105 protein-coding genes, 4 tRNA genes and 1 riboswitch (2 of these 110 cut by a window edge) are annotated in these 115,343 nt (G+C 39.2%); of the genes, 60 read left to right on the top strand and 49 right to left on the bottom strand.

What is annotated here, in order from left to right:
- Positions 1 to 112: the 5' portion of a 3-oxoacyl-ACP synthase gene (locus PSF31_RS05910; RefSeq protein ID WP_226617192.1), read on the bottom strand. It extends 95 nt beyond the left edge of the window; 112 of the gene's 207 nt are visible here — the first part of the coding sequence; the start codon lies at positions 110 to 112; its stop codon lies beyond the left edge, outside the window.
- A gap of 331 nt (positions 113 to 443) precedes the next feature.
- On the opposite strand from PSF31_RS05910, the gene PSF31_RS05915 reads away from it, so the two are divergent.
- Both PSF31_RS05915 and PSF31_RS05920 read left to right on the top strand, forming a co-directional pair.
- Entirely contained in the window at positions 444 to 1,316 is an 873-nt protein-coding gene (locus PSF31_RS05915) for a DMT family transporter (protein WP_036957835.1), read from the top strand.
- Between the two features lie 230 nt (positions 1,317 to 1,546).
- Entirely contained in the window at positions 1,547 to 1,867 is a 321-nt protein-coding gene (locus PSF31_RS05920) for a hypothetical protein (RefSeq protein ID WP_004255491.1), read from the top strand.
- Between the two features lie 58 nt (positions 1,868 to 1,925).
- Here the strand turns inward: PSF31_RS05920 and PSF31_RS05925 are convergent, their stop codons facing one another.
- Positions 1,926 to 3,017 carry an NADH:flavin oxidoreductase/NADH oxidase gene (locus tag PSF31_RS05925; protein ID WP_096865102.1) on the bottom strand — a complete coding sequence of 364 codons (1,092 nt, stop codon included), beginning with the start codon at positions 3,015 to 3,017 and terminating at the stop codon, positions 1,926 to 1,928.
- A gap of 542 nt (positions 3,018 to 3,559) precedes the next feature.
- On the opposite strand from PSF31_RS05925, the gene PSF31_RS05930 reads away from it, so the two are divergent.
- The 4 genes from PSF31_RS05930 to PSF31_RS05945 all read left to right on the top strand — a co-directional run bounded on the left by PSF31_RS05930 (position 3,560) and on the right by PSF31_RS05945 (position 8,021).
- Positions 3,560 to 4,876: a CitMHS family transporter gene (locus tag PSF31_RS05930; protein WP_036957833.1), complete on the top strand. Its 1,317-nt coding sequence runs from the start codon at positions 3,560 to 3,562 to the stop codon at positions 4,874 to 4,876.
- A 217-nt stretch (positions 4,877 to 5,093) separates the two neighbouring features.
- Entirely contained in the window at positions 5,094 to 5,948 is an 855-nt protein-coding gene (locus tag PSF31_RS05935) for a VanW family protein (protein WP_004255480.1), read from the top strand.
- Between the two features lie 226 nt (positions 5,949 to 6,174).
- Positions 6,175 to 6,885 (top strand): RNA ligase family protein, encoded by a 711-nt coding sequence (locus tag PSF31_RS05940; RefSeq protein ID WP_094961205.1) that lies wholly within the window; start codon positions 6,175 to 6,177, stop codon positions 6,883 to 6,885.
- Positions 6,882 to 8,021, top strand: a complete 1,140-nt coding sequence (locus tag PSF31_RS05945) for an AAA family ATPase (RefSeq protein WP_004255475.1) — start codon at positions 6,882 to 6,884, stop codon at positions 8,019 to 8,021. The genes PSF31_RS05940 and PSF31_RS05945 overlap by 4 nt, the downstream gene beginning before the upstream one ends.
- 46 nt (positions 8,022 to 8,067) lie before the next feature.
- Here PSF31_RS05945 and PSF31_RS05950 read toward each other — a convergent pair whose 3' ends face one another.
- The 8 genes from PSF31_RS05950 to citC form a co-directional block, all read right to left on the bottom strand.
- Positions 8,068 to 9,120, bottom strand: coding sequence for a 4-oxalomesaconate tautomerase (locus PSF31_RS05950; protein ID WP_036957831.1), 1,053 nt, complete (start codon positions 9,118 to 9,120; stop codon positions 8,068 to 8,070).
- Between the two features lie 304 nt (positions 9,121 to 9,424).
- Positions 9,425 to 10,858: an anion permease gene (locus PSF31_RS05955; protein ID WP_096865103.1), complete on the bottom strand. Its 1,434-nt coding sequence runs from the start codon at positions 10,856 to 10,858 to the stop codon at positions 9,425 to 9,427.
- A 257-nt stretch (positions 10,859 to 11,115) separates the two neighbouring features.
- A complete protein-coding gene (gene citG, locus PSF31_RS05960) occupies positions 11,116 to 11,997 on the bottom strand; it encodes a triphosphoribosyl-dephospho-CoA synthase CitG (RefSeq protein WP_096865104.1) in 882 nt (293 codons plus the stop codon).
- Complete coding sequence (citX, locus tag PSF31_RS05965) at positions 11,984 to 12,523, bottom strand: citrate lyase holo-[acyl-carrier protein] synthase (protein ID WP_004255463.1); 540 nt, start codon at positions 12,521 to 12,523, stop codon at positions 11,984 to 11,986. Before citX ends, citG begins: the two co-directional genes overlap by 14 nt.
- A gap of 2 nt (positions 12,524 to 12,525) precedes the next feature.
- A complete protein-coding gene (gene citF, locus PSF31_RS05970) occupies positions 12,526 to 14,052 on the bottom strand; it encodes a citrate lyase subunit alpha (protein WP_096865105.1) in 1,527 nt (508 codons plus the stop codon).
- A 10-nt stretch (positions 14,053 to 14,062) separates the two neighbouring features.
- Positions 14,063 to 14,959: a citrate (pro-3S)-lyase subunit beta gene (citE, locus tag PSF31_RS05975; RefSeq protein WP_004255459.1), complete on the bottom strand. Its 897-nt coding sequence runs from the start codon at positions 14,957 to 14,959 to the stop codon at positions 14,063 to 14,065.
- On the bottom strand, positions 14,959 to 15,255 hold the full coding sequence (gene citD, locus PSF31_RS05980; RefSeq protein ID WP_004255457.1) for a citrate lyase acyl carrier protein: 297 nt from the start codon (positions 15,253 to 15,255) through the stop codon (positions 14,959 to 14,961). The genes citE and citD overlap by 1 nt, the downstream gene beginning before the upstream one ends.
- A complete protein-coding gene (citC, locus tag PSF31_RS05985; protein WP_164560979.1) occupies positions 15,252 to 16,328 on the bottom strand; it encodes a [citrate (pro-3S)-lyase] ligase in 1,077 nt (358 codons plus the stop codon). The genes citD and citC overlap by 4 nt, the downstream gene beginning before the upstream one ends.
- Positions 16,329 to 16,696: 368 nt before the next feature.
- Between citC and dpiB the strand changes: the two genes are divergently transcribed.
- Together dpiB and dpiA are read left to right on the top strand one after the other, a co-directional pair.
- Positions 16,697 to 18,325 (top strand): sensor histidine kinase DpiB, encoded by a 1,629-nt coding sequence (dpiB, locus tag PSF31_RS05990; protein WP_094961213.1) that lies wholly within the window; start codon positions 16,697 to 16,699, stop codon positions 18,323 to 18,325.
- A 1-nt stretch (position 18,326) separates the two neighbouring features.
- The gene (gene dpiA / locus PSF31_RS05995; protein WP_004263346.1) at positions 18,327 to 19,007 is read left to right on the top strand and encodes a two-component response regulator DpiA; all 681 of its coding nucleotides are present in this window, start codon (positions 18,327 to 18,329) and stop codon (positions 19,005 to 19,007) included.
- A 113-nt stretch (positions 19,008 to 19,120) separates the two neighbouring features.
- Here dpiA and PSF31_RS06000 read toward each other — a convergent pair whose 3' ends face one another.
- Positions 19,121 to 20,149 carry a tetratricopeptide repeat protein gene (locus PSF31_RS06000; protein WP_004263349.1) on the bottom strand — a complete coding sequence of 343 codons (1,029 nt, stop codon included), beginning with the start codon at positions 20,147 to 20,149 and terminating at the stop codon, positions 19,121 to 19,123.
- Positions 20,150 to 21,096: 947 nt separating this feature from the next.
- Here PSF31_RS06000 and dtpA point away from each other — a divergent pair.
- Complete coding sequence (gene dtpA / locus PSF31_RS06005) at positions 21,097 to 22,563, top strand: dipeptide/tripeptide permease DtpA (RefSeq protein WP_096865108.1); 1,467 nt, start codon at positions 21,097 to 21,099, stop codon at positions 22,561 to 22,563.
- Between the two features lie 75 nt (positions 22,564 to 22,638).
- On the opposite strand, the gene glpX is transcribed toward dtpA, so the two are convergent.
- Together glpX and PSF31_RS06015 are read right to left on the bottom strand one after the other, a co-directional pair.
- Entirely contained in the window at positions 22,639 to 23,616 is a 978-nt protein-coding gene (gene glpX, locus PSF31_RS06010) for a class II fructose-bisphosphatase (protein ID WP_420719997.1), read from the bottom strand.
- Positions 23,617 to 23,778: 162 nt separating this feature from the next.
- Positions 23,779 to 24,702, bottom strand: a complete 924-nt coding sequence (locus PSF31_RS06015; protein ID WP_096865110.1) for an AEC family transporter — start codon at positions 24,700 to 24,702, stop codon at positions 23,779 to 23,781.
- 584 nt (positions 24,703 to 25,286) lie between these two features.
- Here PSF31_RS06015 and PSF31_RS06020 point away from each other — a divergent pair.
- From PSF31_RS06020 to fabV, 17 genes are all read left to right on the top strand, one after another.
- Positions 25,287 to 28,160, top strand: coding sequence for a DUF2339 domain-containing protein (locus PSF31_RS06020; RefSeq protein ID WP_096865111.1), 2,874 nt, complete (start codon positions 25,287 to 25,289; stop codon positions 28,158 to 28,160).
- Complete coding sequence (locus tag PSF31_RS06025) at positions 28,157 to 29,644, top strand: DUF3999 family protein (RefSeq protein WP_096865112.1); 1,488 nt, start codon at positions 28,157 to 28,159, stop codon at positions 29,642 to 29,644. Before PSF31_RS06020 ends, PSF31_RS06025 begins: the two co-directional genes overlap by 4 nt.
- A 164-nt stretch (positions 29,645 to 29,808) precedes the next feature.
- Positions 29,809 to 30,081 (top strand): hypothetical protein, encoded by a 273-nt coding sequence (locus PSF31_RS06030; RefSeq protein WP_219144521.1) that lies wholly within the window; start codon positions 29,809 to 29,811, stop codon positions 30,079 to 30,081.
- A 74-nt stretch (positions 30,082 to 30,155) separates the two neighbouring features.
- Complete coding sequence (locus PSF31_RS06035) at positions 30,156 to 30,569, top strand: GFA family protein (RefSeq protein ID WP_094961219.1); 414 nt, start codon at positions 30,156 to 30,158, stop codon at positions 30,567 to 30,569.
- 183 nt (positions 30,570 to 30,752) lie between these two features.
- Complete coding sequence (gene psiE / locus PSF31_RS06040; protein WP_172412229.1) at positions 30,753 to 31,160, top strand: phosphate-starvation-inducible protein PsiE; 408 nt, start codon at positions 30,753 to 30,755, stop codon at positions 31,158 to 31,160.
- Between the two features lie 294 nt (positions 31,161 to 31,454).
- Positions 31,455 to 33,008 (top strand): AbgT family transporter, encoded by a 1,554-nt coding sequence (locus PSF31_RS06045; protein ID WP_004263378.1) that lies wholly within the window; start codon positions 31,455 to 31,457, stop codon positions 33,006 to 33,008.
- A 63-nt stretch (positions 33,009 to 33,071) separates the two neighbouring features.
- Complete coding sequence (gene pepT, locus PSF31_RS06050) at positions 33,072 to 34,304, top strand: peptidase T (RefSeq protein ID WP_164560981.1); 1,233 nt, start codon at positions 33,072 to 33,074, stop codon at positions 34,302 to 34,304.
- A 195-nt stretch (positions 34,305 to 34,499) separates the two neighbouring features.
- The gene (locus PSF31_RS06055) at positions 34,500 to 35,186 is read left to right on the top strand and encodes a LuxR C-terminal-related transcriptional regulator (protein ID WP_112307464.1); all 687 of its coding nucleotides are present in this window, start codon (positions 34,500 to 34,502) and stop codon (positions 35,184 to 35,186) included.
- Positions 35,153 to 36,985 (top strand): excinuclease ABC subunit UvrC, encoded by a 1,833-nt coding sequence (gene uvrC, locus PSF31_RS06060; protein WP_096865115.1) that lies wholly within the window; start codon positions 35,153 to 35,155, stop codon positions 36,983 to 36,985. The genes PSF31_RS06055 and uvrC overlap by 34 nt, the downstream gene beginning before the upstream one ends.
- Before the next feature lie 57 nt (positions 36,986 to 37,042).
- On the top strand, positions 37,043 to 37,591 hold the full coding sequence (gene pgsA, locus PSF31_RS06065) for a CDP-diacylglycerol--glycerol-3-phosphate 3-phosphatidyltransferase (RefSeq protein ID WP_004263394.1): 549 nt from the start codon (positions 37,043 to 37,045) through the stop codon (positions 37,589 to 37,591).
- 166 nt (positions 37,592 to 37,757) lie between these two features.
- Positions 37,758 to 37,833: transfer RNA gene (locus PSF31_RS06070), tRNA-Gly, on the top strand.
- A gap of 23 nt (positions 37,834 to 37,856) precedes the next feature.
- A tRNA-Cys gene (locus PSF31_RS06075) sits at positions 37,857 to 37,930 on the top strand.
- A 7-nt stretch (positions 37,931 to 37,937) separates the two neighbouring features.
- Positions 37,938 to 38,024: transfer RNA gene (locus tag PSF31_RS06080), tRNA-Leu, on the top strand.
- Between the two features lie 126 nt (positions 38,025 to 38,150).
- Positions 38,151 to 38,237: transfer RNA gene (locus tag PSF31_RS06085), tRNA-Leu, on the top strand.
- A 270-nt stretch (positions 38,238 to 38,507) separates the two neighbouring features.
- Positions 38,508 to 38,660: a hypothetical protein gene (locus PSF31_RS06090; protein ID WP_036958643.1), complete on the top strand. Its 153-nt coding sequence runs from the start codon at positions 38,508 to 38,510 to the stop codon at positions 38,658 to 38,660.
- Positions 38,661 to 38,784: 124 nt separating this feature from the next.
- Positions 38,785 to 39,345, top strand: coding sequence for a hypothetical protein (locus PSF31_RS06095; protein ID WP_004263412.1), 561 nt, complete (start codon positions 38,785 to 38,787; stop codon positions 39,343 to 39,345).
- 476 nt (positions 39,346 to 39,821) lie between these two features.
- On the top strand, positions 39,822 to 41,021 hold the full coding sequence (fabV, locus tag PSF31_RS06100) for an enoyl-ACP reductase FabV (RefSeq protein ID WP_004263421.1): 1,200 nt from the start codon (positions 39,822 to 39,824) through the stop codon (positions 41,019 to 41,021).
- 106 nt (positions 41,022 to 41,127) lie between these two features.
- On the opposite strand, the gene PSF31_RS06105 is transcribed toward fabV, so the two are convergent.
- Positions 41,128 to 41,685, bottom strand: coding sequence for a toxin-antitoxin system YwqK family antitoxin (locus PSF31_RS06105; RefSeq protein WP_004263425.1), 558 nt, complete (start codon positions 41,683 to 41,685; stop codon positions 41,128 to 41,130).
- 222 nt (positions 41,686 to 41,907) lie between these two features.
- Here PSF31_RS06105 and PSF31_RS06110 point away from each other — a divergent pair, with 222 nt between their 5' ends.
- Positions 41,908 to 43,113 carry a nicotinamide mononucleotide deamidase-related protein YfaY gene (locus tag PSF31_RS06110; RefSeq protein WP_110591580.1) on the top strand — a complete coding sequence of 402 codons (1,206 nt, stop codon included), beginning with the start codon at positions 41,908 to 41,910 and terminating at the stop codon, positions 43,111 to 43,113.
- Positions 43,114 to 43,119: 6 nt separating this feature from the next.
- The gene (locus PSF31_RS06115; protein WP_096863925.1) at positions 43,120 to 43,893 is read left to right on the top strand and encodes a nucleotidyltransferase domain-containing protein; all 774 of its coding nucleotides are present in this window, start codon (positions 43,120 to 43,122) and stop codon (positions 43,891 to 43,893) included.
- Between the two features lie 5 nt (positions 43,894 to 43,898).
- Here PSF31_RS06115 and PSF31_RS06120 read toward each other — a convergent pair whose 3' ends face one another.
- Together PSF31_RS06120 and PSF31_RS06125 are read right to left on the bottom strand one after the other, a co-directional pair.
- Positions 43,899 to 44,330, bottom strand: a complete 432-nt coding sequence (locus PSF31_RS06120) for a hypothetical protein (RefSeq protein WP_096863926.1) — start codon at positions 44,328 to 44,330, stop codon at positions 43,899 to 43,901.
- Positions 44,331 to 44,468: 138 nt separating this feature from the next.
- Positions 44,469 to 44,894 (bottom strand): universal stress protein, encoded by a 426-nt coding sequence (locus tag PSF31_RS06125; RefSeq protein WP_096863927.1) that lies wholly within the window; start codon positions 44,892 to 44,894, stop codon positions 44,469 to 44,471.
- Positions 44,895 to 45,219: 325 nt separating this feature from the next.
- Here PSF31_RS06125 and PSF31_RS06130 point away from each other — a divergent pair, with 325 nt between their 5' ends.
- Positions 45,220 to 45,426 carry a ParD-like family protein gene (locus PSF31_RS06130; RefSeq protein WP_036958645.1) on the top strand — a complete coding sequence of 69 codons (207 nt, stop codon included), beginning with the start codon at positions 45,220 to 45,222 and terminating at the stop codon, positions 45,424 to 45,426.
- Positions 45,419 to 46,189, top strand: coding sequence for a type I methionyl aminopeptidase (map, locus tag PSF31_RS06135; protein WP_004263445.1), 771 nt, complete (start codon positions 45,419 to 45,421; stop codon positions 46,187 to 46,189). Before PSF31_RS06130 ends, map begins: the two co-directional genes overlap by 8 nt.
- A gap of 66 nt (positions 46,190 to 46,255) precedes the next feature.
- On the opposite strand, the gene PSF31_RS06140 is transcribed toward map, so the two are convergent.
- The 5 genes from PSF31_RS06140 to PSF31_RS06160 form a co-directional block, all read right to left on the bottom strand.
- Positions 46,256 to 46,687 (bottom strand): carboxymuconolactone decarboxylase family protein, encoded by a 432-nt coding sequence (locus PSF31_RS06140; protein WP_004263450.1) that lies wholly within the window; start codon positions 46,685 to 46,687, stop codon positions 46,256 to 46,258.
- Positions 46,688 to 46,793: 106 nt separating this feature from the next.
- Positions 46,794 to 47,570, bottom strand: coding sequence for a DeoR/GlpR family DNA-binding transcription regulator (locus PSF31_RS06145; RefSeq protein ID WP_036958646.1), 777 nt, complete (start codon positions 47,568 to 47,570; stop codon positions 46,794 to 46,796).
- Between the two features lie 3 nt (positions 47,571 to 47,573).
- Positions 47,574 to 48,530 (bottom strand): D-threonate 4-phosphate dehydrogenase, encoded by a 957-nt coding sequence (locus PSF31_RS06150; protein WP_036958696.1) that lies wholly within the window; start codon positions 48,528 to 48,530, stop codon positions 47,574 to 47,576.
- Between the two features lie 16 nt (positions 48,531 to 48,546).
- A complete protein-coding gene (dtnK, locus tag PSF31_RS06155) occupies positions 48,547 to 49,821 on the bottom strand; it encodes a D-threonate kinase (protein WP_004263457.1) in 1,275 nt (424 codons plus the stop codon).
- Positions 49,822 to 49,831: 10 nt separating this feature from the next.
- The gene (locus PSF31_RS06160) at positions 49,832 to 50,785 is read right to left on the bottom strand and encodes a 2-keto-3-deoxygluconate permease 1 (RefSeq protein ID WP_096863928.1); all 954 of its coding nucleotides are present in this window, start codon (positions 50,783 to 50,785) and stop codon (positions 49,832 to 49,834) included.
- Positions 50,786 to 51,214: 429 nt separating this feature from the next.
- On the opposite strand from PSF31_RS06160, the gene PSF31_RS06165 reads away from it, so the two are divergent.
- Positions 51,215 to 52,159: an SPFH domain-containing protein gene (locus tag PSF31_RS06165; RefSeq protein ID WP_004263460.1), complete on the top strand. Its 945-nt coding sequence runs from the start codon at positions 51,215 to 51,217 to the stop codon at positions 52,157 to 52,159.
- A 311-nt stretch (positions 52,160 to 52,470) separates the two neighbouring features.
- Here the strand turns inward: PSF31_RS06165 and PSF31_RS06170 are convergent, their stop codons facing one another.
- From PSF31_RS06170 to PSF31_RS06180, 3 genes are all read right to left on the bottom strand, one after another.
- The gene (locus tag PSF31_RS06170; RefSeq protein ID WP_004263461.1) at positions 52,471 to 53,214 is read right to left on the bottom strand and encodes an ankyrin repeat domain-containing protein; all 744 of its coding nucleotides are present in this window, start codon (positions 53,212 to 53,214) and stop codon (positions 52,471 to 52,473) included.
- 138 nt (positions 53,215 to 53,352) lie between these two features.
- Complete coding sequence (locus PSF31_RS06175; protein WP_096863929.1) at positions 53,353 to 54,561, bottom strand: NAD(P)/FAD-dependent oxidoreductase; 1,209 nt, start codon at positions 54,559 to 54,561, stop codon at positions 53,353 to 53,355.
- Positions 54,562 to 54,689: 128 nt separating this feature from the next.
- Entirely contained in the window at positions 54,690 to 55,232 is a 543-nt protein-coding gene (locus PSF31_RS06180; protein WP_004263467.1) for an RrF2 family transcriptional regulator, read from the bottom strand.
- A gap of 248 nt (positions 55,233 to 55,480) precedes the next feature.
- Here PSF31_RS06180 and PSF31_RS06185 point away from each other — a divergent pair, with 248 nt between their 5' ends.
- Entirely contained in the window at positions 55,481 to 55,963 is a 483-nt protein-coding gene (locus PSF31_RS06185; protein ID WP_004263471.1) for a DUF523 domain-containing protein, read from the top strand.
- A gap of 211 nt (positions 55,964 to 56,174) precedes the next feature.
- Positions 56,175 to 56,981, top strand: a complete 807-nt coding sequence (locus tag PSF31_RS06190) for a bestrophin-like domain (protein ID WP_004263474.1) — start codon at positions 56,175 to 56,177, stop codon at positions 56,979 to 56,981.
- 52 nt (positions 56,982 to 57,033) lie between these two features.
- On the opposite strand, the gene PSF31_RS06195 is transcribed toward PSF31_RS06190, so the two are convergent.
- From PSF31_RS06195 to PSF31_RS06205, 3 genes are read right to left on the bottom strand one after another with little or no spacing between them, the layout of a single operon-like run.
- Positions 57,034 to 58,290, bottom strand: a complete 1,257-nt coding sequence (locus tag PSF31_RS06195) for a PTS ascorbate transporter subunit IIC (RefSeq protein ID WP_036958647.1) — start codon at positions 58,288 to 58,290, stop codon at positions 57,034 to 57,036.
- Positions 58,291 to 58,301: 11 nt separating this feature from the next.
- Positions 58,302 to 58,589, bottom strand: a complete 288-nt coding sequence (locus PSF31_RS06200; protein WP_096863930.1) for a PTS sugar transporter subunit IIB — start codon at positions 58,587 to 58,589, stop codon at positions 58,302 to 58,304.
- Positions 58,590 to 58,611: 22 nt separating this feature from the next.
- Positions 58,612 to 59,058 carry a PTS sugar transporter subunit IIA gene (locus PSF31_RS06205; protein ID WP_004263485.1) on the bottom strand — a complete coding sequence of 149 codons (447 nt, stop codon included), beginning with the start codon at positions 59,056 to 59,058 and terminating at the stop codon, positions 58,612 to 58,614.
- A gap of 371 nt (positions 59,059 to 59,429) precedes the next feature.
- On the opposite strand from PSF31_RS06205, the gene PSF31_RS06210 reads away from it, so the two are divergent.
- Together PSF31_RS06210 and PSF31_RS06215 are read left to right on the top strand one after the other, a co-directional pair.
- A complete protein-coding gene (locus tag PSF31_RS06210) occupies positions 59,430 to 60,464 on the top strand; it encodes a LacI family DNA-binding transcriptional regulator (protein ID WP_004263493.1) in 1,035 nt (344 codons plus the stop codon).
- A 260-nt stretch (positions 60,465 to 60,724) separates the two neighbouring features.
- Positions 60,725 to 61,618, top strand: coding sequence for an endonuclease/exonuclease/phosphatase family protein (locus PSF31_RS06215; protein ID WP_094961234.1), 894 nt, complete (start codon positions 60,725 to 60,727; stop codon positions 61,616 to 61,618).
- Positions 61,619 to 61,688: 70 nt separating this feature from the next.
- Here the strand turns inward: PSF31_RS06215 and PSF31_RS06220 are convergent, their stop codons facing one another.
- Positions 61,689 to 61,976 (bottom strand): hypothetical protein, encoded by a 288-nt coding sequence (locus PSF31_RS06220; RefSeq protein WP_094961235.1) that lies wholly within the window; start codon positions 61,974 to 61,976, stop codon positions 61,689 to 61,691.
- 1,057 nt (positions 61,977 to 63,033) lie between these two features.
- Here PSF31_RS06220 and PSF31_RS06225 point away from each other — a divergent pair.
- Entirely contained in the window at positions 63,034 to 63,423 is a 390-nt protein-coding gene (locus PSF31_RS06225; protein ID WP_004263505.1) for a hypothetical protein, read from the top strand.
- Positions 63,424 to 63,547: 124 nt separating this feature from the next.
- Here PSF31_RS06225 and PSF31_RS06230 read toward each other — a convergent pair whose 3' ends face one another.
- The gene (locus PSF31_RS06230) at positions 63,548 to 65,176 is read right to left on the bottom strand and encodes an FGGY-family carbohydrate kinase (protein WP_004263510.1); all 1,629 of its coding nucleotides are present in this window, start codon (positions 65,174 to 65,176) and stop codon (positions 63,548 to 63,550) included.
- 44 nt (positions 65,177 to 65,220) lie between these two features.
- Positions 65,221 to 65,949: an SDR family oxidoreductase gene (locus PSF31_RS06235; RefSeq protein ID WP_014657463.1), complete on the bottom strand. Its 729-nt coding sequence runs from the start codon at positions 65,947 to 65,949 to the stop codon at positions 65,221 to 65,223.
- Between the two features lie 234 nt (positions 65,950 to 66,183).
- Here PSF31_RS06235 and PSF31_RS06240 point away from each other — a divergent pair, with 234 nt between their 5' ends.
- A complete protein-coding gene (locus PSF31_RS06240) occupies positions 66,184 to 67,218 on the top strand; it encodes a LacI family DNA-binding transcriptional regulator (protein WP_096863931.1) in 1,035 nt (344 codons plus the stop codon).
- 51 nt (positions 67,219 to 67,269) lie between these two features.
- Here the strand turns inward: PSF31_RS06240 and fetB are convergent, their stop codons facing one another.
- Together fetB and fetA are read right to left on the bottom strand one after the other, a co-directional pair.
- A complete protein-coding gene (gene fetB, locus PSF31_RS06245; RefSeq protein WP_036958648.1) occupies positions 67,270 to 68,046 on the bottom strand; it encodes an iron efflux ABC transporter permease subunit FetB in 777 nt (258 codons plus the stop codon).
- A 9-nt stretch (positions 68,047 to 68,055) separates the two neighbouring features.
- A complete protein-coding gene (gene fetA, locus PSF31_RS06250) occupies positions 68,056 to 68,709 on the bottom strand; it encodes an iron efflux ABC transporter ATP-binding subunit FetA (RefSeq protein ID WP_096863932.1) in 654 nt (217 codons plus the stop codon).
- A gap of 466 nt (positions 68,710 to 69,175) precedes the next feature.
- Here fetA and PSF31_RS06255 point away from each other — a divergent pair, with 466 nt between their 5' ends.
- A complete protein-coding gene (locus PSF31_RS06255) occupies positions 69,176 to 69,937 on the top strand; it encodes an SDR family oxidoreductase (protein ID WP_004263532.1) in 762 nt (253 codons plus the stop codon).
- A gap of 165 nt (positions 69,938 to 70,102) precedes the next feature.
- Here PSF31_RS06255 and tkt read toward each other — a convergent pair whose 3' ends face one another.
- Both tkt and rpiB read right to left on the bottom strand, forming a co-directional pair.
- Positions 70,103 to 72,112, bottom strand: a complete 2,010-nt coding sequence (gene tkt / locus PSF31_RS06260) for a transketolase (protein ID WP_096863933.1) — start codon at positions 72,110 to 72,112, stop codon at positions 70,103 to 70,105.
- A gap of 36 nt (positions 72,113 to 72,148) precedes the next feature.
- The gene (gene rpiB / locus PSF31_RS06265) at positions 72,149 to 72,601 is read right to left on the bottom strand and encodes a ribose 5-phosphate isomerase B (protein ID WP_004263541.1); all 453 of its coding nucleotides are present in this window, start codon (positions 72,599 to 72,601) and stop codon (positions 72,149 to 72,151) included.
- 323 nt (positions 72,602 to 72,924) lie between these two features.
- On the opposite strand from rpiB, the gene PSF31_RS06270 reads away from it, so the two are divergent.
- From PSF31_RS06270 to crcB, 6 genes are all read left to right on the top strand, one after another.
- Positions 72,925 to 74,037 carry an MDR/zinc-dependent alcohol dehydrogenase-like family protein gene (locus PSF31_RS06270; RefSeq protein WP_036958649.1) on the top strand — a complete coding sequence of 371 codons (1,113 nt, stop codon included), beginning with the start codon at positions 72,925 to 72,927 and terminating at the stop codon, positions 74,035 to 74,037.
- 129 nt (positions 74,038 to 74,166) lie between these two features.
- Positions 74,167 to 75,438: an MFS transporter gene (locus tag PSF31_RS06275; protein WP_004263544.1), complete on the top strand. Its 1,272-nt coding sequence runs from the start codon at positions 74,167 to 74,169 to the stop codon at positions 75,436 to 75,438.
- Between the two features lie 11 nt (positions 75,439 to 75,449).
- A complete protein-coding gene (locus PSF31_RS06280) occupies positions 75,450 to 76,451 on the top strand; it encodes a dihydroxyacetone kinase subunit DhaK (RefSeq protein WP_094961242.1) in 1,002 nt (333 codons plus the stop codon).
- A 10-nt stretch (positions 76,452 to 76,461) separates the two neighbouring features.
- A complete protein-coding gene (gene dhaL, locus PSF31_RS06285; protein ID WP_004263557.1) occupies positions 76,462 to 77,115 on the top strand; it encodes a dihydroxyacetone kinase subunit DhaL in 654 nt (217 codons plus the stop codon).
- 159 nt (positions 77,116 to 77,274) lie between these two features.
- Complete coding sequence (locus tag PSF31_RS06290; RefSeq protein ID WP_096863934.1) at positions 77,275 to 78,237, top strand: sugar-binding transcriptional regulator; 963 nt, start codon at positions 77,275 to 77,277, stop codon at positions 78,235 to 78,237.
- 389 nt (positions 78,238 to 78,626) lie between these two features.
- Positions 78,627 to 78,696, top strand: a riboswitch (Fluoride riboswitch).
- Between the two features lie 236 nt (positions 78,697 to 78,932).
- Positions 78,933 to 79,313 (top strand): fluoride efflux transporter CrcB, encoded by a 381-nt coding sequence (crcB, locus tag PSF31_RS06295; RefSeq protein ID WP_004263566.1) that lies wholly within the window; start codon positions 78,933 to 78,935, stop codon positions 79,311 to 79,313.
- A 1-nt stretch (position 79,314) separates the two neighbouring features.
- Here crcB and PSF31_RS06300 read toward each other — a convergent pair whose 3' ends face one another.
- Positions 79,315 to 80,265 (bottom strand): sugar-binding transcriptional regulator, encoded by a 951-nt coding sequence (locus tag PSF31_RS06300; protein ID WP_036958650.1) that lies wholly within the window; start codon positions 80,263 to 80,265, stop codon positions 79,315 to 79,317.
- 177 nt (positions 80,266 to 80,442) lie between these two features.
- Here PSF31_RS06300 and dalD point away from each other — a divergent pair, with 177 nt between their 5' ends.
- The 6 genes from dalD to PSF31_RS06330 all read left to right on the top strand — a co-directional run bounded on the left by dalD (position 80,443) and on the right by PSF31_RS06330 (position 89,039).
- Entirely contained in the window at positions 80,443 to 81,831 is a 1,389-nt protein-coding gene (gene dalD / locus PSF31_RS06305) for a D-arabinitol 4-dehydrogenase (RefSeq protein ID WP_094961246.1), read from the top strand.
- A gap of 11 nt (positions 81,832 to 81,842) precedes the next feature.
- Positions 81,843 to 83,312 (top strand): xylulokinase, encoded by a 1,470-nt coding sequence (xylB, locus tag PSF31_RS06310; RefSeq protein ID WP_096863935.1) that lies wholly within the window; start codon positions 81,843 to 81,845, stop codon positions 83,310 to 83,312.
- Positions 83,313 to 83,402: 90 nt separating this feature from the next.
- Positions 83,403 to 84,692, top strand: a complete 1,290-nt coding sequence (locus PSF31_RS06315; RefSeq protein WP_004263579.1) for an MFS transporter — start codon at positions 83,403 to 83,405, stop codon at positions 84,690 to 84,692.
- Positions 84,693 to 85,332: 640 nt separating this feature from the next.
- Complete coding sequence (locus tag PSF31_RS06320) at positions 85,333 to 86,556, top strand: hypothetical protein (RefSeq protein ID WP_004263585.1); 1,224 nt, start codon at positions 85,333 to 85,335, stop codon at positions 86,554 to 86,556.
- A 6-nt stretch (positions 86,557 to 86,562) separates the two neighbouring features.
- The gene (locus PSF31_RS06325) at positions 86,563 to 87,798 is read left to right on the top strand and encodes a Zn-dependent hydrolase (RefSeq protein WP_096863936.1); all 1,236 of its coding nucleotides are present in this window, start codon (positions 86,563 to 86,565) and stop codon (positions 87,796 to 87,798) included.
- 56 nt (positions 87,799 to 87,854) lie between these two features.
- Positions 87,855 to 89,039: an amidohydrolase gene (locus PSF31_RS06330; RefSeq protein ID WP_004263593.1), complete on the top strand. Its 1,185-nt coding sequence runs from the start codon at positions 87,855 to 87,857 to the stop codon at positions 89,037 to 89,039.
- Between the two features lie 127 nt (positions 89,040 to 89,166).
- Here PSF31_RS06330 and PSF31_RS06335 read toward each other — a convergent pair whose 3' ends face one another.
- Both PSF31_RS06335 and PSF31_RS06340 read right to left on the bottom strand, forming a co-directional pair.
- Entirely contained in the window at positions 89,167 to 89,343 is a 177-nt protein-coding gene (locus tag PSF31_RS06335; RefSeq protein WP_004263596.1) for a DUF2526 family protein, read from the bottom strand.
- Positions 89,344 to 89,410: 67 nt separating this feature from the next.
- Complete coding sequence (locus PSF31_RS06340; protein ID WP_096863937.1) at positions 89,411 to 89,971, bottom strand: helix-turn-helix domain-containing protein; 561 nt, start codon at positions 89,969 to 89,971, stop codon at positions 89,411 to 89,413.
- Between the two features lie 82 nt (positions 89,972 to 90,053).
- Between PSF31_RS06340 and PSF31_RS06345 the strand changes: the two genes are divergently transcribed.
- Complete coding sequence (locus PSF31_RS06345) at positions 90,054 to 90,719, top strand: AzlC family ABC transporter permease (RefSeq protein ID WP_096863938.1); 666 nt, start codon at positions 90,054 to 90,056, stop codon at positions 90,717 to 90,719.
- Between the two features lie 2 nt (positions 90,720 to 90,721).
- A complete protein-coding gene (locus PSF31_RS06350; RefSeq protein ID WP_172767286.1) occupies positions 90,722 to 91,039 on the top strand; it encodes an AzlD domain-containing protein in 318 nt (105 codons plus the stop codon).
- A 144-nt stretch (positions 91,040 to 91,183) separates the two neighbouring features.
- Here the strand turns inward: PSF31_RS06350 and PSF31_RS06355 are convergent, their stop codons facing one another.
- Both PSF31_RS06355 and PSF31_RS06360 read right to left on the bottom strand, forming a co-directional pair.
- Positions 91,184 to 91,372: a YegP family protein gene (locus PSF31_RS06355; RefSeq protein WP_004263611.1), complete on the bottom strand. Its 189-nt coding sequence runs from the start codon at positions 91,370 to 91,372 to the stop codon at positions 91,184 to 91,186.
- A 379-nt stretch (positions 91,373 to 91,751) separates the two neighbouring features.
- A complete protein-coding gene (locus tag PSF31_RS06360; RefSeq protein WP_096863940.1) occupies positions 91,752 to 92,147 on the bottom strand; it encodes a hypothetical protein in 396 nt (131 codons plus the stop codon).
- Positions 92,148 to 92,326: 179 nt separating this feature from the next.
- Between PSF31_RS06360 and PSF31_RS06365 the strand changes: the two genes are divergently transcribed.
- Positions 92,327 to 93,331: a luciferase-like monooxygenase gene (locus PSF31_RS06365; RefSeq protein WP_096863941.1), complete on the top strand. Its 1,005-nt coding sequence runs from the start codon at positions 92,327 to 92,329 to the stop codon at positions 93,329 to 93,331.
- 95 nt (positions 93,332 to 93,426) lie between these two features.
- On the opposite strand, the gene PSF31_RS06370 is transcribed toward PSF31_RS06365, so the two are convergent.
- The 4 genes from PSF31_RS06370 to hxpB form a co-directional block, all read right to left on the bottom strand.
- Positions 93,427 to 93,816 (bottom strand): YkgJ family cysteine cluster protein, encoded by a 390-nt coding sequence (locus PSF31_RS06370; RefSeq protein ID WP_094961737.1) that lies wholly within the window; start codon positions 93,814 to 93,816, stop codon positions 93,427 to 93,429.
- 246 nt (positions 93,817 to 94,062) lie between these two features.
- Entirely contained in the window at positions 94,063 to 95,454 is a 1,392-nt protein-coding gene (locus tag PSF31_RS06375) for an L-cystine transporter (RefSeq protein ID WP_094961738.1), read from the bottom strand.
- Between the two features lie 181 nt (positions 95,455 to 95,635).
- Positions 95,636 to 96,211: a metal-dependent hydrolase gene (locus PSF31_RS06380; protein WP_096863942.1), complete on the bottom strand. Its 576-nt coding sequence runs from the start codon at positions 96,209 to 96,211 to the stop codon at positions 95,636 to 95,638.
- Positions 96,212 to 96,403: 192 nt separating this feature from the next.
- Complete coding sequence (gene hxpB, locus PSF31_RS06385) at positions 96,404 to 97,069, bottom strand: hexitol phosphatase HxpB (protein ID WP_004263628.1); 666 nt, start codon at positions 97,067 to 97,069, stop codon at positions 96,404 to 96,406.
- A gap of 295 nt (positions 97,070 to 97,364) precedes the next feature.
- On the opposite strand from hxpB, the gene PSF31_RS06390 reads away from it, so the two are divergent.
- Entirely contained in the window at positions 97,365 to 97,904 is a 540-nt protein-coding gene (locus PSF31_RS06390; protein WP_096863943.1) for a YniB family protein, read from the top strand.
- Positions 97,905 to 98,150: 246 nt separating this feature from the next.
- Here the strand turns inward: PSF31_RS06390 and PSF31_RS06395 are convergent, their stop codons facing one another.
- Positions 98,151 to 99,020, bottom strand: coding sequence for a fructosamine kinase family protein (locus PSF31_RS06395; RefSeq protein ID WP_096863944.1), 870 nt, complete (start codon positions 99,018 to 99,020; stop codon positions 98,151 to 98,153).
- Positions 99,021 to 99,291: 271 nt separating this feature from the next.
- Between PSF31_RS06395 and PSF31_RS06400 the strand changes: the two genes are divergently transcribed.
- The 4 genes from PSF31_RS06400 to PSF31_RS06415 are packed head-to-tail and all read left to right on the top strand — an operon-like array spanning position 99,292 to position 109,438.
- A complete protein-coding gene (locus PSF31_RS06400; RefSeq protein WP_004263645.1) occupies positions 99,292 to 101,130 on the top strand; it encodes an AAA family ATPase in 1,839 nt (612 codons plus the stop codon).
- Between the two features lies 1 nt (position 101,131).
- Positions 101,132 to 101,764: a 4Fe-4S single cluster domain-containing protein gene (locus PSF31_RS06405; protein WP_197739774.1), complete on the top strand. Its 633-nt coding sequence runs from the start codon at positions 101,132 to 101,134 to the stop codon at positions 101,762 to 101,764.
- A 16-nt stretch (positions 101,765 to 101,780) separates the two neighbouring features.
- A complete protein-coding gene (locus PSF31_RS06410; RefSeq protein ID WP_272683181.1) occupies positions 101,781 to 108,089 on the top strand; it encodes a protein kinase domain-containing protein in 6,309 nt (2,102 codons plus the stop codon).
- Positions 108,086 to 109,438 carry a hypothetical protein gene (locus PSF31_RS06415; RefSeq protein ID WP_096863946.1) on the top strand — a complete coding sequence of 451 codons (1,353 nt, stop codon included), beginning with the start codon at positions 108,086 to 108,088 and terminating at the stop codon, positions 109,436 to 109,438. The genes PSF31_RS06410 and PSF31_RS06415 overlap by 4 nt, the downstream gene beginning before the upstream one ends.
- A gap of 123 nt (positions 109,439 to 109,561) precedes the next feature.
- On the opposite strand, the gene PSF31_RS06420 is transcribed toward PSF31_RS06415, so the two are convergent.
- The 4 genes from PSF31_RS06420 to PSF31_RS06435 are packed head-to-tail and all read right to left on the bottom strand — an operon-like array spanning position 109,562 to position 113,111.
- Entirely contained in the window at positions 109,562 to 110,428 is an 867-nt protein-coding gene (locus PSF31_RS06420; RefSeq protein WP_096863947.1) for a metal ABC transporter permease, read from the bottom strand.
- On the bottom strand, positions 110,421 to 111,311 hold the full coding sequence (locus PSF31_RS06425) for a metal ABC transporter permease (RefSeq protein ID WP_004263652.1): 891 nt from the start codon (positions 111,309 to 111,311) through the stop codon (positions 110,421 to 110,423). The genes PSF31_RS06420 and PSF31_RS06425 overlap by 8 nt, the downstream gene beginning before the upstream one ends.
- Complete coding sequence (locus tag PSF31_RS06430) at positions 111,308 to 112,198, bottom strand: manganese/iron ABC transporter ATP-binding protein (RefSeq protein ID WP_109911242.1); 891 nt, start codon at positions 112,196 to 112,198, stop codon at positions 111,308 to 111,310. Before PSF31_RS06430 ends, PSF31_RS06425 begins: the two co-directional genes overlap by 4 nt.
- A 1-nt stretch (position 112,199) precedes the next feature.
- Complete coding sequence (locus PSF31_RS06435; RefSeq protein ID WP_036958656.1) at positions 112,200 to 113,111, bottom strand: metal ABC transporter substrate-binding protein; 912 nt, start codon at positions 113,109 to 113,111, stop codon at positions 112,200 to 112,202.
- Between the two features lie 310 nt (positions 113,112 to 113,421).
- Here PSF31_RS06435 and PSF31_RS06440 point away from each other — a divergent pair, with 310 nt between their 5' ends.
- On the top strand, positions 113,422 to 114,048 hold the full coding sequence (locus PSF31_RS06440; protein WP_153673696.1) for a transglycosylase SLT domain-containing protein: 627 nt from the start codon (positions 113,422 to 113,424) through the stop codon (positions 114,046 to 114,048).
- Here the strand turns inward: PSF31_RS06440 and PSF31_RS06445 are convergent.
- A complete protein-coding gene (locus tag PSF31_RS06445; protein WP_004263665.1) occupies positions 114,042 to 114,746 on the bottom strand; it encodes a MarC family NAAT transporter in 705 nt (234 codons plus the stop codon). The two genes, PSF31_RS06440 and PSF31_RS06445, sit on opposite strands and share 7 nt — an antisense overlap.
- 466 nt (positions 114,747 to 115,212) lie before the next feature.
- On the opposite strand from PSF31_RS06445, the gene fos reads away from it, so the two are divergent.
- A protein-coding gene (gene fos / locus PSF31_RS06450; protein ID WP_096863949.1) for a fosfomycin resistance glutathione transferase crosses the window boundary here: on the top strand, positions 115,213 to 115,343 show its 5' end (the start). It continues 283 nt past the right edge of the window; only the first 131 of its 414 coding nucleotides appear in the window; the start codon lies at positions 115,213 to 115,215; its stop codon lies beyond the right edge, outside the window.

Below are 115,343 nucleotides of genomic sequence, written 5' to 3' on the forward strand. Positions count from 1 at the left end.
GCTGCCATAACAAACTTATTTCATCGGCATGTGCATATTTTCTCTTATTGATCGCAGTCTTAATTTTTTTGATTTTATCATTATCTATCAGTAATGTTTTTTGAATAACCATGATATAACCTTTCATCAAGTTGTGCATTGTTTGTCTGCCCTTGATTATCTCAGGCTATGTAAGAAGATAAATTGATGAGATTCTATGCAAACTTCCCCATTTATCGCGTTTAAAATCAGACTTAGTCTAGTTAATAAGAAAAAAGCAGCCAAGAAGTAAAATTATCTTTATTAAGAGGAAATGGCTCTTAATTTAAGGTCATATTTATCGTTCTTTGGCGAGATATTTTTTATTTAGGGAAGTCGGAGAGAAAGGCCATAAATGTGATTGGTTTACATACAAAAGCCAGTATGATGTATCTGCGAGTCAGTTAATTTATCCAGAGGAACACATGTATTCACAAAGAAAGGCAGAATTTTTCTTGGTGCTTACCACGATAATCGCGGCTTGGGGGTGGGTATTTTCCCGAGAATCAGTGCAGGGAATGCCTATTTTTGCCTTTCTTGGTAGCCGTTTTTTATTTGCAGCCATCATTTTAGCCCCTTTTTGTCGAGGGAAAAAAAATAGAATAACGGCGAAGCAATTACCAAAAATATTAATGACAGGCGGTTGGATGTCATTAAATATGGTGCTCTGGATCCACGCAGTTGCGATAACAGATTCAATTGGTGAAGGGGCTTTTATCATGAGCCTTGCTATGTTGTTTGTCCCGCTAGTCGCATGGGTTATTTTAAAAAATAAACCTGTACGTTATTTCTGGGAGGCACTTCCGGTCGCTGTATTAGGGTTGGCATGTTTAACACTATTTAAGGCACAGCTTGAATTTAAAGCAAGCCAACTGTGGTTTCTTGGTGCGGCAATTGTCCAAGCTATCTATTTTTGTTATACCAGTTTATATACTCGAACAATCCCTCTTTTGCCGTTAACGACCATTCAGCTTGCTTGTACAGGAATGACTGGGTTAGTTTTGTCATTTTTTTTAGAAGAGTGGCCAAGTAGCATCACCGTACCTACCATGATGTGGTTTATTGCTAGTGTTGTAATAGCAACGAGTTTACGCTTTGTATTGCAACTTATTGGTCAAAAAAATACTACTGCCGGCAATGCTGCAATTATTATGATCCTTGAACCTGTTATGACCGTATTTGTAGCGGCTATTTGGTACAATGAAAGAATGCCTTTTGTCCAAATTGTTGGTTGTGTGCTAATTTTATCGGCACTATTCTATTACCGATGGCGTTGTTCTAATTCATTACCAAGGTAAAATACACATAATAAACAATGGGTCAATACAGATTTTTTATAAGAAAACAGCTATGATTAATATGCATAGTCAGTGATAGGGATGTTAATCTTAATAAGAACCTCTTATTTAGCATATTAAGATTAATGGTATTGAAAACATAAACGATATATCCAAAATAGCGTGAACTAGGAATAATAGCGGTTTAATATTATCACCTTAGTTAAAGCTGAATAGGAAACGGGCATAAAATGAAAAAATTAGCATTAATATTAGGTATGGCAGGAGCAATGGTTGTGTTGTCTGCATGTTCTGATGAAAAATCAGAAATTGCTGAATACAAAGACAACTTTGTTAATACTTGTGTCGTTGCATCTGGTAATCCTCAAGGTGAAACAGCAAAAGCAGTTACCGCAATTTGTGGTTGTGCCTATGATAAAACAATTGAAAAATATGGTTTAGCTGAATTTAAACGTATGGATGCGGAATTAGAAAAATCAGGTACCGCAGAGCCTGAATTCCAAAAAACCATGATTGAATTCGTTCAACAGTGCTCGACTAACGCACGTTAATTATTTATTACTCGCAGCTATTGATTATCAAGCAACAATAGCTGCGAATTTATTATTTTTACTTAAATAAGTGTTTGAATTGGTGTGGGGCACTGCGTAGATATTGCGGTGCAACGTCTATTTGTTCGTTCAATTCACTTGCTGCTCGCCAAGGCCAGCGTGGTTCAAATAATATACCTCTACCGATTGCCACAAAATCTGCTTGGTGAGTTGCCACAATGGCTTCTGCTTGCAAAGGTTCAGTGATAAGACCGACAGCAATGACAGGCATCATAGTATTCTCATGAATAGCTTGTGCTAAAGGGACTTGGTAATTTGGGCTCAATGGTATCTGTTGTTCAGTTGATAACCCGCCAGATGAGACGTGGATATAGTCACAACCTAAATCTTCTAATAATTCTGTTAGCTCAATTGATTCAGGTACGCTCCAACCCGATTCAAGCCAATCTGTTGCGGAGATCCGTACACCAATTGCAACATTAGGGCTAATGGCTTCTCTCATCTCATGGAAAATATTAATCAGTAAGCGAGTACGATTCTTAAAGCATCCTCCATATTCATCTTGTCGTAAGTTTGAAACTGGCGATAAGAATTCATGCAGTATATATCCATGAGCAGCATGGATCTCAATAACGTCAAAACCTGCTTTTTCTGCCCGAATTGCTGCCTCAATAAATTGCTGTTTGAGCTGCGAAATTTCTTCAATAGTTAATGCATGTGGAATTGCATTATTACCAAAAGCCAGTGCTGATGGTGCTACAGTCTGCCAGCCATTAGGTTGTGTGGACTGAATACTTTTACCCCCTAACCAAGGTAAATCTGTTGATGCTTTCCTACCAGCGTGAGCGATTTGTACTCCTAAGCGTGCATCTGAATATTGCCGGATGTCGCTGAGTATTTGTTGCATTGCTGTCATTTGCTCTTCATTCCATAAGCCTAGGTCTTTGTAGGTAATACGACCTTCAGGAACAACAGCACTGGCTTCTACAATAACTAAAGAGGCACCTGATAAAGCAAGGTTCATGTAGTGGGCTTTATGCCATGCTGTTGGCATACCATTTTCTGCAGAATATTGGCACATTGGGGGAACAATAATACGATTTTTAAGCGAAACTTGGCCTATTGATGCAGGTGAAAAAAGGTGGCTCATTGGAACTTTCCTTATTAGCAAACTTAAATTATTTTAATATTATACCCAGTTAGCCAAAATTTTTTTGTGAGATGGTGTGGTATTAAGGGGGAAAATTTGTTTTACAGCGAATTATTGAAGGAAAATCAAGTAAATTTTTACAGATTTGATCAATACCATAAAAAGTATATTTCCCTAGCAATATGATGCAAAAAGAGGGAAAAAATATAAAAAAATGAGATAAAAAATAAAATATAATAATAACTATTATTTTTTGATTGTTATAATTCTGTAACTTATAAATAAAATTAATAATCACCAATATAAAATGGCGTTAATGCCTGCTTATGGTTTTAATGGTTCTAATAGTGAATAAAACTATTTTTTTATTTTAAATGATAATTTAAATAAGCGTTAATGCATTGTTTGTGAGGCAAAAATATAAAATACTCCTTGCGGTTATATTAAATGGTTTATATAAGAAACAAGCTTATTAAGCTGATACTAGCTAATCCTAAGCTTTGTGTTCACCTGAAAAATATAATTCTAAGAAGGAAATTGATGTGCTGACAATTATTGGTATTTTAATCATTATATCGATAGTAACATTATTGATGATGGGAAAAGTTAGCCCAATTATCGCAATGTCTTGTATCCCCTTTATTGGTGCTTTATTTGCCGGTTATTCTGTTGCTGAAATTTCAGTATTCTTTGAAAGCGGCATTAATAAAGTCTCAAAAGTCGCAGCTATGTTTTTATTTGCGATTTTATTCTTTAGCTTAATGAAAGACCTGCATATTTTTGACCCGTTGATCCGTTTAATGGTTAAAATGACTCGTGGAAATATTATTGTTGTTTGTATTATGACAACGTTAATTGCGGGTATTGTCCATCTCGATGGGTCAGGCGCTGCGACATTCTTAATTATTATTCCTGCATTGTTACCTTTATACCGTCAACTTGGTATGAGCCCCTATTTAATGTTGCTACTGATGTGCGCCAGTATGGGTGTCATGAATATGGTACCTTGGGGCGGGCCATTAGGCCGAGCTTCAGCTGTAACCGGAATTGATGCTTCGACCCTTTGGCAACATTTGATCCCAGTACAACTAATTGGTATGGGTGGCGCAGTGGTATTTGCTATTCTGATGGGGTTACGTGAGAAACGACGTATTGCAGCGGCCAGTTTGAAAGGAACTACGCCATATGAAATGGATTCTTTGTTACCTGTCAGTGACGACACTGCAGATATAACAGAAACGGTTCAAAAACCTAAAAAACCACTCATCAATGGTGGGTTAATTGTTGCTTCCGTTGTGTGTTTAGCATTTGGTTTATTATCTGCACCTTATGTTTTTATGATTGCACTTTCCATTGCCTTGATGGTGAATTTCCCTAATCCTAGAGACCAAATGAAAATTTTGGCCGCCCATGCACCACAAGCGTTGGGAATGGTTGCTATTATATTAGCGGCGGGAGCATTTTTGGGTATTTTATCGGAAGGTGGCATGCTTGAGTCAATCGCAACAGACTTAACGGCTATCTTACCAACCGAATGGGTTTCTAAAGTCCATATTTTTGTCGGTATTTTAGGTGTACCGATGGATATTTTTACCAGTACCGATGCTTACTATTTTGCCTTACTACCAATAATTCAACAAATTGCCGCCACAGTTGGTGTTGACCCATCTTCTGTTGTTTACGCCATGGCGATAGGTAACAACGCAGGGACCTTCGTGAGTCCTTTTTCTCCAGCGGCATGGCTAGCTATGGGGTTGGCTGGAATTGATATGGGCCGCCACTTACGTTATTCGTTTGGCTGGATTTGGTTGTTCAGTTTCTTTTTATTAGCGACTGGGGCGCTAATCGGCTTGTATTAATTTGTTCGTTGGCTTTAATGCCACAGCGTTGTTGGCTTCAAAAGTAAACCCTAGTCACATACTTGTGTATGCGCCTAGGGATTTACTTTTTTGCCGCCTAGCTGTGACATGAAATATTTAGAACAAATGGTTTTTATTTTGCGTGCTGGATTATTTTCTTTTATCAATTATTGGGTTTATCAGATAGTTACTATGTCGTAAAGCAAAGGGCTATGACATGATTTATTGGTTAATGATATCAATAAGGTTTGTTATGCGTAGGCCGCTTTCTTCTTATCATCCTATTCTCTATTGGCTGCGTGTCACCCAAAAACGTTTAGCTCGACGATTGCATTGGGCATTTTCCGCCAAATATTATGCGAAATTAAAATCCAATGAACGTCTTGAGTATCGCTACAACAAGCACACATCTAAGCTGATCCGTAAATTAGGTGAGTCAGACCTACGTTTACAATACAACAAAGTGACAAACTTACGTATTGCTGCAGAAGCGATGAATGGAGTCATCATCTACCCAGGGGAATACTTCTCATTTTGTCGGCTCGTTGGAAAACCAACCGCGCGCAGAGGTTTTCTTGAAGGTATGGAACTTTCGTTTGGTGAGGCTCGTTCAGGGATTGGCGGGGGAATTTGTCAACTGAGTAATTTAATTCATTGGATGGTATTGCATTCTCCATTACAAGTGGTTGAGCGTGCTAATCATAGTTTTGACCCATTTCCAGATGAAGGGCGGGTATTGCCTTTTGGTTCTGGGGCGGCAATTTTTTATAATTATATCGATTTGGTTTTTTATAATCCGACACAAAGTGCTTTTCAGTTGGTATTTAATATTGCAGAACATCAACTCGAAGGGGAGTTATTGAGCTGCACTCCTCGTGAACACAAATACCATATTTATGAGAAAAACCATAAATTTACCCGAGAGAATGAAGTTATATACCGTCATAATGAAATTTGGCAAAAAGTAACAACCAAAGGACAAGAACCTATCACTCTGCAGGATAATTGTTTGTATCGTAATAAAGTGGTAGTGAAATATTCCCTAGATGAAAATTGTATAACAGTTGAATAGTTGCGTTAGTAATGAGATTAGGAATAAATTGATAGCCTTTTTCTTGACAATTAGACTAAAATTCAACTGTTTTCCTTCAATTTCGCTAATTTTAACTATTAGCCAAGCAAAAATGAGGCCGTTACTCGGAATAGATATGTAATACCTACTCTTGATTTCTCAACAATTAAAGACGCAAATCTAACAAAAGATTTGTGGTTATTTCTATTTCTTTAGAGAAAGCATGATGAATATGCAATCAAGAAAGTATGGTAGAACGTATCACTATCCGTTCTCCCCTGGTACGACTAGTGATGATCGCATCAATAGCGATTGGTGGTCGCACATCCAAAATATAAACAAACTGGTTCACACAGAAAAACTGGATGGTGAAAATAATTGCTTAAACCGCCATGGAGTTTTTGCACGCTCTCATGGTGCCCCAACCCAATCGGCATGGAGCCAGCAAATTCGCCAACGTTGGCAGCTGATTAAAGATGATTTAGGGGATATCGAACTCTTCGGCGAAAACCTTTATGCAATACATTCCATTGAATATCAACATATTGAAGATTATTTCTATGTGTTTGCTGTTAGGCAAGGGGAGTATTGGCTTAGTTGGGAAGAGGTGCAATTTTATGCGGCTTTATTTGATTTTCCAACTGTCCCACAATTAGATTTATCACTCAGTAAACAGATGGATAAGCAAGAGTATGCAAGTTCATTAATTACTGCGGCATCATTAGATAGTCAATTTATTGCGCGTGATACACATACAGGGAAAGCCTGTAGCATGGAAGGGATTGTGAGCCGTGATAGCCAAGGGTTTCATGTGGATGATTTTATGGCGCATGTTTTTAAATATGTGCGTAAAAACCATGTCAAAACAGATATCCACTGGAAACGGCATTGGCAGAGAGCCAAGCTGGCCTTTGAATTACAAGGAGAACAACCATGAGTTGGCAATTAACCCAATGTCGTGATTGGGCGCAGCTTGAAAAACAGTTCGATTTTGTGCGTGATATGCAATATGTGCCGCAAGACCGTTTGCACCATGCGGAAGGTAATGTGGCCATTCACACTCAAATGGTGTTAGCGGCTTTGGAAGATTTACCTGAATATCAACAGCTTCCAGAACTTAAACAACAAATCGTTTGGGCGGCAGCGTTGCTGCATGATGTTGAAAAACGTAGTACGACAAAAGAAGATGAAGAGGGGCGGATTCATTCGCCTGGACATGCTAAAAAAGGTGAATTATCTGTACGAAATATATTATTTCGACAAATAGAAACACCTTTTGCTATTCGTGAACAGATTGCGGCTTTAGTTCGATTTCATGGTCTACCGCTTTGGTTAATGGAAAAGCCAGATCCTGAACGTACATTATTTGCGGCATCATTGCGCGTTGAAATGCCTTTATTGTGCATGTTAGCGAAAGCTGATGCGATAGGGCGTACATGTGAAGATAAAGCGGAATTATTAGTTAGAATCGAGCTATTTGAATTATTTTGTCGTGAGCAGGGCTGTTGGGACAAACCTAAATCATTCGCTTCACCAGCTGGGCGCTTCCATTATTTTCATCATCAAAAAGGCACTACGGATTACCAACCTTTTGAAGAAATAGGGAGCGAAGTGATTATGCTATGTGGTTTGCCGGGGATGGGAAAAGACCATTTTAGCAAACAGTTTTACCCACAAACGGCAGTCGTGTGTTTAGATGATATTCGCCGAGAACATAAAATCAACCCTGCAGATAAAAATGCACAAGGGTGGGTGGCTCAGCAAGCTAAAGAGCAAGCAAAACGATTGTTACGCACTAAAACACATTTTATTTGGAATGCAACATCATTAAGTGCCTCTTTACGGGGAACCATGATCAGCTTATTTGAACGTTATCAAGCCAAAATCCATTTAGTTTACTTGGAAGTGCCATTTAAACAGTGGCGGCAACAAAATCAACAACGTAAGTATGCAGTGCCGGAGCAAGTTATGGAAAAAATGGCAGGGAAGTTGGAGTTGCCAACGCCAGATGAGGCACATCAAGTTTCCTATTATATTGATGGTAATTTTGAACCGTTATTTGCAGAAAAATAAAATTAATCACCTGCCTCTAGATAAGAGGCAGGCCAAGATATTAGTTTTAAGGAACGTAGACATCGCCTTCAAAGAGTTTTCTTGCAGTTCGAATAATTGAAGCTTGAAGCTCTTCCGGTGAGTTGCCTTGTTGGTTTAACGACACATCAAATTTGCCACTTAAATGCTCAATAGCAATGTTTTTCATATCAACAGAGTGAACATATTGCTGGGTAATACTATTAGGAACAATAGTACTTGTGGCAATGGCAATAGCACCAGTCACGGCAAGAGCGCCATGGCATTTATGCGGCATAAAATAGCGGACATTAATGGTTCCACCGTGAATGGCGGGTGAAATCAATATGGGTTTAGGAATAACTTTTTTGCTCACATCACCAAGTCCCATCGCTGCCCCGGCTTTTATACGAATAGTTTCCAGCTTTTGCATAAATTCGGTATCGGATTCAAGTTGCTCCGCAGTTTCATAACCAGTTTTATTGAGCTGAGGAGCATCAATTAATACCACAGGCATTGCCATATCAATACAACTGACATCAATGCCTTCAATGGTATCAATAGCATGACCAGTAGGAAGCAATTTTCCTGTTTTTGTTCCACACGCATTTAAAAATGTCAGGGCAACAGGCGCGGCATGGCCGGGTACACTAGCAATTTCGGTATCACCATCATAATCCACATGACCATCAGGTGTTTGCACCGTAGAGTTGACGAAAGTGTTCGTATTGACATTACGGATCCTGACAGTGGTTGTTTTACCAGTAATAGGAACTAACCCCTTTTCAATCGCAAAAGAACCCACGGCACAAAGAATATTTCCGCAATTTGGTGCGGTATCAACAATACGTTCAGTAATAGAAACCTGAGCGAATAAATAATCAATATCAGCATCAGGATGAGTTGAAGAGCTAATAATAGCGACTTTGCTGGTTTGTGGGCTACCCCCACCAATACCATCAATTTGCAAAGCATGACCAGAACCCATAATAGCAAGGATCAGTTCATCCCGTTGTTGAGTGTCTTTAGGGAGAGAGTCCGCTAAAAGGAATACGCCTTTCGAGGTGCCGCCACGCATTAGTGTACAAGGAATTTTTTTCATCTGTTTACCCGTCATATTTCACGCTGTAGCTGTGTTGGCTGCACTCAGCCCCCCAAGTCACATACTGATGTATGCTCCTCGGGATGCCTTCGTTTTGCCGCCTTGCTACAACGCGAACTATTTAGGGTAAACTGACTTAATATTATTAGGGTAAACTTAAGTCTGAATTAAGGTTGCTCCAATAAAGTTCACGTTATAGCGCCAAGACTGCAAATAACTCTGGAACAGCGAGAAATTAATAATTTTGTTGTTAATTAGGGCACAATCATGATTGTGCCCGTCGTGTCGGTTTATTGACGAAGAATTAAATTAATCCAGTACTAATTAAAATTTCCCACCAACCTAAACCGATCGTCATGTGAACAAATAAACTAATGAAGGCAACTAACCCGCCGATGATCCACCAAGAACGGATATCGTTATAACCTGCACCGAATACGATAGGTGCTGCTGCACCGCCATAGTGCGTTACGCTTCCGCCATAAGCATTCGAGAACAGTAAGCCCAGAGCGAGCAACATCGGAGGAGCCCCTGCAACCATACCTACAGTGGCAAATACCGGCACCATGGCTGCAACGTAGGCACCACCAGAGGCGAATAAATAGCGAATGGCAACACTGATGAACATGATGACAAAGAACGCCAGCATCGCTTGGTCACCGAAAGAAAGGTATTGGCTCATGGTATCTGCGAGCCACTTGAAGAAGCCTGCTTTTGTGAGTACGCCTGACATACTGATAATACCACCGTACCAAATCAGGGTATTCCAGCCGCCTTTATTCTTCAGTACGTCATCCCAAGTTACAACACCGAGGATCAGGGTTAATGCCATGACCGCAATCGCGACACTAGACGCACTAACACCGATAAGGTCAGAGAAAATCCAGCCGCACAGTGCAATAACAAAGACAATCCCCAGCAATTTTTCACGCATAGTCATTGGGCCTAAATCTTCAAGACCTTTAGCTGCGATCTCTTTGTTATTCACCTTTTTCAACTCAGGCGGATACAGTTTGTAGATCATTAACGGCGTCAAAATCAGCATGATTAAACCCGGTACAGAGGCGGCAAGTGCCCATCCGCCCCAACTTAAATGGATGCCCATAATGTCACTCATCATGGCAAGGGCGAGTGCATTCGGCGCCATTGCTGTCAAGAACATATAGCTGGTGGTTTTGGTCACCATATACACGTTGACGAGGAGGTAGTGACCTGCTTTACGTGGGCTTTTTTCTGGATCAGACCCTAAAGCAACGGCCACACTATTGATGATTGGAAAAACAATTCCCCCAGCACGTGCTGTATTCGATGGCGTCGCAGGAGCGATAATTAAATCAAGGATTGCGGTTACATAACCGAGGCCTAATGTTGTACCGCCTAATTTACCAATCAAAATATAAGAAAGACGTTTACCTAAACCGGTAATAACAAAGGCAGCACTCAGAGTAAATGCAGCAAATACAAGCCATGTCGTACCGGATGCATATCCGCTTAAAACTTCGCTTGCTTTGACATCTTTAGTACCCGTTACCCCAATAATTACCGCACTTGCAGCAATCGTGGCTAATAAAATAACAGGCTCTGAATATGGTTTAAGTACCAGCCCAACAATAGCGGCAAGATAAAGACCGAATAGCAACCACGCAATATGTGGTAGACCCGCTGGTGTTGGTATTAAAGCAATAATAATTGGAATGGCTATTAAAATTAATAGCTTCCATATTTTTTCTTTTTGCATAAGCCAATTTCCTTGATTAAATCAATATTAAATTTATTTAATATTAAATTGAATGAACTTTAATATTAGGAATTTGTTAAAATGACGATATTTTAAATATGGCTGTATCTTGAGTGAATAAAATGATTTTAATTCTTCATTAGTAATTCACCCTAAGGTATATAATTTAGTTAAATAGTTAATTGGTTTTTATTTGGTTAAATTTTTTTATTTTTTAAATTATTCCTATTTTATTAGTATTAAAAAATTACTTAATGTTAAATAAAAGAATGATTGGGTAATCGTGCAAAGAACCAAGTTAGAATTAATAAGTCTGCACTTCCCCCTGGGCTCACATTTAGCTGAATACATTCATTATCAAAATGTTTAACTTTAACTAAGTCATCACAGGTATTGATACCAGCAATTAATAACTGTTCCGCGCGTTGTTTTACCCATGCTAAGCCGTTGACACCCCCACGGTTGACAATATTCGTATCGTCATTCAGGCTCATTAATAGAATCAAGGTATCAAGTAGGGCAATATCGGCTAGTTTGCCTTTAGCGAGTTGCTGTAAATAATAAGGAAGTGAATGTTTGATTACTAACGAGTAACCGCCTTCGGCTTCACCTCTTGCACCCGTTAGCCCATGGCTCTGGTATAAACGCTCGCCTGCGGTGGGTTTTTCGGTTTTTTGTTTAAGTTCATTGGTAATTCCCTTACACATACTAGCAACCAATAAGCTGACATTTTCCGGTGAGACACATTGTTGTTGTGCAATCAAACGGCCTATTGCGGTTAAGACTAAACCTAAGGAAAAAATACTGCCTTTATGGGTATTAACGCCTTTTGTTGCACGGAACATCGACCTTTCGCAATCCATTCCAATAGGGCGAATGTAAGGTAATAGTTGCGCTATAGGGCAATTTTTATATTGAGCGCCTGCCTGTAAAAATCGTGGAAAATGTGTCGCGATGGCATTGGCACTTAAATGAAAGTCAGTCAATGCCATATCTTTATGGGCACCGGTATTGTGTTTATCAACTAACCCGGGCTTAGGGGTTAAATTCACTTCGGCCAACATCGCTTGCCATGCTAATTGGCTGTAATAGCGAGTTAATTTTTCATTGATATGGCTGAGTTGTTTAATAGGTTGCATTTGCTAACTCCTCGATACGATCAAGTATCTCAACCAATGAATGTGTCCGTTGACGAGCACAAATTTTTGCTTCATTTTCACAAATTAAGCATCGTCTTGGTGGCAAATTTAATTGAGATCGCGAATATTGCTGTCCATTCGCATCAAACACATCAAAGTCCCATAACCGACCAACAGCAGACGATCCTTCTAGGTGAATTAACGCTTTTTTTATCTCGATAGCATCACCATCAACGGCGACCAAGCATTCCGGCCCCGTTTTGAATGCCCAAGATTGTTGTGATAAAAACACCCACTGCCCGCATGAAGCAATTTGTTCAAGCGCATTTAAGCCCTGATTAAACACATGTCTAACAAGAGAATTGTCTTTGACAGCTCCAGGAAAAACGACAGTAAATGAAATCAAGGTTACCTGATGGAGACCAATCCACGCTTGTTGGCGAGCCTGACGGGCATCACGGCTATCCAACAGTTCAGGTAAAGAAATTTCAAATTGCTCTTGAGTATCAGGCAGTGGGTAAAACATATTTACTCCTTCACTTGATGAACAACATCAATGATTGAACCATCACGATAGCGGACAACCGCAACAGCTTTATCTGTAAATTCAATTGGGTTAGGAGTACCGGTTAATAATTGTGCTCGTTCTCTTAACCAGCTCATTGAAACGGTTTTAATACCTTGGCTTTCAAGTTGCTGTTTTAATTCAGGGCGTGCAGGGTTAACCGTAATACCATGGTCAGTGACAAGAATATCGACACTGGAACCTGGTGTAACACAAGTGAGAACTTCATCCACTAACGTTGGAATACGTCCTCGGACAAGCGGAGCAACAATAATTGACAGTTTTGAGGCTACAGCAGTATCACTATGACCTCCAGATGCACCACGAATAACACCGTCAGACCCTGTTAACACATTGACATTAAAGCGTGTATCGATTTCTAACGCACTGAGTACGACGACATCAAGCATATCAACGGAAGCACCTTTCGAATCAAAACAGGCATATTGGTTAGCACTGATTTCAATATGATTCGGGTTGCGAGCAAGTGATTCAGCTGCCGCTTTATCAAAGCTTTGAACATCTAATAATTTGCGAATTAACCCTTTTTCATGTAAATCAACGATAGTTGAGGTAATACCGCCAAGTGCGAAACCAGCTTGAATGTTATGGCGTCTCATTTTATCTTCAAGGAAGCGAGTAACGGCCAAAGAGGCGCCACCAGTACCGGTTTGTAATGAGAAACCATCTTTGAAATAACCGGATTTTTCGATAACATCCGCTGCGGTACGCGCAATCAGAAGTTCACGAGGGTTCGATGTCATACGAGTTGCATCTGCCCCGATTTTATCCGCATCACCCACGCGTTTAACTTTGACGATATAATCGACTTCATCTTGTTTAATACTGGATGGGTTATGGGGGTAATCGAGTATCTCTTCCGTTAACATCACCACTTTTTTCGCAGTTTCAGCGTCAATTTTGGCATAACCTAAAGAGCCACAGCAGGCCGTTCCGGTATATCCGTTTGCATTACCGTATTCATCACATGATGGCACGCCAATAAATGCCACATCAATAACTAGTTCACCGCTATGAATTAGATTGGCTCTTCCACCATGTGAATGGATTTGTACGGGTTCTTCTAACTCACCACGTGAAATGGCTTCAGCGAGCGGGCCTCGGATACCAGAGGTATAAATTTTACGAATAACCCCATGACGAATATGTTCAACAAGTGGTGAATGGCAAGCACTTAATGAACTGGATGCAAGTGTTAAGTTGCGAAAGCCCATCTCTGCAATGACTTGCATCACCATATTGACCGTAAGGTCTCCACCACGAAAGGCGTGATGGAAAGAAATGGTCATACCGTCTTTAAGACCAGAACGGCGAATAGCGACTTGCAAGTCATCACACAATTTGCGATTTCTCGGCTTTTGTACCTGCTGTTGTACTTTACCAATATCTTTAAATTCACGTAGTACATCGTCAGTATTTGGTTGTAAGTAGGCTGATACGCGAGCCTGGCGCTGAGTATTATTTGTCATTTTTATTGCCTCACTCTTCCCGAATTCCTGATAATGCTGCTCGTGATAATACGAGGCGAGCTCTGTCAATAACTGGGCCATCGACCATTTTTCCGTTCAATGAAACTACGCCTTTACCTTCAAGGGCTGCGGCATCCGCGGCTTCAACAACACGCTGTGCATGGTCGACTTCTTTTTGAGTTGGTGCATATAAATTATGAAGTAACTCAATTTGTCTTGGGTTAATTAATGATTTGCCATCAAAGCCGAGCTGTTTAATGTGAGCGGCTTCGCGTAGGAAACCTTCTTCATTATTAGCATCAGAATAAACGGTATCAAACGCTTGAATACCTGCTGATCGAGCGGCTTGTAAAATGGCGCACCGAGCATAGAGGAGTTCTACGCCGTCTGGAGACCGCTCGGTGCGCAAATTGCGGACATAGTCCTCGGCACCTAATGCGATGCCTATAAGTCTTGGTGATGAATGAGCAATATTCACAGCTTGAGTGATGCCCATTGGTGATTCAATAGCGGCTAGCAAACCTGTGCTGCCTTCTTCGCGGCCACAGCTTTTTTCTATACGCAAGATTTCACTTTCAATATCAATAACATCTTGTGCCGTATCCGTTTTAGGAAGGCGGACGATATCCGCACCACCGCGAACAACGGCTTCAAGGTCAGCAACACCAAAAGCGGAATCTAATGCATTGACCCGTACAATGGTTTCAATATCTTGATAAAGTGGGTGCTGCAATGCATGGTAAACCAAGCGACGAGCCGTATCTTTTTCGCGCAAAGTGACGGAGTCCTCAAGGTCGAACATTAAAGCATCCGCTTTATAAATAAAGGAATTGCTCAACATAGCTGCATTGGAGCCGGGAACAAACAGCATACTTCTGCGTGTGCGTGATTTTTGTTCTGGAGTCATTACTTATCCTCCCAAGGCAGATAGTCGATATCACAAGCGCGAGCCAATAAGGCTTCTAAGCGGGCTTTGAGTACGCATTCTAGTGCTCCTTTATCATCTACAATGATTTGTGCCCCTTGAATATCATGTTGCTGGATAACTTCTTGTACGATTTTTGCGATAGCATCCCCAAACTGTTTTTCAACACTACTGGTAATTTGTATTGAGACCTCTTGAGTGTCTTCTAGTGGCTCTATGCGAACCATGACATCACTTGACTCAAGTGTGCCAGCTACTGCTGCATGCTTTATCTTCATATTTCACCTATGGCTAATTCAGAACTTTCGGTGTGGCTTTGAGCAGATGCGACTTGATTGGCGACCATCTCTTGTAAATATTGATAGGTTGCCTCAGGCACAATCGGCTTAATCGCCGCAAGATCTTTTTTAGCGAGCAATCGTCTAACTTGTGAGGCAGAAACAGCCGTTCCATTGATGATTGTTCGCGGAAATTCAATGAGTTCTATAGGTGGAAAATTCATAGCATCGGTTTTTAACCAAAAGCGCATGTCTTGGTTATATTGGTTGGTGACTTGGCAAAAAGGTTCCGAGCCTACGAATCGATGGGTTATCCCTAAAGCAGGGGCAATATATTGACGAAAAATCTTAATATCGATTTCGGTATAACAGTTATTAGCAACTGTTTTATCTTTAATAAAGTAACAAGGAAAAGTCGCTCGAGAAATAATATATTCCGAACCTTTATGAATAGTAAGATTTTCTATTCCTTTGGTTCCTGCTTCAATTAAATTTAATCTAACTTTATAAGGAAAACGTGATGTATCTTCTTTGACAACAAATAGATGTAGCCAATCACAGGCCTTCGCAGCTTGCTCTATTAAATAACGATGCCCAAGAGTGAAGGGGTTGGCATTCATAACGATTGAGCCAATTTTTTTTCCTTCCTTACGTTGTGCTTTTAAACTTTCGATATAACGTTTTAGATAACAGCAACTATTTTCCATCAATACCATAATATCAGGAACTGTGGCAATGGTATGAAAACCACATTGTTGGAATAAGCTTTCATTTTGAAATTTGGTATAAATAAATAAATGAGTTGTATTATTTTCGTAAGCAAGATTAACCAGTTCTGTTGCTAATTTTAATGCAAGGCCTTCACCTCGAGCATCATCGCTAATAGCAACGCATTTAATAACATTTTTTGCTAATCCTCCACACGCAATTAATTTTTCATTGCGAGAAATCGTAATGAAAACGTCAATACTTGAATCAAGTTCTAAATCGTTTTCCTTTAAAAACTGAGTTATTTCAGCAAGTTTCCTGTTCTCATGACGTTTTACTTGGTTAAACGTTATGTTTTCGAACATAATAGTATCCTGCATCTCATTTAGAGATGTTTTTAAAATGTTGCTAATGTTAAAGTTAATTAAATAAATTCTCTTAGGTTATTTTTATAAAAACAAATATAAATTTTTATTTAATTACCCTCTCTGATATTTATATTAAAGATACTGTATTTAATATATTTGACCTATTTCATGTTTCTCAAATGAGATTGTATTTGTTTAATGGTTTTAAAGTTTTTAATTATTGAATATGTTTTTTATTGCTTGGTTTTAATGTGTTTAATTATTAATATGTGTATTATATCTTTGGCTTGAATCCGATTTATCGGTTATCCTACCATTTTTGAGTTAACAAAATTTTTACTTTTCAGCCAGTAACGAGATATAACATGAAAAAAGAATATACGTTCTCCTCATTGAAAAAAGTAAATTCAGTTTCATTTTCAGTACGAGTATTTTTTCTGTTATTAATAGTTTCTGTTTTTTTAACTCTCGGGCTGGGTAAATATTTTACGGACACAGCTGAAAATCGATTGATTGCGAACATTCAATCGTTAGCAATGAGCCAAGCAAAGCTGATTGCTTCTATTGATGGTGTTGTTCAATCCGTAAAGTATAGAGATATTCCTGGGTTGAAGGTTATCGCTGACAAACTAAACCAAGATTCTAACTACGATTATGTTGTTATTGGTGATGAAAATTCGATTCGTTTGTATCACCCAAATAGTCAAAAAATTGGTTTTCAAATGCAGTGGAACAAACCAGGAGCCTTAGAGAAAGGGGAAAGCTATTTTATCAATGGCGAAGGTTCAATGGGGAATGCTGTTAGAGCAAAAACACCCATTTTTGATGAGCAAGGTAAAGTGATCGGTGTTGTTTCTATTGGCTATCTATCCAACAAAATAGAAACATCACTCAGTGAGTTATTCGTACAAACAGGAGCCACTTTTTTAGGGATACTGATTATATTGCTCTTCTTATCATGGGCATTTTCACGTTTAATTCAAAAACAAATGTTGGGTATGGAACCTGAGGAAATAACCCAATTAGTCTTAGTACAAAAAGGGATATTTGAAGCTGTTTTTGAAGGTGTTATCGCAGTGAATATACAAGGGCAGATTATTAATATTAACTCTAATGCCCGGAAAATGTTATCTCTAAGCAAGCCGCTAGGGCAGTTAACAGGGACTTTTGTGTCGGAGCATATCTCGCCAGCCGACTTTTTTATTACCGATATTGAAACGACTAAGCATGATGTGATTTGCGAATTTAATGGCCTAAACGTGATTGCAAATCGGGTGGCAATTCGTGATGGGGAACATCTTGTGGGGGCGGTCATTAGCTTTCGTAGCCAAAATGATATTGAATCGCTAAACTCTCAGTTGACTCAAGTTCGCCAATATATAGAAAGTTTACGTACGTTACGGCACGAGCACCTTAATTGGATGTCAACATTAAGCGGTTTATTGCAAATGAAAGAATATGACCAAGCGTTGGCACTAATTAAAGGGGAGTCAGAATCTCAGCAACAATTAATTGATACACTTCGTGGGCAGTTTTTTGATAAGCAAGTTGCTGGTTTATTATTTGGTAAACACCACCGAGCCAAAGAACTAGGCTTACAATTAAAATTTACTGCGGGTAGTCAGTTACATGAATTACCTGATTCATTAAATAGTACTGAATTTTGTGCCATTTTGGGTAATCTACTCGATAATGCGTTTGAAGCAAGTTTGAAAAATAATCAGGGTAATAAGCAAGTTGAGTTATACCTTTCAGATGAAGGAAAGGAGATTGTCATTGAAGTCGCTGATCAGGGATGTGGTTTCCCGTCAGAAATTCAAGACAAATGGTTTGAGCGTGGTGTCACAACGAAAACAGATATAGCAGATAGCCATGGTATCGGGTTATATCTCGTTGCATCTTATGTTAAACGCTGTAATGGTGCAGTGATTATTGAAGAAAATCAACCGCATGGTACAGTATTTTCAATTTTTATTCCGAAAGTGAAGATATAAAATGATCAAGATAAAAATCCTCATAGTGGAAGATGAGTTGCTGCTTGCCGAAATGCACAGCGAATATATAAAAGCCTATCCTGCATGTGACAAAGTTTGGCTTGCAGGTAATCTTGCGGAAGCGAGAAAAATGATTGAATACATGAAGCCAGATCTTATCTTGTTAGACAACTATTTACCTGATGGAAAAGGTATTGACCTAGTTCATGAGTTAATACAAGAAAGAAATAATGCAGACATTGTATTTACGACGGCCGCAAGTGATATGGACACAGTCTCTGAAGCCATTCGTTTAGGCGTTTTTGACTATTTAGTGAAGCCAATTGCTTATGAACGTTTAGGCCAAACATTGGATAGGTATATTCAACGTAAATCTGTTGTACAGGAAAATAGCAAAACCAATCAAAGTAAAATTGACGATATGTTTAATACTTATGCGAGAGGGGAATCAAAGGAAGAACTTCCAACAGGTATTGATATCATTACACTTGAAAAAATACTCGCGTTGTTTACTGAACCTGATGTGCAATATACGGCAGAAAGTATTGCTGAAACCATCAAACTTAGTCGTACTACAGCAAGACGTTATTTGGAGTATTGTTTAGCGAAAGATAAAATTGAAGCTGAAATTGAGTATGGCAAAGTTGGCCGACCGCAACGGATTTACCGTGCCAAGTTGTGAGTGTTTGAATTAATAGTATATATCGATAGAAGCTCTGCATTGGTTATAAACAATGCAGATTTTCTTTGTCTTACTCATATCAGTGGTACAACAGTAAGTTGGAAAAATAGAGTTTATTGCTGCTGGTTTTTTAAAATTAACACTTTCTTTTCAGCCCGCTCATGGCCTTTAGCGGCTGCGAGTTGATACCAGCGTAGGGCTTTTTTATCATCGGCCTCAACACCCATACCATATTGGTAGCAAGCTCCTGCTGCATATTGCGCATCGGCACTATTTTGCTGAGCGGCTTTGATAAACCAGTGACAGGCTTTTGCTTGGTCGGCTTTGATACCATCACCGCGCGCATAGATAAGCGCGATATTAAATTGAGCTGAAGCTTCACCTTGTTCAGCTGCTAGGGTTAGCCACTTTATAGCTGATTGGATATCTTTTTTGGTACCTTGTCCAGTTAAGAACAACATACCTAAGCTGTTTTGGGCGGGGGAAAAGCCCAATTCTGCGGCACGGGTAAAATATTGAAACGCGAGAGGGTAGTTTACCTTATCATACATACCTACTGCTGCTTGGTAGCCTAATAAATACAGAGCTTGTGGATGGTTTTCTTCAGCAAGAGCAAGATATATTTTTTGGGCTTTTTGAGGGTCTTTTGTGATAGCTTTTCCCTCTTCATACCAATAGGCGAGGGTGAGCATCGCAGGTTGAAAATGTTGTTCAGCCGCTTTTTTTAGCCACCGTTCAGCTTTTTCTGGGTTTTTCTCTAATAAATCATTGATGCCATATAAGGTATATTCGGCCATATTCATCTGGCCAATAGGGTCACCACTTTCGGCTGCTATTTTCATCCAATGCAGCATTTGTTTTTCATCTAGCTCTACCCCAGTTCCTTGCTGGTACATCAGGCCAAGGTTAATTTGTGCTTTTGTAAAACCTTGATTGGCAGAAAGAAGGTACCAGTGTAAAGCTTGGTCAAACTGTTGATGAGACTGATAAAACATTCCTAAGTTAAATTGAGCTTCGGCTTGGCCTTGTTCCGCAAGTGCAATTAGTGTTTTTTCATTTATTAGTGGCGTTGTTTCTTCTGCAAAAGCAGGGGGGCAAAATACGTTAATAAAGATAAAACACAATAAAAATATTTTTTTCACATGACATCCTTTGGACTAAGCTCTTAATGGCTAAGTTATCTTGTTAGATAAGTTCCTGCAATGATATGAAAAACATTTTATATTAATTCTAATAAATCAAATGGTTAATTGTTGCTATTAGCACATTAGGCAAAGAATAGATAAAAATTTTAAAAAAAAGATGAACTTTTTTCCTTCTTAGCCAGTCTTATTAGTATCTATATACTGTTTGCTTGCGTAAACATTCATATATTTACCCTCATCATTCATTTCTTTACACGAAGTAATGTAATAATGCACCTACGTAGTGATAGTTTGAATTTAGCAAAAGATCCTTGAGTAGAATGCATTATGCCCAGTTTGTTACTGGGCTTTTTTTTATCCAAAATTCCAGTTTGAATGTCTATTCAGCTGCTATTCTCTAAATCCTTTCTTATCATAAAAGAAAAAAGTGCTCATTTGTTATGGATATTTTTAGTTTCCCATAACGCTTACAGCAATAAATCATAGGGTTATAAATAGGGCGTTATAGTTTCACTATAGAACAATATTCTTAACATTTAATAAACAAATGACTAATTAGTAATCGATAATAATTTGGCAATTTTGTAAAAAATTGAAGTAAATCACGATTAAATTCAATTGATGTAGCAATTAATACTAGCTAATTCTTTAATTTTGGTGCATAAATAACGTATATGGCTTAATTGATTATTGGGTTCTTGGCGGGTTATCTGCCAGTTAATGTTGAATAAATAATCAAATATGCTTTAACTCATTGAATTTATGTTTGAGATCCATAAACAAGTCTACACACAGTTTTGTTTGTTTTGAGGTCAGGGAATGATACTCCTCCTACCAAAAGTGAATCTTTTCAACTTTGAATTCTTGAGATCATAACAATGCGAGAGCGCATAGAGCGTTCCGTGGTTTTTTTGCATATGTACAGGTTGTACTAGAGGTAACTTGTGTCCACAACAAATAACAAAGAGGAAGTTAGTCTTAACGCGTTTAAGCAACCTCGCTCATTCTATCTTATTTTTTCTATCGAGCTCTGGGAACGTTTTGGTTACTACGGTCTTCAAGGGATCCTTCCAATATATCTAAGCCAAGTGCTGGGTATGTCAGAAACAGAATCAATTACACTTTTCTCAGCGTTTGCAGCATTAGTTTATGGCTTTGTTGCAGTTGGCGGTTGGTTAGGGGATAAAGTTCTTGGAACAAAACGTGTCATTGTCCTTGGAACAATCACTCTGATTGCAGGGTATGCATTTGTTGCTTTCTCAGGGCATGATGTATCGATGGTCTATGTTGGTTTAGCAACCATTGCAGTTGGTAATGGTTTATTTAAAGCGAATCCATCATCACTCTTATCGACCTGCTATGAAAAAGATGACCCACGGTTAGACGGCGCATTTACCATGTATTATATGTCCGTTAATATTGGTTCATTCTTCTCAATGATTGCAACGCCATGGTTAGCAAAACATTATGGTTGGGATGTCGCGTTCTCTCTTAGTGTTGTGGGCCTGATGATCACATTGATTAACTTCTATATGTGTAAAAAATGGGTTTCTCAACATGGCTCAAAACCTGACTTTGCTCCTGTTGTTCTTTCAAGATTAGTTGCTACAGTAGCAGGGGTTATTGCATTAATCGCGATTTCTACATGGCTATTGCATAACCTCGGTATCGCTCGTACAGCATTAGCGATTATTTCTTTGGGTATTCTAGTTATCTTTATCAAAGAAACATTAGCACTGAAAGGTACGGCTCGCCGTCGAATGATTGTTGCATTAATTTTAATGCTTGAAGCGATAGTATTCTTCGTTCTTTATAGTCAAATGCCGACATCATTAAACTTTTTTGCATTACATAACGTAGAACATGAAGTTTTTGGTTTTTCTATTGAACCCGCACAATACCAAGCTCTGAATCCATTATGGATCATGATTGGAAGCCCAATTTTAGCCGCGATTTATAATAAAATGGGCGATAACTTACCAATGCCACATAAATTCGCGATTGGTATGTTGTTATGTTCTGCTGCATTCTTAGTTTTGCCATTAGGTGCAAAATTTGCAAATGAAGCGGGGATTGTTTCTGTTGAATGGCTGGTTATTTGTTACGGTTTCCAAAGTATTGGTGAGCTGATGATCTCAGGCCTTGGTCTTGCTATGGTAGCTCAGTTAGTTCCACAGCGTTTAATGGGCTTTATTATGGGCGCATGGTTCTTAACAAACTCAGCGGCCGCATTTATTGCAGGGTACGTTGCTTCAATGGCAGCAGCACCAGAAGGTGAACTTACCAGCAAAGTCGAATCTTTGGCTGTGTACAGTGACGTATTCTTGAAAATTGGTTTAGTGACTGGTGTGATTGCAATTTTGATGGTTTTAACCGCTCCGATGTTAAATCGTATGACTCTTGAGCGTTAATTTTCATCTTAAATCGCAGTAATCAAAAGGGCTAAAAAGCCCTTTTGATATATGTGACATGCGGTAATAGACGTATTAATTAAAATAGCGATTATTAATCAGTTTTAGCGAGCGGTCACTACCATTAACCAAAATGGTATTTGAAATACGGCTGTACGCATCTATTGATACACCATCCATCAAGATGGTTGGTGTGATAGCTGTGGCGGCAAATATGACATCAGAAGTACTCACCATCTGGTCTAAAGATAGCACTTCACCAATTTCTAACCCCATTTGTTGACAGCGCAATATTTCTTGTGCCGCGAGTTGTTTATTTTCTTCGTTATCTCCTTTGGCTTTATCTCGCGAAATTAGTCTTGCTTGCATATCACCGCCTAAAGCACGAGCGATAGCTGCACTGATAATGCCTTCAGGAGCGCCGCCAGTTCCATACATCATATCAATGGGATGTTCAGGAAGGATAGTAAGTAATGAGGCGAGGACATCACCATCAGGGATGGTAATCACATTAGCACCAAAACTACGGATAGTTTTAATAATATGTTGATGGCGAGGTTTATCAAGCACTGCGATTGAAAGATTTGAAATGGGTTTATTAAGTGCAGAAGAAAGGAATTCTAAATTTTTTTCTAGGGGATTTGCCAGATGAACGGCCCCTTTAGCGGCAGCCCCAACAACAAGTTTTTCCATATACATATCAGGTGCTTGAAGTAGTGTTCCTGTTGGAGCCGCGGCAAGTACGGCAATGGCATTTTTTTCATTACACGCTACCATACGTGTTCCATCGATAGGATCTACCGCAATATCTAAGCCAATAGAACCTGATTTTTTGCCAACTTGTTCGCCAATATATAACATGGGAGCGTCGTCGATTTCACCTTCACCAATGACAATTTTACCGTGAAAATCAATTTCATTTAGGCGATTTCTCATCGCTTCTACAGCGGCTTTATCTGCGGCATTTTTATCTTGTTTTCCCACCCAATCGAAGGCAGCCACTGCTGCAACCTCGGTAACGGAAGCGATAGCAGAAGCTAACTCATCACTAATTTTCATTTTTTGTTCATATCCCAGATGTATAAAAGAAAAGTACTTATCACTATGATACGTTTTTTGTGATCTGTCTGGCAAATAATGGGTGATTAAATCATCAGAGAATTTGGTGCCATAATGAAATAGTCGCCTAAATATAGGCAACTATTTATTTGATAATTAAAGCATTTCGACGATAGTGATACCACCGATAATCGAAATTAATGCGGCTAATGTACTTAATAACACGGTTCCTGCTGAGGTTTCAGTATAGGCTTGGTTGCTAATAGCCAATGCGGGAACTGCGGTCGCCGTGGGTAGTACACCAATGATAAACGCGGCTTTAAGTAAATCATCTTGTAAACCTAAGGCGAGTCCAGTGCCTAAAATGAGTGCGGCTTGAACAAAATTTTTAATAAAGACGTTAAATATAATTTCCTTACTAATTGTAAGTTTGATCCCTGAAAGGAGCAGACCAAGGAAGAATAGAGCGACTCCGCCCGCGGTTTTGCCCAATTCGTTTACCGAGTTTTGTAATATTTCAGGTAATTTAACACCTAAAATAGCTAGTATTGCGCCTAGAATAGGGAGAAAAACTAAGGGTTGAGCAATGGCTTTACCAACTGATTTTAAGATACTGTTACCTTGCTGTGATCCGCTGATCATTAATAGAGTAAATGGGATAATAATAACGGTATAAATCAGGTTACCTAATACCATAGCTATCAAGCCTGATGACCCGACAGTTGCAAGTAATACAGGTGGCCCACAGTAGGCCATATCAGGAAAAGACACCGATAATGCTTGCATAGCCGCATCTTTTTTAGTGTGGCGAAAAATAAACTTACCAAAAATAAAACCAATCACATACGTTGCAATTAGTCCTACGGCTAGCGCTAATAAATATTCAATATTGAGTAATACTGAAGGCGGTGCTTGTGCGGCTGCAAGAAATAATGCAAACGGTAATGCTATTTTAACCACAAAGTCAGCAAAGGCTTGGGAATACTCTCGTTTGATAAACCCATATTTACCCGATAGCCAACCAACGGCTAATCCAAGAACTATGGGCCCTAAAGCGGCAAGTATAATGTGAATTAGCATTAAAAACTCTCCTGATATTTTTCGGTAGGTTTTGCTTTATAAAAGTCAGTAAAATGACAGTTAATATTTTCCCTTGTGGTTACTTTTATTTAAATTAAAGAACATATGTTTTTAGCAATGTTTAATAAAGAAACTAATTAATGTAATTTTAAATAACTATAATCATTTAAGAATAGTAATTATTAGATTAATATATTGATGTTAAAGGTGTTGTATACATAACATAATAAAAATAATAGTACTAATAAAATTTTATTAGTACTATTATGATCATCAAAAACAGAGCATCAAAAAATATAGGCGCTTAATCAATTGTTTGTTTTTTTATGAACGAAATAGTCATTAAACGATGATTAAGGGTTTTCTTAGTTACTAAAATGACTAATGAGAGTATTAATAAATCATCAAAGAAAGGTATTGTTTCTTTTACCAGGAGTATACCTAAAGCAGGATGTAATGAATTATTTTGTAACAGTTTATTACATTTGGTTGGCAAGGAGATCAATGCTATCTACACTAGCAGTAATCACAGCCTTTATTTTCCAGATTCTAAATTGTGAATTTTTTTATGAGGAAACCTATTTGTGGACACTTGGATACTAATAGGACTTGTATTCGTTTTCCTGCTAGTGCTAGCTCCGATACTTGCTATCATTGCCATCAATCGAACAGGTCGGATGCAGTACCAAATTTCGCTGTTAAATCAGAAGGTTTCTTCATTAGAAGCCCAGCTTTTAAACGCTAAATACACGCCAAGTATATCTGTCGATAGTGTGACGTCTTCCCAATCAGGTTTAGATGAAATACAAAATACGCACATAGAGCAAGAGGGGAGCGAATCTCTTTCGGGTGTTGATGCTAAACAAGACAAACAGCAAGAAATTTCCTCAATGAGCCATGTGACTTGTCTGCCAGTTGAAAAAGAGCATGATTTATCGGATACAGAAAACTCGCCTCTCATGAGGGAACAAACTACCCATGAAAATTCCCTTAATCATCCTTTAAGTAATGAAAGTATCAATCCGAATAGGTTTGATAACACGCAAGCACAGCGAGTAGACGCAAATCGGTTTAATCAAAATAAACCTGAGACAAAGCAAAATACTGCCAGTGACGATAAATCAATATTCAATCATTTCTTTAGTTGGTTAATGAAAGGAAACCCGGTTGCTAAAATTGGTATCCTACTGTTATTCCTAGGTGTCGCATATTTGCTGAATTACAGTGTGCAAAATGAAATTATTTCACCTCAAATGCGTTTAATCTTCAGCGCAGTAGGGTGCTTAGCTTTATTAGGTACTGGCTGGTGGCTACGGAATAAAAAGGCATTATTTGGGTTGATTTTACAAGGGGGGGCAATTGGTTGCTTGTATATCACTATTTTTGCTGCCTTTAAACTGTATACGATGGTGCCTTATGGGATGGCATTTGCCTTTATGTTACTTATTTGCGCGGCAAGTATTGCTTTGGCATTATTGCAACGCACAATTAGTTTAGCTGTTCTTGCATCGATAGGTGGGTATTTAGCACCTATATTGCTTTCGACTGGCGGTGGAAGCCATGTTGTTTTATTTTCTTATTATTTGATGTTATCAATTGGTATCTTAGTTATTAGTGTGTGGCAAGCTTGGCGACCTTTAAATTTAGTTGGTATGGTGATGACTTATGGTGTTGCCATTTTATGGGGGTTAGATAATTACCAGTCAGACTATTATTTATCTTGCCAACTTTTTATTATCGCTAATTTAGTGGTATTTAATGCCTTAACACAGCTATTCTCACTACGCTTTGAACACAGTAAGCAATTGGTTGTTGATAATACACTTCTATTTGTCCCTCCTTTTATCAGTATTGCACTTCAATTCTTTATTTCAGAAGGGGAAGGTTTACTGCCAGCCTTTATTTCACTGATAGTAGGTTTGTTATATCTGATTACTGGTTTACAAGTGCATAAACGCTATAAATCCGCTGGCAAGAATATGGCGTTAGCAAATATTATTATCGGTGCTGGGTTTATCACTTTAGCTATTCCATTAGCGCTAACATTTGAGTGGACCTCGATTATTTGGTCATTAGAAGGGTTGTTAATCCTCTGGTTCGGTTTACAGCAAAACCAGAAAAAAATGGCGGCTATCGGCTCGTTATTAATTGTTATTAGCGCAATCACTTTGTTAAGTGATTATCCTTATTTATATTGGAGCCGTAGTAGTACTTATATGGTTCCAGTGCTATTAATAGCCTGCTTTATGGCTGGTGGGCTTTTCCATATTCGTCGTAAAGAAGACAGTAACTTTACTTTATTTAGTTATGGTTTCTTAATTATTGGTTTGGTGACTTGGTTGTGCTGGTTACCGTTATTTACTGATATTTTATCATGGAGCCGTGAGTCTGAAGGCTTTATTATTCTAGTCTTGGTTGTTATTTCAGTTTGGTTCTGGCGTTTATATGCTATCTATATTAATTGGGTACCTTTGCTACTTTGCCAGTCTATTCTATGGATTGCAGGTTATTATTATCTTGGTTTAGATTTCTTAAACGACCAAAACCCAATGGGGCGTGGTGAAGGTTCTCTCATATGGCCAGTTGTTTTAGGTAGTTCTATTTTATTTGTTATTCATGCATATAAGCTTCGTGATCGTTGGATGCAAAGAATACTCCATAGCGCCAATTTATGGCTAATTCTTGCGTTTATTGCTACCCAAGTGAATTGGTTCGTCTCCATTTTACCTTGGGGCATGCACGAAATGGGATATTTTATTTATGTCATGGCCATAACGCTAACTGTTATTGTTCTCTATTGGCTACAACAAAATAGAATGCCGCCGATGAAACGTAATGGACTGATTTATTGGTATTCGATGACTCCTGTTGCTATCGGGCTAATTATATTGTCCGGCTATGCTAATTTAGAAGATGGTAAATTGACATTTTGGAATTATATACCGCTAATCAATCCATTAGATGAAGCTGGGTTATTTAGTATCGCTACGTTAGTTTTAATACGTAAAGGGCTTTCTCAAAAAATACGTAAAGTAACAGCGGTTAACTTTTGGGTTTTACGTAGTTTGTTAGTAGTCACAATTGCACTTTCTGCTTATTGGTTTAACGGTATTTTAATTCGTGCAATAGCAGATTTTGCTGAGCTAAATTGGAACTATGACACACTTTATGATTCACGCTTAGTGCAAACTGTACTTTCTATCAGTTGGGCACTGGCTGCCTTAGTCTGTATTATTATTGCCTCTATTAAGAAAAATCGAATTTGGTGGTTTATGGGAGCTGGTATTTTTGCTTGTGTTATTGCCAAGTTATTCTTAATTGATATATACGGGCAAGGTGGTATTTCTCGTGCAATTTCTTTTATTGGTGTTGCATTATTAATTTTAATTGTTGGGTATTTTTCGCCATTACCACCAAAAGATACAAAAGGGAAAGTTGAAAAGGAGATACAACCATGAGTTTAATTAAAAATATAGGACTAGTAAGGCTCATTGCAGCCTTCTCATTGTCATTATTGTTTTCAAGTCATTTGAATGCAGAGGCAGTAGAAGAGGTTACTCCTTATAGTTTTTATCAAGGCTCAGAAATAAATGTGCTTGATTCATCGGCTCCTTTTTACTGGTTAGAGCTTCCCGTAAATGCGTATATGAACTCAGCGTACCCCAAAACGTTGCAAGATGTTCGAGTCTTTAATGGTACTGGTAATGAAATACCTTCAGTATTATTTTCTGATACGGAAAAATCCGTTTCAAATGAAAAGATCATTTTTACACCACAGCGTTTGGTCACTCAGGTTGATAGCGTTAACTCCCATGATGATGTGCGTAGAGAAAAGCAACATCTATTAGTAGAATCTATCCCTGGCAAAGTGAATAGAATTGAGTTGCCTAGTATGCAAGTTAAAGACAACGTGGCTTATCAGGCTTATTTATTAACGAAAAATCAAAGTCAAACTAAAGATACGCCAATTAAAAACCTAGTATTAGACTGGGCTAAAAGCGAGAAAGAATGGCAGGCAAAGGTATTTATTTTTGCCAGTGACGACAAAGAAAATTGGCTAAATATAGCCACTAATCAGCCGATTATGAATTTGAAGTTAAATTCAGAAACTATTGCAAGCAATAATATTGAGTTATTAAATGGCAACTCAAAGGCATTGAATGCACCTTATCTTATGGCTGTAATAGTAAGTGGTCCAGATATTGTTATACCTGACTTATTAAAGGTCAATGCGACCTCTAGCGTGCTTAATTCAACTTATCGTCAAGAACTATTTCATTTTGAGATGACGAATGATGGTGTTTCAAAAGATCATATAATCTATCAATTACCAAGAGCACAGCCACTGAGTGAATTACAAATACAATTGCAACAATCAAACCGTGTGATCCCACTAAAAATAGAGTATTCATCTGATAGAGGTGAAAGCTGGAAATTACTCACTAACATTGTTGCATATAATCAAACAATAGATGGTGATTTAATTAGCAATCCGAGCACAGCGCTCTATGGTGAAATGGTAGGGAAAGTAAGAATCTCAGCTCTCAAAGGGAGTTGGGAGGATCAGCCACCAAGGCTAACGGGAAAACGAGATGCTTATAACCTTATTTTTAATTTGCAAGGTCCCGCTCCGTATTTACTTGTTTGGGGGAATAAACAAGCTAGTTTTGATGAATTGACCACAAGCCAGCTTGTAGGGAAACCAGATAGCGTTGATGAGTTAATGACAAATTATCCTCAGCTATTTCTTGATAATACAATCATTGAGTTGGGTGGTGTAGATAGGCTAACTATAACGGAAGTGGTTGACGGTAGTTTTAACTGGCTGACGATTACCTTATGGGTATTGTTATTTGTTGGAATATTAGTACTAATTTATTTCTGCTGGTATTTGTTAAGAGAAGTCAATTCTACAGATAAGGCGAATCATGAAGAATTATAACTAGATATTGGTATTAACCAAATAGGGAATAGTACCCTATTTGGTTTCGATTTACGTCATTGACAGTTCTGACGTCTCTTTACTTAATCATGAGAACACTTACTTATAGCCTGTTTTTTCTGACAGGGATTTGCGCTAAAACAGTCATAACGGAATAGGAGATAATGATGAAAAAAACATTACTAGCTCGTATATTTATTATGATCGTTATTTTGACTGGCTTTTCAATAGCAGCCCAAGCTGCGAATAATACAGTATTAACAGAAATTATAGCGCACAATAAAGTAGCGTATGAGTATGTGTTACAAAATACAGACCAAAATGAAACAGATATAGAGTTTGAACGGGAAGCGAAAGAACTTGATAGTTCTCAGTTGCGTAATATTGTTAACGATAAACGTTTTACTGGCCGACAATTCAGAATACAGGAAAAGTAAGTCATATCTGAATTTTTTGCTGTAAACATGCGTATATTGAGTAATAAATCTACGACCTACATAAAGGAAATTCTATGCATCAAGGCCAATGTTTGTGTGGTTCTGTAAAAATCACAACAGCAAAAGATATTAGTCATGTCAGTGTATGCCATTGTGGAATGTGTCAAAAATGGAATGGTGGCCCAGGCTTTAGTGTTGATTGTGGTAACGATTTAATGGTAGAGGGGCAAGAGTCTGTGTCAATTTTTGCATCATCTCAATGGGGAGAACGTGCATTTTGTAAGAATTGTGGTTCACACCTTTTTTATCATTTACTCACACCTTCAACATATTATGCATCAGCAGCTTTATTTAAAGAGAGTAAAGATGCGCAAATGAGTATGCAAATTTACATAGATAGTAAGCCCAAATATTATAACTTTGTTGAAAGAACACCCATGTTGACAGAGAAAGATATTATGGAAATGATGTCCCCATCATCGGATTAAACTCTGTGGCTATAGATTTAATAGTAAGTAATAAGGAATGCAGTGGCAGTCGATCAGACTATATTTTTTGATTCTATTCGTTAAATTGACCTCTTATTTGTCATGCGGTCGACTTAAATTTGTTTTACAATTAAGGTAATGACTAGGTTTAGAAGTTGTTCAGAGGAATAACAAATGAATAGTATGAAAGGAATGCGTCATGCGAGTAATATCGCGTGGGTACTACAATGGATATTAAATATTGGCTTGATCTCACTCGCTGCCGTACTTGTATTCTTTTTAGCTAAAGAAACGGTGACAATGGCCTCATTAATGTTTGGTAGCTCAAAAGGGGCGACGGCCTATGAGTTGTTAGAAGGCATTGTCATTTATTTTTTATACTTTGAGTTTATTGCCTTGATAATAAAATATTTTATGTCGGGCTATCATTTCCCGTTAAGGTATTTTATCTATATTGGTATTACTGCGATTATTCGTTTAATTATCGTTGATCATAGTGACCCTATGACAACTTTGTTGCATGCAGGGGCGATTTTGGTACTAGTCGTTGCACTTTATATTGCAAATACTGAAAAATTAAAGCGTGAATAACATACATTAGTGTAATTTACTTGCATACAAAAAAAGTGTAATTATTATTCCTTTTTTTGTATGCGCAGACTCGAAGTCAAATACTTAAGTGATATACCCTGCATTTAAATCTATAAGTTAATAAAATTTAAGATATGTAATTTTTGGTAATTAAAATTAATATAAATAATTCTAATATTTTATTTTGTAACTGGTTTATCCTGTAAAAACTAATCACAAAAATATTTTACTTTTATATATAGGTTATTTACTGTTATAAAGTTTCTATTCTAATAACATAAGTAGCTTGTAAATATGACAACAAAAACACTTCCCAAGAAAAAAGGGTTCTTAAACCGTGTCGAGCGCATCGGTAATGTTATGCCTGATGTGACTATGCTGTTTGTGTACGCCCTGATTATATGTTGGTTTTTATCTTATCTGCTTTCTTTCGTAGATTTTAGTTATTACCATCCTATTTCAAAAGAAAAAATTGCTATAGTTAATATGTTTCAGTATGAGGAAATCATATTATTTATCACTGCGGCAGTTAAAAACTTCATTAATTTCCCTCCTCTTGGTATCACGATAGTGGCAACATTAGGTATTGGTATTGCTGAAAGCAGTGGTTTCATTAATACCGCATTGAAAAAAATGTTGTCGTTTATTTCACCAAGAATGTTAACGCCTACAGTGGTGTTTGTGGGGATTGTTTCTCATATTGCTTCAGATTCTGCCTATGTCATTTTAATGCCAGTTGCAGCAATGATGTTTTATGCGAGTGGTCGTCATCCATTAGCTGGGATTGCTGCTGCATTTGCAGGCTTAGCGGGGGGATTTACTGCAAGCTATACGCCATCAATTATTGACCCAATAATGCAAAGTTTTACGCAAGATGCTGCACAAATGCTAGCGCCGGGTTATAGCGTAAATGTTTTATGTAACTATTTCTTTAGTTTGGGTGGTACATTCGGGGTTATTTTTACCTGTTGGTTTATCACTGAGAAGATTGTTGAACCATGGCTAAATAAAAACTGCCCAATCAGTTCAAACGAAGTTGATACTGATTCTGAAAAAAATTTAGGTAAAATTACTGCTGCTGAGAATCGTGCTTTTCGTATTTCTGGTTTAGTACTAATTGCTTTAGGTATCGGATTATTTGCACTATTATGGCCAGAGAACTCTCCATTACGTGGGCCTGATGGTAGCTTAACTAGCCCTAAAGCACCTATCATGCAAATTGTTGTGCCTTTATTATTTATTTTCTTTGCTTTGCCAGGCATTGTTTATGGTTATATGACGAAATCTTTTACATCAACAAAAGATGTTGTCAAGGCAATGGAAAATATTACTAAGTCACTTATCCCATTTATTGTTTTTGCTTTTTTTGCTGCCCAATTTTTATATTCATTCCAACATTCTAATTTAGGCACATTATTAGCGCTTTCAGGGGCAGAGTTATTACGTACACTTGATATGCCATCTGGAATGACCGTTTTTGGCGTTATTCTATTAACGGCTATCTTAAATATTATGATTACTTCTGCGACATCAAAATGGGCAATTATGGCGCCAGTATTAGTGCCTATGCTAATGGCAGTCGGAATTTCACCTGAATTAACACAAGCGGCATTTCGTGTCAGCGACTCTGCAATGAATGTGAGCACACCGATGTTTCCGTTTTATCCGTTAATCCTGATGTATTGCCAGAAATACTATAAAAATGCAGGAATAGGAACATTGTGCTCAATGATGATCCCATTCACCGTTGGGCTATTAATTATTTTAACTTCAACATTATATTTATTCTGGGCTTTTGATATCCCAATTGGTTTCGACAGTGGTTACACATGGCATCCTGCACCATAAGTAGGGCCAATACCCTACCTATTAAATAGGTAGGGTAAATATAGTTAATGCAAGGAATATAAAATGAACGAATTAGGTAAGCAATTAGAGCAGCGTTTTTACCGCTATCTCGCTATTGAAAGCCAAAGTGACGCAGCAAGCACGGTTGTTCCAAGCACAGAAGGGCAACGTGAGCTGGCAAAATTATTAGCGCAAGAGCTTGAAAGTTATGATTTGAAAGATGTTTATATCGATGACCATGCCATCTTATATGCAATGCGCCCAGGCAATAAGCCTTCAGCGCCAAAAATAGGTTTTGTGACTCATTTAGATACTGTTGATGTTGGGTTATCTCCCATCGTTAAGCCTCAAACCTTAAGATATGAAGGCAAAGATTTATGTTTAAATGAAAAAGAAAATATTTGGTTTAAATCAGATGAGCACCCTGAAGCTGCACCTTATATCGGTGAAGAGATTATTTTTAGTGATGGAACTAGCGTACTTGGCGCAGATAATAAAGCCGCTGTAACGGTTGTCATGGAATTAATGAATAAGCTGCAATATGCCGATTTTGATTGTGGGGATATCTACGTTGCGTTTGTACCTGACGAAGAAATTGGCCTACGCGGTTCTAAAATTATGGATTTATCCCGTTTTAACGTTGATTTTGCTTATACCATTGACTGTTGTGCTCTTGGTGAGGTTGTGTACGAAACGTTTAATGCTGCTTCTATTGAAGTTTCAATTAAAGGTATTACCGCACATCCTATGTCAGCTAAGAATGTATTATTGAATCCTATTCGTGTAGCTCATGATTTTATTGGTTGCTTTGATCGTTTTGATACCCCAGAACATACAGAGCATCGCGAAGGCTACTTTTATGTGACAGATTTAATAGCAAACCCTGATAATGCTAAAATTAAAATGGCGATCCGTGATTTTGACCGTCATAGTTTTTCAGCTCGAAAGCACTTTATAAAACAAGCGATTGAATTAATAAAAGCGCGTCATCCGCGTGCAAAAATTGAGTGCAACATTGTAGATGTGTATAGCAATATTAGCGACTCATTAGGAGATGACCGTACAGCGATTGATTTAATTTTTGATGCATTGAAAATTCAAGAGGTTGAACCTAAGGTGATCCCAATGCGCGGTGGTACGGATGGCTCTGCTTTATCAGCAAGAGGTATCTTAACCCCAAATTATTTTACTGGTGCACTTAATTTCCACTCATGTTTTGAGTTTTTACCAATCAGCTCTTTTGAGAAAAGCTACTTAGTATCAGAAACCATTTGTCGTTTAGTTGGAAAAAAATAACATATCATTTTATTCTTAATATAAAGGCCACTCAATAAGGTGGCCTTTAATTATTAATGCCCATAATTCATTCATGTAAATTATAATTTAGTTATTTTTAATAAAACAAAAATAAATAAAAAATTGTATATGACTTTTTTATTTATTCATTTATTATTTTTCACTATTAGGTTTAAAATCCAATAGGGGTATTAATTGATTAATATTATAATAATTGACGACAGTAATATTGTAATTCGTGGTTTTGAGGCTATTTTTTCACGTCAAATACGTTATAAAATTGTTGCTTCTTTTTCATCACTAGAACACGTGATTACATGGAATAGATGCCAAAAAGCAAATATGATTTTAATCAGTAGTGATAGTTTTCGTTATGATTCACTAAAAACAATCCAGACATTGCGTCGAACTCAACCAGATGTTGGGATCATTATTTACAATGTAAGAAATAACCCTGCATTTTTTTTAAAAGCATTAGATATTGGCATTTTCGGTTTATTGAGTATCAATGTGACAGAAGAAGACATTATTGAAGCTATCCAAATTGTAAGTGTTAAACGGAGAATTATATCGCCGGATATTGCCCAAGACCTTGCTCTACAGCGGTTAGTTTATAGTAATCAACAAGATTTATATGATTTATTATCGGGGCGTGAGTTAGAAATCATGTTAATGATCACCCAGGGAATGCCTATAAAACGGGTAGCGGAGTCCCTTTCCTTAAGCCCTAAAACAGTAAATACCTATCGATATCGAATGTTTAGTAAACTTAATATCTGTAGTGATGTAGAATTAACTCATATAGCTATCAGTTATGGTTTAATCACAGCAAAACAGGGTTTACTCGAGTGTCAGAACAGTTCGAACCGAAAGCTTTCTTAAAAACAGTTACTAATCAACCTGGTGTATACCGTATGTATGACGCTGGGGAAACGGTTATATATGTAGGAAAGGCAAAGGATCTTAAGAAACGCTTAGCAAGTTATTTTCGTGAAAATGTGGGTAGCCGCAAAACAGAGCAGTTGGTAAAGCAAATCGCCTCTATTGATGTGACGGTGACTCATACTGAAACAGAAGCGCTATTACTTGAGCACAACTATATTAAGTTGTACCAGCCACGTTATAACGTATTGTTACGTGACGATAAATCTTATCCTTACCTATTTTTAAGCAGTGAAACTCATCCTCGAATTTCGATGCACCGGGGGGCGAAACATGCTAAAGGCGAGTACTTCGGCCCTTTCCCGAGTTCTTATGCAGTAAGGGAAACATTAGCGTTAATGCAGAAGTTATTTCCGATACGTCAATGTGAAGATAGCATGTATCGAAATCGCTCAAGGCCTTGTTTACAATATCAAATTGGTCGTTGCTTAGGTCCCTGTGTTAAAGGGTTGGTTTCCGATGAAGACTATAATCAACAAGTGGAATATGTACGTTTATTTTTAACGGGTAAAGATAAACAAGTTTTGGCTGGTTTAGTTGACCGTATGGAAAAGGCAAGTTTAGAACTACGCTTTGAAGATGCAGCGCGTTTTAGAGATCAAATCCAAGCGGTAAGAGCTGTCACGGAAGAGCAATATGTATCTGGTGATAGCGATGACCTAGATGTTATTGGTGTTTCTTTTGAATCTGGTCTTGCTTGCGTGCATGTACTTTTTATTCGTCAAGGCAAAGTCCTTGGTAGTCGCAGTTATTTCCCTAAAATTCCAGCAGATACACAGCTTGAGGAAGTGGTTCAAACCTTCTTAGGTCAGTTTTATTTGCAAGGAAGTGAAAATAGAACTCTACCTGGCGAAATATTATTAGATTTTGCATTAACAGAAAAAGAATTATTATCTGAGTCTCTTTCTGAGATCGCGGGACGTAAAATTCATATTCAAAGTCAGCCACGTGGTGTGAGGGCTCGTTACTTAAAATTAGCGAGAACGAATGCATCAATTGCGCTTTCAACAAAATTAGCGCAACACTCGACGGTGCAACAACGTATGGAAGCACTAGCAAAAGTGGTTAATTTAGAAAACATCAATCGTATGGAGTGTTTTGATATTTCACATACGATGGGGGAGCAAACAGTCGCCTCTTGTGTTGTGTTTGATAAATCAGGCCCGGTGAAATCAGAGTATCGGCGCTATAATATTACAGGGATCACCCCTGGAGACGATTACGCGGCTATGCATCAAGTTTTAACACGGCGTTATGGTAAACACATTGATGAAAGCAAAGTTCCTGACATTATCTTTATTGATGGGGGTAAAGGCCAATTAGGGCAGGCAAGGGATGTGTTTAATTCACTAGAGGTTGATTGGGATAAAAAACACCCATTGCTGATTGGCGTTGCAAAGGGTAGCGACCGTAAAGCGGGGCTTGAAACCTTATTTTTAAAACCAGAAGGCGAAGGTTTTTCATTACCACCTGATTCCCCAGCTTTGCATGTAATCCAACACATTCGAGATGAATCACATAATCATGCGATTACGGGGCATCGACAACGACGAGCAAAAGTCAAAAGTACTAGTGCATTAGAGTCAATTGAGGGGGTTGGCCCGAAACGTCGGCAGATGTTGCTAAAATATATGGGCGGGTTACAACCTTTACGTAATGCAAGTATAGAAGAAATCGCAAAAGTGCCCTCGATCTCATACGCCCTTGCAGAAAAGATTTATAATGCATTGAAACAGTGAGTGTCTTAGGGCAACATATTCATAATATCCAACTTGGTCAAAAAGTTAGTGAGCGTGATGAAATTAAACATACCAACGTGGTTGACATTATTTCGCGTCATCCTAATACCGTTTTTTGTATTAGCCTTTTATCTCCCTGTTACTTGGGGGCCGTTTGCATGCGCGCTTATTTTTGTTATCGCAGCGGTAACTGATTGGTTTGATGGCTTTTTAGCAAGACTGTGGAAGCAGACTACAAAGTTTGGCGCTTTTTTAGATCCTGTTGCTGATAAAGTTATGGTTGCTACAGCGTTAGTGTTAGTCACTGAAAGTTACGATGTTTGGTATGTGACTTTGCCAGCAGCAACCATGATTGCACGTGAAATTATTATTTCTTCTTTACGTGAATGGATGGCAGAAATAGGAAAGCGTAGCAGTGTGGCTGTTTCTTGGATTGGTAAATTTAAAACCACAGCTCAGATGATGTCACTGGTCGGTTTATTGTGGCGTCCAACGCCATTGATTGAAAACCTTTCAATCGCACTAATGTATGTTGCAGCTATCTTAACATTCTGGTCAATGTTCCAATATTTAAAGGCTGCATGGGGTGATTTGAGCGAAGCGTGATCGAAATGATTGAAAAAACAGCGAACGATCCAATTATTTCAATAATTGTATTGACTCGATAGGTGAAATCAGTAGAATGCAACGCATCGAACGGCAACATGGTTTACGAAAATAAATAAGTAAATCAGCCAGTTTGAAAAGCATAAGCTGAAAAGTGAAGCTTTACGCGGGAATAGCTCAGTTGGTAGAGCACGACCTTGCCAAGGTCGGGGTCGCGAGTTCGAGTCTCGTTTCCCGCTCCAAATTTCGAAAGAAATTCGGATAAGGCGCGTTAGCAAAGCGGTTATGCACCGGATTGCAAATCCGTGTAGCTCGGTTCGACTCCGGGACGCGCCTCCAAAATTTAGCCCAGGTGGTGAAATCGGTAGACACAAGGGATTTAAAATCCCTCGGCCTTTAGGCTGTGCGGGTTCAAGTCCCGCCCTGGGCACCATCTTAAAGTAATTGAACGCTATTAAGTGTTTTATTTTAAGTTAGCTAATCACAATGTGTTTTATTAAATGCATGGGTTAGTCGGGTAGATTAATAATTTATCCAATTTTTTGAGAAAGACAATTTAGCCCAGGTGGTGAAATCGGTAGACACAAGGGATTTAAAATCCCTCGGCCTTTAGGCTGTGCGGGTTCAAGTCCCGCCCTGGGCACCATCTCAATTTTAATCAGAAATGGTCAAAATTAGCAATTAACCACCTTTAGGTGGTTTTTTTGTATCTAACTCCCTTCAAATATTTAGTATCTGCTGAACTGACGTCGTTTAATTAGGTGTATTTATTCTTTATATTCAATGTGTTTTTTTTGAAATAGCATAAGTATTTTTTATTGTGTCAACTAACGCGAAATTCGTGTAAAAAACCGTAAGTCAGACCGTTCTGTTAGTGTTTTGTGTCACTATTCTGATTCTTAAAGAGGATCAGGCTATGTCTAACATGAAAACTGAAGTTGTAGTTGTACGATTAACTAAACATGAACGAGCGTTATTAGATACAGTAAAAACAAAACCGTTATTAGCAGATTGGTTGAAAGAAATTGCTATGGCAGAGGCTAAACAACAGGAGAACAAAGAAGAGTAAGGCAGCTTTAACGGTACAGAAATCAATCGAGTCATTTAATATGATGATAGAAAAGTTAATTTTTGATTAATTATTCATTTTTGATAGTATCAAATTAGATGACTTAATTGGAATTTGAGAAGTGATGATAAAAGGAATTTTGTTTACGTTAATACTCGTACTCGCTTCTGGCTGCACAACGAAAAAGCTAGATGCCCCTTATGGGTTTAAGTGGGGGCAAACCCCTGAAGATATAAAAAAATTACAGTTAAAAGGATTGCAATGTACTGAGTTTCAAGAAGGAGGTGCGTTATGTTCATCAGCAAACTCTCCTCAAATAGCAAATAAACTGTTTTTATTGATGTTTTCTCGGGAAAAAAATACTCTAATGCTCGTTTCCTCCCAAGGAAAAGATAGCCGTGACCAATCAGTCATTTTGGCTGAGTATGATGCGATTAACCAGAAAATGTTTGAAGTATATGGTTTGCCAAAGCAAACAATTGAACGCTATAAACGAAATGTTTATTTCTTAGATAAAATATCTGATGACGAAACAACACCATTTAAGCGGGTTTATGAGAAAGATGGCATGCAGATTATGGTCGGTATTGTTAGTAATGCCCATTTTCGCAAAATTCACAATAAAAAAGATATTGTTTACTCAGTGATGGTTATACATAATTTAATACCCCCTAAGCCGCAATAAGCGGCTAGCAAATTATTTAGTACAGGTTATGGTTGTTTATTGTTTCTCTTGGTAATGGTTTTAGGCATATTTTTTATCTCTGGGTGAGTTCTTTAATATCTTGCAGTATTTCCCAAATGCGTCATAGGATTGCTCTGGAAACATGATGATACGTTCCTTAATCTCAACAGCAGATATTTAAAAAATTATATTTCAATGTCTTATATTTGCTGGGGTGATGAGTGCTATAATGACAGTCGCCTTGGCGTCACAAAAATATATGGTCATTAACCTAGAGGAAAAGCAACTAACCTTGAGCGAGAGTTAGATTTATTACGCCGTGTTATTGAAACTCTCAATGATTTAAAATAGGTAATTAGTGGGAAAGTAACCAATAAACTGGTCTGTTCACCCTATTTATTTTCACTCTGTCTTAAGTAAATGGATAATATCAGGTATATTAGACCCTGATTGTTAGCTACCAAGAAAAAATTACTATGATTATCAAACCTAAAATTCGTGGTTTTATCTGCACTACAGCTCATCCAGCAGGCTGTGAAGCCAATGTTCGTGAGCAAATTGCCTACGTGAAATCACGTGGCGAGCTGAAAAATGGCCCTAAGAAAGTTTTAGTTATTGGTGCATCCACCGGTTACGGTCTGGCCTCTCGTATCAACGCCGCATTTGGCAGCGGAGCCGCTACCATTGGTGTATTTTTTGAAAAACCAGGCAGTGAAAGTAAAACTGGTTCTGCGGGCTGGTACAATTCCGCAGGTTTTGACAAAGCAGCGAAAGAAGAAGGCCTGTATGCAAAAAGCATTAATGGTGATGCTTTTTCTGATGAATGCCGTCAAACCGTTATTGATTTGATTAAACAAGACTTAGGCCAAATTGATTTAGTGGTTTATTCATTGGCATCACCAGTGCGTAAAATGCCTGAAACAGGTGAAATTGTACGTTCAGCCTTGAAACCTATTGGTGAACCGTACAAATCTGTTGCGCTGGATACCAACAAAGATGTGTTGATTGAAGCTGTTGTTGAACCCGCCAATGAACAGGAAATCGCAGATACAGTGAAAGTCATGGGTGGCCAAGACTGGGAGCTGTGGATGAATGCGTTAGATGAAGCGGGTGTTTTAGCCGATAACGCACAATCTGTAGCTTATTCTTATATTGGTACGGATTTAACATGGCCAATTTATTGGCATGGTACATTGGGTAAAGCAAAAGAAGATTTGGACCGTGCGGCTCATGCAATCAATCAAAAATTGCAAGCTAAGGGTGGGGCAGCGTATGTTGCTGTATTAAAATCTGTTGTAACACAGGCCTCCTCTGCAATTCCTGTCATGCCGTTATATATCTCTATTGTCTTTAAGATTATGAAAGAAAAAGGGATCCATGAAGGCTGTATTGAACAAATTCAACGCTTATTTGCCACTAAGTTATTCAATGACGCAGTGCCAGAGACCGATGAAAAACATCGTCTACGTTTAGATGATTGGGAATTGCGTGATGACGTACAAAACACATGCCGTGAAATTTGGCAGCAGCTTAATGATAACAACATCAATGAACTAACGGATTACCAAGGCTATAAAGCTGAATTTCTCCGTCTGTTTGGCTTTGGCCTAAATGGTGTTGATTATGATGCTGATCTCAGCGGTGAAGTGAATTTTGAAGTGAAAGAGCTAATTTAGTTATATTCGTCTTCATTTTCAATTTATTAGAAACCCGCTACTTGCGGGTTTCTATTTTTAGCTATCTTTGTAAATCATACGCATCTGTTTTATCTTGTTAGTTGAATTATTGCAATACGGTAATTTCACCATCGCGGATAAGAGCTTTAGAAATAACCGTTCCATTTTCATCAAATTCGGTCACTATTCCAACGAGTTTTTCATTTTTAAATGTGCCCGTAATATTGGGTTTATTACTAGGTGTGTCGTGATAAATTATAAATGGCCCTGATAATTTACCTTGCAGTGTGTTGACTTCGATATCGTTACGGCCACTCTCATGGTAAGTGCGGACAGTTCCATGTACCTTGCAGTCTTTGAGTTCAATATGGGATTCAGGCTTGCCATTTTCATAGTAGGTTTTGATATATTTATCAAAACATCCTTTAGATACCCATGTTTTAAATTTTGGCTGACCATTATCGTACTCAACTTCAAATGCTCCTTCAGAAATACCTTTAGGTGCCTCTGTGGAAGGAAAGTCTATTCTTTTTAATTCACTTAAATCTCCAAATTTTGAATCTGAGTTTGAATTAGAATTTGGAGATCCTCCAAGTTGGCACCCAGAAACTAATAAAACTAAAGAAAATAATGCAACAGATTTAATTGGTTTTAGTTTGAACATGTAGCCTCTATTATTGCTGTGAAAAAATAATGGATTCAATTGCATATAAAACTATAGCCTTTTTATGACCACATAGGGTGAGAATTATCCTAAACCATTTATTTTTAATGAGTTCTGGATATTTTAAAAGGGGAACTCAGGTGAATAAAAATTGATGTTAGTCATCTTGATAATAAGGTAATTTAGTCAGTTAATGTGATTTATATAATCAGGGAGTCATAGATGTTAGTTGTTGAAATGTTGAGTACCGGGGATGAGGTTTTACACGGACAAATAATTGATACAAATGCCGCTTGGTTGGCAGACTGTTTTTTTCAACAAGGTCTTCCTTTGAGTAGCAGAACAACGGTTGGTGATAATTTAGATTGTTTAGTCGCTACTTTCCTTGAGCGTAGTTTATCTGCAGATATTCTCATTGTTAACGGCGGGCTTGGGCCAACAAGTGATGATTTAAGCGCCTTGGCGGCGGCTAAAGCTGCGGGAGTTCCATTAGTTGAACATTCTCAGTGGGTTGAAGTCATGGAGCGTTATTTTATTGCCAGAGGGCGGGTTATGCCTGAAACGAATCGTAAACAAGCACTACTCCCTGAAAATGCAGAATTAATTGATAACCCTGTAGGAACGGCTTGTGGCTTTTCTTTAGTCTTGAATGATTGTCTGATTTTTTTTACTCCTGGTGTTCCTTCTGAATTTAAGGTTATGGTGAATGAGCAAATTTTGCCAAGGTTACGAGCACATTTTACATTGCCAGAGCCACCAGTTTGTTTACGCCTAACCAGTTTTGGCCGTAGTGAAAGTAGTCTTGCGAAGCAATTTGATAGCTTACCTTTACCTGAAAACTGTGTTTTAGGCTATCGTTCTTCAATGCCTATTATTGAATTAAAGCTAACGGGACCTGCGTCACAAAAAGAATTGATGGAAAGAGATTGGCAATTAGTGAAGCAAGGAGTAGGGGACAACTTGATATTTGAAGGGACAGAAGGTTTAGCGCAAAAAATTGGCAAATCCCTAAGAGAAAGGAAATTACAAATAATAGTCAGTGAACAATTTAGCGCAGGGCTGTTAAGTTGGACATTAGATTCAGCGGGGATCGCTATTTCTTCCAGTCAAATTTTGCCATCTGACGTGGAACAAACATTGAAAATTTTAGCGCAAAGAGCTCAAAATATAGCAATTAATCATCCTCTATCTATTGGTTTAGTGGTTGGCGAATATAATGAGCAATATTTAAACGTTGCTCTATCAACACCAGATATGTGTTATGCGCAGAGAATTCATTATTTACCAAATAATCATTCACAGAAAGAAAAACAAGAAGTCAGTGTAATGTTAATATTAGATATGTTGTCTCGTTGGTTAAATGGTCGCGAGGTTATTGGCTACTATGAATGGTTAGTACAAACAGAAACACTTATTTTTGAGAGTTAGGTGGTTATGAAGTTAAAAGATTATAAGTATATTTCTGTTCCTGAAGAGAGGCCGTTTCAACCAGAATTTCAGTCAATAATAACAGAATCTATTTATTGGCTGAGTTGCATATTAAAAGACAAGCTCCATAGCATTTATGTGTATGGTAGTGTTGCAAAAGGCTGTGCGAAGCCACAGCAATCAGATTTGGATCTATGCATTGTATTATGTGGTGCCCTTACTCAATTAGAAACAACCAGATTGAATGAAATACAAGTTCAATTAACAGTTAATCACATTGAGGTCAGCAAAATTGATTTTGATATTGGTATTCTTACGGATGTGATGAGTGAGGCTAATCTATATAGTTGGGGATATTGGATTAAGCATCATTGCCGTTGCATTTATGGAGATGACTTAGCAACACATTTTAGCCAATTTGTTCCTTCGCGAGAAATAGCAGAAGCAGTTAATGGCGATTTTGTTAATGTATTGAATGGTTATATCGACCAAATTAATCATTGTCATGATGACTCTGAGCTAAAGTTATTATATCGGGCGGCATCGAGAAAGCTTATTCGTTCCACCAATATATTACGTTGGAAAAATGATAGTGACTGGCCAGAAACATTATTTGAATATATACAAAAATTCGTTCAATATTATCCAGAACGACAAAATGAAATAAATTATTTTTTACGTCAAAGTATAGAGCCTTTTGCTGATGAGGAATTTTTGAAATATTTAGCCCAGTTTATCAGCTGGTTGGATGTTGAACATTCTAATGTTGTTAATAAATGAGCCAATTATGGCTCATCTGGTTGTAGTGCATCAATGATATAATTAATACTTGAAACGCCACTCTTACAAGCTTTGTTTTTTAAAACAGTTGGAGTTTTATCAATGGCCATTTTTACTGAAGATAATTGTTCGGTGTAGGTTTGTGCTCCAATAATCTCTGGATTATTATGTAAGTATTCAATAACTCCATCGACTTTTTGATAAAACTGGTCACACGAGTCGCCATCCGTTTCTAAGATTTTTAGTTCATTAAGAGAATTTGGAACAAGTTGTTTCGTATGCTGTTGTACTTGCTCGATATACTTCCCTGATTTTACTTGCTCAACTATAGTCATTACCTGGTTTTTCATATTAAAAAACAGGTAGATAGCTGTAATTAAAGCGATAGCTAAAATTATATTGATGCTAATGCTGATCCAGAGTAAGTGTTTTTTCATTACATTCCTTGAGTGAAAAATAAATCTGCAATAGATAGATAGCTTAGTCGAGTGAATAATCCATGTATGTAAGATTAACACGAAAAAACAAGGTAACCCAATAATATAGGCTACCTAGATTACTATAATTATTAGCGGCTATCGGACAGTCAAAACAGAAATTTTTGAATTTTGAATAACCATTGATGCTGTTGAACCTAAAAAGTATGTGGACATACCTGGGCGCCTTGACCCAATAACGATTAAATCAGCAGAAATTTCCTCTGCAACACGTAAGATTTCATCTCTTGGTGTCCCCATTAAAACTTGAGCACTGTATTTATCATTTGGAATATTAAATTCTTTAATTATTTCAGCGAGCTGCTTCGTGACGTTTTCTTGTTCACTATCCGCTTTTTCAGCAAAACCAAATCCCATTGTGGTATAGAAAGGAACAGTAGGAATAATTGCCAAAAAATGAATATGTGCTTTTTCATATTCAGCAAGGTATTGAATATGAGACATAACTAAATGTGCTAAGCTTTTTTCTGTTATATCAATAGGAACTAAAATTTTATTATACATGTTTTTCTCCAGCTTTTATTTATTGAGTTCATGTTGTAATCGGATCATTAGTTTATTAATAGTACGGCAGTTAAACCAGCACATGGCCGAGTTAATCAAAATAATGCTAATTTACGTATAATCATTACATTCTTCGGAATTTATGATAGCGGATCAACGATTCAAATACTTTGACGGCGGAATCAACTTAATCAACTTAAAGTAGTATTTATGGGCTGTTTTTCATGCGCTTTGTGCTATACAAAACGTGAATGCTTTGAATCATCATCTTCCTGTTATATGATCTATACATGATTTGTATACACATCATATTGTTGAGGTTGCTTTGGGTATCGTAAAAATTTCAGATGAATTGCATGATTATCTGCGCCATGCGAGCCAGGTTATGTCCCGTTCGATTAATTCACAGGCAGAGTTTTGGATTAAAATTGGTATGCAAGCTGAACTAAACCCGAATAAGACATTTACTATGTTAGTCAATGAAATGTTAGAAAAAGAGTCAATTGAATTAAAAGGAAAAGTTCATGAATAATATTACAATTAAAACAGCAGAAGAAATTGAACTGATGCGTGAGTCTGGACGACTTTTGGCTAGCGTTTTTAAGATGTTGGATTCATTTATTGTACCGGGTATTTCCACAATGGAGATTAATGATAAAGTTGAAAGCTATATCGTTAATGAATTACAAGCAAGGCCTGCTAGTAAAGGGCAATATGGCTACCAATATGTTTTGAATACATCGTTGAATGAAGTCGTTTGTCATGGTGTTCCAAAAACAGATGAAATTTTAAAAGCAAAAGACATCATTAACGTTGATATTACGCTAGAGAAAAATGGCTTTATCGCTGATTCAAGTAAAATGTATGTAATGCCAGAAGCTTCACCACTAGCACGTAAATTAGTTAAAGATACTTATGCTGCTATGTGGGAAGGAATAAAACAAGTTAAACCGGGTGCGACATTGGGTGATATTGGTTCCGCTATTCAACATTATGCGGAATCTAAAGGTTACAGTGTCGTACGCGAATATTGTGGGCATGGTATTGGCCGTGAAATGCATGAAGATCCGCAAGTTCTTCATTACGGTGTACGAGGGAAAGGGGTTGAATTAAAAGAAGGAATGACATTTACGATAGAGCCAATGATTAACCAGGGTGGGATGAAAATTAAAACAAAAAAAGATGGTTGGACGGTCGTAACAAGAGATAAAAAATTATCTGCTCAATCTGAACATACGGTATTAGTCACTAAAGATGGGTATGAAGTTTTAACATTACGTGATGAAGAAAAATAGTGTTAAAAGTAGAATTTACAAGCATGCTGCCATAAAGGTAGCAAGCTTTTTTTATACAAATTTTTACTATTGTCTCAGTGCTATTGCTATACGGTTAAAGGCACTCATTAAACCAATAGCGATAGTTAAATCAGAAATTTGTTCATCAGAAAAATGGTGTTTTAATTCATTAAAGAGAGCATCTGATGTACCACTGGTAGCTATATTAACGACAGCTTCGGTCCAAGCTAATGCAGCGCGCTCTAATGAATTAAAATGATGACTAACCTGCCAGCCAGCGAGTGTGTCTATTTTTTTGTTACTGACACCATTTGAACGTAATGAGCTTGCATGCATATCTAGGCAAAATGCACAGCCATTGATTTGTGAAACTCTTAAATAAACAAGCTCTATTAGTTCTTTACCTAACCCGCTTTTATCCAATGCATTTTTGCATTCAATAAGCCCTTTATAAGCTTCAGGTGATAAATTGTTATAGGCTAATCTCAGTTCGCTCATGAGTGGTTCCTTACATATTTTGTTGTCAGATGAAATGCAATGTTTGGTGCGGTTTGGTTGGAAGGTTGAGCTACTTTATTTTATAAATAAATCACGTTCAATAGCATTAAGTGGCATTTGTGGAAACCAATATTAGATTAGTGCGACAAGAATCTATAAATTTTTGCTGAATATCGAGTGGAAGTTGGTTATCTGTAATAATATCTGTCAATTCGTCTATTTGAGCGACACGAAATAATGACCATTTACCGTATTTACTACTATCAGCAAGCATAACAGAGCGTGTAGCATTTGTTATTAGGTCACGTTTTAGACCTGCTTTTTCTTCTGTTGGTGTTGTAATTCCTTTTTCTAAACTCCAAGAGTTACAACTAATGAATGCGATATCAGGATAAATGCTACGTAATAAAACACGCCCATGTTCACCAATACAAGATTGGCTACTATCGTCAATTCTTCCACCAACAATAGTGACTTCAATTTGTTTGAATTCAGAAAGAAAAAGGGCAATATGGAGGTCAGAGGTGATAACACGCAGGGGCATATGAGTGAGCTCTCGCGCTAGCTCAAGCATGGTTGTTCCTGCATCAAGTAGAACCGTGCTACCTGGTTCAATTAAACGGGCTGCCGCTTTCGCAATAGCCCGTTTCTCTCTTAGATTACGCTGGTTTTTTTCGGACGTAGTGGGCTGAACAGGAATGAAACGGTTTAGGGTTACACCGCCATGCGTGCGAGAGATAACCCCAGTTTCATCAAGTTTAATGAGATCACGCCGGATAGTGGCCGCTGACACGGATAATGCTTGTACTAGTTCTTCAACAGTGACGAGGTTATGCTGTTTAAGATACTCAAGTATTAAATCTAATCTATCCATTGTGCTCATTAGTTATACTACATTCATCGCAAGTTTAAGTGAGATGGCCATACTTTCAGGATTTGCTTTACCCGTCCAAGCAATATCAAATGCGGTTCCGTGATCGGCTGAAGTGCGCAAGAACGGAAGGCCCGCAGTGATATTAACACCATCATAAAAACCTAATAATTTCAAAGGAATATGACCCTGATCGTGATACATGGCAACGACCATATCATATTGCCCTTGATAGGCTTGTAAAAATACAGTATCTGGAGGACAAGGGCCATAAACATTAATACCTTCAGACCTTACCTGTTCTATAGCTGGTTGTAAATATACGATTTCTTCATCACCAAATAAACCATTTTCCCCAGCATGAGGATTAACGCCAGCGATCGCAATACGTGGTTTTTCATAGCCAACGCGTTTTAAAAAGTCTGATGCGATACGAGACACGGTTATGATACGCTCGCTATTTAATGTATCTAAAAATTTACGCAATGCAATATGTGTTGTGACATGGATGACTTTTAATTTTTCGGTATAAAGCACCATGGCATAATCTTTGGTATTGGTTAGCTGGGCAAGTAGTTCAGTGTGACCTGGGTAGTTGTGCCCGGCAAGGTGCAATGCTTCTTTATTTAAAGGTGCAGTGGCAATCGCTTTCACTTCACCTGCGAGAGCTAGTTCAGTCGCACGTTTAATACAACGAAATGCTAAGTCACCAGCTTGAGCTTGGACCTTCCCCGCAATAAGTGCGCTAGGGTCGGCTAGGGGTTCATCAATAATATTGATGGTATCCGCTGAAAATTGAGCTTCTTTGATATTTTGTATCACATTGATTTTTATCTGAGGAACTACCCCTGATTTAATTAATCGCTGCATTGTTGATGCACAACCGATAACAACGGCAGAGGCTCCTGCCAGTTCACCTTCTGCAAGGGATTTGACGATAATTTCTGGGCCAATACCTGCAGGATCTCCCATGGTAATAGCAACAACATTATTTTTCACAATAAATTTCCTCAATATATTTGATGGCTTCGCATAAAGTGGTTATTTGACCAAACCCTCCCGCTTTGGTGATCACGGGTAAGTCATCAATTTCACTGTCAATAAAAGTGCCGCAAGGTATACATGGCAGCACCTCAGATTGAATTCGATAACCTTTTGCTCCCAAAGTATTGGCAACCGCAATCGCAATATCTCCACCTGTTAAAAAAAGTCCCCCGATGCTGGCAACAGACAGCGTATTTAAGGTCAGCAAACTAATAAAGTCGCTGATATTTTTCCCCAATTCATTACGAGTCATACCGTAGGTATTGCATAGGTCATCAATATGATGCCTATCTTGCACATCTCGGCTGGTTCGTATGATGGTGTGTTTTTGTTGGTTTAATGTTTGACTAATTTCTTTGATGAGCGCAGCCATGTAGTTATCTTGTGTAGTGGCTGCAAGTACTTGTGTGACATCAACATCAATGACACTGGCATCACAATGTGTTTGTGCATAGTTTACCTGTTCAATTGTTGCGCTGCTCATTGAGCCAGCGACAATAAATAACGGTAGCCCTTGCTTTTTATCCATGAAAATATTCTCAGGCAATGCATTTGCAAAGCCCGCAGCTCCAACGAGTAGGCAAGGTTGATCTATTGAAAATACGGCTTCAGCAATTAGTGCTAAATCTTCATCATTTTCAGCGTCCGTGACGATGATACTGCCTTGCGTTGGCGCTTGTGCTTGTAACCATGTTGCGAATCGCCCTGAACGTATTTGGTCTAGATTCACTTCAATAACGGGCAGGGTAGTCTGCTGATGGAGAATAGTTTGGATACGTGATGAAACTATTGGTGTTTTAGGGTCAGAAGCAAATTCAGTTTCAATAAGTGCTTTTCCATGAACGAGACATTCACCATTTAACGTTACACGTCCTGCCGCAGGAATAGCTGCGGCAACAATAGCAAGTTTTAAGCCTGTTTCTGACATAATTGTCTCTATTTCTGCCCCGATATTACCGCGAAATGTTGAGTCAATTTTTTTATAAATGACAGGTTTATCCTTCTGAGATAAAAAAGGTTTCAGGCTATTTCGTAGGTTTTCTGAAGCAACTTGTGCATTTAATGCACGACTTTCTGTATTAAGCACAACGACATCAGCAAACCAAGAATGTTTTTGTGTATTATCAAGAAGTATCTCTGTGCGCGCATGCTTTTTAGCAAATTGAACACCGGTATCATTTGCCCCTGTAAAGTCATCCGCAATAACTAATAGCTTCATAAATAACTCCTTACTCTTCAGTTTGTTGGGGATGTCTTGCTTGTTGACGTTTAGCAACCCAAGAGGTCAGGATAGGGGTTAGAATAGCAGTGGTGATCACGGATGCAGCAATCAAAGGAGCCGCAGAAAGCGCAATAGCCTCTAAGGATGGGTCGGCTTGTGCGATAGCGAGTGGTGTTGCTACAGCATTTCCTGCGGTACTTGAGGCAGCAGCGCCTGCGATACCTGAACCTCCTACTAGACGGTCTGCTCGAATATTAAACCAGCCGCCAACAAACGTAGTCAGCACACCGAGCAAGATACCTGCGAGTCCACCTTGTAATAGCATTTCTAAGTTGATCCCTGCGCCTAGAGCAAAAGCGAAGAAAGGAATTAATATTGGCCCACCTTTTGTTAGAAAATCGCGCATATGTGGGTCTAGATTTCCTAAGATCATGCCAACAATTAACGGAACAAGAACCGCAACTAATGCCATTAAAGGGATATTTGCCATACCAGCTGCGCCTAGCGCAATCATGGTAAAGAAAGGCCCATCATTAAGAGATAAAATTGAGATAGCACCAACGTCTCGTTTATTACCAAACTCCCCAACTAAAGCGGCATATAAGCCACCATTTGAATTACTCATTGCTGCAATAATTGCAACACCAGTTAAACCAAAAATCCCTTCCATTCCAAAGAGATAATCGACGCCTAGACCAAGAGCAATCGCAACGACTAGTTTTGTTAAGGTAATTGTACCTCCTTGTAATAAAGCTTGTGGCGCCGCTTTAAAACTAATTCCTGCACCCATACAAAGCAAGAATGCACCAATAAGAGCAGGGGCACCATTTTTAAACAGTGATGTTGTAAAGCCACCGATTTCGAGGGCTTGAGGAGCAAAGGTGTTGATTAGGGCACCGAGTACTAATGGCACAACCATCATGCCACCAGGTATACGTTCAATCGATTTTTTTATTTGCATGGTTTTCTCCGCCATGATTTATTTTAGTCATTATGATTATATTTAATCAATTAAAAACAACAGTGATCAAGATCGCAATAATTCCATTTACCATTAATTGAAATTATACTCTAACTTTCATCACTAACTTGGCTTAAAATAATGATAATTTGGCTTTTTGATGGAGTGGATGTTGTTTAAACTGATCGAGAGAGTGATTATAAATAATCATACCTGTGTTTTATGATTGAAAATAAGCACTAATAATTTAAAAGGATAAAACTAGGTTTATAACAAAATTATCTGTAATGGGTCAGCGATTCATTTTTACCAAGATAGAAACAGCAGATTTAGTGCTTTTAAATTTAGGATTATTAGACTTGTAGTTAGAAAATAAGTGGTGACAATAAGGCGCTTTATTATAATTATTAATTTGATAGGGATTAACTCATGCAATTTAAATCAATGATTAAATTGGTTGTCGGTGCTGCATTACTTCTAGTTATTGGTCTCGTAGGGATCAATTCATATACTATTGTACAAGATGGCTCGGTTAAGGTGGGGACATTTTTAGGAAAAGTCGACCCAGTTGCTTATGATGCAGGTTTACATTTTCCAATTAATCCGTTTACAACATTTGATACGTACTCAACAAAAGATATTCGAGTATCACTAAAAGAGCTAAGAGTACCTTCGCAAGATAAATTAAAATCTATTGTTGATATTACGGTAATGCTTCAATTTGATGGTGCGAAAGCTCCTGTATTACGTATTAATGGTGGTACAGAAAGCGAAGCTTTAGATAAATATGTACGCCAAAAGCTGATCTCAACGATTTTAGAATTTGGTAAAGATGTTGCTAATGCACAAGATCTTTATACTGCAGATACACAAAGAAAATTACAAGAATCTATTCGTGATGCTATTCAAGGGTATGCTTCCCCTTATGGCTATACAATAAAAGAAATCATGATCCAAGATATTACTTTGCCTGAGGTTGTACAAGAGCAAGTGGTTAATACCAAAATGCGCCAAGAGCAAATCAACCAAGCAAAAGCAGAGGCAGAAAAAGAGCGTGAATTAGCTCAGAAAAAGGTTGTTATTGCTGAAGCGGAAAGAGAGTCTGCTGAACAACAAGCCATCGCCAGAGAACGTAACGCACAAGCAAGTTCATTTGCGATGCGCCAAGAAGCAGATGCAAAATTGTATGCTGCTCAGAAAGAAGCTGAAGCGAATGCGATATTACAACGTACTATTACCCGTGAAATGATCAATTGGAAACAGTTAGAGATTGAGCAGATTAAAGCTCATAAATATAAAGGTGAGGTACCTAATATTGTTGTTGGTGCAGATTACGATGGTAAAATGATTATGGATATGCGTAATAGCCAGTAATATTAATTTAAAAGAATTACCACAGTTAAAACTCGTTCTATTAAGCTTGAGGTGACCACATAAGGTTATGCACTTTTAGTCAACGGGTTATAAGGCCTGATTTCGATATTGAACCGGAATCAGGCCATTCAATTTATGGAAGGGTACGCTCAATACTCTCTTTTTATTATGCTAAGTGATACAATATCTTTTTTAGAATATTCACTTAAATGCATAGGAATGTTAACAATACATACTTTTCTTGAGCTACTGAAAATAATTTTTACATGATTGACGCAAAATTTTCTGTTATTACCCTATATTTCTATAAATCAATCACAAGATGGTTTACCAGTACGATGATTTAGAGCTCCATTATCAATAAGGAATTTTTGCATTTCTGGAAGATTATTCTTACATGCATAAGTTAATGCACTTTGGTCATAAGAAAACATGGTTACATCATCAGTCGTTGTGCTCCGGTTAATATCTGCGCCTTGCGATAATAAGTATTTAACCGTTTCCATTCTATTATTACTTGCAGCTATCATGACTAATGTTTCACCATCACTTTCAATTTGCTGATTATTCAAGTCTACTTCGTCTTTCATTAGCTGATGGACTTTTTTTACAACATTGACATTATTACCGAGTACCGCGGATTTTAGTACGTTATATACGTCACCTGTATCGGTTGCCCAAAGATTAGCATTTTGGGATATAAGATAATCAACCATTGCTTCATCACCAATAAAGGCCGCCCATCCCAGAGCCGTTTGGTCTAAGCTACCGGTGTCTTTGGCTTCTATATCTTGCCCCTCAGTAACCATTTGTTTTACTTTGTCTAAATCTCCCTGCTTTACGGCATCAAACCATTCGGCATTGACGCCTTCACTAGGACTTTCATAGAAGACTCTCCAAGGTAAACGTTCTTTATTCGCTAGTTCGACCATCGTAGCGTAATCTGTTTTAAAATGCCTATATTTTAAAGGGTTATTATTATTAACAACTTGGGCTTGTGATACTGCCCCAAAAGTAATTAATGAAAAAGCAAATATAATTTTTTTAATATACATATTTAAACCTTATTAATATTTAGTTATTTATCAGTATTGAAAAACAAACGACACAAAGCAATACAAATCATACTTATTGTATTTTTATGCGGTTATTCCGATTTATTTTACTTGAATATATTAAATCTAAATTTTACCTCAAGGAACGATGACATAATCTGGAGCGGCGATAGCAAATAGCTCATTTTTTTCTAATTCAGGCGGGTATATCCACTTAGTATTTATTTCTTGTTTTATTTTTTTCCCTTCCTTTTTAATATAATGTATTTCTCTCTGCCAACCTTCGGTATAAAGAGCCCCCCAAGCCCCTAAATCAAGGCAGGTTACATATTTAGGCTGACTGTAAGGATGAAGAGGAAGCCCTAACAGTTCAGCGGCTGCATTATGCCCTGCAACACGGCCTAAACTTAGGGCATGTTGGCAAGTCATTAAATTATGATTTCCTTGTTCATCTGTGGGTGCTTTGACAGTATCTCCTGCGACGAAAACATTTGAGACAGCTTGTGCGTGTAAATAATTATCCGAGATAATCCTATTACTAGCGTCACGTTCACCGCGAATCTGTTCCGTTAGAGAACTTGCTTTTACTCCTGTCGCTAATACGACAGTATTTGATTCGATGTACTCACCGTTTGACAGAGTAACTCCATCATGGCTTAGTGCTTCGACTCGTAATCCCGCGCGCAATTCAACGCCGCATTCAGTTAGAGCTTGTTGAATTACAGGTGAAATTTCGGCTCCCATTCCTGCTCCCACAGTGGATTCTGAGTCAATTATAAATACTCGGCCCTCTGTTGTTTCACCAAGAATTGCTTTTAGTCGGGCTGGCATTTCAGCAGCACTTTCTAAGCCTGTTAATCCTCCACCGACGACAACAACGGTATTTCTAGCTAAAGTTTCCGGTTTGTTCTTTAGTGCTTGTAAATGTGTTTCAAGACGATGTGCAGTTTCTAATGAATCAACATCAAAGCCATACCTATCAAATCCAGGAACGGGAGGTACATTTAATTGGCTACCAGTTGCCAGAATAAAGCGCTCATAGACTAACGTAGTTTGGTTGCCATTAGCTAGATTAACGGTTAATAACTTTGCATCTGTATCGATATTCTGGATTTCACCTGCAATATATTCAACACCGACGGCAGCTAGCTGCTTTGAAATATCAGGGGATATATTATCCAGCTTTGCTTCATATAAACGCGGCCGTATAGTGAGATTCGGTCTTGGTGAAATTAAAATAACTTTGATGCTATTTTCTTTATTTTCTTGTGAAATTACCCGCATTGCTGAAATAGCTGCCCAGAAGCCAGCAAAACCAGATCCTGCAATAACAATTTTAGCTGTCATTATTGAATTCCTTTGGAGTTTAACTTTAAATGCTCAGTTGCAAATTTTAAATAATAAAAAACCGCACCAGTGAAGATGTTATTAAAATTAGGTACAAACGATATAATTTATGGTTATCGGATTATATGTTATGTTTTACCTCGACCTCCTTTGCTCGAACGCACTGTTCTAGCTTCAATTTTTTGATCCATCCATGAGTTTACATCTCTATAAAAACTATTAGGGGCGATTTGACATAGACGCTGCGCCACATCAGCGAGGGTTTGGTTAGCTAATACATCTCTCATGGCATTTTCGGCTTGAAGAATGACTTTATGTACGGAGCAGGTACCTGAAATGGCCCATTGTGGTAGACCATTTTCTTCGAAAACAGCACAGCGGCGTCGTATTTCCTGGCACTCGAAAAGCGGTTTATAACCTTCTATAGCATCAATTATAGATAGAAATGTGATTTTTTCAGGGGGTAATGCTAATCGATATCCACCTCTAATTCCCTCATTCGAACTCACGATCCCTGCTTTTTCTAACCGAGGTAAAATTTTTGCTAGAAAACTTGGAGAGATGCCTTGTAGCTCTGCAAGTTCTCTACTGCTAAGAGAGCGTTCGGGATTATCAACAAACCAAAGTAGACAATGGATACCATATTCAACACTGACAGTAATGTGTGCCATTTATTTAAATTTCCTAAGCATCTATTTATAAACAAGGACAATACAGGTCTCCGTTTTAATTGTCAATAAACTAAGATAAGTTTGGTCCGCGTTATGAGTGTAAACAGCCACAAGTTACAGATCTATGAGGCTGTAAGCGTTTTTATTTGTTCTACGAGCACTATTAGCGCGAAGTATTTTGTAAACTTATTGTCTAATATAACCATGAAAAATACCTTAAAAAGTCAGGTCTATTAATAGGATTAGTTATGATTGCAGTAAGCGCTTGTTTGTTAGGGTATTGTGTAAGGTATGATGGGAAGCATCAATTATATACTCCTTTGAAAAAACTCTATGAGGATGGTCTGGTCATCAGTATTTGTCCTGAAGTTTTTGGCGGGTTACCAACACCGAGAGCATCTGCAGAAATAATGGGGGGAAATGGTGATGATGTACTCGCTGGGCGAGCTAGTGTGGTCGGAAGCGATAATATCGATGTCACTCAAGAATTTATTCGTGGTGCGTATATTGCTTTAGAAAAAATTCAATTAATGAATGTGAGATTAGTTGTACTCAAAAGTAATAGCCCCTCGTGCGGTAGTCAGCATATCTATAATGGTCAGTTTGATGGCACTCTAAAAGTCGGTATGGGTGTCTGTGCTGCACTATTTAAACGGCACCATATTGATATATTGGATGAGAACTCACCTGATTTAATCATGAAAATTAGGGGTTATTTCGAAAAAATGTAATGAAAATATATTTTGATAATCAACTTAAGGTAAATATAGTGAGTGAATTCTGTATTAGGGGGGTTGTGCTTTATTGTTAGCTAATTGGATGTCGTATTATGATGCCTGATTGTTGTTATTATCTGAAATTTAGCAAAAAAATAGTACTGTCTAGATAATTGTATTGCAGTTGTGTTATATCATCAGGAAATAAATTTCATGAGTTTATACGATGTTTAATATTTCTGAGTTGATCAATGATTCTCCAATCGATTCCATTCTTTTATTTGTTATCACATTTATCTTGTTAGTTATTTCTGCCTACGTTGGTAAATATATTTTTAAGCGTAAATCAGCCCACGAAGAAGCGACGGATGATGAAGCTAAAATTATTTTAGGGGCGATTTTATCTTTATTGGGTTTATTGATAGGGTTTGTTTTATCAATTTCGATTAATGGCTATAACAACCGTCAGCAAACAGAAGAAAATGAAGCTATTGCTATTGGTACGGCATATCAGAGAGCACAGTTATTGAGCACTGATGATAGAGGAAAAGCCTCTCAGCTTATTCAACAATACTTGGAAGCTCGGATTGAGTTTTTTAAGTCAGGTATCAGTGACGAAAATAACCAATGGCGGATGACTTCTTTGGAAAAGCAGAGTCAATTATGGGAAATCGCGGTAAAAGAAGCAAGTCAAACACCAAACCCTATTGTGGCTTCTGTACTCAGTGCATTTAGCGACCTTTATCTTTCTCAACAAAAAACGATGGCAAGTTGGCGACACCAAATTCCAAATGCAACTTGGTTTTTACTGATCTTTTTTGCTATCTGTTCAAATATTCTTATTGGTTACAATATACGCGGGACAAAAGGGAAAAATTGGTTGATACTCATATTGCCGTCATTAACCACGTTGGCTCTATTTATGATTGCAGAAATTGATGTTCCTGGTGAAGGTATGATCCACGTAACACCTGATGATTTAATTTTATTACAGGAATTCTTATTTAGGGATGGTGCTTGGTTGGGAAAGTAGGGGCGTTGTAAAAAAACTCCCCACTAGCAAATTTGCCATGGGGAGTTCTGTTTTAGCGGACGATAATGCCTAATAAAATTCCGATTGCGCCAAAGTCAGCGTCACTGAATGTAGTATTAGCAATACCAATATCCCCAAGAACAGGTAATAGGAATACTGGTAGGAAGGTAATAAGCAGCCCTTGAGCAAATGCACCCAAGATAGCTCCACGACGACCGCCTGTTGCATTACCAAAAACACCGGCAGCAGCACCTACGAAGAAATGCGGTACAACGCCTGGAATAATAACCGTCATATTTAATGCATACAGAACGAACATTCCCAAAACACCGGCAGCGAAACTACTTAAAAATCCGACTAATACGGCGTTTGGTGCATATGGGAATACCACTGGGCAGTCTAAAGCAGGCTTCGCATTAGGGACTAATTTGTCTGAGATACCTTTAAACGCTGGGACGATTTCTGCAATAACCATACGTACACCTTGCAGAATAATGTATACGCCTGCAGCAAATGTAATGGATTGCATTAATGAGAACATGAACCAATTCTTACCACCACTGACTTCGCGAACGAAATCACCGCCTGCGAATAAGCATGTAATGATAAAAATAATGAACATGGTGAAAGAGATAGCGACAGGTGTATCTCTTAAAAATAGTAAGCTTTTCGGGACATTCATGTCTTCTGTTGAATGTTCTTTATTACCGAATTTGCTTCCAATGAACCCTGCTAGGACATAAGAAATCGTTGAAAAATGCCCAATCGCAACATCATCTGAACCTGTCACTTTTTTCATGTAAGGGTGGGCAATTGCTGGGAAAAATACCATACAAAAGCCAACAATCAGTGAGCCAACAGTGACTAATAGAGTTCCTTCCATTCCAGCGGTAGCTAAGATAACTGCTATCATCATGGACATGAATAACGTATGGTGCCCAGTGAGGAATATAAATTTCCATGGTGTTAAGCGAGCAATCAAGATATTGATTAGCATCGCAAAGAACATAATCATTGCCATTTCACGACCGAAGCTTTTTTGTGCAATAGAAACAATAGCTTCGTTATTTGGTACCACACCATTAATACCAAAAGCATGTTGGAAAATAGCGGAAAAATCACCTAAAGAGCTGACAACTAAGCCAGCACCAGCGCCTAAGATCACAAAACCCATTATGGTTTTAATGGTGCCTTTAATGCATTCAGTGACGGGTTTTTTCTGCGCGATCAAACCAATAAGTGCGATTAGACCAACAAGAATGGCTGGTTCAGATAAAACATCCTGCATCAGAAAACGAAAAAATGACATAGTGCCTCCGCTTACATCGCGCCGAGTTTTTGTAAAGCAATGGTGAGACGTTCTTTCATTGCAACTTTATCAATCATATTTTCGAGAGCAACGATTTCGCCACCAACTTGTTGAGCGACTAATTGTTCAGCAATATCGCTTGTACCAACAAAGATATCACTCACAGTGCTTTTTGCTGAGCCTAGATCAACATGGTCAACATCTGCATTAACTTGCAAATCTTTTAAGATATTTTTGATGCTCATTTCCATCATCAAACTAGTACCTAAACCATTTCCACAAACAACAGTAATTTTCATAATGTTTACCTTAATATTTAGCTTATTCGTATTTAGCGATGATTTTTAGAATGTCATCTACGTTTTCTGATTGCATGATGTTATCTACATCGTCTTGGTTATCAAATAGTTCTGCGAGTTTCGCGATAGCACCAATATGGCTATTGCTATCAGTGGCTGCTAGTACAATTAATAATTTGATTGGGTCATTGCCATCGGAGCCAAATTCAACACCTTGTTTGATAACGGTTAACCCAAGAGATAATTGGTTTACTCCGTCTTCTGGACGTGCATGCGGCATGGCAATACCTGGGCCTAATACATAGTAAGGGCCGATTTTTTCGTGTGATTGAATTATTGCATCAATATATCTTGGTTCGATGAACTTATTATTAATTAATGGATTACAGGCGATTTTTATCGCTTCTTGCCAATTATTGGCACTGTCGACGACTTGAATGACGTTAGGGGTCAGTAATGTCGTTAGCATCGGGTTGCTCCTGGTAGAGTGAAATTATTATCTTTGTAATGGTTGAATGAATAGTAGTGTTCTATGGTAGCGCTATCTAGTTGAATCTTTCATTTTCGTGATAGCGCTATCATTTTAAAAAAATATAGCGAGCAAATATGAAATGAACACACTTCTCTGCTGATTAACAAATTCAACCTGTGGTAAGTTAACTAGGACTGGTGATATTGACTGTTTCTTTAGATTTAATAGAACCATATTGGCTATTTTTAGCGCATTTAATCTAGAACATGAGAAAAAGCAAAAAACATGCTTGATTCGAATGAAAATTGACCATCAAAGATCAATAACCTTAGGGTTAATAATCAGTTTAGGCTAAGTAAAAGTATTACATGCAAAAAATACGAAAAAGAAAAAATACAGGGCGAGTCACGTTGCAGGACGTCGCAAAATTCGCAGGCGTTGGGTCCATGACGGTATCTAGGGCTTTGCGTACACCCGAATTAGTGTCTGATAAGTTACGTGAAAAAATTAATGCTGCTGTTGAAGAACTTGGTTATATACCTAATTCCGCAGCAGGTATTTTAGCGTCAGGCCAAAGCCGTACCGTTGCTGTTTTAATTCCGTCTTTGCGTGATAATGCCAGTTCAGTTTTTCTGCAATCTTTACAAGAAGCACTGAACAAAAATAGTTATCAAGTTGTTATTGGTAGCCATGATTACCAGCAAAAAAAAGAGTCTGAGGTTTTATCGACATTATTGCAGAGTAACCCCGCAGCTTTGATTGTTTTTGGGGCGATAAACTCAGAAAGCGTTTCGAATTATTTGAAGAATTTAGATATCCCTGTAGTCAGTGTTGCGGGGGAATCTAATCATCCAGTCACGTTGAACATAAAAAGTAACGTTGGAGATGCGGTTAATTTTTTAACCAACTATATGTTACAAAAAGGGTATAAGAAGATAGGTTATATTGGTGCTCAAATGGACAGTAAAATGCAAAGTCAGCAATTAAGTGGCTGGAACCGAGCGATGCTGGCGTATAACCAAAGTGCAGATCAAAGTATTACAACTCCGTATGTCGCAACGATGGATTTTGGTCGTCAGGCAATTAGTGAGATGTTGACCCGCCAACCTGAGCTTGAAGCTGTGATTTGCAGTCATGAAATGATTGCACTTGGTGTCATTTTTGAGTGCCAAAGACGTTTAATTCAGATACCAAAAATGTTAGCAATTGCTTGTGTTGAAGGTACTTCAAATTGTGATCATATCCATCCGTCACTGACATCTGTGCGAATTGATTACAGTAAAATGGCACGAGAAACAGCGAAAAGGCTACAAAAATGGCTTGCAGATGTCGATTGTGACTTTGTTGAACGTAAAGAAGGGGTTGTTTTCCCATATAAATTTGAAGCAAGACAAAGTGCGTGAAATATAATTTATCGTATGTTGATCTCGTTTTCTTGAATTTCTTGCTTATCCTTAAGTGAATAGGAGTGCGATAGCTCTCTATTTTGACGGTCAAAAAGATGTTTTTTTTTCTCTCGAAATAAGATTGTAGACTGGGTCACTATATCTTTTTTATTCTCTGTTAATGTATGAAAACTGCAAGTTAACGGGGGTTAGCTCCGCGAGAATTTTATTAAATACTTGCACTATTCTGTTGTATTAGTCATTAACAGGGGAAAACAATGAAATTACTAAAAACAGTTATTTCCACCACAATTCTAGTTTCTTGTGGTGCGATGGCAACAATGTCGGGTTCCGAAATTCTGAAAGTACAGGATGGAGGAACTCCGAATAAAGTTTACACTTCGAACAAGCCGACCATTAAAGTCGCAACGTATAACATTGGTAAAAATGAGTTGTCACCAGATGTCAGTAATCTTGATGAGCTAAATAAGGCGATTGCGAAAATAGATGCTGATGTGATTGTTTTAACTGAAATTGATAATAAAACCGCTCGTAGTAAAAAAGTTCACCAGCTAGAAGAAATAGCTAAAGCCAATAAGATGGATTTTGCTTTTGGTAAGGCATTAGATTTTGATGGTGGAGAGTACGGTGTAGGAATTTTATCAAAATATAAAATTGATAAATCTAAAGTAATTAATTTACCTTCTGGTGATGCAGAACAACGGGTTGTATTAATATCTCAAATATCAAAGCCAGGTTTTGATGCACCAATTATTGTGATGGGAACACATCTGGATTGGCAGAAAGATCCAACCATTCGCATTGGGCAAGTGCGCCATATTTTAGATGCGAGTATTGGGGATACAGATACGGGGTTTGATAATATTGCGGCCTCAATAAAAATATTAGCGGGAGATTTCAATTCAACAGCTAATGAACAGCCTATCCAAGAAATTCGTTATATGTGGAACCCAGTTGAGTTTAAAGGTGTTGATTATCGTAGTTGGCCAGCGGTAAACCCAGCCATAGACATCGACCATATTTTTACATTTAAAGGGCAAGTTTGGGATGTGAAAAAAATGGAAATTCCAACGGATAGTAAAGAGTTTCAATGGTCAAGTGTTAGCGACCACCTACCTATAATTGCTGAATTAGAGCTACAAGAGCAATAAACACTTAACAGAGAAATTTTCGATAAAAGGCCTCATTTGGTTTGTAGGCCTTTCCAACTGTAATGTTAAGTTAATTGCCTAGTATTTTTTTCCTTTCAATATAGCGTTTTTCAGCTATTTCTAAATAATACTCAACTGTTGAGTATATCTGCTGCCGCTGTTCTGCTAATTGTTGTGATGCATCTAATATTGCGCTCGTCTGCTGTTTAAATACAGTAAGAAAATTTTGAATGCTGTCGAAGTGACCTACGACGTTAGCATAGTAAAACTGGTATACATAAGATTCCTGAGAGTGGCTTAGATCTACGTTATTTCTGATGTTATTAGTTGCAAGTAATAGTAATTGAGTATTTGTCATGGTTAACCCTTTTTCTTTGGAAAGCAATGCTACATGAGATAAAAAAAATATTTTGTCAAATTTAGCCGGATAATTTTATGTATTGGTTAAATGCATCAATTATCCTAGGAATATTCTGTAATTTTGATTGGTCAGATATATCAAAAATTGTGTAAAAGAAGAGATATAGAGGCATTCAATGGTAAATTACAATATGCATATAGTTAAATATTCTTATGTTTCTTAAGGTGGATTGATGGTTTTAACTATTTTTTATCATATGGTTAACGTCGTTTTAATCAATTTATTTGTTATTTTTATTTTATTAATCAATTGGTTAGGTTGCGTTGCATTTTAGCGGGTACTATAAAATTGCTAATTTAGCCTGAAATAAAGATACTCGTTAACGATATGCTAAAAATTAAGCTAAGAGATGATGCAAATTAATATGTTATTTCGTAGTGAATTGAATTTTAGGTATTTTTTGTTTTTATAATATCTAAATAAGCTAGATGAATTTTAATTGAAAATAACGGATTTATTATTAATTAATTCTATTTTACGCTTATATTGAGTGAAAATACTCATTAAGTGGGTTAATTAACATTTAGACATGACTATTATTGAATTGAATTGTTTTATTACATATTTTTGTTTATTTTTGTTAAGTTATGATAAACAGTTAAGGCTTATTATTGTTTCTGTTTTTGGGTAATTGAAACTATTTTAGTTAAAAAAATACAAATTGAAACAGTTAATGTTTCGAGTACTATTTATATTCTTAGTTTAATACTGGTATACTTACTCATTAGGTGTGTAAAATAAAGTATAAATACGAATAGCCCATATCAATCTAATTGTACTTATTCGCTTTGTTGGTAGCAGTTATCTGGGGTAATAATTAGAAAAACAAGTTATCTAATAAGGTATTCTTATATAGATAAGGTTGGTTGTTATTAAAATAATTATTATTTATTTACAATTGGCTGAAGATAACTGCTTAAGTATATTTTGGGGCGAAATTATTAGGTCATTTTGGTCAATTGGCTTGTTATTGAATAAATGAGAGCTTAGTAATATGAATATCATAAAGTTGCTCACAATTTTATTGTTAACTGGGGGCTCTTTTATCTTAGGTGTGACATTGAACTATACCCCTACACCTGATCTTGTGAAAATGGCTAAGAGTAGCGTTGAAGACTATTTATCTTATCCAGAATCTGCTTCATTTAAAAATGTGAAATATAATTTTATTCGCCAAACTGCGGATAAAGGGGATTTAGGTTATGTATGTGGCGAAGTGTTTCGAGTTAAGAATGCAAGGCTAGAAGGCTATAAAAAATTCATTGTGAAAGCTTACAGTGATAAACAAGGGAAGGTCTCCTTGTCTATTCCAATGGTCGAGGGAGATTACGATTTGGTACCAAAGGAAATGGTCGATTCGTTATGGACAAGATATTGCTTCTAAAAGTGAGCTATAGCGCAGGTTTTTCTATTAAATTAAGCTCGATAAGCAAAACGAATTCTATTAAAGAAAGCCGGTTTACGGCTTTCTTTAGTCCAAATATTACTTGAGTGTCATATCAACGTGATTAACCTTTTAATTCTCTAGCACATTGTTGCAAATGCAAGAAAGAGGCGAATCTTGTATCATGGCGGTTTTTATATGCTTCATTGGTTTGGTAAGTTAAGTCAATAGCACTAAATTGGTCCATAGCTTGAGAGACATCTTCACAGACTTTCCCTGCAACGGCACCAAGGATAGCAGAACCTAGCAATACAGGTTCACTGGCTTGTGTTGAAATCACAGGAACGCCACAAGCATCAGCAAGTAGCTGGCGGATCAACGGGTGCTGTCCTGCACCGCCACTAACAACAATATTTTCAATAGCAGCACCAGATTTTGCTTGTGCTTCAATGATTTGTCGTAATCCATAGCCAATTCCACACAGACCAGCAACATAGAAAGAAAGTAAATTTTCCATGCTGTTATCCATGGTTAATCCAGCAATGACAGCTCTGGCATGAGGGTCAGCAAAAGGTGCTCGATTCCCTAAAAATTCAGGAACCACATGTATTTTTTCAGCTAGCTCAACAGACTGTGATGGTGAAGATGATTTTTCTAATACTAAATCCGCTAACATCACAGGCAAGGGTTTACCTTGCTCTTTTGCCGTAAGTTTTGCTTGTACTGAAGCGGGATGTAAGGAAAGTAACTGGTCAATTGCAGCACCAGCCGCACTTTGGCCTCCTTCATTTAGCCACATGCCCGGTACCATTGCACTGAAATACGGACCCCATACACCCGGTATAAATACGGGTTCTTTAGTCGTTGTCATCGTGCATGAAGATGTGCCAAATACGTATGCCATATTAGCGGTTGCATCACCATTTACGCCAACGGTACCAATACCGCCTGCATGAGCATCTATCATGCCTGCAGCGACAGGTGTCCCTGCTAGTAATCCCATTTGTTGGGCTGCGGTTTCCGTTAAGCCTTCACCACAAGGCGTTCCTGGTTCTACAATAAGTTGACCAATACGTGCGAAGTTTTCATCGGCAAGTTCAGATAGACCAATCTGTTGAAAGTAGCCTGCATCCCAACGTTTTTCATGGGCAAGATATGTCCACTTACAGGTGACTGTGCAAGTTGAGCGAGCTAAGGAGTTAGTTGATTTCCAAGTTAAAAAATCGGCTAAATCAAAAAATTGCCATGCGTTATCATAGGATTGACGTAAATTTTCTTTTAGCCATAAAATCTTAGGCGTTTCCATTTCGGGCGAAATCTTACCGCCAACATAGTTTAGAACAGGGTGCTTTAATTGATTAATGCGCTCAGCTTGTTCTGTTGCACGGTGATCCATCCAAACAATAATATTGCGCTCAGGGTCATTCGATGGGCTAACCGTAATAGGATGTTTATCTGAACCAATGACAACCAGTGAGCAGGTTGCATCAAAGCCAATACCTGCAACTTGTTGTGGTTTTACTGTTGATGATGCTATCGCTTGCTTGACACAATAACAAACCGCTTCCCAAATTTCGTTACTTGATTGCTCAGCGAAATTGGCGTTATCACGGAAGAGCGTAATATCGCGTTTGGCAGATGCTAACATATTGCCGGACATATCAAAGACCCCGGCGCGTGCACTGCCTGTGCCAACATCGATACCAATAACGACTTTATCGTTATCTTTTAATCGTGCATGTGAATTATTCATTTTCCCTCCAAGGTGCTAACTGCAATGAATTGCGAGGTGACAAGTTAGAGATCAACACTGTTTGGTACAATAACAAGGTCACGAATAGTGACATTGCGTGGGCGAGTTAGCATAAATAATACGGCTTCAGCGACTTCAATCGGTTGCATTAAGCTACCATTTGCCAGAGCTTCTTCCATTTTTTCTTTCGGCCAATCATCGAGTAAGGCTGTCACTACAGGGCCAGGTAATACCGCACCAACACGGACACCATGTTCAGAAACTTGGCGGCGAGTTGAATGGACGAAGGCTTGGACAGCAAATTTTGATGCGGTGTAAATTGGCTCCCAGATCACTGGGACTACACCTGCAATTGAGCTGGTGAATAATACATCACCTGATTTTTGGGCAATAAAATGAGGTAGCACTGCGCGAACACAACGGAAGGCCGCATTAATGTTTAAGTTTAAAACTTTATCCCATACATCTGGGTCACCCTCAGCAACAGGGCCGCCAATATAAGCACCGGCATTAGCATGGAAAATATCTAAGCCGCCTGCTTTTTGTAAGATGGCATCTAACATTCCATCAACTTGTTCTGGCTTCATTAAATCGACTACTAATGGAATCGCATTTTCACCTAGTTCCTCAACAAGTTGGTTTAATCGCTCTTCAGCACGGTCAATTAGAACGACTTTTGCACCCGCCTTGATCAGTGTACGTGCGCATTCAAGCCCGATACCTGAGGCAGCTCCGGTAATTGCTGCGACTTTGTTCTCAATAGAAATAGCCATAATTTACTCCAATCGGATATTTTAGCGAAATATAAGAATGAAAAGCGTCTGAAATTAATGAAACAGCAATGAGTCACAACAATGGATAGGTGGCTACATGCGATGGATTGATAGTATTTATTTTGCAGTTTATCAACTCATGCATCATCAATTTCAATTTTGCTCAATCGATGTAGCAGTATTGCGACTTTTCGACTTTGGTGTCAAGCTAGTAAAAAATGGAGATAAGAATCTGTGACAAAGATCAGACAAAATAAGAAAACAACGATCTATGACCTTGCCGAATTAGCTGGGGTTTCAGCGAGTGCAGTGAGTGCAATACTCAACGGTAATTGGCAAAAAAGGCGAATTAGCGCACAACTTGCGGAAAAAGTGATCCGCATCGCCGAAGAACAAAATTATGCAGTTAACAAGCAAGCCAGCTTATTGCGCAGTAATAAATCCAAAATAATTGGTATGTTGGTTCCGAAGTATGACAACCGCTATTTTGGCTCTATTGTTGAGCATTTTGAAGAAATGGCGCGTGAAAGGGGGCTATTTCCTATTATTACTTGTACGCGGCGTGACCCAAAGTTAGAAATAGAAGCTGCACGCGCAATGATTTCTTATCAGGTTGATTGGTTGATTTCAACAGGGGCAACGAACCCGGATAAAATTACTGAAATTTGCCAAGCTTCGGGGGTTTCGACCTTAAATTTAGACTTACCGGGCTCGTTGGCGCCTTCGGTTATTTCAAATAACTATCTTGGTGCAAAAAATTTAACCCAACGTATTTTAAGCAAAAATAAGTCTCAAACATCAATAAATGAAGCCTTAATTTTTATTGGTGGTCGTGAACATGACCACAATACACGTGAACGTATTCGTGGGTTTATTGATGCGCATAATGAAAAAGGTATCACGGTTCCACAAGAAAATATTTTGGCTTGTGGTTATGCCCCCGAAAAAGCTGAAAAAGCACTCTCACAGTTTTTTGAACAGAATAATGATGATCCACAGAAAATAGTGAAATGCGGTTTGTTTATTAATTCAACTATTTCATTAGAAGGGGTTATTGATTGGTTAGGTAAACAGGGCTATATCGGCTCACAGCAACCCCACTTAGGCTGTTTTGACTGGGACCCTTTTGTTGCACTTTTAGGTAATGACATCGAAATGGTTAAACAGGACGTGCCAACGATGCTAAATCATATTTTTGAGTTGATAGATAATGAAAATAGCAAAGCACAATTAATTGAAGTGTTACCTGTGGGGGTGGTTAAAGAGTGATATTAAGAAAGTGCCGCTTATCGTTGGTGACCAATAAGCGGCGGAAGGTCATTATTTATTCAGTGTTGTAACCAATAATTGGTGGCGTTGGTTATAGAATTTTGTATAGGTCATATACCCAGCCAGTATGGTTGAAAGGCTTGCTGTACCTAACAACATAAAAGTCACCATAATCTGGTACTTAACAGCTTGTAATGGGTCAACTCCAGCGAAAATCAACCCAGACATCATGCCCGGTAAGCTGACAATTCCCACTGTTTTGGCAGAATCTACCGTTGGGATCAATGATGCTCGGATACTGTCACGAATAATAGCAGCGGAAGCAACTTTGGGCGTTGCCCCTAAACTAAGCATTTCTTGAATTTGTTGTTGCTGGCTTGAAAACCGTTGACCAAGGTTATTAAAGCATAACCCTACCGCAATCATGGCGTTACCCGCAATCATTCCAGTAATAGGAATTACCTGCATAGGCGTAAATGCAATGGCATTGGTTAATATCAGAATTAACAATGTAAGAAATGTGCCAGAGGTAATGGCAATTAATGCAGTAACATAAATTTTATCAATATATTTGCTTCTTTTCTTAGCGTTCCACGCAGCATTGACACAAATAAACATCACCAATGCAATCGTGAGCAATTCGTGATCAACATTAAAAATATATTTTAGAATGTAGCCAGCGATCAATAGTTGAATAATCGCTCGGCAAGTACTCCAGATAATATCTTTTTCAAGGGATAGTTTTTCTTTATGGCTAATAAAAATAGCCACGAGGACTAACAGGATTGAAAAGGTTAAGGATTCATTGGAAATAGTTGGTTGATGCACAGTGATATCCTATGATTCGTTGTGATGAACAGGAAGGGTGATAACTTCATTGGTATGAGCGATTTCATCTTGGTCATGAGTTACCCATAGCACGCCTATTTTTTTGTCACTAGTTAAATGATGGATAAATTCATTCACTATAATTTTGTTTTCTTCATCAAGGGCACTGGTGATTTCATCTAATAGCAAGACTTGCGGAAGAAATTGTAAGTTTCTAATAAGAGAAATACGCTGTTTTTCTCCTCCAGAGAGTTCATTGATCCCTTTATCCAAAATAGATTCATGTAGAGAAAATTGGTGCAAATCACTGATGACTTTGTCTTTATTAAATGGCAACTTTCGAATTTGATAGGGAAAAACGAGGTTGTCATACACAGTTTGCCCAAATAAAGTGGGCGTTTGAGTACAGTAAGAAACCTGCTGACGATAAGTTTCTGGGAGGATGGTATTGATATCTTTCCCTTGAAACTTAATCGTTCCTTGAGTAGGTGAAATTAACGAGGCCACTATTTTTAATAAGGTACTTTTACCGCAGCCGGAAGGACCCGTAATCAGTTTAAAGTCGCCTGCCTGTAAGTTAATCTGCACATTATCAAGAATTATTTTTTGCTCAATGCTATAGCCAATGTTACTAAGTTGTAATAGCAAGTTGCTTTGTTCCATATTATCAATGACCTATAAATTAAGTGTGCAGCATTTAGTGTAAATGATATTCATTCAATATCTTACTCAATAATACAGCGCTGATATTGTTCAATATCAATTTAGATATAACTAATATTATGCGCCAATTAATTGAAAAATTATAGGGGAAGAAAAAATACACTTCTAATGAAGTAGGACAACGTAGATGAGTTCTAGGAAAGATTTGTACAGTTGAAAATAAAGCACAAATAATCATTCAAATTATTATTTTGAACATATGTGCATTCAGAATTTAGGATGGTATTTAATTTGAGAGATATCTCTTTTTTTTACATAAATAATATAGAGTTTAACTAGTGATGATATTATATTAATAATACCAAGTAATCTAATCTGCACTTAATATTTTGTTGTCTCTCTAAGGCAACACTATATTTATTTCATCTATATATTAAATATCACATCATGACATTAAGGAATTAAAATGAAAAAATTTAGTGGCTATAACACCAACTTTTCACTTGATGGCAAGGTCGCTTTAATTACAGGGGGAGCTGCAGGCATTGGGTTGGCGATTGCTCAACTGTTTGTTGAAAAAGGGGCTAAAATTGCCTTAATTGATAAGTCAGATAAAGTAGTGAAAATTGCGGAGAAATTAAAAAATTCAATTGGTATTCAATGTGATATAACAAATTCTGAGGCGGTTTCTCAGATGGTAAAACAGGTTGTTGAGCATTATGGTACATTAGATATTGTCGTCAATAGTGCTGGAATTGTAGCGCTTGCTCCCGCTGAAAATTTAAGTGAGTCAGACTGGGATTTAACCATGAACGTGAATTTAAAAGGGACTTTTTTGGTTTGCCAATCTGCAGGTAATGTTATGATTAATAATGGAAAAGGGAAAATTATTAATATGGCGTCACAAGCAGGCGTGATTGCCTTAGACCAACATGCCGCCTATTGTGCGAGTAAAGCAGCGATTATTGGTTTAACCCAAGTATTAGCACTTGAATGGAGCCCTAAAGGGATACAAACCAACGCCATTTCACCAACTATTGTGATGACAGAACTGGGCAAAAAAGCGTGGGAAGGTGAAAAAGGTGATGAAATGAAAGAAAAAATTCCTGCAAGGCGTTTTGCGGAACCGTCCGAAATTGCCGCATGTGCATTATTTTTGGCCAGTGATGCATCCGATATGATCACCGGACATAATTTGGTTATTGATGGTGGCTACAGTATCCAATAGTGATATTTAATAATAATGAATAAAGTGAGTATGAGTAGCTACTCGCTTTATTTATTATTGATGATTTTATTTAAATAAAAAATAAGCCAAATAACATAGGTATTATTTGGCTTGTAATAGAAAATTACAAAGTAGGATAACAGATATTAATTATTGCTATATCAATTAATCATTAGGTTTTAATAATGAAAGCGACATAGTAATAAGCTTTTCTACGGTGAAACCAAAATATTCAAATAATTGGTTTGCAGGAGCTGACTCCCCAAAGCTATTCATTCCCATGACCAATCCATCAATTCCTACATATTTACGCCAGTAATCACTGATACTGGCTTCGATAGCAATACGGTGCCGAACGTGATTGGGTAAAACGCGCTGTTGGTACTCTAAGGGTTGTTGGTCAAAGGTATCTGTTGAAGGCATCGAAATAACATTCACATTAAACCCTTGTTCAGTCAGTTGTTTCCAAGCTTCAACCGCTAATGTGACTTCAGAGCCTGTGGCAATTAATAGTAATTCAGGGTTTTCACTATTACTGCGCAAAATATATCCACCATATGCAATATTGGCGAGTTGTTCAGTTGTTCGCGAATATTGTATTAGGTTTTGCCGCGATAATATCAAGGCGGTTGGCGTATGTTTCGCTAAGATAGCTTGTTGCCAAGCCACCGCTGTTTCTACTTGGCAACAAGGGCGCCAGACTGACAAATTAGGTGTTGCACGTAGTGAAACAAGTTGCTCAACAGGTTGGTGCGTTGGGCCATCTTCACCTAATCCAATGGAATCGTGAGTATAAATGAGTATTTGGGGTAATTTCATTAATGCGGCCATTCTCACGGCATTTTGCGCATATTCAGAGAACATCAAAAAAGTTGCTGTGTAAGGGCGAAAACCGCCGTGTAATGCAATTCCATTAGCAATGGCGGTCATACCAAACTCTCTGACGCCATAGTGAATATAGTTGCCTGAAGGCTGTTCATTAATTGGCAGTGACCCAGACCAATAGGTGAGGTTGCTTGGGGCTAAGTCTGCGGAACCACCGATTAATTCAGATAAAACAGGGCCAATAATATTGAGTGTATTTTGTGACGCTTTACGTGTAGCTATCGTTGCAGGGTTTTCATTTAATTGTTGAATGAAGTTATCAATGATATCTGTAAATTTTTCAGGAAGTTGATTGGATAATCGCTGCGTTAGCTGCTCGGCAAGTTCTGGGTATTGTTTGGCATATTCTCGTAATGCTTGCTCCCAACGTAATTGCTGTTCAGCACCATGTTCTAGGGCATTCCAAGGCTGGTATATTTCATCAGGAATAACAAAAGGCGGATACGCCCAACCGAGTTGTTGACGAGTCAGCGCTATTTCGTCTTGCCCTAATGGAGCACCATGAGAATCGGCTGTCCCGGCTTTATTGGGAGACCCATAACCAATAGTGGTTCTGCAAATAATGAGGGTTGGTTTCGAGGTTTGTTGGCGAGCTTGTTCAATGGCCGCTTTGATTGCAGGCCGAGAATGTCCATCGACTTGGCGAATAACATGCCAGCCATAAGCTTCAAAACGCTTTGCGGTATTATCAGTAAACCAACCTTGAGTATTACCATCAATAGAAATACGGTTATCATCATAAAAGGCAATGAGTTTATTGAGTTTTAGCGTTCCTGCTAATGAACACACCTCATGGGAGATCCCCTCCATTAAGCAGCCATCACCTAAAAATGTGTAGGTATAGTGGTCGACAACGGGGAAACCAGAGCGATTAAACGTAGCAGCCAACGTTTTTTCTGCTATTGCCATACCAACCGCGTTGGCAATGCCTTGGCCTAAAGGACCTGTAGTGGTTTCAACGCCGGGGGTATAGCCTAATTCAGGATGACCCGGTGTTTTGGAATGGAGCTGACGGAACTGTTTTAAATCGTCGATAGATAAATCATAGCCCGTTAAATGAAGTAAGCTATAGAGCAGCATTGATGCATGGCCGTTTGACAAGACGAAACGGTCACGATTAGGCCAATTCGGGTCAGCAGGGTTGTGCTGTAAGTAATCTCGCCATAGGACTTCGGCAATATCAGCCATTCCCATTGGTGCGCCGGGGTGGCCTGAGTTGGCTTGCTGTACGGCATCTATTGAAAGAAATCGAATGGCATTGGCTAATTTATTTTGTGGTTGAGTGGACATTACAAAGCTCCCAAAGTAAAAGCGCCTAAAGTAAAACTAACGTTCCCCATTTTCATACTCACTGATTCGAGCCACTTTCGGCGCTGACCGTCCCCCTTCATAATGGGATGCCAGCCATGTGTCGACAATGGTTTTAGCCAGTTCAGGGCCAATCACACGGGCACCAAAGGTAATAATTTGTGCATCATTACTTTTTTGTGCTCGTTCAGCGGAGTATGTGTCATGGCACAGTGCTGCTCGAATGCCTGTGACTTTATTAGCAACAATGGACATACCAATTCCGGTACCACAAATTAAAATACCGCGCTGGTGTTTACCTTGTACGATTGCAGTTGCAACAGCGTGGGCAACATCAGGATACATTTCATCTGCAACCCCAGTATTTAAGCAGTAATCAGTCACTTCAATGTTTAATTCTGCTAAGTGAGCCTTAATCAAATCTTTCATTTCAAATGCAGCGTCATCTGCACCAATAGCAATAGATAGCATGATAGAGATCCTTATTGTTGAACAAAAGTTCATTAATCAATCAAATGTACTATTTAGAAAATAGGATCTTATGAACAAATAATCAATAGGTGAACATATGTTTTTATTTTTGTGATGATGAATTCTGTGATCTACAGCTTCAAATTTAATTTTTTTTGCCAAAAATGTAAAAAATAGGCGTTTCAAGGCGATTTTATAAGAATTTTTGCACTGAATCACACTTTGACAATCTGACTATGGGCAAGGATGAAGAAAAGAAGGTATGGTTAATTTGTATCTTCATTGAACTTATGTTCATTTTACAAACCGCCGAGGATAGAACTATGTGTGAACACTGTGATTCAAAAGCAACGATGAGCGAAAGCATTCCAGAAAAAATGAAAGCCGTGGTTGCTTATGCACCAAAAGACTACCGTTTAGAAACTGTCGATGTCCCTAAAATTAGTGAAGAAGAAATTTTGGTTCGCGTAGAAGCTTGTGGTATCTGCGCGGGTGATGTGAAGGCTTTTGAAGGTGCGCCAAGCTTTTGGGGGGATGCAGAGCAGCCCGCTTATATCAAGGCACCGATGATCCCAGGGCATGAATTTATTGGCCATGTCGTAGGCTTTGGTTCAAAAGTTGAAGGTTTTGCATTAGGTGACCGTGTTATTTCTGAGCAAATCGTACCTTGCTGGGAATGCCGTTTCTGTAAACGCGGTGAATACTGGATGTGTGAGAAGCATGACTTGTATGGTTTCCAAAACAACGTGAACGGCGGTATGGCGCAATATATGAAGTTCACCAAAGAGGCCATTAACTACCATGTACCTGTTGAGATGCCAATTGAAGACGCTATTTTAATTGAACCTTACGCCTGTTCTTTACATGCGGTGCAGCGTGCCAATGTCAAATTGGGTGATGTCGTCGTGCTTTCGGGGGCGGGAACATTAGGCCTAGGCATGATTGGTGCAATTAAAAAATCCGGTGCAGGCAAGTTAGTCGTTCTGGATTTATTTGATAAACGTCTTGAATTAGCAAAAGAATTTGGTGCTGATATCGTATTAAACCCTAAACGTGATGATGTAGATAAAATTGTCAAAGAGATGACTGAAGGTTATGGCTGTGACATTTACATTGAAGCGACTGGGGCCCCTAAATCGGTAGAGCAAGGTCTTAAGATGATCCGTAAATTAGGTACTTTTGTTGAGTTTTCTGTATTTAAAGACCCTGTGACAGTGGATTGGAGCATTATCAGTGACCGCAAAGAACTGGATTTATTAGGTTCTCACCTTGGCCCATATTGCTACCCGTTAGTGATTGAAGGCATTGGTAATGGTGATTTCCCAACTAAAGGGGTGGTGACGGATATCTTACCTTTAGATAAATTTGCGGAAGGTTTTTCGATGATGGCGAAAGGTGACCCGCACATTAAAGTGGTTCTCGACCCAAACCTGTAGTGCTGTAGTGGGTTGAAAAAAATACGAAATTAAAAATATAACGATAAAAATTGGACCTGAATAAATGTCACCCTACCAAGGCTTGTTATTCAGGTCCTAACCCAGCGAACAAGCACTGAGGTCAACAATATGATAATCAATAAACTGTCTAAAGTAACGGGGTTTTCACCAAAGTTACTACTTGGCTATTTTGGCGTCCTGATCTTTATGATGGGGGAAGGGCTTGAACAAGGCTGGTTGTCGCCTTTTATTATTAGCCGTGGAATGAGTATTGAAGAGTCTTCATTACTGTTTAGTGTGTATGGTTTTTTTGCTGCTGTCGCCGCGTGGTTATCCGGTGTGTTGGCTGAAATTTATACTGCTCGTCGTGTGATGATTTTTGGTTTTGTGATGTTTGTGATTGGCTCGGTTATTTTCTTATCTGTTGGTTTACCGAGTAACAGCCTGTCTATCATGATCCCAACCTATGCGTTGCGTGGTTTTGGTTATCCAATGTTTGCCTACGGCTTCTTAGTTTGGGTGGCCTATGAGGCGCCAATTAAAAAATTGGGCTCTGCTGTCGGGATCTTCTGGTTTGTTTATAGTGGCGGACTCGGTGTTTTAGGGGTGATGTATTCGAGTTATGCGCTGCCAATTTTAGGTGAAATGGCAACGTTATGGAGTGGACTAATTTTTGTCACTATCGGGGCATTTATTGCTATCGCGCTTAACCGCAACAAAGCGGGAGATACACCGGACTCACCGAAAGAAAAAGTTTCACTTAGCTATGTGTTTAAAGGGATCACGATTGCGTTTGAAAACCCAAAAATTGGTTTAGGTGGCATTGTTCGTACTATTAATACCTCTGCAGCGTATGGTTTTGTGATCTTCATGCCAATGTTTCTTGCCGACTTTGGTTTTTCCCGCACAGAATGGTTACATATCTACGCAGCACTTTGGACAGTAAACATCGCTTTTAATCTGATCTTTGGCGTTGTCAGTGACCGTATCGGTTGGCGCAATATTGTGATTTGGTTTGGTTGTGTCGGCTGTATGGTTTGTACCTTAATGTTTTATTACGTGCCTTATTATTTTGGGCACAATTATACCCTGATGATGATAGCCGCTGGCTTATTTGGTGCATGCCTCGCTGGATACGTACCACTTTCAGCCATCATGCCGAGTTTAGCGCCTGAAAATAAAGGTGCAGCAATGTCAGTCCTTAATTTAGGGGCAGGGTTAAGCACTTTTGTCGGTCCTGCATTAGTTGGGCTCTTTATTAGTAGTGTAGGTGCTTTTGGCGTGATTTGGATTTTCTCGGGGCTCTATTTATTTAGTGCGATATTGATGAAATTTATTACTGTGCCGGCTGAATTACTTGAAAAGTCGGCAGAGATGCAGCTAACACCAGAAAATAAGTAAATGAGGGAATTATGAACAGAATCATTAATGAACCTGATCTTGTTGTTGAAGATGCCATTCAAGGCTATTTGAAAGCGCACCCTGAATATTTTGCGCAGACTGATAATGCGCGCGTATTAAAATACCCAAAAGCACCAATACAAGGGAAAGTGGGCATTGTTACTGGTGGTGGCTCCGGCCATGAACCTGCATTTTTAGGCTATGTGGGCGAAAACATGTTAGATGCGGTGGCAATTGGTGAAATTTTCTCCTCGCCAACCGCTGGGGCATTTTTAGATGCGTTCAAAGCCGCAGACAGTGGGGCGGGCGTTGCTTGTTTATATGGTAATTATGCAGGCGATAACATGAACGTCAAAATGGCGATGAAAAAAGCTGAAAAAGCGGGTATGAAAGTTAAAACCGTGGTTGCTACCGATGACGTCGCTTCAGCCCCTGCGAGCGAGAAAGAAAAGCGCCGTGGTGTCGCGGGTGAAATACTCATGTGGAAAGTGGGTTCTGCCGCAGCAAGTAAAGGCTATGATTTAGACGGCGTGATTAATGCGGCACAAAAAGCGATTAATAACTGCCATTCTATTGGTGTTGGGCTAACGTCTTGTACCATTCCAGCGGTGGGTCATCCAAATTTTCATATTGAAGATGGGATGATGGAGCTCGGTATTGGCCACCATGGTGAGCCAGGCATTGAAATCATGCCAATCCAGTCTGCAGCGCAAATGGCACAAACTATGTTAACGCCAATCTTAGATGATATGCAGGCAAAACAAGGTGATGAAGTCGTCGTATTGGTTTCAGGATTAGGTGCCACACCCGTAATGGAATTGTATATCTATTATGCAGAGGTTGAAAAACAACTCAGCGAAAAAGGCGTGCGTATTGTTCGTAACTATGTTGGTAACTATTTTACGTCATTAGAAATGATGGGGGTAACGCTGACATTAATGAAAGTGGATGATGAATTGAAAGCATTGATGGATGTCCCTGCATATTCATTGGGTCTAACACAGGTCAAATAAGGAGACAACTATGCAAGTTATTTCAACGGGCAACGGCAAGGAAATTACCCTTGATTTAGTGAACATTATTGTTTCTAACCGTGAATACCTCAGCGATATTGATGGAGCAATAGGGGATGGAGACCATGGCATCAATATGGCAAAAGGTTTTAATCTATGCGCTAAAGCAATCGCGGACCGTGAATTATCACTCAGTGAAGGCTTTGAAGAGATTTCTGATGCCTTGATGGAAGGTATTGGCGGTTCAATGGGGCCACTTTATGGCAGTTTCTTTATGGGAATGTCAGACAGCATTTCAGGGAAAAATGAGTTATCGCAACAAGATTTTCTTGCTATGTTGAAAAATGGGCTATCCGAACTGCAAGACATCAGCAGTGCAACAGTGGGTGACAAGTGCCTAATGGATACATTGATCCCTGCGGTTAATGCCTTTGAAGAGGCAACAAAAGCAGGGAAAAACTTTAAACAAGCGCTTGATGCGATGCAGGCCGCTGCAGTTGCAGGCCGTGATTCCACGGTAGATTTAGTGGCTAAAATTGGCCGTGCAAGCCGCCTTGGTGAGCGTTCAAGAGGCGTGTTAGATGCAGGCGCGACTTCTTGTTGTTTATTATTATGCCAATTAGCGCAAAGTGTTGAAAAACAGAGCGCATTAACCAATGCATAATTGTTTTATATAACTCTTTTCGTGGATATATAGTCAAAAACCATTGCTATATATCCACTCTCTTTTATAACTCACTTATTAATTGCCACTAGAAACGCTATACTAAAACCTTATCATCCTTGTTGCGATTAACACCAATAAAGAGGAAACCACTATCTTATGGATAGATCACAAACATCTTCCGAAATCGAGCTACTGACTGAAATTGCGATAGCTTATTATCGCGATGAAATTACTCAGGAAGAGATCGCCAATAAGTTTGGTATATCGCGAATTAAGGTGGGGCGCTTACTTAAGCGAGCAAAAGAAGAAGGTATTGTTGAGATCAATGTTCGCTATCATCCTATTTTTAGCACTCAGCTAGAGCAACAGCTACTTTCTCGTTTTCCGATTTCCCGTGCGTTGATTGCCCTCGATCATCCCGATGAAGAACAACAACGCTATCAAGTTGGCACACTTGTCGCTAATTATTTATCGACAACATTACGTGACAATATGATAGTCACCGTCGGTCAGGGGCGAAATGTCGCGGTGGTAGCCGATAGTGGCGGGGCCGTTCCTGAAAAAGATTGCCGTTTTATTTGCGGAATCGGCGGAACACACCGGCCTGGCGACTCTATCAATGCGGACCATATCAGCCGTCGCTTAGCGAAGAAATTTGGCGGAACCAGTGAAACCCTATACGCCCCTGCTTATGTTGAAAATAACGAATTAAAGCAATCTTTTATGAAAAATGGGACCATTAAGGAAACCTTAGATCGCGCCCGTAAAGCGGATATTGCCTTAATTGGTATTGGCGATATGAATGAAGATAGCTATATGGTCAAACTAGGCTGGTTTACACCGCGTGAAATTGTTGATGCGAGTTTGAATCAAGGGGTGATTGGCGATATCGCGGGTTATGATTTTTTTAATGCGCAAGGGCAACATGTTGATACGGTGATGAATGACCGAGTAATTGGCCTAAGCATAGAAGAACTCAAGAAAATTCCTTGCGTAATAGCGATTGCTTCCGAATCCTCCAAGGCCATGGCTATCATGGGGGCGCTGCGTACGGGGGCGATTGATATTATTGCAACGAGTGCGAGTAATGTGCGGACGATTTTGAAGATGTCCCAATAGCTCGTCATACTCCAAGCTGTAGCGTTGTTGACTACGTTCATTCGCATTAGTCACATACTTGTGTATGCTCCTAACGACTCGTTCACTTGTCGCCTAGCTACAACTTGAATTATTTAGAGCTATTATTTGTCATACTTCAAGCTGTAGCGTTGTTGACTACGTTCATTCGCATTAGTCACATACTTGTGTATGCTCCTAATGACTCATTTACTTGTCGCCTAGCTACAACTTGAATTATTTAGAGCTATTATTTGTCATACTTCAAGCTGTAGCGTTGTTGACGACACTCACTTATTCGTTTTCTGCTTAGTTATGACCCCTAACTATTTAGGGTATCTATTATAAAATAGGTTTGCATCACCTAATTAGTTGCCTTATTATTTTTATGTAAACCTTTGGGAGATGGCATTCCTCCTTATATAAAACCGCCCGTAGAGGGCTGATGATGCCTACGTTAACCTTTTCATTTGATGGGGTACGTAGGTATTATGTGCCCTAATTTAGGGCATAAATGATCTATACTCGTCATACTTCAAGTTACATGGGTGTTGACTGCATTGCGCTAGCCGAATTACATACTTGTGTATGCTCATCGGACTATCTTCGTTTGTCGCCTTCATGTAACTCGAATTATTTAGAGTATAACTGGGAGACTTTCCTTTCATTTATCCCGCCAGACATTAAAGGAAGTTTCTATGTATGCCTCATTATTTGCAATTGCGATTGGTTCAGTGCTTGGCGGATGGCTAAGATGGTTTGTTAGCCTAAGACTCAATCACCTTTACCCAAATATTCCTCTAGGTACCGTTGCGGTCAATTTGGTTGGCGGCTTTGTCATTGGTTTTGCCATTTCGTACTTTGCCAATGCAAATATTAGCCCTGCCTATAAATTATTCATTGTGACGGGTTTCTGTGGTGCATTTACCACCTTTTCGACCTTTTCACTCGAAGTGTTGGTGCTAATCCAAGAAGGTAAATTGGGTTTCGCTATTAGCACCATTGCTATCCACGTAATTGGTGCCTTAATATTTACCTTGCTTGGTATGTTATGCCATCATTGGCTGACACAGGGATAATTTATTTATTCGCTAATAAATGATGCGCAGTGGCTTCATCGGTCACTAAACCTGTTACCCAACCGCCATTCATAACGGCTTGAATGGCTTTTGTTTTGTGTGCGCCACCCGCAAATGCGATCACAGGCTTATTTGGGGAGGGAAACAGCGGAACACTGGTGTGCGTGTCATCCAAAGCCGTAGAAAGTCGCTCACCGTTAGCTTGAATAAAATGCCCCAATAGCTCTGCGGCGACACCTTTTTCTAACAACATTTCCAATTGTTCATCCGTGACGAAACCTTCAGAATTGAGCGGGCATCCTTTACCGACTTCGCCAATACCAATAAAGGTAATATCTGCATTCAGGGCTTTCTCCGTGACTTCCTTATACACGCGATGTTGGCACCACATTGCTTTATCTTCTGGGCTATCAGCATAAAGAGGTGCAGGTAGAATATAGTGTCGGCATTGTAATTTTTCTGCAAAGCGTAATGGAATATCATAGCGTGTTGCTGAGCTATCACGGGCAATAGCGCCTATTAATGAAACACATTGGTGCTGAGAGGTTTCTAGGTAAGGAAGAGCGTCAATAATACTGCGTAATGTTCTGCCTGAACCGATACCAATAACTTGAGGTTTATCGGGTTCGATTAATTGCTCCATGAGCTCAGCACCTGCCACTGAAATCATGTCGAGTGTCGCTTCTGTATCTAGTTGCCCTGACGGGATGACAAAGCAATGTGTTAGGTGATACTTTTGCTGGATTTCATTAGCGAGTCTTAAACACTCCGTAATCGGGTGCGTGATTTGCACCTGAACCATACCTTGTTCTTTTGCTAATGAAATAAGGCGTTGGGCGACTTGTCTTGATAGCCCAAGTTCATGCGCAATTTCCTGTTGTGTTTTGCCTGCCACAAAATATAGCCATGCCGCACGTGCAGCTTGTTCCATTTTTTTTAATTCTTTCTGCATGAACATTCTCCTGCTGGTTTCGCTTATTGTAATTCTGGGCAATTGTTTATTAAAAGGGCAAAAGTCAATACTGTGAGCATTATCGCAGTAATTGTGATCAGATTGAAACTAAAATATAACAAACGGGCATATGCCCAAAAAAATAGCAATTATTTAATTTTAGGGTAAGGAGTCACAATGCTAAAGCAGAAATCAGTGTGGATGCACATCGGTGCTGGGTCATTTCATCGTGCTCACCAAGCGTGGTATTTGCACCGCTTGTGTCAACAAGGGGATGATAGTTGGTCAATTGCCTTAGGGAATATTCGCAATGATGCGAATGCATTGCTTGATAACTTAACCAAGCAAAATGGGGAATATACCCTTGAAACAGTTTCACCTGAAGGTGAGCGTCATTATGAAAAAATTACTTCAGTGCGCAAAGTATTGCATTGGGATGAGAATTTAAGCCAGTTAGTGGAACAAGGTTGTGATAAAGCAACACGTGTTATTGCTTTTACAGTCACAGAAGCGGGCTATTATTTAACCCCACAGCATGAGTTAGATGCAGAACAGCCAGACATTAAAGCAGATTTAACGGGCAAAATGAGCACGATATATGGTGCATTAACACAAATTTTACGTGCACGTTTAGCAGCTCATGGTGAACCTGTGACCTTGTTAAATTGTGATAATTTGCGCCACAATGGCGAACGCTTTAGACACGGCTTTTTATCGTTTTTACAATTAAAAGGTGAAACTGAGCTGTACCAATGGGTGAAAGAAAATACGCGTTCGCCGAATACCATGGTTGATAGGATCACGCCTCGCCCAACCCCAGATGTGGCTGAACGTGTAAAACAGCATACTGGTTGGGATGATAAAGCACCTGTTATGGGAGAGGCATTCATTCAGTGGGTGATTGAAGATGACTTTATTAATGGACGTCCTGCATTAGAAAATGTCGATGTAGAAATGGTTGAGTCCGTTTTACCTTGGGAAGAAGCGAAGATTCGTATTCTGAATGCAAGCCACAGTTGCATTGCTTGGGCAGGCACCTTAATCGGTTTGAGCTTTATTGATGAAAGCACCCGCCAATCTGCTATCAAACAAATGGCATGGAATTATGTGACACAAGATGTGATCCCGTCATTATCGCCGAGTCCTCTCGATTTAGAACAATACCGTGATGTGGTACTCGCACGCTTTAGTAATCCTTATATTCAGGATACTAACCAACGTGTAGCCGCAGATGGCTTATCAAAAATACCTGGTTTTATTACGCCAACACTCCAAGAATGCTATCAGCGTCAGCAGACTCCGGCTGCGACGGCTGTGCTGCCCGCTTTATTTTTCGTATTTTTACAGCGCTGGGCTCGTGGTGAATTACCTTATGAATATCAGGATGGTGTGTTGGATGTGGCACTATATCAAAAAATGATGAATAGCAGTGACGCATTGTCGCAATTTGTCTCAAGTGAAATGTTGTTCGGCTCACTCGCTCATTCTACTGAATTCCACGAATTGATGAGCAACACGGTTGAAAAAGTTGAAAATTGGCTCAAGTCACCTCAACAACCTCTGTAAGGAGAAAGGCGATGTACCTCGGAATTGACCTAGGCACTTCAGAACTTAAGGCCGTATTAATTAATGCTCAGGGCGAAATTGTTGCCTCAAGTCACATGGCATTAACAGTACAAAGGCCACATTCTCAGTGGGCAGAACAATCACCAGATAGTTGGTGGGAAGCCACTAACGCGGTTGCGGCTACCTTGCGCCAAAAAGCCCCAGAAGCATGGGCAGCGGTGAAAGCGATTGGTTTATCGGGCCAAATGCACGGCGCAGTATTATTAAACAGCGAACACCAAGTACTTCGTGACTGTATCTTATGGAATGACACCCGCAGTGCGAAGGAATGTGAATGGTTAATGGCAAATCACCCTGAGTTTCTAACGATTGGTGCTAATTTAGTGATGCCAGGTTTCACGGCGCCCAAGTTATTGTGGGTCGCACGCCATGAACCAGAAATATTCAAACAAGTTGCTAAGGTATTGCTTCCTAAAGATTATTTACGTTGGAAAATGACTGGTCAATTTACCAGTGATATGTCTGATGCGTCGGGCACATTATGGCTAGATGTGGCTAAGCGTGATTGGTCTGATGAACTATTGGCTGCAACTAATCTAACTCGTGAACAAATGCCTTCTTTAGTTGAAGGCGCTGAAAAAAGCGGTGTGTTACGGGCGGATTTAGCTTCCCAATGGGGGCTTAGCGCCGATGTAATTATCGCTGGTGGAGGCGGTGATAATGCGGCTTCTGCTGTTGGTGTTGGTGCGGTTAATGACGGTGATGCTCTAATTTCTTTGGGCACCTCTGGCGTCATTTTTGTGGTTAATAATCAGCTACAAGCAGCACCACACCAAGGCGTCCATGCATTTGCTCATGCATTGCCAAATCGTTGGCACCAAATGAGTGTGATGTTAAGTGCTGCCAACTGTTTGCGTTGGCTTTGCCAGCTTCTTTCCACAACGGAAAACCAGCTAATGGATGAAGTGGGGCAATTGACCGATGACGAGAAGAAGCAAGCTCCAGTATTTTTGCCTTACCTATCAGGGGAAAGAACACCCCATAATGACCCTTACGCAATGGGCTCATTCTTTGCGTTAAAAAATGAAACAACGCGTGCTCAGCTTGGTTATGCGGTGATTGAAGGAGTGACCTTCGCTCTGGCGGATGGCATGCAGGTTTTAACGCAAACGGGAACGCAAATTAGCCGGTGTAGCTTAACAGGGGGAGGAGCACGTAGTCCTGTTTGGGCGCAGCTTATTGCTGATGTTATCGATATACCGATTGTGACTCACCCGGCGAGTTCGTCGGGGGCTTTAGGTGCGGCTCGTTTGGCATGGCTGGTGGACGGCGGTAATACAGAAACCGTGTGCCAAAAACCAGAAGTGCTGAGTACCTATTTACCACAAAAACAGTGCCAAACTTGGTTAAATCAACGGCTTGATGTTTTCCGTTTATTATACCAACAGCAAAAACAAGCAAGGGAATTATTGCCGCAGTAGGCGAGTGTGGCGGTGTTTCCCTACATATCACCGCCACGGTTATCTCTTCGCGATTGATTAAAATAACAAAATTAAAATGAGGAAACTGCAATGGAACAGAAGCAGTATTGGCTTGGTCTACCTAAGCATTTGTTCTGGGGTTTTATTGCCATCGCTATCTTTATGAGTGGTGATGGCTTTGAAATGGCTTTTTTATCAAAACATATTACTGATTTAGGGTTTACACCGGCGCAATCCGCGATGGTATTTACTGTCTATGGTTTAATGGCAGCCGTTGCGGCGTGGGCATCTGGTGTTGTGGCTGAAATTATCACCCCCCTAAAAGCCATGATGATCGGGTTTATTCTCTGGATTGTCATGCATGCCTTATTTATGGCGTTTGGTCTCGGTATGAAAAGCTATACCTTGATGCTGTTATTCTATGGTATTCGTGGGCTGGCTTATCCATTGTTTATTTATTCATTTATGATGATGCTGGTGCAAGTCATCCCTCGAGCGCATCTTGCTGCGGCTACGGGTTGGTTCTGGGCGATGTACTCGGTAGGTATTGGTGTTATCGGCAGTTATCTGCCTAGTTTTTCAATCCCAATGATGGGTGAAACAGGAACATTATGGATGGCCATCGGTTGGGTCGCTATTGGTGGCGCAATTGCTTATTTTAGCCTACGTAACATTCCAGTTGATCGCTCCAAAGTTAATTTACCCATGAAAGATAAAATGGCTGAATTGTCGCGGGCTGCCACCATTTTATTTACCAACAAAGACATCTTTATGGCAAGTTTAATCCGCATTATCAACACTATTTCGTTGTTTGGTTTTGCAATCATCATGCCATTACTCTTTGTTGACCGCTTAGGGTTCACCATCTCTGAATGGTTACAGATTTGGGCGGTTTTCTTCTTTGTCACTATTTTTACGAATATTTTTTGGGGAATTGTTGGTGAACATATTGGTTGGATCCGCCAAGTCAGGTGGTTTGGGTGCCTAGGTATGGCAATATCCAGCTTAATGTTTTATTACTTACCGGTTTATTTTGGTCATAATTTTGCCATCGCATTAATACCCGCCATTTTATTAGGTATTTTTGTGGCTGCATTTGTTCCAATGACGGCGGTATTCCCAAGTATTGAGCCACACCATAAAGGTGCTGCGGTCTCAATTTATAACCTTTCAGCGGGGCTGAGTAATTTTGCTGCACCGGCAATAGCCAGTTTAGTATTACCTTTCTTTGATATTGTGGGTGTTGTTTGGGCATATACAGGTTTGTATATCTTTGCAGGAATACTGACATTCTTTATTAAAGTTCCACAACCCGGCTTTGAAAATAATCGCAAAATAAAACCAGCTAAGGTAGCGGCTGAACAACAAACTAGTCATTAAATTACTTTATCTATTACTCATTAAACCCTGTAGGTAGTGAATTATCTATGGGGTTTTTCTTTGTTTAAATAAACTTTATTGTCAAAACAAACTAAATTGGAGATGAAGGGATATCATCCTTTTCAACAGCAATATAAAGAGAAACGGTTTAAAAATAAAATAAAGTAGAATATTTCCTATAAATAGAAATATTGGTCATATTTATAAGGTGATTTTTCATCTTATTACGATATTTATTGAAAATACAGCCATAGACAATAGAATATAATTTCATAGATTAAAAAATAAACTATAGTTGATTTGTTTGTAAATAATAAGTTAAATGACATAAAATATTAGCTTATAAACCTGCATTTAGAGAATATTAAGGTGCTTGACCCCTTTCAATGTTATATCTGACTATTTAGTTCACTGCATACCTTTATTCCAAGCTGTTTAAATCCTGTTTAGCTCTCTATACATCTGAATTTTCGGTGTTATGATGAATTTTGTTGCAATTTCGTGTATTTGTAGCGAAATACTCTCTATATTGGTGTTTTGTTGCGCCAAATAAAATTTATAATCTAACCTTAATTAAAATTAATAGTTTTCAATACCAAAAAATAATCTAATAAAAAAAGATAAGTGCGGGGAAAAAGTTATGTCACAGATGTTAGCTCTGTTTCTGATAGTGGGGATATTATATATTGGGGATGCTATAGCCGTTAGAACTAAGGCTTGGATCCCCTCCGTATTTGTATGCGCAGTGCTCTTTCTTTTAGGTTATTGGACTATTTTCCCGAAAGATATTGTGAGTATTGCCGGTATTCCTCAAGTAGTTGCGGTTACCTTAATGTATTTGTTAATTACAAATATGGGAACCTTATTATCGTTAAAAGAATTGTTGCGCCAATGGAAAACTATTCTTATCTCCTTAGCTGGGATTTTAGGCATTATTTTCTTGACCTTTATTGTCGGTATTGCCTTATTTGATTTAAATACTGTATTAGTTGCAGTTCCTCCGTTAGTTGGTGGAATCGTTTCTTCGCTAATTATGTCAAAAGGTGCCGCTGAGGCAGGTTTAGTTGACCTTTCGGTTTTCGCTATTTTAATTTACGTTATGCAGGGGTTTGCAGGTTATCCACTCACTGCCGTGATGTTAAAAAAAGAAGGGCGTCGAGTTCTAGAAAAATATCGCAATGGCCAATGGCAAGAAACATTATCTGTTGATGGCGCAAAAGATGTTGAAGTTAAAGCAGTGGTATCTGAAGATGAAATGCCACGTATGTTCAAGAAAATCCCTAATCACTATAACACCAGCTATTTTAAATTCTTACGCTTAGCTGCGGTAGGGTATTTGGCTTATTTAGCCTCATCTTTTGCAGCCCCTTATGTGAGTATTAGCCCATTTGTGTTGTGTTTATTATTTGGTGTTATTGCCTCTTCGTTAGGTTTCTTAGAAAGACAACCATTACAAAAAGCCAATGGTTTTGGGTTCGCCATTATGGCCTTAATGTTATTTATCTTCGATACATTAAACCATGCGACTCCTGATATGTTATTGCGTCTAGTTTATCCGATGGTGGTGTTAATTAGTGCAGCGGTTATTGGAATGTACCTTGCATCATGGGTGGTTGGTAAAATATTAGGCGTTACCAAAGAAATGGCGTTTGCTGTTGCTCTAACGGCTTTATATGGTTTCCCTGCTGACTACATCATTACTAACGAAGCGATCAACGCATTAACGAAAGATGAAAAAGAACGCCAAGTATTAACTAGCCATATGTTAGGGCCGATGCTAGTTGGTGGCTTTATTTCTGTGACCATGGTTTCTGTTGTATTAGCAGGTATTATGGTGGCTTATATTGTTCCAATTGCAGGGTAAAAAATAATGGAAACAAGTACTTCAAGAATTCAGCGTCATTTAGAACAGTTAGCAGAATATACCGCAACACCGGGGCAGGGCACTACTCGGATGAGCTATAGCGAACAAGATAAACAAGCGCGTGATTATTTAAAACAAGAAATGCGCGCTTTAGGATTACAAGTTCGAGAAGATGCTATTGGTAATATTTATGGGCGCTTAGAAGGCCAGCAACCTGATTTGCCTGTGGTGATTGTGGGTTCTCATTTTGACTCTGTTCCTCATGGCGGGGCATTTGATGGCCCGGCAGGGATTGTTACAGGTTTGGATGTCGTAGCGCGTATTAGTGAACAAAACTTAACTCCGAAATATCCCTTAGAAGTCATTGCCTTGGTTGAAGAGGAAGGGACCAGTTTTGGCCGGGGCTTGATGGCTTCAAGTGTGATAACGGGTTTGATTGGTACAAAAGAATTATACCAACTCAAAGATAGGCAGGGTGTAAGTGCGGCGCAGCGTATGGCAGAGGCAGGGTTTAATGCTGATCATGCATCACAAGCTGTGCTCGACCCTAAAAAGGTCAAAGCATTTTTAGAATTACACATCGAACAAGGCCCGGTGTTAGAACAGGCAAATGAAGATATAGGGATCGTAGAAACTATCGTAGGTATCAGTCAGTTAGAGATTAAACTGACAGGTAAAGCAGGCCATGCAGGTACTACGCCGATGAATATGCGAGCCGATGCATTAGTGTGTGCAAGCCAAATTATTAGTCATATTCCTGAACTAGCAAAGGCGGCAGGGGATAATACGGTTGCGACCGTAGGCCGGTTATCAGTATTACCTAATGGGGCGAATGTCATCCCAAGCGAAGTCACTTTTAGCGTCGATATTCGCTCTAAAAATGACGTTGCGTTACGTAAAGTGATTGAACAAATAATCGAATTAACAGAACAGGTTAGCAATTCGTTAGCGATTTCAAGCGATATTGTTCAGCCGTTATATGTTCAGCCAACGGAGCTCAATAGTGATATTTATCAACTAATGCAACAACATGCCAGCGACCAAAACTTACGTTTTCGTTCAATGGTCAGTGGCGCGGGGCATGACACTATGATTTTTGCAGGTATAACTCAAACGGGACTGATATTTGTGCCAAGTCGTAATGGGTTAAGCCATCATCCAGATGAATGGACGGATTATGCACAAATCGCGCGAGGAGCAGATGTGATGTTTGCTACCGTTAAGTCATTAATAGAATGTTAATTAATAAGTGAGCCAGATTCAGTATCTGGTTGAGCAATAGGGTAAAAGGTAGAAAAATGATTAATAAAACAATTACAGCCGCAATCAAAAAATATACACCTGAAATGATTGCTTTTCGTCGAGATCTACACGCTCACCCTGAGCTACCGTTTGAAGAAGTACGCACCACGCAACGTATTGCTGAAGAATTAGACAAAATCGGAATCGAGTATCGGCTAACCGAGCCTACTGGTGTTATTGCGGAAATTAACGGCGGTAAGCCAGGTAAAACAGTTGCTCTGCGTGCAGATATAGACGCATTACCCGTTTTGGAATTGAATGATTCATTAGAATATAAATCGACCATTGAAGGTAAAATGCACGCTTGTGGTCATGATGCGCATACGGCAATGCTATTAACGGCAGCCAAAGCATTGTATGAGGTGCGAGAAGAATTAGCCGGCAATGTGCGTTTAATTTTCCAACCTGCAGAAGAGATTGCTCAAGGCGCATTAGCCATGATCAAACAAGGCGCAATCGAAAATGTGGATAACGTTTTTGGTATGCATATTTGGACAACCACACCATCAGGAAAAGTATCTTGTAATGTGGGTGGGTCTTTTGCTTCTGCTGATTTACTGAAAGTCACTTTTAAAGGCCGTGGTGGTCATGGTTCTATGCCAGAAGCAACTATTGATGCAGCAGTTGTTGCTTCAGCATTTGTCATGAATTTACAAGCGATTGTGTCCCGAGAAACCTCATCTTTAGACTCAGCCGTGGTCACGATAGGTAAAATGGATGTCGGGACACGCTTCAATGTTATTGCAGAAAATGCAGTATTGGATGGTACGGTACGTTGTTTTGATATCGAAACTCGTAACCGCATCGAAGCTGCGATCCGCCGTTATGCCGAGCACACTGCGGCTATTTATGGGGCGACTGCGCAGGTTGATTATATCTATGGGACACTACCGGTTATCAATGAGGAGCGCAGTGCGCTACTGGCTCAATCAGTCATTTCACAAGCTTTTGGTGAGCAAGCTCTGATTAACGAAAGACCAACACCGGGTGGTGAAGATTTCAGCTTCTACATTGAAAACATCCCGGGGTGCTTTGCGCTGTTAGGCACAGGAAACGCCGAAAAGGACACTCAATGGGCACATCATCATGGTTGTTTTAATATTGATGAAGACACGATGGCGACAGGTGCTGAACTTCATGCCCAATATGCGTGGAGTTATTTACAGCAACAGGAGTTTTAATTGAGTATGTTAATGCTATTAGGGCTAGTTATTTTACCAATACCGGGATTACCACTAACCCTACTGCCTATTTATTTTGGTTATTAAGATCAGTTAAGAGTGCGAATAGCGGCCATATATTTGGCTGCTATTTGTTGTGATGAATAAAAATAGCTTCTCTTAAGCGCTGTTGTTGTTCAAAACGTTGTTCTTGGTTGATTTGCGGGTCATGGGATAGCTGCATCAGCATTTCATTCATCTTATGAACTGAATTTTCATCAATCAATTGGTTTACTTTTTCAACAATTTCATCATAGTAGGACATAACACAGGCTCCAATTAATATTCACTAAAGCTATAATAACGCAAAATCTATTGGGCTAGATAGGTGATTAATTTTGTTTATCGATCACCATAACTGCCATTGTATTCGGTTCTAAGGCTCGCATTATATGTGGCTCATCTCCGGGGTAGTGAATATAGTCCCCAACCTGTAGTTCAACAGGGTTATCCAATGGGCCGACTAACGCTCTGCCAGACATAATAATGATGTGCTCGCTGACGCCATGCATATGAGGTTCTGAAATACGATCACGACCGGGCTGGGCAACCACAGTATAAATATCACGTCGCGAATCTGCGGGGGCTGATGAGAGTAAAAAGGCCAAATAATTCGCGTGTTCGGCACTGACCGGTATCGCCTCCCCATGGCGGATCACAGTAACAGCTTCTTGTTTTTCTTCAATTAATCGTGCGAAAGGAATGTCTAACGCTACACAAAGTGCCCATAAGGTTTCAATACTTGGGTTACCACTACCCGATTCCAATTGAGAAAGTGTAGATTTAGCGATACCCGCTTTTCGAGATAACTCTGATAGGGATAGCCCGCTTTTTTGTCTTTCACGAAAAAGGGCTTTTGAAATCAACTCAATGGGAGGTGAAGGTAGATTCAATTTTAATTTTCCTATTTAGATTGCACTTTATACTATCTATCGACATAATGAACAAACGTATTATATATCGAACGGTCTAGGGATGCTAACTTCAATAAGCTCAAAGCTAAATCATAGCACAGTGAAAAATATAGCTCTTGTCTGTTTTGCTGACTTAATTGTTGGCATTTCTTATGGTGCATTGGCGCTTTCACAGGGATTTGACTGGTGGATACCAGTGACTTTATCTATTTTAGTGCTCGCAGGGGCGTCCGAGTTTTTGTTTATCGGCGTGATTTTTGCTGGTGGAAGTCCGCTTTCTGCTGCACTCGCGGGGCTATTAGTCAATTCACGACATATCCCCTTTAGTTTTGCAACTAGTGATTTAACGGGGAAGGGAGCAAAGTCGCTATTGGGCTATCATATTATGAATGATGAGAGTGTTGTATTTGGCTTAGCTCAAGAAACTGAATCAGAAAAACGTGCGGCTTTTTGGTTGTGTGGGATAGGTATTCTATTGTGTTGGCCAATTGGTGTTGTGATAGGTGAGGTATTGGGCAGCTTTATTAATGATACTCATATATATGGTATGGATGCGATGTTTCCTGCGATTATTTTAGCGCTTTCATTGCCCGCGTTATCGGATAAACGCCTGCGGTTAACCGCTGTTATCGGTGCAGTTATCGCTGTTGCAACGACACCGATACTACCAGCGGGGATCCCTGTATTACTGGCATTATTGAGCTTGGTTGTTTATATAAGGAAATAATAGTGACAAATAACCCGTGGTTAATTATTAGCGGAATACTGCTGTTGGCGGTTGGTACTTATTTAATGCGAGCATCAGGGGCTTTGCTACGCGGTCGAGTAGTCCTTTCGGAGAATAGCAAAGTATTATTTTCAGCAGCAGCCATTGTTATTTTATTTTCAGTTGCGGCAACGTCTACGTTATTTTCAGGTGATGAAGTTTCGGATTGGCCTAAAATTGTAGGGGTATTAGTGGCAGGTGTACTGACTTGGTTTAAAAAACCATTTATTATCATTGTGTTGTCAGCAGCGGTTGTTACTGCGTTACTTAGGTTCATTTGATTAGTGGCTAATCTACTTAGTGCTTAAATTGAATAGCAATTAATTTAAATTGTGTTACTTGCAATAGCGTGTATTTATGTAAGTTATATAAGCCAACAGATAAAAAAGTGGCCCCGATTCGCAGAAGGCTGGGGCCACAGAAACTTACTCAGTTAGATCTTTTATTGTTTCAGAAGAGCCATTTTTTTGGACAGAGGCAATCCCTTTAAGCGCAGATTGCTTAGATGCATACATTTCACTTTTTGCAATCACTTCGTGATTTGCTGCTTTTAAAACGAAATAGTAAGGCTGAGCAACGTCTTTAGTGGATTTTTTTAATTCAAAATACCCCATGATAAGCTCCTGATTTTCTATTTAAGGGATGTCAAACAAAGTGTTAATAAATTACAGTTATTAACAATCTGCTTGAATTAAGAGTAGTCGCTATTAGGTATTATTACTAGAGAGGAAGGTCCAATTCAGAGAAACTTTTTTAAAAAAAAGCCTCTGGTATACAGAGGCAATCGTAGGATATATATACTCGTCATACTTCAAGTTACAGCGTTGTTGACTGAATTCATTCGTCGCCTAACTGCACCATGAATTATTTAGAGTGTAGAACTCTTTATTGTCTGGATAAGATATCGGCTTTTATTGATAGGTGCTATCTGGTTGTACTTATCAATATAAAAGGTTTTACCGATAACTTAATTAATTTTCATTGATACCATTATTACTGTGTAGCTGGGACACGAATTGCCTCTGGTGTTGGCATAGCATTCATTGGTTTATATTCAGGGACTTCCATCACTGTAACTTTGACAACATAGCGTTTGCCATCTTCAATTTTGGGCGCATTATTGGCCAGCTTTTTTGCAGTTTCATTTGGTGTCATCGTTTGTTCCGCAACGCTATATACCATATTGTGATGATTACCCATGTGCTGACGAGGCATTTTGTGGTTAATGCCATTTGCTGCTGCGGTAAAGCCGACGGTTAATAATGCTAAAGCTAATAAACCGGTATTTAATTTTTTCATTTCAGTATCCTCTGTATTGGTGATGGGCAAATCATTCACCAATTCATATTGTCTCGCAATCGCTTTTACCTCCCCTGACGGAAGCTCCATAATTACTGCACTTTTTATTCAAGCTTGAACCATAATTTATATAAAACAGTGGCTTATTAGACGGTAATTTACATTTTTAGACCACTTGTGCTAATGCAAATTTCAGTGCTGGAGACATCAAAGGGGATAGTCTAGGATGGTAAGTTAGGTTCAACAAAATTCTAACAAAGTGAGTGTGTATGTCAGATAAAAAAATTCCCCTTTCTTTACTCGACCTTGCGCCAATCATTCAGGGTTCGACGGCGAAAGAGGCCTTTGCTCATTCCCTTGATATTGCTCAGTTAGCAGAAAAACTCGGTTACCACCGCTATTGGCTTGCGGAACACCATAATATGACTGGGATTGCCAGCGCGGCGACCTCGGTGTTAATAGGCTATCTTGCCGCAAATACTCACAATTTACGTTTAGGTTCTGGTGGCGTCATGTTGCCGAATCATTCACCGTTGGTGATCGCAGAGCAATTTGGCACACTAAACACACTTTACCCTGAACGCATTGATTTAGGCATAGGGCGTGCTCCTGGAAGTGATCAGCGAACGATGCAAGCTTTACGCCGCCATATGAATACGGATATCGATAATTTCCCGCAAGATGTTGCGCAAATCATTAATTGGTTTGATGCTATAAACCCAGACCCAGCAGTGCGCCCAGTGCCAGGCTTTGGCGAAAAAATTCCGGTTTGGTTGTTAGGTTCGAGTTTATACAGTGCAAGGTTAGCCGCGCAAATGGGGCTTCCTTTTGCTTTTGCTTCTCATTTTGCCCCTGATTTATTATTACAGGCGTTGGAAGTTTATCGTGCTAATTTCCAGCCATCTCAGAGACTCTCTAAGCCGTATGCGATGGTTTGTATCAATATCATTGCCGCGGATACTCAACGTGAAGCAGAGTTTTTATTTACGTCGATGCAGCAAGCCTTTGTTATGTTACGTCGTGGTCAACCTTCTCAATTGCCTGCACCTGTTGAGAGTATGGAAAATATTTGGTCACCCGCTGAAAAATTTAGTGTTCAACAAGCATTAGGCATGTCATTGGTAGGGGATAAAACCAAGGTACGTCATGGGTTGGATACGATATTACGGCAAACTCAAGCGGATGAAATTATGGTAAATGGCCAAATTTTTGATCATCAAGCTCGTTTATACTCTTTTGAGTTGGCGATGCAGGTAATGAACGAAATCATGTAATTTAAATAGCTGGATGATTAACACGTGTGCAAGGACGCATTTTTCAGATTTGGCTCAAAAAAGAGATAACCCAGAAAAATCTGGGTCATTGACGGCTAGCACGCTATTTGTGGTTGATGAGGCTCTAAAGGGGGTAAACCATGAGCAGCACGTGCTCTATCGCACGCCTCATTGTAAATACCATCTTGCCAAGATTGTTCAAACTCGCGGCAAGGTGTAGGCCTTTGTGTGTATATCGAACAAGACACGCATTCTCCAATGGTGCCCTCTAAAGCGCTACAACGCGTATTATGTTTTTGGTTTGTTCCCTGCATACAACTCATAAATGGGGTTATTTGCTCAGTTAAATGTTGTGGTACAACACCACCCCCACTTTCAGCCTCAGCCCAATAAAAAGAGACACGAAAATAGGCACAACATGCACCGCAGCTTACACAAGGGTTATCTGAAGGATCAGTTTTTAGGATATGGACATTATTAGTCATATTAAAAAACCATAAATGATGTTGATAAAATACCCATAGAAAATGGGTTGACGCAACACAAGCAGGAAGCTCAAGAAAACGTTGCTCAGGCTTTATTATCTTACGTTATTCCAGTTTATTGCAATATTATTCAGCACAAAAAACTGATTTTTTTGATATTCCCCAAGGTAAATAAATTTCACATACTTATCATAATCATAAAAAAACCTGCCAGAAGGCAGGTTTCGTTTGAATCATAATGATAAGTTAAACGTGTTTTAAATCTGCGTCATCATTTTGATTGAATATCGCTTTATCTGTTTCACCCATCAACTGGCTAGTCACTGTGCCTGCTGTCATTGAACCACTGACATTCAATGCAGTACGACCCATATCAATTAATGGCTCAACTGAAATTAACAGAGCAACTAATGTAACTGGTAAGCCCATCGCTGGTAGTACAATTAACGCGGCGAAAGTTGCACCGCCACCAACACCCGCGACACCTGCGGAACTAATTGTCACGATACCGACTAATGTCGCAATCCACAGCGGGTCGAATGGATTAATACCCATTGTCGGTGCGACCATCACGGCTAACATTGCAGGGTAAATACCCGCACAACCATTTTGCCCAATTGTTGCTCCGAACGATGCAGAGAAGCTAGCAATCGATTCAGGAATACCGAAACGACGTGTTTGTGTTTCAATATTTAGTGGAATACTTGCAGCACTTGAACGGCTAGTGAATGCAAATGTCAGAACCGGGCCCGCTTTCTTAAAGAATTTAATAGGGTTTAAGCCAGTCGTCGCCACTAAAATACCATGTACAACAAACATAATGCCTAACGCAACATAGGACGCAATAACAAAAGTGCCTAGGTTGATGATGTCATGCAAGTTTGAACTTGCTACGACTTTAATCATCAGTGCCATCACACCATATGGCGTTAAACGCATGACCAAGCGAACTAATTTCATTGCCCAAGCTTGCATAACATCAATCGCTGCTAAGGCTTTTTCACCACGCTCTTTATCATCTTTAAACAGTTGCAGTGCGGCAACACCTAAGAAAGCAGCAAAAATAACGACACTAATAATTGACGTTGGGTTTGCACCCGTTAAATCTGCAAATGGATTTTTTGGAATAAACGATAAGATTAGCTGAGGCACGGTTAAGTCAGAAACTTTCCCAATATAGTTGCTTTCTATTGCTGATAAACGTGCTGTTTCGGATTGACCTTGAACTAAACCTTCGGCAGTCAGGCCGAATAAATTGGCAATTAAAATACCCACTAACGCCGCAATAGCTGTGGTAAATAACAAAGTGCCAATTGTTAAAAAGCTAATTTTACCTAGCGAAGAAGCTTTATGTAGCCTTGCCACTGCACTTAGTATTGAAGCAAATACTAATGGCATAATCACCATTTGTAATAGCTGCACATAACCATTTCCGACAATATTAAACCACAGAATGGAGTCTTTTACCGTTTGGTGGCCACTACCATACACGAGGTGCAGTATTACCCCGTAGGCAACACCGAAAACCAGACCGACTAACACTTTTTTAGATAGGCTCCAGCCTTTAGCCCCTAGTTTTGCCAACAGTATTAGTAGTGCTACAAAGCCGAGCACATTAATAATTAGAGGAATATTCATTCCGAACTCCAAATCATATTTTTATAAGGTAAGTTACTTGCCCTTTAGTCCTTATTGGTTATAAGGATTTAGTTGCTTCAAACAACTGGTTATATGTTATCAGTTGATAAAACACATTTCTTATATCAAAAAGTAATAATATAGTATTATTCATACTTACATTATATTACAAAACTATAATTTATGTGGGAATGTGTGTATCTATTTGATTATGAATATATTTTATAATCATATCAATGTGGTTATAAAAATCGAATTGGTAATCTGCAGGTAAAAAACAGGCACAAACAGTCAAAATAATGGCAATAAAGCGTTCCCCTCGTTGGCTATTTTTACCGCGGATCATGGGAAAACAAAAGCGTTGAGGGAGTGGCCATAGGAATGGTACTCCTGAAGGGGTGAGCATGTCAGCGACTAGATGACTGATATAACCTAATAAAAAAGCTTGGATAATATCATTTGGAATTGCCCATTCGGTTGGTATCCATTGATAACAAGAAATCATCAAAAGTAACCATGCAACTAGGCTATGAGTAAACCCCCGGTGCCCACACAATTTGGAAATGGGTAATGAAAAAATCCGTAGTAGTCGACCAGGAATTGAAGAGGGGTGGTCAATATCGGGCAATAATGCGCCTAATAAGGCCCCTGGAACCATGTGCAGCCAATCACCATGAGCAATCTCTGGGGTGATTTGAAGTTTATTAGCCATTATTAAAGAGGCGACGGAAAAAAGCAGATGCCCTTCAGCTGTCATGGTGGATAAAATACCATCTGTTTATCTATACAGTTGATTGGCAGTATAAAGTGTTTGAAAAGAATATGATAGTGGTAGAAAGATAAAAAAACTCTTATTTATTAGCAAATAAGGGAAGTATTTTATAATTTAACACAATACCCCTACCTAAATTAGATAGGGGAGAACACTTATTAGACACTCAAGGTATTCTTAACGTAAATGTTCAGCCTTTAAGTCATTCAGTGAGGCTAATTTGATATCCGCTAAACCAAAGCGCGGGTCATTAAAATGCTTGCTGTCAGGCACCACAATTGAACGCATTCTGGCGGCTTTTGCAGAAATCATACCGTTAAATGAATCTTCTAATGAAACGCAATTGACGGGTTTAGTCGATAACTCAGCTGCTGCTTTAAGATAAACTTCAGGATGAGGTTTACTCAAAGGTAAGTCAGACGCAGAAATAACCGCAGAGAAATAGTCACGAATATCCAGAAGGTTTAATACTTTTTCCAACATATATAAAGGAGAGGCGGAAGCCAGTGCAATTTTTAAATCCATTGAACGGCAAAGTTCCATGGCATGCTGCACTCCTGGTAGAATAGGGCGAGTTTCTTCAACTAAGCCAACAACACGGTCAATAATGCGTTGTGTGGCTTCTTCTTGGCTGCATCCTTGCCAAGGAGAGGCGTGGTACCAAAGCTCCACCACATGGTCAATACGTAAACCCAAGGTATCAGGCAGGGTATCCGCAATTGAAACGTCAACACCCAATTGTGAAAAAATCTCAAGTTCAGCCTGTGCCCAAAAAGGTTCCGAGTCGATCAATAAACCATCCATATCAAAAATGACCGATTGGATGGGAAGATTATGGTACATGTCAAAACTCCATTCATGTCGTATTTATTAACGAAGAAGTCATGATATCAGTAAACTGACTTTAAGCGTATTACTTGAAATCAGTATTAGTCTAATATTGAGGAATATTCGGACAGTATGAAGTAAAAGTATAATGGTAATGAATAGCCTCACTATTTTGATTAGTCTGAAAGTCTATATATTATTATTAATCGTGAATTGAGATTTGGAGGCAATGAATATTTTCAGCTATGATTAGCGTTGAATAATCATTGTAAAAATTTATCAAAAATCATAACGCTGAGGAAAAGCAGTAATGAATTACCATAATGCCAATTATGTCGCAATCGGCAAACGTATTCTGGGTTGGGTTGTTTTTCTGTTAGCATTAATTTCGACATTGTCGTCTTTAATTAAACTGGCAGGCATGAAGGGGCTCGCAGGAGAAGGGATTAATGCAGTCGCTAATGATTTTATTAAATTAATGGCGGAAATGACCCGTCAAAGTACACCATTCCTAAATTTCTTTTGGAATAACTCACCAGTACCTCAAGTTGCTAATGGGTTTTCCGGTAGTAATATCAGCTTTATCATCATCTTTATTTTTATTTTTGTTGGACTGGCGCTTAGTGCATCAGGTTTGCGTATGTACCGGCAAATTAAGTTTATTCGTGAAAGTTTAGAAGACCACGTGATCATAGAAAAAGCAAAAGGGATAGACATCTCAAAAGAAGAGCTTGAAGCTAAGGTGACTATTCCACGTCATACAATATTCACTCAATTTTTTCTTCTTTATTTTTGGCCAATTGTATTGGGGCTAGCGTTGTATTTTCTTCTGCGTTTCCTTAATTGGTAATTTTCGAATTTTCGTCATACTTCGAGCTGTAGCAATGTTGGCTTCTTTCGGCTATTTGGGTCACATACTTGTGTATGCTCCCCAAATTTTCGTCATACTTCGAACTGTAGCTGTGTTGTCTTCTTTCGGCTATTTGGGTCACATACTTGTGTATGCTCCCCGAGATATCTGCACTTGCCGCCTACTCATAACGCGAATTATTTAGAAAATTAATTATTTGTCGTGCTAAATGCTAAAAACAGGAGCTTATTTTTCGTTGAGTAGATCATCAATAATCGTGCGTGCTTGCTGGTAGCTTTGTTCGTTACCAAAGATATGAGCTTGGTTGAGTAGATAATAGAGCTGATATATTGGCTGTCTATCTAAAAAGCCATTGGGAAGCGGCCAAACGCTTTGGTAGCCATCAATAATTTGGATCGGAAGATCTTGATATAATGGCAACATCGCAATATCACATTCCCTATCACCCCAATAACATGCGGGGTCATATAACACACCTTCAAGATTTTGAGTGATAGCACAGTTAGCTGGCCATAAGTCACCATGTAATAAAGAGGGCTGTGGCTGATGCCCAGCAAGTTTCTCCTTAACAATATCGACAATTTGCTGAATATCAGCAAATACCATTCCTTTTTCGGAAGCGAGTTGTAATTGCAAGCCAATACGCTTTTCTGCAAAAAATGAATTCCAACGCTTTTCCCAGCCATTAGGTTGCACAATTGTGCTTAGCATAGTATCAAAATCAAACCCGTAGCTAGGCTGCTCTTCCCATTGATGCAAACGCGCTAATTGTTGGCCAAAATGCCATGCATTGGTGTTGTCGAAAGGCTTAAGAGGGAAGTACTCGAGCAGAAGGAAACTGTGGTGCTTATTACTACCAACACCGTAAACCTTAGGAACGGTTATCGTTTGACTTTTAGCGAGCATTTCAAGTTGCTCTGCCTCTTGTTTAAATAAAGGCAAAAACTCACGCCGATTTTGTTTAATGAACACGGTGTGTTCGCCATAGTCAATTCTTAACGTATGGTGAATATCACCACCAGACAGAATGACTTTGTTACGTAGCTCCGCCTCACCTAAGTGTTCACTTAATAAACGACACATTGCTTGCCACATGACTCACCTCGCTCTGCTTTGGTCTTCATTAATACAATACTATAGCGACAGTTTAGGAATTAACAGTGATAATTGTTTAAAAAGAAGAAGCTATCACGAAATTATTGAACAATTATCAGACAATAAACACAAATCTGTTCTGCTTTAAATTTAGCCTATTTCTATCTAAATGAGAATGTTCAGATAATACGGTATGAGTTCAAGATCTTGACGCCATTTGCTAGTGATTTCAGGTAAACTGCAAAGAATACTTTCATACTCAAGGGGTGCTATGAACATGGATTTTCAAAAACCGCGCTGGTTAAGAGACTTACTGCGATTTATTCCACTGAAAAGTCAGTTTGTTCTATTTGGCAATGTTCGAGACCTACAAGCCAGCGAAATTGCGCCTAGGGTAGTGACACCGCTGCCATTTAATCAAGCACTCTTTAATAACTTGTTTCAGGCAGGGTATGCCTATGTTATTACCTATACACCACTGATTGGTTTTCAATGCGTGGCGAGCCCCACAGAAAACTCGCAAGCGAGTGCCACATTGATGCAAAACTTAGGTTTGCATATGGCTGATGATAAAGCCGCTGGTGGTATTGATATGTTGAATCATTTGCTGGAAAAATTTATTAACTATAAGCAGCAGCCAATTGCATTATGTATTGATTTCGCCTCTTGCTTGATTTCCCATCGCGATAACCTGACTCCCGCTGAGCACAGCTTATTTACTCGGGCTCTGGTGGTTTCTCACCAAGCAAAAACGCGACCAGCAGGGGAAAATAACCAGCCGTTCTACAATTCTATTTTTTGGATTGTGGAGAAAGAAACCGATTTACCTGATTGGTTTTTAGTTAATAACCCACGAGTGAGAGCCATTCCTGTTGCGAAGCCTGACAGCCAAGTTCGTCGGGTTCTTACGCCAATGTTGTTAGCTTCATTATCTGATGTTAATAGCATAGAACAAGCGGATAAAGACAGCTTATTTAATGACTTTATTGATGAAACAGAAGGGCTCTTGTTACTGGACTTAACGGCGATAGTGCAGCTCGCACGGATTGAAAATGTCCCTGTGACACGTATTAGTGATGCGGTACGACGTTATAAAGTAGGCATAACGGAAGACCCTTGGAAAAAAATTGATAAGCAGAAAATACATAACGCACCAGAGATTATTTCTCGCCGAGTTAAAGGACAACAACATGCCGTCACTCATTTATTGGACATTATTAAACGTGCAATGACCGGAGTGGGGGGGCATAAAGGTGGGCGACCTCGAGGCGTTTTGTTTCTAGCGGGACCAACGGGTGTCGGGAAAACGGAACTGGCGAAAACGGTCACTCAATTGCTATTTGGTGATGAAAGTGCGTATATTCGCTTTGATATGTCTGAATTTAGTGCAGAACATGCAGACCAACGTTTAATTGGCGCTCCTCCTGGCTATGTCGGTTATGATTCTGGTGGTGAATTGACGAATGCCATTCGTGAAAAGCCGTTTAGTGTGGTGTTGTTTGATGAGATAGAAAAAGCACACCCTCATTTAATGGATAAATTTCTACAAATTATTGATGATGGTGTATTGACCTCAGGACGTGGTGATCGCGTTTATTTTTCAGAGTCGTTGATTATTTTTACGTCAAATCTTGGCATTTATCGTTTGGATGCAAATGGTGAGCGGGTAGCGAATGTCCAGCCGAGTGAGCCTTTCGAAACGGTGACGCGTAATGTGAAAAGTGAAATCGAACGTCACTTTAAATTAGTGTTAAATAGACCAGAGCTGCTCAACCGAATTGGGGAAAACATTATTGTTTTTGATTTTATTCGCCCCGATGTGGCACAACAAATATTCGAACAAATGGTGGGAAATATTCTTTCTGGTTTGGAAAAGCAATCACTGACTATTTCAATTTCACCACAAGCCAAAGAAACGTTAAAACAACATTGCTTAGCTGATTTATCTAATGGCGGTCGAGGTATACGTAACCAATTAGAAAGCTATTTAATTAACCCATTATCTCGCGCTGTTTTCGACCAAGATTTACAACCTAATTCGGCTTATCAAATTGTCGAAATTGCCACAGGTGAAACAACGCAAATCACGTTAGCAGCGATGAGTAATTGATGTGCTGAATGTTAATATTTCACGAATTCATTTTCCAATTACGGCTCTAGGCCCCGGAAAACGTATTGGTATCTGGTTTCAGGGATGCTCATTACGTTGTAAAGGCTGTCTTTCTCCTGATACATGGCAAGTGAAAGACAATAGCATCACGGTGAAACAATTACTGGACCAGATAACGGAGTGGTTACCATTCGCAGATGGCATCACGATTTCAGGGGGAGAACCGTTTGAACAGCCTGAAGCCTTATCCGCATTAGTGAAAGGGATTAAACAGCTAAAAGATGCGGATATTTTGGTCTATAGCGGTTATCAATGGGAACACATTGAAGAGCGTGTTTTACAAATGGTTCCCAATATTGATGCCTTAATTAGTGAGCCATTTATTGTGGATCTTCCGCAAACCCAGATGCTCAAAGGCAGTGATAATCAGCAATTGCATATGTTAACGCCATTAGGAAAAGCGCGATTTATGGCATATCAGCGCTCGATAACACCAGAAGATAAAGTACTGGATTTAGCGTTTGATGAAACAGGGCGGCTATTTTTGGCGGGGGTTCCTGAACGTAACGATATGTTGCGTTTGCGGACCTTGATTGAACAGCAAGATCAATCCTTGCGACAACTAAAAAAATAATTAATTGGATGAATGGATGACCATGATACGTTTTTGCCCACATTGCCAAACAGAGCGACCGTTAACTGAAATTTTTTGTGCTGGGCAAATTAAAACACCACAAGGAGATAATCAGTTTTGTGGTTGGGATTTAACCCTTGAAGCTATTCATGAAACGGGTTGGCGTCCCATTGATGAGCACAATACCTCGATTGAGAGCCCAAAACTCAGTATTGATGAGAATAATCAAAATAACCAAATTATTGAACAAAGAGTTTGTGTGAATGGGCATTCCATGGATGAGGGGGATTTTATCTGCCTTGAGTGTGGGGCGGATGCAGCTCTTGAACTAAGCAATATTGAGGAGCAATCTCAACGACTGATTGGCAATTGGCGGCTTGAACGACGTATTAACCAAAACGATAGCCCACGTGAACGTTATTTAGTCACACATATTGAAAACGACAAAAATGGTGTGCTTACCTTATATCAAAAAGGTGAAGAACCTGATCCTACGATTTATCAAGTACTTCAATTGATCCCAACAGAGCATGTGCCTGAATTTTATGAAACGGGACGCTGGGAAAACCGCGCTTGGCATGTGACTGAATTATTGGAAGGTGGCTCATTGAGCCAATTTATTCAGCAAGGGGAATTTTGGCAGTTACATGAAATTCCCAAATTGGTTGAAGAAATGGGGCAAGCGATAGCGGCATTTACTGAGCATGGCTTACGTCATCGCAATCTATGTCCCGCTAATTTGTTGATCCGCAGCCGTGAGCCTTTAGATATTGTGGTAATTGAATATGGCTCTGCGAGTTTGTCTGAATTTGACCTTGATATCGTAACACCCTTAGATATTTCCCGTTATAGCGCACCAGAAACCTTAGCAGGCGGTGTGAGCGCCGCATCAGACTGGTGGAGTCTTGGGGTTATTTTATTAGAACAACTGACCCAAGGGCAGTGTTTTGCTCAAGTTCATGATAATGCGTTCTTAATCCAAGTCATGACTAATGGCGTTGATTTTCCTGATGATTTAGACCCCAACTTACAACTATTATTGCGCGGGTTATTGTGCCGGGATCGTTTTTTACGTTGGCAATGGCCGCAGGTGTTAGCATGGCTAGAGGGGAAAGCGGTCCAAGCACCGCAAAGTGCGATAGCAGGCTCGCCAACTCAATACCATCAAGTCCAGTTTGCCGGTCAGCAATTTTCTCAGCCAGATACTTTTGCCATGGTTGCTGGTGAACAAGCTCATTGGGATGGTGCAGTCCAATTTTTGCTACGCGGGGAATTAACGTCGTGGTTAGCAAAGTTTGATAATAGTCAGGAACAACTCAAACAACTTCAGGCTTTTTTAGATAGTCCAAAAACGCTAGATGGAGCCTTACAAAGTGAAATTAATCAAGATATTAAACTCACTTTAGCTTTAAAAATCCTAAACCCGAATATGCCATTTATTTACCGTGGTGAAATCATCACACCAGCTTGGTTATTAGAACAGCCTATTCTTGCTTACGCACTAATTAGTGAGCCATTAACTCAACATATTCAGAATATCGACCCACAACATTGGTTAGTGCAGCTCTACCACCGCCAATGTTTAGTACGCCAACGTGCTGAACAGTTGAATATATTACTCAATGAAGAAAGCTTGAAACTGTATTTGTTAATCACGTCAATAAGCCAGCTCGCTGCGCGTTGGGAATTACTGCATAGCCAATTTCCTGACTCACATAATGAAAGCCTACAAGCCTTATTAGATAGACAAAATCTGCAAGAAATTGATTATATTTTATTGCTAAGTGCCGATATTGGGCAATTTGTTTCACTGACTGCATTAGTCGAGCAATCTTTTGAATTAGCAAAACACAATGATATCCACAATTTTGATAGCGAAATAGCCAAAAACCAACTTTTGTTACCAAGAGGGGAACTATACCAGCTCATTAACCACCGAGTCAGTGATTTCAAACGTATAGGGATCCCTGAATTAGATGGTTGGGTTGATGACTTTTTATTAATGCGTCGCTTGCCGTTAGTCAAAATTCTCGTATTGCTGGCTATTCCATTCGAACACTGGCAAGTACCCGAATCACAAAAATATGTTCTTGAAGTTCTAAGGTTTTTTACACAAAAGCTCACGTCAGTGACACAACGTGGAAACCTGGTTCGTATGCGTTTAACGCAAAATACTGGGCGAGTCGATTTAATGGAATGCGATAGTCCCGTTCGCCCTGCAAGTGCATTACTTGAACATTTATTGAACCGCAAAAAAAGCACGGTTACCATTGATAGTGATTTGCTATTACAGCATAAAGGCGTCAATGGCCGATTACGGATCCTACAATCAGATACGCAGTTATATCAACGGGATACAGGTATTGATGGCATGTACCTTGGTTTCCCATTCTTATTATTGCACACACAGCCGAATCAAATTAAACCGCGAATAGCACCTTTATTTTTATGGCCCGTTTCATTACGGACTTCTTTAGCTCAAAACAGCCCTATACAGCTTAGTTTTGATCATGAGAGGGCGGCAATACGCTTAAATCCAGCACTGGCAAGCTTTGCGAGTATACCTCCGGTGAGTGAGTGGCAAACAATATTAGATAATTTATTATCTAAAGCAGGTTTAACCATTGAAGATATGATGGAGACACTTACGTCTTTATTACCGATACAAGGTACAGAACTCGCGCCACTTCCGTCGATCACTACTCCAATTGCAGAGAATAGTGCACAAATCTGTTGTTCAGCGGTACTCTTCCATACCTCGTTTATTGGACAGGCGATGAGTAGCGATTTACAGCAAATTGCTGGGCTACCTATTTCCCAAACAGCCTTAGCGACAATGCTAAAAGTCTCACCGCTCAATAGCACGAGTGAAACACAGCCAGATAATTTACTTAATCAGTATGCATTGTCATTGGCAGACCCATCACAAGAACAAGTTGTTCAAGCTGCACAAGCTAACACGGGGCTGCTGATTGAGGGGCCGCCAGGGACAGGGAAAAGCCAAACCATCGTGAGTTTGATTGCAGATGCGATAGGGCGTCAGCAAACCGTTTTAGTGGTGTGTCAAAAACCTGCTGCACTAGAAGTAGTCTATAAGCGTTTGATTGCTAATGGATTAGGGGATAGAGCACTATATATCAGCCAAAGCCAAAAAGGCCGTGAGATTATTTTGGCGGTGAGAGAACAAATTGAGCAACTTTGGGGACAAGAAAAAAGCCAGCTCGTTGAGCTTGATTGGCAGGGAGAGAGAATTCATCTTGTAAATCGCGTTCAGCTATTTGAACAAAAAATAGATAGGTATTTTCACTCACTCAATAATATCGACGAAAAGTTTCAAGTTTCTTATAAACAAGTATTAAGCCAATTGATTGAACTTGAAAAGCTTCCTCATTTTGATATTGATGAACAGCACATTAAGCCTTTATTAGCGCAATTTGATAGCCATACGATTGAGCAACTAACGGATGATTTGAAGTCACATGCGTATACTTGGTGGCAATTGGATTATGAAAATAATGCACTAAAAGCCTTATCGCAGTTTACGGTGAATGACCCTCAATATTTATTGTTTAATCAATCTATTATGGGATTGATCGATACTGAAAAGCAACGTGATGAAGCTTATAAAACGCCATATCAGCAAATTACGTTGACTCAATTATCGACTCATGAGCAATGGTTATCACAGCATGAAGCACAATTTAGCCAATTAACGGCTGAACAATGGCAGGATTTCTCCCGTTGGTTAACGCTATTTAGCAGTGAAACGGGAAATTTAGTTATTAACCAACTTGAGCTGTTGTATCAGCGTTTATTATCGATTAATGAAGAAAATATCGACCCGTTATTATTCCCTGTGTTTAGGGGGATTGATAATGACCATCTTTCCCAATTATCGCGAGCATTGATGGAAACAATGCAAGGGTCATGGTTACGTTTCTTGAACCCGTATTACTACCGTCGGCAAAACCAATTGCAGTCATTTATGGCGGCTAGTGGCTTAGCGCCTACGACTGAAAAACAGACTTCAGTGCTTAATACCATCGCCGTTGAACAACAATGGCGTTTACTTGAAAGGGAATTACAACCATTATATCAACAGCTTGGCCTTGAGCTTCAGCCAAACCACCAGTGGCGTAGCACATTGCAACCGTTGGTCATGCAATTAAAACGAGTGGCAGATATGGCTGAGCTTCTCACTCAGTACCCTGAACCTTTGCATTTTATAGACGCGATTACTCAGCAACAAAAAGCCGGGTTTATCCATCAATGTCATGAAGTCAGGGCGGCAATAGCTAAGTTACGTGCAAAAACGGAAAGCTTAAACCAATTAAGTCGGCTAGATAGTGTATTTTCATCAGAAACCGTTGAACGGTTTAAGATGGCCATCGTAAACGGTGAGTCAAATACGACTGAACTGGTGCTGATAGCGCAACAGAAAGAAAATTTACAGCGTTACCAATCGTTTCGGGAAGAAACACAACATTTTACCGAGCAGCATTGGGGGATCTTAACGCTATTAAAACCGGCTATTGGACAACTTATCGCAACTGAAGGGGGCACAACGCAATGGAGAGATCAATTAATTCAAACAATTAACTATTATTTCTGTCTGTTTACTAAAGCTCAATTGCTGGCAACATTGCCTGCATTAAATACTAATCACGGCCAGCTGATGTCGGACCTAGCCGAGCTAGAAAACGCTCAAAAACAATTACAACAATTCAATAAATTGGCATTGACGGCCAATATAGATATCAAAACGTTAGGGAACCGCCGAGAATGGGAAGAAATTACTCGTTTAGCAGGACCAAGAGCGCGACGTTTAAGGGAATTTATACAAGAAGGTCGAGATATTGGGTTAATGCAACTACGGCCGGTTTGGTTGATGACACCCGATGTAGCGAGCCAGGTGCTCCCTCTTGAAGGTGCCATGTTTGACAGTGTGATTTATGATGAAGCTTCACAGATGCCGATTGAATTTGCCTTATCGACTTTATTTAGAGCCAAACAGGCCATTGTAAGTGGCGATGAAAAGCAAATGCCACCTTCAAAATTTTTCACAGGCAAGCAAATTGAAGACGATATTGATGAAGAAGACGATGACCAACAAGAATTGGCAGGAGAGCAATGGGATTACCGGCAAATTAGTGATTGCCCTGATTTATTACATTTAGCACGTACAGTATTGCCTATTCATACATTGGATATTCATTACCGTTCTGCTTATCGAGAGCTGATTAATTTCTCCAATTTTGCTTTCTACGAAAATAGGCTTAATATTCCAGCGCAGTTTTCTTCTAAAATGGTCAGCAAAATTAAGCCATTACAGTTTATTCAAGTCAATGGTACATATGTTAACCAAAGCAATGAAGCTGAAGCAGTCGCTATCGTGGATCATTTAGCTTCAATGTGGCAACGGCCTTTCGAACAACGACCCTCTGTGGGGGTAGTCACGTTTAACCAAAAGCAAGCAACATTAATTAATCAAATAATTCAATTACGTGCAGCACAGGATGAAGATTTTCTTCAGGCGTATACGCAGGAAAACCAACGCACTCACAATGACGAAGATATGTCATTTTTTGTGAAAAATGTGGAAAATGTGCAAGGTGATGAACGCGATGTGATTTTATTTTCTACCACATTTGGTCGCAATGCGCAGGGGACATTCAGGCGTAACTTCGGGGTATTAGGGCAAACTGGTGGTGAACGGCGTTTAAATGTCGCCATCACTCGTGCTCGTCAGCAAGTCGTAATAATGTCATCAATGCCAATAGATGAAATTTCTGATTTACTAGCCACTTACCGCAAACCGGAAATTCCAAGAGATTATTTACAAGGTTATCTGGCTTATGCGTTAAATGCGTGTAACTCATTAATGCAAAAAGAAAATAAAAAATTACTTAGTCGCATGTGTCATACACAGTCAGCGGTTGATAACGAAACGCTCCCGCAAAATGCGTTTGTCGATTCGGTAATGAGTTTTATTCGACAAAGTGGCTGGCAGGTGACCACCGCAAGCCAAAATGGGGTATTCCATTTTGATGGCATTGTTGAGGACCGAACCAGTGGCCGTTTGCTCATCGGTATTGAATGCGACATACCATCACACCCACTATTAAAAACAGCGCGTTCTAGGGAGCTATGGCGCAGTGCTGTTCTGGCACGAGTGATACCAGCACGCTACCGGGTTTCTATTATCGAATGGTATCAAAATCGTGATTTGGCGCAGCAACAACTGCATGATGCCATTTCTCAGGCTTTATTAACCTCATCCCTCTCTCAAATAGAGAGCCAAAATCCGCAAGAAGGTGCGTTATGAGTTCATCGGTTCATCGTATAACTGTTAGGGAAATGAATGAAATTCAGTGTCGGCGTCAGCTTGCGGTAGTTAAACGTCGATTTAAACAGTGGAATGCATTGGCAAACCGCAGCCAATATCATCAGCCGCGTATTGCACAAATCAAACAAGCATACCAGCAGTTAATGGAAAATGAGGCACTGGTTGCCACATTGTCAGCACGCAATTTAAGTTTATTAAATAACCAATTGGTTGAGTTTACTGGGACACTGAATAACGAAGTACAGGAAGTTCGTGAGCAACAACTTGAAAAACAAGCGTTATTAGCCCGAACAAAAAAGTACAGAGAACATAATTTGGCTGAATTAATCGCACTGGTACATGAAAAACTGCCAAATGAGACCGAACTTCTTACGCAATTAATTTCGGCTAGTGAATTGGATGAAAGCCAATCTAATAAATTAATTTTTAAAGTATTAGCTTTATTGAGTTCACAATCAACTTCACTAACACCATCGGCAGCGGCATTATTGAGCCAGCTAAAAGCACAATCTGAAGGCGTGAAGCAATTTTGGCAATCAGGCTTACCTCAAACGCCGTTTGCCAAGCAACGTGAACAGCTACTATTGATGATTGAAAAACTGAAATTAATCGCTTCTTCTGATGAAGCTCAGCGTGCGGAACAACAACTGCTTGAGCTTCAAGAATTTAAAGAAGGCACACAGCGCCATTTACGTGCCGATTCATTGATCATGACATTGGCAGAACAATTGAAGTTAAGTCAGCAACGAATTGAACTTATCGATAAAATTGAACAACTTTGTGATGAATTGGCTATTTTTGCGAGTAATGAAAATGAAGCAATGATTTCGAATGCGTTAGCGAGTATACAATCAAGCTCGATAGAAGTGTTAACTGCATGGATAGATAAGCTGAATAATGCCGTAAATACTGCAGAACAACAGGTTGTTGCCACTGCACAAAGGAAAACGGTATTAGAAGGGTTAGGGAAACTCGGTTATCAAGTTCAAGATACTGATGTTAAAGCATGGCTGGATGATGGCAAAGTGGTCGTCACACATCCTGCCACGCCGGGGTATGGACTAGAATTAGGTGGAAAACAAGCTCGTTTTCAAGCGCGTACAGTGGCTTTTTCTGCAGAGCGGGATAATTCTCGAGACCAGGATGTTGATGCAATTTGGTGTAATCAGCACCAACAATTACAAGATATTATTGCTCAGACGGATGCGGAACTTGTTGTTGAGCAGGCGTTACCAGCGGGAAGTGGGGAAATGAAAGTGCATGAAACCCAATCTGAAGAGCAACGTCGTAATATTGCGGTGAACCAGTTAAAAACACGCAGCAGATAGCTAATTAATGCAGATGCTTAAGTTACTAAAAAAGATCTTGTTGCATAGCTAGGGTGTTATTGAAAATAAAAAAGCTGAATTCATTATGCGTGAATTCAGCTTTTTTGTTATATCTGCCATTTATTATGCGGTATGCATACTTTGTGGGTTGGTCTGACTTCTTTTGCGTGCCAGTACTAGCTTGCTATAGAGCAGGGCTATTACAAAATAAACCGCCTGCGTAACAACAATGGTTGGCCCAGTCGTCGCATTAATGTGAAAACTCAAGATGGTTCCAATAACACTTGATGTTACAGAAGCGATGATAGCGACGACGAGCATTTTGCCGAAGCTCCGACATAGGACAAATGCAATAATTCCTGGTGAGATCAGCATGGCAATAACTAAAATGATTCCAACCGCTTGCAGTGAAGCGACAATGGTTAATGCAAGTAAAGACAGTAAACCATAATGTATCAGCTTGACGGGGAGGCCAATCACACGGGCTTGGTTTGGGTCAAAACAATAGAGCATAAAATCTTTACGTTTCAGTAAGATAATTGCAATAGTGACCCCTGCAAATAGCAATATTTGCTTAAACTCGCTATCCGTGATCCCTAAAATATCACCAAATAAAATATGTGTAAGGTGTTGTTCGGTATCTATTTTAGCAAACATAACCAAGCCGATAGCAAACATCCCAGAAAACACAATCCCCATGACGGTGTCTTCTTTTATCCGACTATTTTCTTTTAAATACCCTGTCGCGACAGCGCAGAATAAGCCAGATGCGAAGGCCCCTATCGCCAATGGGATACCGAGTAAAGAAGCAATAATGATCCCCGGCAGAACGGCATGGGAAATTGCATCACCCATCAATGACCAACCTTTCAATACTAAAAAGCAAGAAAGGATAGCGCATACGGTCCCACTAACAATGGCGGTAATCAATGCTTTTTGCATAAAAGGAAAAGCAAACGGAGCCATCAGTAAGTCAATGAAATCACTCATGAGATGCTCCTTGTCGGTGTGACTGATGCAGCCGAGCTACTTCCTTTTTTGCATTACGTTTTGAGGCAAAAATACCGTGCTTAGGTGCAAAGAAAAATGCCAACAGGAAAATAATAGTTTGTAGTGTAACAATTAACCCACCTGTAGCACCGTTGAGGAAATAACTGATATAAGCACCAACAGCACTGGTTACGGTACCAATTGTGACTGAAATAATGAGTAAACGTTTAAACTGGTCGGTCAATAAATAGGCGGTTGCCCCCGGAGTGACGACCATTGCGATAACAAGGATTGCACCAACTGTTTGTAGGGCTGCAACAGTACAAGCACTTAATAATGTAAAGAAAATAATTTTTAGGCGTAATGGGTTCAAGCCAATTGAACGAGCGTGGCTTTCATCGAAAAAAACGGCTAATAAATCTTTCCATAAGCACAGCAGTACAATGAATGAAATGCCAATAATAATTTCTACTTGTAATACGTCAGAATCCGCAATACCTAAAATATTACCAAAAATAATACTTTGTACATTCACAGATGTTGGGTTCAATGAAACAATCAACAAACCTGCTGCGAAAAAAGTAGAGAAAATAAAGCCAATGACAGCATCTTCACGTAAACGAGTTAGATGCTTTATTAATGTCATGGCCAGTGCCGCGAGGATCCCAGTAAAAAAGGCGCCAGCCGCATAGGGCAAACCTAAAGCATAAGCACCAGCTACCCCAGGAACAACAGAGTGGGAGAGCGCATCTCCCATTAATGACCAGCCTTTCAACATCAAATACGCCGATAAAAACGCACAGACAGCACCAACAATGGCGCTGACCCAAATAGCTTTTATCATAAAATCATATTCAAAGGGCTGTAATAACATCTCAATCATTCGGAACCCTTAGCTTGGTTTTTTCGAACGGGGGCATCATGGTCATGACCATAGAATACAGCCGCTCTTTCATCATCGGTAATGACGGTGACAGAGCGAGGGTCATCATCGTCATGAAGCTCTTGACCTGACAGGTTAATATGACGCAATACACCGCCGAAAGCTTGCTGCAGGTTTCGTTGCGTAAATGTTGTTTCTGTAGGTCCACTCGCTAAAACAGTGCGATTGATTAAGATAACGTGGTCGCAAAACTCAGGCACACTACCCAAGTTATGAGTTGAAACGAGGATTAGATGGCCTTCGTCACGCAAACTACGCAGCAGGTCAATAATGGCATTTTCAGTTTTAACATCAACCCCAGTAAAGGGTTCATCAAGGAGTAAAACTTTGCCTTCTTGTGCGAGCGCCCGCGCTAAAAAAACTCGTTTTTTCTGACCGCCTGAAAGTTCGCCTATTTGGCGATGTTCAAGGCCTGCAAGGTCAACCCGTTCTAATGCCATTTTGACCGCATCTTTATCGGCTTGTTTAGGGATGCGGAAAAACCCCATTTTGCCGTAACGGCCCATCATCACAACATCAGAAACGAGAACGGGGAAATTCCAGTCAACTTCTTCTGTTTGTGGGACGTATGCAATCACATTTTCTTTAAGCGCGGTTTTTATCGGCTGATCATTTAATGTCACACTGCCAGAAGATGGGGTGACAAGCCCCATAATGGTTTTAAATAACGTTGACTTGCCACTACCATTTACGCCAACTAAGGCACAAATAGAGCCACCAGAGATAGTAAAGCTTGCGTCATAGATAGCGGTGTGACCATTATTATATGTCACAGTCGCATCATCGACGATAAGATTCGGGTGTTCGAATTGACTTGAGTGATTCATATTACTGTGAAAATCCTTTCGCTATCGTGTCTACAGTTGTATTTAAAAGGTCTATATATGTTGGTACTGGGCCATCGGCAGTTGATAATGAGTCAACATATAACACGCCACCGTATTTTGCCCCGGTTTCTTTACTGACTTGGCGAGCAGGTTTATCAGAAATGGTACTTTCACTGAATACCACAGGGATGTTGTATTTACGGACAGTATCAATCACTTTTTTCACTTGTTGAGGAGAGCCTTGCTCTTCTGCATTGATTGGCCACAAGTACACTTCTTTAAAGCCGTAATCTTTTGTTAAATAGCTAAATGCGCCTTCACTTGAGACTAACCAACGTTCATTTTCTGGAATACGATTTAAACGTTCACGTAAAGGGGCATCAAGTTCAGCAATTTGCTGCGCATATTTTTTAGCATTGGCATTATATGTTTCTGCATTTTCAGGATCATATTTGACCAGAGCTTGACGAATATTTTCAATATAAATTTTAGCATTGGCAGGAGACATCCATGCATGTGGGTTTGGATTGTCTTTATATTCACCTTCACGGATTGGCATTGGCTCAATACCCTCAGTGACTACGACTGCAGGAACATTTTTGAAATTTTCAAAGAAACGTTGGAACCAAACTTCCAAATTCATCCCATTCCATAAGATTAAATCTGCATCATAGGCTTTCATAATATCTTTAGGAGTTGGTTGATAACCGTGAATTTCCGCACCAGGCTTCGTTATAGACTCGACAATTGCTGCATCTCCAGCTACATTTTGAGCGATATCTTGAATAATGGTAAAAGTGGTTACGACTTTAAACTTTTTAGCAAAAGCAGGTTGGCTAAAAAAGATGACTGCTACCAAAGCAAACATACTGGTTAGTAAAGGTGCAGATAATCGAGATACGTTCTTCTTCATAAAAAGTGACCCTGACATTATTGGTTTAGCGTTTTTTAACATACAGTTGTTAAGGTTTATAACAATTATATTTTATATCTCAACTGATAATGATTATCAATATCAATTGTGAAAAATAAATACAAACAGTGTGGAATAGCATTATTCGTCATTATAGGCTTCTAAGTCCCATGGCTATTTGTACGACTAAAACACGTCCTGAAGTAAAAGTTAAGTAAAAATTATTTTATTTTTCTTAGGATTAGTTATTCTGCCATCGGCTTCCATCGTAGAGGATTCGACAGTGAGAAAAATAATTGGCGGTACTTTTATGCTACTGCTACTAGCAGGTTGTTCAAGCGAGCCAGATAGGCCTGTAACAAAACAGCGAATGTTAGAGCCTACAGGGCCAATAGCCACACAAAATACGACATTTCCAAGAACGCCTTTTGATGAATTTATTCGTGACTCTGCGGTTCGTTATAGTGTTGATGAAGCTTTAATTAGGGCTATTATTGAGGTCGAATCCAATTTTAGGCCTGAAGTTGTCAGTAAATCCAACGCAATAGGTTTGATGCAGATTAAAGCTTCGACAGCGGGGCGTGACGCATACCGTTACCAAGGGAAGCCAGGGGAGCCGAGTACTCGTGACCTAAAAGATCCACAAAAAAATATTGATATTGGCACAGCCTATATTCGTATTTTAAGGGAACAGCACCTTGCTGGAATAAGCCACCCTCAGACGTTATATTATGCAACTGTTGTCGCTTATGTGAACGGGGCTGGAGCGTTATTAAGAACATTTGATAATGATAAGGGTAGGGCGATTGCAATGATTAACAGCTTATCGCCGGAAGAATTTTATCAACATGTACAAACAAAACATCCTGCACCGCAAGCCCCACGCTATTTGTGGAAAGTTAAAAATGCTTACAATGCATTAGCTATGTCTTATTGATATTCACGCATTAAGTGTGGGAGTTGCGCGACAATTTCAACAATTCCGTTGATTACAAATTGCACTCCCATACAGATTAATAAAAATCCCATCACCCGTGCGATTGCATCAATACCGCTATTTCCTAGCCACCTCATAATAGAAGTTGCGCCTCTTAAACCAATCCAAACGATGAGACTTGCAATAAAAAAGGTAATTACAGGGGCGACTTTTAAAACCCATGGGGCAAAACTAACATTACCTTGTAATGATGCTGTGGAGCTGATGATCATAGCAATAGTACCAGGGCCTGCGGTACTTGGCATAGCAAGAGGAACAAAGGCAATGCTAGGTGATTCTTGGCGTTTTTTAGGGACATTTGGATCATCAAGGGCATTGGCGGTTGGGTCTTCCCCAACATCACTGCTAGGAAACAGCATGCCAAATCCAATAAATGCCACAATTAGCCCGCCTGCAATTCGCAGTCCTGGTATTGATATTCCAAATGTGTTCATGACTAATTGGCCTGCATAAAAAGCGATTGTCATGATTGCGAATACATAAATAGAGGCCAATAACGATTGATGGTCACGCTGCTCTTTTGTCATATTAGCAGAGATGCTTAACATGACTGCAATTGCAGTTAAAGGGTTGGCGAGAGGAAGTAACAGTACCAGACCAATACCAACGGCTTGAAATAGCTCAAGAAAATTTGTCATGGAAGTTAGATTCAAGCTCCTGATTAATGTGAATAAAATACCTTATCTCAAATGATAGCAAAATTTCTTATAGATCTGTAGGTTAGCATTTATATCTAGTGAGATATTTTATGGTAGGAGGTGGTTAGCATACTGATGAGTAAGAGTTAATATTAACTATCATTTATTAGTTTGTAGATAATAAGAGTTGTTCACATTAATTGTGGATAACAATGGCTTTCATCTGTGAATAACTTATTTTATTTGTTAAATAACAGCAAGATGAGTGATTGTGGTAAAAGTATTCAATTTTTAAAGGCAAAAAAAAACCTTTTTATGGGGGATAAAAAGGTTAAGGGCATTTCGTAACAGGTTGTCTTTAAGTTGATATGGGATACAGTATATCTGCTGCAATGTTATTTACTGATAATTTATGTAAATTCATTAAAAGAATTCACTGTGACAGACAAGTAAAGGGTAAAAAAATATGTTAAACGGAATCAACCATTTAACTTTAGCTGTAACTGATTTAGAAAAAAGTATTGGTTTTTATCAATCACTACTTGGTATGAAGTTACATGCGAGTTGGAAAAAGGGCGCCTATATTTCCTGTGGCGA

Origin of the sequence: Providencia sp. PROV156 (assembly GCF_028480905.1) — a bacterium.
GTDB classification, from domain to species: domain Bacteria; phylum Pseudomonadota; class Gammaproteobacteria; order Enterobacterales; family Enterobacteriaceae; genus Providencia; species Providencia hangzhouensis.

Bases quoted from the DNA above. Each gene is read 5' to 3' on its own strand.
- PSF31_RS06360 (WP_096863940.1), bottom strand. From the start codon at position 92,147: ATGGAGCTTCCGTCAGGGGAGGTAAAAGCGATTGCGAGACAATATGAA.
- PSF31_RS05945 (WP_004255475.1), top strand. From the start codon at position 6,882: ATGAGTTGGCAATTAACCCAATGTCGTGATTGGGCGCAGCTTGAAAAA.
- PSF31_RS05920 (WP_004255491.1), top strand. From the start codon at position 1,547: ATGAAAAAATTAGCATTAATATTAGGTATGGCAGGAGCAATGGTTGTG.
- PSF31_RS06210 (WP_004263493.1), top strand. From the start codon at position 59,430: ATGCAAAAAATACGAAAAAGAAAAAATACAGGGCGAGTCACGTTGCAG.
- PSF31_RS06445 (WP_004263665.1), bottom strand. From the start codon at position 114,746: ATGACAAATTTTCTTGAGCTATTTCAAGCCGTTGGTATTGGTCTGGTA.
- citC (WP_164560979.1), bottom strand. From the start codon at position 16,328: ATGTTCGAAAACATAACGTTTAACCAAGTAAAACGTCATGAGAACAGG.
- PSF31_RS06345 (WP_096863938.1), top strand. From the start codon at position 90,054: ATGCTAACTTCAATAAGCTCAAAGCTAAATCATAGCACAGTGAAAAAT.
- citE (WP_004255459.1), bottom strand. From the start codon at position 14,959: ATGACTCCAGAACAAAAATCACGCACACGCAGAAGTATGCTGTTTGTT.
- PSF31_RS06225 (WP_004263505.1), top strand. From the start codon at position 63,034: ATGAATATCATAAAGTTGCTCACAATTTTATTGTTAACTGGGGGCTCT.
- PSF31_RS06270 (WP_036958649.1), top strand. From the start codon at position 72,925: ATGTGTGAACACTGTGATTCAAAAGCAACGATGAGCGAAAGCATTCCA.
- PSF31_RS06335 (WP_004263596.1), bottom strand. From the start codon at position 89,343: ATGTCCTACTATGATGAAATTGTTGAAAAAGTAAACCAATTGATTGAT.
- PSF31_RS06255 (WP_004263532.1), top strand. From the start codon at position 69,176: ATGAAAAAATTTAGTGGCTATAACACCAACTTTTCACTTGATGGCAAG.
- PSF31_RS06150 (WP_036958696.1), bottom strand. From the start codon at position 48,530: ATGGGAGATCCTGCAGGTATTGGCCCAGAAATTATCGTCAAATCCCTT.
- map (WP_004263445.1), top strand. From the start codon at position 45,419: ATGAATAATATTACAATTAAAACAGCAGAAGAAATTGAACTGATGCGT.
- PSF31_RS06325 (WP_096863936.1), top strand. From the start codon at position 86,563: ATGGAAACAAGTACTTCAAGAATTCAGCGTCATTTAGAACAGTTAGCA.
- PSF31_RS06410 (WP_272683181.1), top strand. From the start codon at position 101,781: ATGACCATGATACGTTTTTGCCCACATTGCCAAACAGAGCGACCGTTA.
- PSF31_RS06420 (WP_096863947.1), bottom strand. From the start codon at position 110,428: ATGAGTGATTTCATTGACTTACTGATGGCTCCGTTTGCTTTTCCTTTT.
- PSF31_RS06190 (WP_004263474.1), top strand. From the start codon at position 56,175: ATGTTTAATATTTCTGAGTTGATCAATGATTCTCCAATCGATTCCATT.
- PSF31_RS06425 (WP_004263652.1), bottom strand. From the start codon at position 111,311: ATGATTGAGATGTTATTACAGCCCTTTGAATATGATTTTATGATAAAA.
- PSF31_RS05955 (WP_096865103.1), bottom strand. From the start codon at position 10,858: ATGCAAAAAGAAAAAATATGGAAGCTATTAATTTTAATAGCCATTCCA.
- PSF31_RS06125 (WP_096863927.1), bottom strand. From the start codon at position 44,894: ATGTATAATAAAATTTTAGTTCCTATTGATATAACAGAAAAAAGCTTA.
- rpiB (WP_004263541.1), bottom strand. From the start codon at position 72,601: ATGCTATCTATTGCTATTGGTGCAGATGACGCTGCATTTGAAATGAAA.
- pepT (WP_164560981.1), top strand. From the start codon at position 33,072: ATGAACGAATTAGGTAAGCAATTAGAGCAGCGTTTTTACCGCTATCTC.
- PSF31_RS05950 (WP_036957831.1), bottom strand. From the start codon at position 9,120: ATGAAAAAAATTCCTTGTACACTAATGCGTGGCGGCACCTCGAAAGGC.
- PSF31_RS05940 (WP_094961205.1), top strand. From the start codon at position 6,175: ATGAATATGCAATCAAGAAAGTATGGTAGAACGTATCACTATCCGTTC.
- PSF31_RS06390 (WP_096863943.1), top strand. From the start codon at position 97,365: ATGAATTACCATAATGCCAATTATGTCGCAATCGGCAAACGTATTCTG.
- PSF31_RS06015 (WP_096865110.1), bottom strand. From the start codon at position 24,702: ATGCTAATTCACATTATACTTGCCGCTTTAGGGCCCATAGTTCTTGGA.
- PSF31_RS06380 (WP_096863942.1), bottom strand. From the start codon at position 96,211: ATGACAGCTGAAGGGCATCTGCTTTTTTCCGTCGCCTCTTTAATAATG.
- PSF31_RS06200 (WP_096863930.1), bottom strand. From the start codon at position 58,589: ATGAAAATTACTGTTGTTTGTGGAAATGGTTTAGGTACTAGTTTGATG.
- PSF31_RS06395 (WP_096863944.1), bottom strand. From the start codon at position 99,020: ATGTGGCAAGCAATGTGTCGTTTATTAAGTGAACACTTAGGTGAGGCG.
- PSF31_RS06090 (WP_036958643.1), top strand. From the start codon at position 38,508: ATGTCTAACATGAAAACTGAAGTTGTAGTTGTACGATTAACTAAACAT.
- citX (WP_004255463.1), bottom strand. From the start codon at position 12,523: ATGTTTTACCCACTGCCTGATACTCAAGAGCAATTTGAAATTTCTTTA.
- PSF31_RS06030 (WP_219144521.1), top strand. From the start codon at position 29,809: ATGATGAAAAAAACATTACTAGCTCGTATATTTATTATGATCGTTATT.
- PSF31_RS06120 (WP_096863926.1), bottom strand. From the start codon at position 44,330: ATGAAAAAACACTTACTCTGGATCAGCATTAGCATCAATATAATTTTA.
- hxpB (WP_004263628.1), bottom strand. From the start codon at position 97,069: ATGTACCATAATCTTCCCATCCAATCGGTCATTTTTGATATGGATGGT.
- PSF31_RS06330 (WP_004263593.1), top strand. From the start codon at position 87,855: ATGATTAATAAAACAATTACAGCCGCAATCAAAAAATATACACCTGAA.
- PSF31_RS06110 (WP_110591580.1), top strand. From the start codon at position 41,908: ATGTTAGTTGTTGAAATGTTGAGTACCGGGGATGAGGTTTTACACGGA.
- PSF31_RS06220 (WP_094961235.1), bottom strand. From the start codon at position 61,976: ATGACAAATACTCAATTACTATTACTTGCAACTAATAACATCAGAAAT.
- PSF31_RS05925 (WP_096865102.1), bottom strand. From the start codon at position 3,017: ATGAGCCACCTTTTTTCACCTGCATCAATAGGCCAAGTTTCGCTTAAA.
- PSF31_RS06185 (WP_004263471.1), top strand. From the start codon at position 55,481: ATGATTGCAGTAAGCGCTTGTTTGTTAGGGTATTGTGTAAGGTATGAT.
- PSF31_RS06140 (WP_004263450.1), bottom strand. From the start codon at position 46,687: ATGAGCGAACTGAGATTAGCCTATAACAATTTATCACCTGAAGCTTAT.
- citG (WP_096865104.1), bottom strand. From the start codon at position 11,997: ATGCAACCTATTAAACAACTCAGCCATATCAATGAAAAATTAACTCGC.
- PSF31_RS06215 (WP_094961234.1), top strand. From the start codon at position 60,725: ATGAAATTACTAAAAACAGTTATTTCCACCACAATTCTAGTTTCTTGT.
- PSF31_RS06025 (WP_096865112.1), top strand. From the start codon at position 28,157: ATGAGTTTAATTAAAAATATAGGACTAGTAAGGCTCATTGCAGCCTTC.
- PSF31_RS06105 (WP_004263425.1), bottom strand. From the start codon at position 41,685: ATGTTCAAACTAAAACCAATTAAATCTGTTGCATTATTTTCTTTAGTT.
- PSF31_RS06370 (WP_094961737.1), bottom strand. From the start codon at position 93,816: ATGACTAATAATGTCCATATCCTAAAAACTGATCCTTCAGATAACCCT.
- PSF31_RS06315 (WP_004263579.1), top strand. From the start codon at position 83,403: ATGGAACAGAAGCAGTATTGGCTTGGTCTACCTAAGCATTTGTTCTGG.
- xylB (WP_096863935.1), top strand. From the start codon at position 81,843: ATGTACCTCGGAATTGACCTAGGCACTTCAGAACTTAAGGCCGTATTA.
- dtnK (WP_004263457.1), bottom strand. From the start codon at position 49,821: ATGAAGCTATTAGTTATTGCGGATGACTTTACAGGGGCAAATGATACC.
- PSF31_RS06430 (WP_109911242.1), bottom strand. From the start codon at position 112,198: ATGAATCACTCAAGTCAATTCGAACACCCGAATCTTATCGTCGATGAT.
- PSF31_RS06290 (WP_096863934.1), top strand. From the start codon at position 77,275: ATGGATAGATCACAAACATCTTCCGAAATCGAGCTACTGACTGAAATT.
- fabV (WP_004263421.1), top strand. From the start codon at position 39,822: ATGATTATCAAACCTAAAATTCGTGGTTTTATCTGCACTACAGCTCAT.
- fetA (WP_096863932.1), bottom strand. From the start codon at position 68,709: ATGGAACAAAGCAACTTGCTATTACAACTTAGTAACATTGGCTATAGC.
- PSF31_RS06400 (WP_004263645.1), top strand. From the start codon at position 99,292: ATGAACATGGATTTTCAAAAACCGCGCTGGTTAAGAGACTTACTGCGA.
- dpiB (WP_094961213.1), top strand. From the start codon at position 16,697: ATGAAAAAAGAATATACGTTCTCCTCATTGAAAAAAGTAAATTCAGTT.
- PSF31_RS06095 (WP_004263412.1), top strand. From the start codon at position 38,785: ATGATAAAAGGAATTTTGTTTACGTTAATACTCGTACTCGCTTCTGGC.
- PSF31_RS06280 (WP_094961242.1), top strand. From the start codon at position 75,450: ATGAACAGAATCATTAATGAACCTGATCTTGTTGTTGAAGATGCCATT.
- PSF31_RS06230 (WP_004263510.1), bottom strand. From the start codon at position 65,176: ATGAATAATTCACATGCACGATTAAAAGATAACGATAAAGTCGTTATT.
- PSF31_RS06180 (WP_004263467.1), bottom strand. From the start codon at position 55,232: ATGGCACACATTACTGTCAGTGTTGAATATGGTATCCATTGTCTACTT.
- PSF31_RS05935 (WP_004255480.1), top strand. From the start codon at position 5,094: ATGATTTATTGGTTAATGATATCAATAAGGTTTGTTATGCGTAGGCCG.
- PSF31_RS06035 (WP_094961219.1), top strand. From the start codon at position 30,156: ATGCATCAAGGCCAATGTTTGTGTGGTTCTGTAAAAATCACAACAGCA.
- crcB (WP_004263566.1), top strand. From the start codon at position 78,933: ATGTATGCCTCATTATTTGCAATTGCGATTGGTTCAGTGCTTGGCGGA.
- pgsA (WP_004263394.1), top strand. From the start codon at position 37,043: ATGAAATTAAACATACCAACGTGGTTGACATTATTTCGCGTCATCCTA.
- psiE (WP_172412229.1), top strand. From the start codon at position 30,753: ATGAAAGGAATGCGTCATGCGAGTAATATCGCGTGGGTACTACAATGG.
- PSF31_RS06440 (WP_153673696.1), top strand. From the start codon at position 113,422: ATGCTACTGCTACTAGCAGGTTGTTCAAGCGAGCCAGATAGGCCTGTA.
- PSF31_RS06355 (WP_004263611.1), bottom strand. From the start codon at position 91,372: ATGGGGTATTTTGAATTAAAAAAATCCACTAAAGACGTTGCTCAGCCT.
- citF (WP_096865105.1), bottom strand. From the start codon at position 14,052: ATGACAAATAATACTCAGCGCCAGGCTCGCGTATCAGCCTACTTACAA.
- PSF31_RS06415 (WP_096863946.1), top strand. From the start codon at position 108,086: ATGAGTTCATCGGTTCATCGTATAACTGTTAGGGAAATGAATGAAATT.
- dhaL (WP_004263557.1), top strand. From the start codon at position 76,462: ATGCAAGTTATTTCAACGGGCAACGGCAAGGAAATTACCCTTGATTTA.
- PSF31_RS06435 (WP_036958656.1), bottom strand. From the start codon at position 113,111: ATGAAGAAGAACGTATCTCGATTATCTGCACCTTTACTAACCAGTATG.
- PSF31_RS06375 (WP_094961738.1), bottom strand. From the start codon at position 95,454: ATGAATATTCCTCTAATTATTAATGTGCTCGGCTTTGTAGCACTACTA.
- PSF31_RS06160 (WP_096863928.1), bottom strand. From the start codon at position 50,785: ATGCAAATAAAAAAATCGATTGAACGTATACCTGGTGGCATGATGGTT.
- PSF31_RS06115 (WP_096863925.1), top strand. From the start codon at position 43,120: ATGAAGTTAAAAGATTATAAGTATATTTCTGTTCCTGAAGAGAGGCCG.
- tkt (WP_096863933.1), bottom strand. From the start codon at position 72,112: ATGTCCACTCAACCACAAAATAAATTAGCCAATGCCATTCGATTTCTT.
- PSF31_RS06275 (WP_004263544.1), top strand. From the start codon at position 74,167: ATGATAATCAATAAACTGTCTAAAGTAACGGGGTTTTCACCAAAGTTA.
- PSF31_RS06195 (WP_036958647.1), bottom strand. From the start codon at position 58,290: ATGTCATTTTTTCGTTTTCTGATGCAGGATGTTTTATCTGAACCAGCC.
- PSF31_RS06170 (WP_004263461.1), bottom strand. From the start codon at position 53,214: ATGTATATTAAAAAAATTATATTTGCTTTTTCATTAATTACTTTTGGG.
- PSF31_RS06045 (WP_004263378.1), top strand. From the start codon at position 31,455: ATGACAACAAAAACACTTCCCAAGAAAAAAGGGTTCTTAAACCGTGTC.
- citD (WP_004255457.1), bottom strand. From the start codon at position 15,255: ATGAAGATAAAGCATGCAGCAGTAGCTGGCACACTTGAGTCAAGTGAT.
- PSF31_RS06320 (WP_004263585.1), top strand. From the start codon at position 85,333: ATGTCACAGATGTTAGCTCTGTTTCTGATAGTGGGGATATTATATATT.
- PSF31_RS06235 (WP_014657463.1), bottom strand. From the start codon at position 65,949: ATGGCTATTTCTATTGAGAACAAAGTCGCAGCAATTACCGGAGCTGCC.
- PSF31_RS06175 (WP_096863929.1), bottom strand. From the start codon at position 54,561: ATGACAGCTAAAATTGTTATTGCAGGATCTGGTTTTGCTGGCTTCTGG.
- PSF31_RS06145 (WP_036958646.1), bottom strand. From the start codon at position 47,570: ATGAGCACAATGGATAGATTAGATTTAATACTTGAGTATCTTAAACAG.
- PSF31_RS06205 (WP_004263485.1), bottom strand. From the start codon at position 59,058: ATGCTAACGACATTACTGACCCCTAACGTCATTCAAGTCGTCGACAGT.
- dalD (WP_094961246.1), top strand. From the start codon at position 80,443: ATGCTAAAGCAGAAATCAGTGTGGATGCACATCGGTGCTGGGTCATTT.
- PSF31_RS06300 (WP_036958650.1), bottom strand. From the start codon at position 80,265: ATGCAGAAAGAATTAAAAAAAATGGAACAAGCTGCACGTGCGGCATGG.
- PSF31_RS06165 (WP_004263460.1), top strand. From the start codon at position 51,215: ATGCAATTTAAATCAATGATTAAATTGGTTGTCGGTGCTGCATTACTT.
- PSF31_RS05915 (WP_036957835.1), top strand. From the start codon at position 444: ATGTATTCACAAAGAAAGGCAGAATTTTTCTTGGTGCTTACCACGATA.
- dpiA (WP_004263346.1), top strand. From the start codon at position 18,327: ATGATCAAGATAAAAATCCTCATAGTGGAAGATGAGTTGCTGCTTGCC.
- PSF31_RS06365 (WP_096863941.1), top strand. From the start codon at position 92,327: ATGTCAGATAAAAAAATTCCCCTTTCTTTACTCGACCTTGCGCCAATC.